The sequence below is a fragment of the Brevundimonas pondensis genome, assembly GCF_017487345.1.
Taxonomy (GTDB): domain Bacteria; phylum Pseudomonadota; class Alphaproteobacteria; order Caulobacterales; family Caulobacteraceae; genus Brevundimonas; species Brevundimonas pondensis.
The window spans coordinates 1,651,860-1,766,819 of the sequence record NZ_CP062006.1 but is presented as its reverse complement, the minus strand read 5'-3'; the positions used below and the strand labels follow the sequence as shown (position 1 = coordinate 1,766,819).

The window sequence follows — 114,960 nt, the reverse complement described above, 5'->3', positions numbered from 1 at the left end:
CCGTCTTGCCCATCTTGCCGCCGGAGGCCGTGGTCAGCAGGGGGGTGGTCAGGCCGAAGGAGGCCTTCTGGTCCACGCGGCGCACCAAATCGACGCCTGAGGTGATGTTGCCCCACTGGTCCGAGCCGCCCATCTGCAGCGTCACGTTCAGTGAACGGTTCAGCTCGAGGAAGTCCACCGACTGCATCAGCATGTAGTTGAACTCGAGGAAGGTCATCGGCTGCTCGCGCTCGAGGCGCAGCTTGACCGAGTCGAAGCTCAGCATCCGGTTGACCGTGAAGTGGGTGCCGTAGTCGCGCAGGAACTCGACGTAGCCGAACTTCGACAGCCACTCGTCATTGTCGACCATGACCGCGTCCGACGGACCGTCGCCGAAGGTCAGGAACTTCTCGAATACGGTCTTGATCGAGGCGATGTTGGCCTGGATCGTCTCGTCGGTCAGTTGCGGGCGCGAGGCGTCCTTGCCGGTCGGGTCGCCGACCTTGGTCGTGCCGCCGCCCATCAGGACGACGGGCTTGTGTCCGGCCTGCTGCAGGCGACGCAGCATCATGATCTGGATCAGGCTGCCGACGTGCAGGCTGGGCGCCGTGGCGTCGAAGCCGATGTAGGCCGTCACGATCCCGTTCGAGGCAGCCTCGTCCAGCTCTACCGGGTGCGTCACCTGGTGGATGTAGCCGCGCGATTGCAGGGTCTTGAGGAAGTCGGACTTGAAGGCTTGGTCGGTCATGGACGGCTCCGTAGCAGGGATGCCGGCGGCCGTCTTCCTTCTCGGGAAGTCGTGCCGCCAGCGAAGGCGGCACGAGATCGCGGCCGCTCGCTAGCTCAGCGAACGGTAATACAGGCCGGAAATGGCGCGGGCGGCGATCATGGGCGCTAGCTACGGCGTGCGTGACGTGGCAGTCAACCCGCCATGACGACCTCCTCCTCGACAAAGACCCTTCGCGTGCTCGGCTTCATGACCGGCACCTCGCTCGACGCCGTGGACATGGCGGTGATCGAAACCGACGGCGAAAACATCATCAGCTTCGGCCCGGCCGGCGAGATGAAGCTGGACGCCGAGACACGCGCCATCGTCGAGGACGCCATCGAGGACGCCCTGGATTGGGAGCGCGACGAGGAGGAGCCCGACAGTTTCGAGGATGCGCGCATGGCCGTGGCCGACGCCCATCTGGCGGCGGCGTTGAGTTTCATGGCGATGCACGGCGTGAAATCCAGCGGGCTGGATCTGGTCGGGGTGCATGGCCAGACGGTTCTGCACGAGGCGCCGACGCCGGAACTGCCGGGTCGCACGGTGCAACTGATCGATGCCCTGAGCGTGGCCGAGGGGTTGGGCGTGCGGATGGCTTATGATTTCCGCAGCGCGGACGTGGCGGCGGGCGGGCAGGGGGCACCGCTGGCGCCGGTCTATCATGCGGCCCTGGTGAAGAAGGCAGGCCTGAGCGGGCCGGTCGCCGTGTTGAATCTGGGCGGGGTTGGCAACATCACCCTGATCCGCGCCGACGGCGGGCTGGAGGCCTTCGATACCGGCCCGGCCAACGGCATGGTCGACCTGCTGGTCCAGTCGCGCGGCAAGAAGCGGATGGATGAAGGTGGTCGTTTGGCGGCGACGGGGACGGTCGATCAGGCCGTGCTGGCCGCATATCTGGCCCATCCCTATTTCGCGACCACGGGGCCGAAATCGCTGGACCGGTTCGATTTCTCGCTGGATCCGGTTGCGGGCCTGTCGTTGGAAGACGCGGCGGCGACGCTGACGGCCTTTGCCGCCGAGGCTGTGGCTCTGGGCGTGGCGCGCTGTTCCGAGAAGCCGACCAAGGTCGTGGCCTGCGGCGGTGGACGCCATAATCCGGTCCTGCTGGCGGCGATCCGCGAGCGCGCGGGCGTGCCGGTGACGACCGCCGAGGACGAGGGCTGGCGTGGCGACTCGATCGAGGCCGAGGCCTTCGCCTTCCTGGCCGCGCGCTGCCTGCTGGGTCTGCCGATCAGCTTCCCCGGCACGACGGGCGTGCCCGAGCCCATGACCGGCGGTCGCATCGTGGAGCCCGGCGAACAGTGAGCCTGACGCAGTCCCGGCGCTTCTGGGGCGTCGCCAGCGGCATGGCGGCGGGCGCCCTGTGGGGGTTGGTCTTCCTGGCGCCCAAGGTCGCGCCCGAGGCCTCGCCCATGATGCTGACGGCGGGTCGCTATCTCGCCTATGGCCTGATCGCGGCCCTGCTGATCGCGCCGCGCTGGCGGCGGGTGACGGCGGCGCTGGATTTCAAGGCGTGGCGGGCCCTGGCCTGGCTGAGCCTGGCCGGGAACATCGTTTATTTCGTCTTCCTGGTGGTCAGCGTTCATTTCGCGGGCGTTGGGGCCTCGGCCCTGATCGTCGGCATGGTGCCGGTCGTGGTGGCGCTTTGGGGTTTGAAGGACAAGGATTCGCCGCCGCTGTCGCGGGTGGCGCCGCCCATCGCCGTGGCGGCCCTGGCGGTCGGCCTGATCGGTTGGGAATCTCTGAGCCAGAGCGGCGGGACGAGCCATGATGGGGGGCAGACCCTGATCGGGCTGGCCTGCGCCTTGGCGGCTCTGTTGTCTTGGTCGGCTTTCGCCGTCGGCAACAGCCGCTGGATGGGCCGGCTTCCGGACGTCTCGCCGCATGATTGGTCCTTGCTGACTGGTGTAGTGACCGGTGGGTTCGCCCTGCTGCTGGCCGTTCCTGCGGTCCTGACCATGGGCGTCTGGTCCGGCGAGGCCTGGGTGCGGTTCCTGGGCGTCAGCGTCGGCGTGGCGGTCTTCGCTTCCATCATCGGCAACGCCTTCTGGAACCAGGCCAGCCGTCTGTTGCCCCTGACCATGCTGGGCCAGATGATCGTGTCAGAGACCCTGTTCGCCTTCCTCTACGGCTTCCTGTGGGAAGGGCGCGGGCCGACCGTGATCGAGATTGTCGCCATGATCCTGATGGTGATCAGCGTCGTCTGGTGCGTGCGCGCTCACCGACCGGCGGCCATTGCAGCGGTGGAGAGCGAACACTAGGCCGCAGCGAAAGCGCTGAACGCCTTGGCCGCTTTCGCGTTGATCCGTGAGCGGACCGGGCCCCTCTGGCGACTCATGGTCGTGATGTCGGGCCGCGCCGGTCGCTCGCTCGGGCGTCGGCGGCGTGAACGGTCCAGAGGCGCGGATGGAATTCCTGGCGGTAGAGTGGATGGGCAAGCCCGCGTGGATGTGGGCGGGCTTTCTGGTGGTCGTGGTTGCATTGCTGGCCTTTGATCTGGGCGTCCTGCATCGCAAGGCGCATGAGATCGGGGTGCGGGAAAGCCTGCTGCTGTCGGGCTTCTATATCGCGGTCGCCCTGTTGTTCGGGGTCTGGGTCTGGGTGCGGTTGGGGGCGGATAGCGGGCTGGACTACCTGACTGGCTTCGCCATCGAGAAGAGCCTGGCGATGGACAATGTCTTTGTCATCGCCATGATTTTCAGCGCCTTCGGCATTCCGCGCCTGCACCAACACCGGGTGCTGTTTTGGGGGGTGCTGGGGGTCATCGTGCTGAGGGCCGTGATGATCGCGGCGGGGGCGGCCCTGGTCAGTCGGTATGAGTGGGCGCTCTACGTTTTCGCCGTCTTCCTCATCTTCACCGGCGGGCGGATGATCGCCACCAGTCCCAAGGAAGAAGCGGCGGCGGGGCGTGGCCTGATGAACTGGCTGATCCGGCGGGTCCCGGTCACGGACCAGTTGCACGGCGCGCGGTTCTTCGTGCGCGAGGATAATGCGGCGGGACGATGGGTCTGGCGGGCTACACCCCTGTTTCTGGCCCTGGTGACGATCGAGTTCGCCGACGTCATTTTCGCGGTGGATTCCGTGCCAGCGATTTTCGCGATCACGACGGACCCCTACATCGTCTACACGTCCAACATCTTCGCCATTCTGGGCTTGAGGGCGCTGTATTTCGCCCTGGCGGCGGTGATCCACCGTTTCGCCTATCTGAAGCAGGCGTTGGCGATCCTGCTGGTCTTCATCGGGGGGAAGGTCATCGCCGCGCCGTTGATGGGCCTGGAGAAATTTCCGCCGGCGATTTCGCTCGGCGTTACGGCCGCCATCCTGGCCGCGGGCGTTCTGTGGTCGATGTGGAAGACCCGGGCCGAAACCCGGGTCGATACGTGAGGCCTTAGGCCGGGTTTTCTTCCAGACGCTTGTCCAGATAGGCGCCGACGCGACGCTCGACCGCGCCGATGTGGTCCTGCCAGAAGTGGCTGGCGCCTTCTTCCAGTTCGTAGTCGATGACGATGCCCTTCTGGGTGCGAAGCTTGTTGACCACGCGCTCCACCTCGACCGGCGGCACCACGGTGTCGGCCGTGCCGTGCAGGAACAGGCCGGACGCCGGGCAGGGGGCCAGGAAGCTGAAGTCGTACATGTTCGAGGGCGGCGACACCGAGATGAAGCCGTCCGTCTCGGGTCGGCGCATCAGCAGCTGCATGCCGATATAGGCGCCGAACTGATAGCCGGCGACCCAGGTCTGGGTGGCGGCGGGGTTGTTGGCCTGCAGCCAGTCAAGGGCCGTGGCCGCGTCGGCCAGCTCGCCGATGCCGCTGTCGAACTCGCCCTGCGACTTGCCGACGCCGCGAGAGTTGTAGCGCAGGGTGGCGAAGCCGCGCTGGACGAACAGCTGGTGCAGCGTCACCGCCACCGGGTTGTTCATGTGCCCGCCCGCCTTGGGGTGGGGATGCAGGATCAGGGCGATCGGCGCATTGGGGCGTTTACCAGGCGAATAGCGGCCTTCGATGCGGCCCGAGGCGCCGGGAAGAATGACTTCAGGCATGGATCAGCGGAATCCTGTCTTCAACTGTCGTTTCGCGGGCGGACAATACTTGACCAACGCAGTAGGACTTTCTAAGTCCGCTCAGCGTGGCGCACTTGTCTGCGAGGGCGCGGGTTCTAACACATGAGCCCCGAAAAGCGTGAAATTTTTGAGGGCATTCCATGCGTCTGTCGACAAAGGGACGATACGCCGTGATGGCGATGGCCGATCTGGCGCGCAATGGCGCGGACCGGGCGGTGTCGCTGGCCGAGATCGCGACGCGTCAGGAAATCTCTCTCAGCTATCTGGAACAGCTGTTCGCGCGCCTGCGTAAAAGCGGTCTGGTCAAGAGCGTGCGCGGCCCTGGCGGCGGCTATCGTCTGGCGCGCGAGGCCTGCGAGACCGCCGTGGCCGAGATCGTTCTGGCGGTCGACGAACCGATCCGCGCCACGCGCTGCGTCGGCGCTGGATCGCCCAAGGGCTGCATGATCAAGGGCGAGCGCTGCATCACCCATCACCTGTGGGAAGACCTGGGGCAGGAGATTCATCGCTATTTGGCCAGCGTCAGTCTGGAAGACGTGATTCAGAACCGCACCGGTCAGGCGCGCATGGGCGCGGCCCCGACGGCCGCAGGCATGGAGGCGGCGGCGTGAGCGTCTATCTGGATTACAACGCTTCGGGGCTGGTGCGTCCCGAAGTGCAGGAAATCATGGCTAAGGCCCTCGCTGACAATGGCAATCCGTCAGCGGTCCACGCCGCCGGTCGCCGGGCGCGAGCGCGTATCGAGACGGCGAGGGGCCAGGTGGCCGAGCTGGTCGGGGCCGATCCGACGGCCGTGGTCTTCTCGTCCGGCGGCACGGAATCCAATGCCCAGGCCATCGTCAGCGCCCTGGCGGCCGGTTGCGAGCGGCTGATCGTCGGCGCGACCGAACATCCTTGCGTGGCTGAGGCGGCGACGGCGTCGGGTGCGCCAGTCGAGGTGCTGCCGGTCGATGTGAACGGCGTGGTTGATCTGGTCTGGCTGGCCGAGGCGCTGACGCGCCCAGGGCGCGCTGTAGTCGCCATCCATCATGCGAACAATGAGAGCGGCGTGATCCAGCCGATCGCTGAGGCGGCGGTTCTGGTGCGCGCGGCGGGCGGCTGGCTGCACGTCGACGCCATCCAGTCGGCGGGCAAGATCCCCGTCGATATGCGGGCGCTGGATGCGGACAGCCTGACCCTGTCGGCGCACAAGCTGGGCGGACCGCAGGGCGTGGGCGCTCTGGTGCTCAAGGAGGGCGTCGCCGCTGTGCGCATCCTGCATGGCGCCGGTCAGGAACGCGGCCTGCGCGCCGGGACCGAGAACGTGCCGGGCATCGCCGGCTTCGGCGCCGCCGCCGATTGCGCCGCGCGCGATCTGGATGCCGCCATGGCCCACGTCGCCTGGCGTGATGCGGCCGAGGCCAGGGTCAAGACGGCGGGGGCGACCATCATCGGCGGTGCGGTTGCGCGTCTGCCCAACACCCTGTTCATGGCCGTCGAGGGCTGGGACAGCCCGCAACAGCTGATCACCCTGGATCTGGTCGGGGTCATGGTCTCGGCCGGCTCGGCCTGTTCGTCGGGCAAGGTCAAGCCGTCTAAGGCGATCAGCGCCATGGGCCTGGATCACCTGGCGACCGGGGGCGTGCGCGTCTCCGGCGGTTGGGGCACGACGGAAGCGGACTGGGACCAGTTCGCCGAAGCCTGGGTTACGGCCTGGAACAAGCATAAGGCGCGCCTGTCCGAGCGCGTGAAGGAAGTCGCGTAAGTCATGGCTGCTGTTAAGGAAACCGTCGAAGCTGTCGCCGCGCTGGAAAAGTATGCGCACGGCTTCACCTCGGATATCGAGCAGGAGTTCGCGCCCAAGGGCCTGAACGCCGACATCGTCCGCTTCATCTCCGAGAAGAAGGGCGAGCCGGAATGGATGCTGGAATGGCGCCTGGCCGCCTATGAGCGCTGGCTGGCGATGGAAGAGCCGACCTGGGCTGCGGTGAAATACGAGCCGGTCGACTATCAGGACCTCTACTACTACGCCGCGCCGAAGCAGAAGGAGGGGCCGAAGTCGCTGGACGAGGTCGATCCCGAGATCCTGGAAGTCTACAAGAAGCTGGGCATCCCGTTGAAGGAGCAGGAGGTTCTGGCGGGCGTGCAGGGCGCGCCCAAGGTGGCCGTGGACGCCGTGTTCGACAGCGTCTCGGTCGTGACCACCTTCAAGGAGGAACTGGCCAAGGTAGGCGTAATTTTCATGCCAATTTCCGAGGCCTTGCGCGAATATCCTGATCTGGTGCGTCAGTACCTAGGATCAGTCGTGCCGGTGTCGGACAACTATTTCGCAGCCCTGAACAGCGCGGTCTTTTCGGACGGGTCCTTCGTCTACATTCCGCCGGGCGTGAAATGCCCGATGGAGCTGTCGACCTATTTCCGCATCAACGCCAGCCAGACCGGCCAGTTCGAGCGGACCCTGATCATCGCCGACAAGGGCTCCTACGTCTCCTATCTGGAAGGCTGCACGGCGCCGATGCGTGACGAGAACCAACTGCACGCGGCGGTTGTGGAGATCGTGGCCCTGGACGACGCCGAGGTGAAATACTCGACCGTTCAGAACTGGTATCCCGGCGACGCCGAGGGCAAGGGCGGCATCTACAACTTCGTCACCAAGCGCGCCGACTGCCGCGGCGACCGTTCGAAGGTCAGCTGGACCCAGGTCGAGACCGGCTCGGCCGTGACCTGGAAATACCCGTCCTGCATCCTGAAGGGCGAGGAAAGCTCGGGCGAGTTCTATTCCATCGCCATCACCAACGGACATCAGCAGGCCGACACCGGCACCAAGATGATCCATCTGGGCAAGAATTCGAAGAGCCGGATCATCGCCAAGGCGGTGTCGGCGGGGAAATCGGACTCGACCTATCGCGGCCTGGTCTCGGTGCACCCCAAGGCGACGGGCGTGCGCAACTTCACCCAGTGCGACAGCCTGCTGATCGGCAAGGAGTGCGGCTCGCACACCATCCCCTACATCGAGGCCCGCAACGGCTCGGCCCAGCTGGAGCATGAGGCGACCACGACGCGCCTGTCGGAAGACCAGCTCTTCTACGCCCAACAACGCGGCCTGTCGCAGGAGGAGGCGGTGGCTCTGCTGGTCAACGGCTTCGTCCGCGACGTGATGCAGAAGCTGCCGATGGAGTTCGCCGTCGAGGCGCAGAAGCTGGTAGCGATCAGCCTTGAGGGGAGTGTGGGGTAGTGACTGACTTCACACCTCAGCAGGCGCACCAGCACTCTTCGGCCCACAGATCGCAGATTGAGGCGAGCGCCAAGTGCGGCTGCTTTTACTGCCTCAACGTCTTTGCCCCCAGCCAGATCGAAGAGTGGGTGGACGATGACGACACAGCCCTTTGTCCCCGTTGCGGGATTGATTCCGTGATAGGCGACGCTTCAGGCGTTCCGGTTACGAATGCCAACTTCATGCAAAGCATGCAGAATTTGTGGTTCCAACGATAATGCTCTCGATCAACAACCTCCACGTCTCGGTCGCTGACAAGCCGATCCTCAAGGGCCTGACGCTCGAAGTGCCGGCGGGCGAGGTCCATGCCGTCATGGGGCCGAACGGGGCCGGCAAGTCGACGCTGGGCTACAGCCTGTCGGGCCGTCCCGGCTATGAAGTCACCGATGGTTCCGCCTCATGGAACGGTCTGGACCTGCTGGACCTGGACCCGGCCGAGCGCGCGGCGGCGGGGGTCTTCCTGTCCTTCCAGTATCCGATGGAGATCCCCGGCGTGCCGGCCATGACCTTCATCCGCACGGCGCTGAACGCTCAGAAGCGGGCGCGCGGCGAGGAAGAGGTCTCGGCCCCCGCCTTCCTGAAGCAGGTCAAGGCGGCGTCGCAGGCGCTGAAGATGGACTTCGACATGCTGAAGCGGCCGCTGAACGTCGGCTTCTCCGGCGGCGAGAAGAAGCGGATGGAGATCCTGCAGATGGCCCTGCTGGAGCCGTCGCTGCTGATCCTCGACGAGACGGACTCCGGCCTCGACATCGACGCCTTGCGCATCGTGTCGGAGGGGGTGAACGCCCTGCGCAGCCCCGACCGGTCCATGCTGGTCATCACCCACTATCAGCGCCTGCTGGACTACATCAAACCGGACAAGGTGCACGTGCTGGCCGCAGGCCGCATCGTCGCCTCGGGCGGGCCTGAGCTGGCGCTGGAGCTGGAGGCGGAAGGGTACGACAAGTTCCTGCCGACCGCGGCATGAGCGCGGCGCCGCAAATCGACCTGACGAACGCCGAGACCTTTCCTTCGCGGCGCACGGAAGCGTGGAAATACAGCGATCTGAAGCGTTGGCTTCGCGAAGCACCTGAGCCGTCGGGCACGGCGTTGGTCGGCCCACCGGGGCCGTTTTACGACTTGGGCGGCGAGGCGATCGTCTTCGCCAACGGGCGTCCGGTCGGGGTGACGGACTTCATCGCCTCGGGCGTGCAGACCCTGCGTCTGCGTTTCCTGTCGGATGCGGTCGGCACGGGCCACACGGCCTCGGCCCGCATCGTTGCTCGTCCTGGTGCACGGCTGCTTTTGTTGGAAACCCACCAGGGCAAGGGCTCGGCCTATGTGGCCCACAACAAGGTCGAGATCGACGTCGCCCGCGACGCCGAGGTCACGCGCATCGTCCTGATCGAGGAGCCCGAGGACGCCATTTCGGTGACCAACGCCGATGTGCGGCTGGAGGCGGGCGGTCGCTATCGCCAGACAGTGGTCACGACCGGCGCCAAGCTGCAGCGCATCGAGACGCAGTTGAGCCACGGCGCCGAGGGCGCCGACGCGCGCCTGGACGGCCTCTATCTGCTCAAGGGCTCGCGCCACGCCGATCTGACCACCGTGGTTGATCACCGCGCCGCCGACGGCATGACCAGCCAGTTGACCAAGGGCGTTGTCCACGACACGGCGCGCGGCGTGTTCCAGGGCAAGATCATCGTCGAGCGCGGGGCCGACGGCACCGACGCCCGCATGGCCCACAACGCCCTGATCGCCAGCGAACGCGGCGAGATCGACGCCAAGCCGGAACTGATCATCTATGCCGACGACGTGCAGTGCGCGCACGGCAATACGGTCGGGACGCTGGACGAAAGCGCGCTCTTCTACATGCAACAACGCGGTATTCCCGCCGACGAGGCCCGCGCCTTGCTGGTCCAGGCCTTCCTGTTCGAGGTCGTCGACCGCATCGAGGACGAGGCGGCGAAGGAGGTCGTGCGCGCATGGCTGACGGCCAGACTCTGAAAGACCTGCCTATGAAGACCTTTGATCCCTATGCCGCGCGGGCGCAATTCCCGATCCTGTCGCGACAGGTGAACGGCAAGCCGCTGGTCTATCTGGACAACGCCGCCTCGGCGCAGAAACCTCGCGCAGTCATCGACGCTCTGGTGGCCTGCATGGAGGGCAGCTACGCGAACGTCCACCGCGGCCTGCACACCTTGTCGAACGAGGCGACAGAGGCGTTCGAGGCGGCGCGTGAGATCGTCGCCCGCTTCCTGAACGCGCCCTCGGGCGAGAACATCGTCTGGACCAAGGGTGGGACCGAGGCGATCAATCTGGTCGCCAACGGGATCGGTCTGACGATCGAGCCGGGCGACGAGATCATCGTCACCGAGATGGAGCACCATTCCAACATCGTGCCGTGGCACCTGCTGCGCGAACGCAAGGGCGCGGTGTTGAAGTGGGCGCCGATCAGGGAGGACGGCGCGCTGGACATGGAAGCCTTCGCCGACCTGTTGGGGCCGAGGACCAGGGTCGTCGCCGTCACCCACATGTCGAACGTGCTGGGCGTGATCAATCCGATCGCCGAGATCACGCGTCTGGCTCACGCCGCCGGCGCGCGGGTCCTGGTCGACGGCTGCCAGGGCGCGGTCCATGCGACGCCGGACGTTCAGGCGGTCGGCTGCGATTGGTACGTCATTACCGGGCACAAGCTGTATGGCCCGACCGGGATCGGCGCCCTCTATGGCACGACCGAGGCTCTGGAGAGCCTGCCGCCCTATCAAGGCGGGGGCGAGATGATCGAGACGGTCGAGAAGGACCGCGTGACCTACGCCCCTCCGCCGCATCGGTTCGAGGCTGGCACGCCGCCGATCCTGGAGGCCATTGGCCTGGGGGCTGCGCTGGAATGGCTGGGGGGCTTTGACCGGCAGGCCGTGGCCGCGCACGAGATGGCGCTCTACGACCACGCACGCGCTCGGCTGGCTGACGCTGACTGGCTCCGGGTGCTGGGCGAAGCCGAAGGCAAGGGTGCTATTCTGACGTTCGCCGTTGATGGGGCGCACGCTCATGACGTGGCCCAGATCATGGATCGCTACGGCGTCGCCGTGCGGGCCGGCCTGCACTGCGCCGAGCCGTTGGCGAAAAGACTGGGCGTGACCTCGAGCACGCGCGCCTCCTTCGCCCTATATAACACCGTGGAGGATACAGACGCCTTCGTGGACGCGCTGATCAAGGCGCGGAACTTCTTCGTGTGACGAGTATGGACGACACCAAGACCGAAACCGCCATCAGCGACAGCGACGCCTTCGCCGCCAGCTGGGACGAGCCGCAAAAGAGCGCCCTGTCGCAGGCTGAGCTGGACAGGCTGACCGACGACCTGATCGAGGCGCTGAAGACGGTGTACGACCCGGAAATCCCGGTCGACATCTATGAGCTGGGCCTGATCTACAAGGTCGACGTGTCCGACGACCGCGACGTCCTGGTCGAGATGACGCTGACGGCGCCGGGTTGTCCCGTGGCTGGCGAGATGCCGGGCTGGGTCGAGGCGGCGGTCATGAAGGTCGAGGGCGTGAAGTCCGCGCGGGCCAATCTGGTGTTCGACCCGCCGTGGGATTCATCCAAGATGAGCGACGAGGCCAAGCTGGCCCTGAATATGTTCTGAGGACGCATCCATGACCGAGCTTCAGACCGCCGCCCGACCGCGCCGCCCCCGGCCCAAGGCCGTGACCTTGACCGACGCCGCCGCAGAGCGCGTGCGCGAGATCATGACCAAAGCGGAGAAGGACTACGTCGGCCTGCGCGTCGGGGTGAAGAACGGCGGCTGCGCCGGGCAGGAATACACCTTCGCCTATGCCGAGCAGATCGAGCCGTTGGACGAGGTGGTCGAGGACAAGGGCGTCACCATCCTGATCGAGCCCAAGGCCGTGCTGTTCCTGATCGGCTCCGAGATCGATTACGAGACGACGAAGCTGGCGTCCAAGTTCGTGTTCCGCAATCCGAACGAGACCGACGCCTGCGGCTGCGGCGAGAGCGTGACCATCATCCCCGCCGCCGCCCTGGATGCTGACTGACATGATCCGACTGGAGGGGGTGACTCGGCGCTATCGCAGCGCGGCGGGAGAGCATACGGCGCTGGATGCGGTGGACCTGACCATAGGGCGCGGCGAGGTGTTCGGCGTGGTCGGGCGTTCCGGCGCGGGCAAGTCGACCCTGATCCGCGCCATCAACCGGCTGGAGACGCCTGACGCGGGCCGGATCTTCGTGGATGAGCAGGAGATCACGGCGTTGCAACCTGCCGAACTGCGCGCCGCGCGGCGTCGGATCGGCATGATCTTCCAGCACTTCAACCTGCTGAACGCCAAGACTATCGAAGACAACGTCGCCTTCCCCTTGCGGCTGGAAGGGCGGCCCGAGGCCGAGGTGAAGGCGCGCACGGCTCAGTTGCTGGAACAGTTGGGTCTGGCCGAGCACGCCAGGAAGCACCCGGCCCAGCTGTCGGGCGGGCAGAAGCAGCGCGTCGGCATCGCCCGCGCCCTGGCCTGCGGTCCCAGCGTCCTTTTGTGCGACGAGGCGACCAGCGCCCTGGACCCGGAAACGACCGAGGACATCCTTACCCTGCTGGATGGGCTGAACCGCGATCTGGGCCTGACCATCGTCCTGATCACCCACCAGATGGAGGTGGTGCGCCGCGTCTGCGATCGGGTGGCGGTGTTGAAGGACGGCCGGATCGTGGAGCAGGGCGCGACGGCGGACGTCTTCCTGCACCCACAGCATCCCGTGACCCGCGCCATGCTGGCCGAGGGCGAGGAGGCGTTCGACGCCTCGGTCGTGCCGGTCGGGGCGCGCCTGGCGAAATTGACCTTCCGCGGCGGTTCGACCTATGAGCCGGAACTGAGCCGCGTCGCGCGCTCGGTCGGCGTGGACTATTCGATCCTGTCGGGCCGCATCAGCCGCATCCGGGGAGAGCCCTATGGTCAGCTGGTCGTGGCCTTCACCGGCGGCGACGCCGAGGCGGCGGTGACGCAACTGACCGCGCGCGGCGTGATGGTGGAGGCAGCCTGATGTTCGATAACGTAGATTGGGCCGAGATCGGCCGCGCCACCATCGACACCCTGCTGATGCTGGGCGGGTCGTTGGTGCTGACGGTCATTCTGGGCGTGCCGCTGGGCGTGCTGCTCTATCTGTCGGGCAAAGGGCGGCTGGCGGCCAATCCCGTGCTGAACGCCGTGCTGTCGCTGATCGTCAACGTGTTGCGTTCGGTGCCCTTCATCATCCTGCTGATCGTCATGTTGCCGGTGACGGTGCTGCTGGTCGGCACCTCGCTGGGTGTGGCCGGGGCCATTCCGCCTCTGGTCGTGGGGGCCGCGCCCTTCTATGCGCGTTTGGTCGAGACGGCCCTGCGCGAAGTGGACAAGGGCGTGGTCGAGGCGACCCAGGCCATGGGCGGCTCGACCTTCCAGATCGTGGCGCGGGCCCTGCTGCCCGAGGCCATGCCGGGCATCATCGCCGGGGCCACGGTCACGGCCATCGCCCTGGTCAGCTACACCGCCATGGCGGGCGTGGTGGGGCGGGCGGTCTGGGCGACCTGGCCATCCGCTTCGGCTATCAGCGCTTCCAGACCGACGTCATGGCCGTGACCGTAGTTCTGCTGCTGATCCTCGTACAAATTCTGCAGATGATCGGAGACCGTCTGGTCGCTAAGGTCTCGCACCGCTGATTTTTCGAAAGCCTGCCCCATGATCCGCCGTTCGCTGCTGCTGTCCGCCGTCGCTGTCCTGACGCTCGCCGCCTGCGGCCAGGGCGCGGACAAGAAGGCGGGGGCTGAGGGCGCGCCCCTGCTGGTCGGCGCCACCGCCGTGCCGCACGCTGAAATCCTAGAGGTGGTGAAGCCCATTCTGGCCGCCGAGGGCGTGCCGATCGAGATCAAGGTCTTCAACGACTACGTACAGCCCAATGTGCAACTGTCTGAAAAGCGGCTGGATGTAAACTATTTCCAGACCAAGCCCTACCTGGACGAGTTCAACATTGCGCGCGGCGCCGATCTGGTGACTGTGGCCGGCGTCCACGTCGAGCCGCTGGGTGTCTATTCGAAGAAGCATACGACGCTGGCGGCGATTCCGAACGGTGCGCAGGTCGTGTTGCCGAACGATGCGTCGAACACGGGACGGTCGCTTTTGCTGCTACAGGCGGCGGGTCTGATCACCCTGCGCGACCCGACCAATCCGCTGCAGACGGTGCGCGACGTGGCGACCAACCCCAAGGGGCTGAAGTTCCAGGAGGTCGAGGCCGCCACCATCCCGCGCATCCTGCCTCAGGTCGATGCGGCGGTGATCAACACCAACTATGCACTGGACGCCGGACTGAAGCCCAAGACCGACGCCCTGTCGCTGGAAGGCGCCGACAGCCCCTATGTGAACTATCTGGTGGCGCGTCCCGACAACCAGAACGACCCGCGCGTTCAGGCCCTGGCGAACGCCCTGCGCAGCCAGGCGGTCAAGGACTTCATCGCCAGGAAGTATGACGGCGCGGTGATCCCCGCCGCCTGATCCGTCAGGCCGGTTCGACCACGACCGCCGTGCCATAGGCCAGGACCTCGGTCACGCCGGGCATGATCTCGTTGGCGTCATAGCGCATGGCCAGGATGGCGTTGGCGCCCATGTCGCGCGCATGGGCGACCAGTTCGTCATAGGCTTCCTGACGCGCGGCCTCGGCCAGCTTTACATAGGCGCCGACGCGCCCGCCGATCATCGACTGCACCCCGCCGATGGCGTCGGAGATGACGTTGCGCGAGCGCACGGTGACGCCGCGCACCATGCCGATATGGCGGACGATGCGGTGGCCGGGCAGGTCATTGGTGGTGGCGACGATCATGCTTGTGTCTCCGGTTCAGCGGCGTTCCAGGGTGCGGAAGGTGAAGGCGTGGTCGTCCTTCTCGCCTGCCGGATGGGCTTCCGACAGGGTTTCGACGAAGGCGGCCTCGTCAAAGGCGGGGAAGTGGGCGTCGCCCTCGGGCTCGGCCTCGACCTCGGTGATGTAGAGGCGCTGGGCGCGCAGCAGGGCCATTTCGAACAGGGCGGTGCCGCCGATGATGCAGACCTCGTCCACGCCGTCTTCCTCAGCGGTTTCGCGTGCGATGGACAGGGCCTCGCTCAGGTTCGAGCAGACCAGGGCCCCCTTGGCCATGCCTTCGGATTCGTAGGAGCCGTCCTTGGTCAGGACGATGTTCAGCCGACCGGGCAGGGGCTTGAGCGGCAGGCTCTCCCAGGTCTTGCGGCCCATGATGCAGGGCTTGCCGACAGTGACAGCCTTGAACCGTTGCAGGTCCGAGCGCAGCCGCCAGGGCAGGTCGCCGTCGCGTCCTATGACGCCGTTGCGGGCGCGGGCGACGACGAGGGCGATCTTGGGAATAGACACAGGGCGGGCTCCGAAAGGCGGGGACGGCTGAGCGCCGCCCCCTAATCGGACTTAGGCCTCTGGCTCGAGCAGTTTCAAGCGGAAGAAGGCCGCACCGATCACGGCGCCGATGGCCGGGGCAAGGAAGAAGACCCAGACCTGGCTCAAGGCCTGACCGCCGACCAGAAGGGCCGGACCGAAGCTGCGGGCCGGATTGACCGAGACGCCGGTCACCTGGATGCCGACGATGTGGATGACGGCCAGGGTAATGCCGATGGCGACGCCGGCGAAGGCGCCGTGCCCCTTGGCCCCGGTCACGCCCAGGATGGCGATGATGAAGATGGCCGTGGCCACGATTTCGAAGACCAGGGCGGCGTGCAGGCCGTACCCGCCGGGCGATCCGGCGTCGAAGCCGTTCTGGCCCAGACTGGCGAAGCCGGTCTTGGCGATCATGCCCAAGATGGCCGCGCCGATGATCGCGCCGATGAACTGGGCGATCCAGTAGATCACCATGTCCCTGGCGCTCATCCGTCCCGCGACGAAGACGCCCAGGCTGACCGCTGGATTGACGTGACAGCCCGACACCGGCCCGATGCCATAGGCCATGGCGATGATGGCGAAGCCAAAGGCCAGGGCGATGCCCAGCTGCCCGACGTGATCGAAACCGCCCAGCACGGCGGCGCCGCACCCGAACAGCACCAGCACCATCGTCCCGACCAGTTCGGCCGCAAACTTCTTCAACATGACAACCCTCCCGTTTCATGCGCCCGCATCGACGCGGATCAGGGAGGGTGCGCCGAGTCCTGCCGCTTCGCCAGACAACGATACGGGAGTTTACGCTTCGGCTTTCTGCCTTTCGGGCTCCAGCCACTTCAGCCATTTGCGCTGCATGGCGGCTTCCAGATCGATGCCGGCGTGGTCGCAGTAGATGAGCAGCATCCCCAGAACGTCCGCCGCCTCGTCGCCGAGAGCAGTCGCGTCGGGGGCGCCGCGGGCGCGCCCGGTGAGGTTCAGGTGTTCCTTGGTCAGCTCGCCCAGTTCTTCCTGCAGTTTGAGCAGGGCCCAGTCACGGTCGCGGTCGATAGCGTGCTCGCGCGCATAGATGTCGGAGATGCGGAGGACATCCGCCTTGAGGTCAGCGATCTTCATAAGGCTCAGACCGCGACGGCGGCCTTGATGTGCGGCCAGGGCGCGTAGTCGCTGAGCACGAAGTCCGATAGCTCGTAGGCGAACAGGTCGGATTTCGGCGCGACGGTCAGGGTCGGCAGGGCCAGGGGCGCGCGGGTCAGTTGCAGCTCGGCCTGTTCCAGATGATTCAGATACAGATGGGCGTCGCCGAAGGTGTGGACGAAGTCGCCGGGCTCCAGGCCCACGACCTTGGCCAGCATGAGGGTCAGCAGGGCATAGGAGGCGATGTTGAACGGTACGCCCAGGAAGATGTCGGCGCTGCGCTGATACAGTTGGCAGCTCAGCTTTCCGTCGGCGACGAAGAACTGGAACAGGCAGTGGCAAGGCGGCAGGGCCATATCGTCCACGTCGGCCGGGTTCCAGGCGCTGACGATATGGCGGCGGCTGTTGGGGTTGGTCTTCAGGCCGTGGATCAGCTTCTGAATCTGGTCGATGCTTTGGCCATTGGGCGCGGCCCAGGAGCGCCACTGCTTGCCATAGACGGGGCCGAGGTCGCCATTGGCGTCCGCCCATTCGTCCCAGATGCCGACGCCGTTGTCCTTGAGCCAGCCGATATTGGTCTCGCCGCGCAGGAACCACAGCAGTTCGATGAAGATCGAGCGCGTGTGCAGCTTCTTGGTGGTCAGAAGCGGAAAGCCCTTCGACAGGTCGAACCGGATCTGACGGCCGAAGACGCCGAGCGTCCCGGTGCCGGTGCGGTCGTCGCGGCGCACGCCGTTGTCGAGGATGTCGCGCAGCAGATTGAGGTACTGCCACTCGGGGTGATCGGCGGCGACCGCTCCGCTGCGGGTTTCCAGATCGGCGAGGGCGAGGGCGGCGTTCATGGAAAGAGAGGATGCCGCTGATTCGCGGCGCTGGGCAGGCCGCTGATTCGCTTGCCCACAAGAAAGCTGAATCAGCCCTTGAAGCCGTCACCCGCCAGGAAGGCGGCCTCGTCCGCCGTCGTCTCTCGGCCCAGGCAGGCGTTGCGATGCGGAAAGCGGCCGAAACGGGCGATGATGTCGCGGTGAATCACGGCGAACCTGTAGGTGTTCGGCTGGTCGGTCTCGTCCAGCAGGGTCAACAGGGTTTCCTGATCTGCGAGCGATTCCGAATGCATCAGGGGCATCAGGACGAAGGGGCGCAGATCGTGGGCCAGCTTTCGGTCGTCGCCGCGCGCGATGGCCGTCCTTGCGAACATCAGGGCAAGGGGATCAGTGGCGAACATGTGCGCTGTCTCACGGAAGGCGTTTCGCGGCAACTGATCCAGCAGGATGATGAGGGCCAGGCTACCTTCGGGCGTCGCGGTCCAGCTATCCAGTTTGCGGGCGGCGGCGGCGAAATGGGTGTCGCGGCATCGTTCAGTGAAAGCGACGTCGAAGGCTGCGTCCTTGGCGAACCATTTGTCGGGACCGGCATCGATCCAGAAGGCGACGACTTCGGCGGGGGTGAGCAACTGGGTCATGCATCGAAGCTAATCGTGCGCACACGCAAATGCACCGCCCCCGCAGGGGAAATCACCTCGAGATGTAAGAAAAATGGTCGGAGTGAGAGGATTCGAACCTCCGACCCCTGCGTCCCGAACGCAGTGCTCTACCAGACTGAGCCACACTCCGACATTTCTTCTCGACACGGGCCAGAGGCCGTCGCTGCGCCGAGGAGGGGGCTTATAGCCACGGGTTTCGGACCTCGCAAGCGTGGATTCAGCCCGTTTGAAAAAAGTCGCTGATCGATGAAAATTCTTCTGTTTTCAGGTGTTGCATCCCAGAAAGCCTTGGCGTATTTCACCGCTCCTCGCAGCGACGAACTGCGGGGCGCACTGGTCCTGCTGGGGAATGGTGTAATGGTAACACTACGGTTTTTGGTACCGTCATTCTAGGTTCGAGTCCTAGTTCCCCAGCCAACCACCAGATGGTTTCAAGCATCATTCAGAGATGTCGCCGCTCAAGGATCTTGGGCGGTTTTTTCTTGTTCAGCGATATTCGACCGTGACTGGCTTTGTGGCGTTGGCCTGAAAAGCGGGTCTGTATTCGTCGGGCTGCTGCAGGGTTTCAATGACGCTGCGGGCGATAGCCACAGCGTGCTCGCGCAGGTCAGGAACGGCGGTGGCCTCCCAGAACAGGCTGCGAGTCAGCGGACCGATGGCGAAGAGATGGCTATGGGCCAGCATGCGGCCATCGATCAGGCGACCCCTGGGATCGGCGGCGAGGCCTAGCCCGAGAGCGGCAGGAACGGCCAGCCCCTGTTTCAGCAGATCTTTCAACAGGGGATCGGTGCTTTGGGCGACGTCGCCGGTCGGGCCGGAGCAGTTGATCGCGGCGTCGAAGCGGCGGGCTCGGGGCTGAGGATCGCCTCGATACTGGAGAATCGCTTCGACTTCGTCGTCTCGGGCGCAGAGGGCAGTGATGCGGGCGGCCGTGATCTCCAGTTCCTCGGAGGCTAGCATGGCGGTGACTTCCCGCGCGACGCCGGGAGCCAGGCGGTGGCGGTGATTGTCCCACAGGGCGCGTAGATGACGCAGGAAGCGGCTTCGCTCGGGCAGAGACCAGGATGACCAGAGGGAGCGGGCGGAATGGCGCACGTCATCGATGACGGCGCGCCAGTCGCCTTCGCGCGCTGCGAGCCTCGCTTGTCTGAAGATCTCGGACGGTCCGCCGACATAGGTGCGCTTCTGTGAGGGCATGATCGTCGAACCATGGCTGCGCGGCAGCAGACCGTGCCGCGAGACGGCGGTGAAGCGCCGACCTGGTCGCCGCAGGGCGATGGCGGCGTCCACCATCGTCAGGCTCGCGCCGATGAGCAGGATGTCGTTGGCTGCGGGCGGCAAGGCATCCAGGGCGCGCCACGGATCACCGAGATAGCGACTGGACCCTGTGAGGGCGGGATCCAGGCCCGACGGCGCGGCGGGGCTGAGGTTGCCCTGGGCCAGGACCACGACGTCGGCGACCGTAGAACTGCGACCATCCAGCATGATTTTCCAACCGTCGCCGTGCGGACGGATGGCGCTGGCCTCGCCGCGAATCAGAGACAGGCGTCCGCCATCCCGGTCGGGGCGCAAAGCCTCGTCCAGCAGATGGGCCAGGTAACGGCCGTAGTCGCCGCGTGTGATGAAGTCGTCACGCGCGAACCAGGCGGGCTGCTCAGCCATCCAGTCCGCCAGATGGTGCGGCTTGTCAGGGAAGGCGCTCATGTTTGACAAGCGCACGTTGAGCAGGTGCTTGGGGTTGCCGGTAGCGTAGGCGGGGCCGAGGCCGAAGACGCCGCGCCGCTCGATCAACTGGACCGCTACATCCGGCGACATCCGCAGCAGGTTTAGCGTGGTCAGAAGTCCGCTGAACCCCGCGCCGATGACCGCAACGACCGGGCCGCTCATGCGCTCTTGGCCAGAACGTGAAAGCGACGGGGATAGAGCCGGACCGGATCGCCGGGCGCCAGAGCGCTCAGCGGGTCGTTTACAGCACGATCCAGCTCCAGCCTCCGGCCATGCAGGGAGACCGCCACGCGCGCGCGGTCGCCGCGTCTCAGGCTGGACATCACCACGCCGACCAGTCCGTGATCGGCGGCCTCCAGGTCTTCAGGACGGATGCAGAGCAAGGCGTCGCCGGTCGGGGCGTCCGACGGCGCGCGCCAGTCGTTCGACACGACCTCGCCGCGCGCCACCGTGGCCTGAAGCTGCAGACCTTCGCCCAGGAAGTCGTGGACGAAGGCCGAGGCCGGGCGGTCGTAGAGGGCCTGGGGCGTGTCCACCTGTTCGATCCGGCCCTGGCGCAGGATGGCGACGCGGTCGGCCAGTTCCAGCGCCTCTTCCTGATCATGGGTGACGAGGACGGTCGTGACGCCGGTCTGCTCATGCACCTGACGCAGCCAGCGGCGCAGGTCGCGGCGGACTCGGGCGTCCAGGGCGCCGAAGGGCTCGTCCAGCAGCAGCAGGCGCGGCTCGATGGCCAGGGCGCGGGCCAGGGCGACCCGCTGGCGCTGACCGCCGGACAGCTGGCTGGGATAGCGGCCGCCAAAGTTCTCCAGCTGGATCAGGCGCAGCAGGTCCCGCACCCGCTCGGCGATCTCGGCGCGACCGGGGCGCGAGCCGCGCGGGCGCACCTTCAGGCCAAAGGCGATGTTGTCGGCCACGGTCATGTGGCGGAACAGGGCGTAGCTCTGGAACACCATGCCGACGCGGCGCTCGCGCGGGCTGAGGGCCAGGAAGTCCTCGCCGTTGAACCGCACCTGCCCGGCGGACGGGCGATCCAGCCCGGCCATGATCCGCAACAGGGTGGTCTTGCCAGAGCCGGACGGGCCGAGCAGGGCCAGGAACTCGCCGTCGCGAACTGTCAGGCTGACGTCGTCCAGCGCGGGCAGGCCGTCATAGGCGCGGGTGATGGATTGGATGTCGAGGGTCATGTCAGCGCCGCCCCCTCGCGGCGAGGTCGTCGGCGTGGCGGTGCTCGAGGAAGGACTTCAGGATCAGGGTCACCAGCGCCAGAACCGCCAGCAGGGCGGCGGTCGCGAAGGCGCCGACGAAGTCGTACTCGTTGTAAAGAATCTCGACGTGCAGAGGCAGGGTGTTGGTCAGGCCGCGAATATGGCCGGACACCACCGAAACGGCCCCGAACTCGCCCATCGCCCGGGCGTTGGCCAGCAGCACGCCGTACAGCAGCGCCCAGCGGACGTTCGGCAGGGTGATGAAGAAGAAGATGGCTGACGGCCGGGCACCCAGCGTCAGGGCGGCCAGTTCCTCGTCGGAGCCTTGCTGCTGCATCAGCGGGATCAGCTCGCGCGCGACATAGGGCAGGGTCACCAGAACCGTCGCCAGAACGATGGCGACAGGGGTGAACATGATCTGCAAGCCGGCGGCGTTGAGCCAGGAAGCGAACCAGCCCGAGGCGCCGAACAGCAGGACCCAGACCAGGCCGGAGATGACCGGGGAGATCGACAGCGGCAGGTCGATCAGCGCCATCAGCAGGGTCTTACCGATGAAGTCGAAGCGGGTGACGCACCAGGCGGCGGCCAGGCCGAAGACGGCGTTCAGCGGCGTGGCGACGGCCGTGGTCAGCAGGGTCAGCCGGGCGGCGGCCCAGACATCGGGCTGGGACAGGCCGGCGAGGGCGGCGCCTACGCCCTTTCGCAAGGCTTCTGCCAGGATGACGCCGAGCGGGGCCAGGACGATCAGGGCCAGCCACAACATGGCCAGGCCGATCAGCAGGCTGCGGCCCAGGCCCGGCTTGCGAACGACGGAGGCGGGGGCCGAGGGCAGGGCTTCGGCCGTCATGCGCCCCGCCTCGCGATCGCGCCCTGCAGGCCGTTGAAGCCCAGCAGGATGAGGAAGGACAGGATCAGCATGGCCATGCCGATGGTGGCGGCGCCGGCGTAGTCGAACTGCTCCAGCTGGGTCACGATCAGCAGGGGCGCGATCTCGGACCGCAACGGCATGTTGCCGGCGATGAAGATGACCGAGCCATATTCCCCGACCCCGCGCGCGAAGGCGAGGCCGATGCCGGACAACAGGGCTGGCAGGATGGCGGGCAGGATGATCCGGGTGGCAGTCTGGAGCGGCGAGGCGCCGAGGGTTTCCGCCGCGGCCTCGACCTCCTGATCCAGGTCCTGAAGCACGGGCTGGATGGAGCGGACGACGAAAGGTAGACCGACGAAGATCATCGCCACGACCACGCCGACGGGGGTGTAGGCGATCTTGATCCCCACCGGGGCCAGCAGGCCGCCGATCGGCCCATTCTGGGCATAGAGAGCCGTCAGGGCGATGCCCGCGACCGCTGTCGGCAGGGCGAAGGGCAGGTCGATGACGGCGTCCGCCAACCGCTTGCCCGGAAACTCATAACGGGTCAGCACCCAGGCCAGCAGGCCGCCCATGACCGCGTTAACGACGGCGGCGACGGCGGCGGCGACGAAGCTGAGTCTCAGGGCGGCCAGAGCGCGCGGCGAAGTGACGACGGCGAGGAAGTTGTCGAGGCCGTTCTCCCACGGGCGGATCGCTAGGGCGGTCAGGGGGATCAGGACGAAGAGCGACATATAGGCGACGGTGAACCCCAGCGAGAGCGAGAAGCCGGGCAGGGGGCTGGGCGCTTTCCAGATCACCGGTCGGGTCATGATCGTCGGCCGGGCTGATAGATCTGGTCGAAGACGCCGCCGTCGGCGAAGTGGCGCTTCTGCGCGACGCTCCAGCCGCCGAAGTTGGAGATGTCCGCCATGGTCAGGTGCGGGAAGCGGTCGGCGAACCGCGCCGCCACGGCCGGATCGCGCGGGCGATAGAAGTGCTCGGCGGCCAGGACCTGAGCCGGTTCTTCGTAGAGCTGGGTCAGATAGGTCTGAGCCCGGTCGCGTGTGCCCTTGCGCTCCACGACGTGGTCGACCACGGCCACCGGCGGCTCGGCCAGAATGGAGAAGGGCGGGGAGACGATGTCGACCTTGTCCGGTCCCAGTTCCTTGGCGGCGAGGAAGGCTTCGTTCTCCCATGTCAGCAGCACGTCGCCGATGCCGCGCTGGACGAAGGTGGTGGTCGATCCGCGCGCGCCCGTGTCCAGCACCGGCACACGGCGGAACAGTTCGGAGACATAGGTCTGAGCGGATTGCTCGGACCCGCCCGGACGACGCAGGGCGTCAGCCCAGGCCGCCAGATAGTTCCAGCGCGCCCCGCCCGAGGTCTTGGGATTGGGGGTGATGACCTCAACGCCTGGCTTCAGCAGGTCAGGCCAGTCGTGGATGCCCTTGGGGTTTCCCTTGCGGACCAGAAACACGATGGTCGAGGTATAGGGCGCGGCGTTGTCGGGCAGGCGCGTTTGCCAGTCGGCGGCGATCAGGCCGCGCGCGGCGATCTCGTCGATGTCCGAAGCCAGCGCCAGGGTGACGACGTCGCCGGGCAGGCCGTCGATGACGGCGCGGGCCTGCTTGCCCGACCCGCCGTGTGATTGTTCGACCGCGAAGGGCGCGCCGCCCTTCTCGCGCCAGCGCGCCAGGAAGGCCGTGTTGTAGGCGCGATAGAATTCCCGCGTCGGGTCATAGGAGACGTTCAGCAGGGCGGCTTGCGCGCCCTTGCCCTGGGCGCATCCGCTGAGGGCCAGCGCCCCCGCGCCGAGCAGAAGGCCGCGTCGATCCGGTGTGAAGCCGGCCATCACGCCACCTCTCGCACGTCTTCGGCGATCCATTGCGGGGTCGGCAGGCCCTTGCTGCGTAGGAAGGCCGGGTTGAACAGGCGCGAGGCGTAGCGTGTCCCCGGATCGCACAGGACGGTGACAATGGTCTTGCCCGGCCCGAGGTCGCGCGCCAACCGCACGGCGCCGGCCAAATTGACCCCCGACGACCCGCCCAGGGACAGGCCCTCGTGGGCCACCAGATCAAACAAAATGGGCAGGAATTCAGCATCTTCGACGCGATAAGCGAAGTCGGGCGTGAAGCCTTCCAGATTGCCGGTGATCCGCGCCACGCCGATCCCTTCGGTGATCGAACTGCCTTCGCCGGTCATCTGGCCTTGAGTGAACCAGTTGAACAGGGCCGCACCCGCCGGATCAGCCAGGCCGATCTTCACCTCCGGATTGCGCTCGCGCAGGAAGGCGCCGACCCCCGCCAGGGTGCCGCCGCTGCCCACGGCGCTGATGAAGGCGTCGACCTTGCCGTGGGTCTGTTCCCAGATCTCGGCGGCGGTGCCTTCATAGTGGGCGGCGCGGTTGGCGACATTGTCGAACTGGTTGGCCCAGAAGGCGCCGTGGGGCTCGGTCGCATTCAGCTTGCGCGCCACTTCCTGGGAATAGTGGACGAAGTGGTTCGGGCTGGAGAAGGGGGCGGCGTCCACCTCGATCAGGCGCGCGCCCAGGGCCCGGATGGCCAGCTTCTTTTCTTCAGACTGGGTGCGGGGCATGACGATGACCACGCGATGGCCCAGCGCCGCGCCGACCAGGGCCAGGCCGATGCCGGTGTTGCCGGCCGTGCCCTCCACGATCACCCCGCCGGGCCGCAACGCGCCGGAGACCTTGGCCTTCTGCACGATGGACAGGGCGGCGCGGTCCTTGATGGACTGACCGGGGTTGAGGAACTCCGCCTTGCCCAGAATCTCGCAGCCGGTGGCGTTCGACAGGCGGTTCAGGCGGATCAGCGGCGTGTCGCCGATGAGGTCTATGATGCTGGCGATGGACAAGGGATGTCTCTGAAATCAGGTCTTGGGATGGGGCGAGCGATAAGGCGGGTGCGCAGCGTCAACAGGCCGGGGCCAGCACCCGTCCGTGGATGCCGCACTCGGTTTTCTCCTGACCGGACCAGCGCCCGTCGCGCGCGTTCTCGCCCGCCTCGACGGCGCGGGTGCAAGGCCAGCAACCGATGGAGGGATAGCCCTGCTCGACCAGAGGGTGACGCGGCAGTTGGTGATCGCGCAACCAGTCCTCGACCTGATCCGCTGACCATGCGGCCAGAGGGTTGACGACCAGCACGTCGTGGGCGGCTTCGAAGGGTTTCAGGTCGGCGCGTTGGCTGTTCTGATAGCGTTTGCGCCCGGTGATCCGGGTGTCGAAACCGGCCAGGGCGCGTGCCTGCGGTTCGACCTTGCGGATAGCGCAGCAGGCGTCGGGTTGGCTGCGCCACAGGTCGCTGCGCGGGTCCGACGCGGACAGGGCCGCTGTGTCGGGGGGGGTGTCGCGCACGTCGGTCAGGCCGAGGCGCTCGGTCAGTTCGCGCCGATAGGCCAGGGTCTGGAAGAAGTGCTGGCCGGTATCGAGGAAGACGACGGGCAGGTCGGGCTGCACACGCGAGATCAGATGCAGCAGGACGGCGGCCTCGGCGCCGAAAGAGGAGACGGCGGCGGTCTTTCGGCCGAGAGCCGGATCCAGCACTGCTGCCAGCAGGTCTTTCGGCTCGGCGTCGGCCCATTGACTATTGAGGCGCGCGGCCAGTGCAGCGGTGTCTTCGACGGGCGACGTTGCATGACGCTGACGCCAGACCAGTCGGTCGTCGCCGGACGCGGGCTGATAGGCGGCGCTGAAGACCTGATCCATGCGTCGCCACGGCGCGGCGTCGGCGTCGGGGGCCAGTTCCACGGCGTCAAAACCGCAGCGGCGCAGGTGCCGCACCTGATCGGGCAGAATCTTGCCCGCTGCGATCAGCCGACCACGATAGCCCTGGCCCCGCAGGATGGCCGCCAGGGAGAAGCCGCGCCCGTCGCGAAAGGCCTCGAACTCCAGGATCAGGCTGTCGTTGGCGGCGGCTGCCGCGCGGATGTCGTCCTCGGGCGTGGAGACGCTCAGGCGGACGCCGTCCTGGGCTTGCTCAAGCAGCTGCATCGATCGGCTCATAGATGGCGGTGCGGAAGGGATCTGCGCCCAGGCGACGGACCGTGTCGATGAACAACTCGCCGTCGGTGCGGATCTCCAGATAGCGATCCAGGGCGCGAGCGATGGCGGGTGCGACCGCCTCGGCGGGCAGGCTGCGGCCGACGATCTCGCCCAGAGCCGCCTGCTCGTCGGGCGAGCCGCCGATGGTGATCTGATAGTATTCCTCGCCCTTGCGATCGACGCCCAGGACGCCGATGTGGCCGACGTGGTGATGGCCGCAGGCGTTGATGCAGCCGCTGATGTTGATCCGCACGGGTCCCAGTTTTTCTTGCAGGTCGGCGTCGGCCAGCTGGCGCGACAGGGCCTGGGCCACGGGGATCGAGCGGGCGTTGGCCAGGCTGCAGTAGTCCAGGCCGGGGCAGGCGATGATGTCGGTGGCCAGGTCGGCGTTGGCCGTCGCCAGACCGGCCTCGCGCAGACGGCTCCAGACCGCGTGGGCGTCCTCCAGCCGGACGTGGGGCAGGACCAGGTTCTGCTCATAGGACGCCCGGACCTCGTCGAACGAGAAGCGCTCGGCCAGGTCGGCGACCACCTCCATCTGATCCGCCGTGATGTCGCCGGGAACGCCGTCGACGGGCTTCAGCGAGATGATGACGGCGCCGTATCCGGCCTGCTTGTGCGCTCGCAGGTTGGAGCGGGTGAAGCGGGCGAACTCGGGGTTCAGGCGGCGGGCGGCGTCATAGGCGGGGCTGACGGCGGGCAGGGCCTCGAACGGCGGCGGCGTGAAGTAGGCCTGAATCCGGGCCAGTTCCTCGTCGGGGACGCGCAGGTCTTCCTGACGCAGGATGGCGAACTGGCGCTCGACCTCATCGCGGAAGGCGTCGATGCCGATGGCGGCGACCAGGATCTTGATCCGCGCCTTGTGGATGTTGTCGCGCCGTCCCAGCAGGTTGTAGGCGCGCAGGATGGCGGTCAGATAGGCCAGCAGCGACCGGCCCGGCACCGCCGAGGCGATCTCCTGCGCGATATGCGGCAGGCGCCCCTGACCCCCGCCGACGAAGACCCGAAACGCCGTCTGTCCGTCCTCGCCACGCACGATCTGAAGCCCGACATCGTGGGTGCGGATCGCCGCCCGGTCCTTGGCCGCGCCGATGACCGCGATCTTGAACTTGCGCGGCAGGAAGGAGAATTCCGGGTGGATGGTCGACCACTGGCGCAGGATCTCGCACCAGGGGCGCGGGTCCTCGATCTCGTCGGCGGCCACGCCCGCGAAGACGTCGGTGGTGACGTTGCGGATGCAGTTGCCGGAGGTCTGGATGGCGTGCATCTCGACCTCGGCCAGATCGCTGAGGATGGCGGGCAGGTCCTGCAGCGCGGGCCAGTTGAACTGGATGTTCGTGCGTGTGGTGAAGTGGCCGTAGCCCTTGTCATAGGTGCGGGCGACATGGGCCAGCCGGCGCATCTGGCGGCTGTTCATCACGCCATAGGGCACCGCGATCCGCAGCATATAGGCGTGCAGTTGCAGATAGACCCCGTTCATCAGCCGCAGGGGCTTGAACTCGTCCTCGGTCAGGTCGCCCTTGCCGCGGCGATCCACCTGATCGCTGAATTCCGCAATGCGTTCGCGGACCAGGGCGGCGTCGAACTCGTCATAGCGATACATCAGGCGGTCTCGTTTCGAGCGGCGAAGACGAGGCTGTGGCCGACGCTGGGGCCGGCCGAGCGGATGCGCTCCTTCAGCCGGTCGCGACCCGTGGGGGCGCGGCCCTCGACCTCGATCAGATAGGGATTGACGAAGACGGACGGGCGCGACTGGGCCTGGGCCAGGGCGGTCTCGGCGGCGGCCTCGTCCAGCGGGCGGGCGGCGTCGATGGCCTCGACCACGGCGTCGGCATCGCCCAGATAGACGACGCGGCCGTCGTTCAGCCGGTTGGCGGTCAACAGTTTCATGCCGCGACCTCGATCCGGGGGCGCTCGTCATCGGCGACGGCCAGGGCGGCGGTCTCGCCGATGAACAACAGGGCCGGGCCGGTCAGCTCCATGCGCGCCACCAGGGCGGGCAGGTCGTCCAGCCGCCCCTTGAAGGCGCGCTGATCCGGGCGGCTGCCGTTCTCGACCACGGCGACGGGCGTGGCGCCGTCACGACCGGCGGCGATCAGGTCGGCGGCGATCTGCTCGGCCTGTCCGGCGCCCATATAGACGGCCAGGGTATGGTTCGGCGCCGCCAGACGCGCCCAGTCGGCGCCCTGGCCGCCCGGCTTGGGCTGGCCGGTGACGAAGGTCACGGCCTGGGCGTGGTCGCGGTGGGTCAGGGGCAGGCCGGTCGAGGCGGCGCAGGCCAGGGCGGCGGTGATCCCCGGCACGACAATGGCCTTGATCCCGGCGGCGCGCACGGCCTCCAGCTCCTCGCCGCCGCGCCCGAAGACGAAGGGATCGCCGCCCTTCAGGCGTACGACGCGATGCCCGGCGCGGGCCTCCGCGATCATCAGCTGTTCGATCTGATCCTGCGGCACCGAATGGTCGCCGCGCGCCTTGCCGACATAGATGCGTTTGGCGTCCCGGCGGGCGCGGTCCAGCACCTCGACCGAGACCAGCTTGTCGTGGATGATGACGTCGGCGTCCTGTAGCGCGCGCAGGGCCTTGAGGGTCAGCAGCTCGGGATCGCCCGGCCCGGCGCCGATGATGTGGACCACGCCCTTGGCGGCTTCTTCGCGCGGCGAGGCGGCGGCGTTCAGCAGGCGCACCATTTCGCGCCGCGCCTCGGCCATGCGGCCCTCTGCGGCCAGGTCGGCGGCGGGGCTGCGGAAGGCGCGCTCCCAGAAGCGGCGGCGGGCCAGGAAGTCGGGGATGGCGTCCTTCACCGCGCCGCGCAGTTCGCCCGCCAGACGCGCGACCGAGGCTGCGCCCTGGGGCAGGACGGCTTCGATGCGCGAACGCAGGTCGCGGGCCAGGATGGGGGCGTTTCCGCCAGTGGCCACGGCCACGACCACTTCGTCGCGGTCGATCAGGGCCGGGGTGTGGAAGTCGCTGAAGCCGGGCTGGTCGACGATGTTGGCCTGGGCCCCCGCGTCGCGCGCAGCCTCGGCGATGCGACGAGCGAGGGTCACGTCATGCAGGGCGATGAAGACCAGCCGCGCGCCGTTCAGGTCGGCTGCCTCAGGAAGGCGGGCGATCGGCCTCGGGGCGCTTTGCGGCATTTCCAGCACGGCGGGCGCGCCGTCGGGCGTGAACCAGGCCAGAGCCGCCGGGCTGTTCAGGAACAGGCGCAGCTTGGCCAGGGCCGGTTCGCCCGCGCCGACGACGACGACTTTCGCCCCTTCCAGGGGAATGGATGCCAGAAAGACGCGCATCGGCCGATTCCATGATCTGCTGTCTTCCGCCCTTGCTTTTGCGTGGCGGCTCGACATTCAGCATCCGTCGTGCACGATCCTTCCACAAACCAGATTGTCTTCGCTGCCCTGATAGGTTTTCTACAAGCGCATGGTTCGACCGCTTTTGCCCCTCAACGCCCTGCGTGCTTTCGAAAGCGCGTCGCGGCACCTCAACTTCTCGCGGACGGCGGACGAGCTGTCGGTGACGCCAGGGGCCGTCAGCCAGCAGATCCGCCTGCTGGAAGAGATCATCGGCGGCCCGCTGTTCACACGCGAGGCGCGGGGGTTGCAGCTGACGGAGCTGGGGCGTGCGGCCGTGCCGCTGCTGCGCGAAGGGTTCGAGCGGCTGATGGACGCCTCGGCCATCCTGCGCGAACCGCCGCTGAACCGGACGGTGGCGATCAGCGTGGCGCCGTCCTTTGCGTCCAAATGGCTGATGCCGCGCATGGATGACTTCCACGCCGCCCACCCGGATATCGAGGTGTGGATTTCCGCCGACATGGAGCCGGTGACGGTGGGCAGGGGCAAGGTCGATCTGGCCATCCGCTATGGCCCCGGCGACTATCCCGGCCATGTGGTGGAGCGCCTGCTGACCGAGACGGTCATTCCCGTCTGCTCGCCCGCCCTGATGGCGGCGCCCCATCCGATCCGCACCGCCGAGGACCTGGCCCGGCACACCCTGCTGCACGATATGTCCGAGGACGGCGACGCCTCGCGCCCTGACTGGGCCATGTGGCTGAAGGCGCGGCACGCCAGTCACGCCGACGCCCGGCGCGGCTCGCGCTTCGACCAGTCCAGCCTGCTGATCGAGGCGGCGGCGGCGGGGCGGGGCGTGGCCCTGGCCAAACGCAGTCTGGCCCAGGCGGACCTAGCCACGGGGCGTCTGGTCGCGCCCTTCCCGGACGGCAGTCAGGTGCTGGGCTTCGCCTATTTCGTGGTCATGCCCAGGGACCGTCCGGCCTCGCCCGGAACCAAGGCCTTCGTGGCCTGGCTGAAGAAGCAGGCGATCGACTACGACAACAATCTGGACCAGCTATAAATCGGTCTGCAGATTTTCTGCACGCTCGAAACAGGATTGATCGTTTCCTCGACGGACGCCGCCCGCCCTATGTCGAAGGCCTTCAAGCAGGAGGTCGGACGTGAGCCAAGCCGCAGTTCTGGAACGTGCCCGTGCCGCGGCGCCCGCGCCGTGGACCCCGCAGAGGGTGCGATGGGTGCGGCGCTGGACCGATCATCTGTTCAGCTTCGCCATCGACCGGCCCGAGGATTTCCGCTTCCGCTCCGGCGAGTTCGTGATGATCGGCTTGCCGTCGCTGGATGGGACGGGCAAGCCGACGCTGCGGGCCTATTCCATCGCCAGCCCCTCGTGGTCGGACGAGCTGGAGTTCTTCTCCATCCGCGTCGAGGACGGCCCGCTGACCTCGCGTCTGGTCGATATCCAGCCGGGCGACGAGGTGCTGCTGGGCAAGAAGCCGACCGGCACCCTGGTGCTGGACGCGTTGAAGCCGGGGCGGCGGCTGTTCCTGATCGGCACGGGCACCGGCCTGGCGCCCTGGCTGAGCGTGGCGCGCGATCCCGAAACCTATGAGCGGTTCGATCAGGTCGTGATCACGCATACGGTGCGTCAGGTCGCCGACTTGGCCTATCGCGACTTCCTGCAGACCGACCTGTTCGAGGACCCTTTGGTGGGCGAGGTCGCACAGGGTCGACTGACCTATTATCCGACCGTGACGCGCGAGGCGTTCGAGCGTCCGGGCCGCATCACCGACCGCATCGCCAGCGGCGACTTCTTCCGCGACCTGGGGCTCGACGGCCGCTTCGATCCAGCGCTGGACCGGGTCATGCTGTGCGGCTCGACGGCCATGATCCGCGAGGCGGCGGCCCTGCTGGAAAGCCATGGCCTGAGCGAAGGCTCGAACGCCGAACCCGGCGACTATGTGCTGGAACGCGCCTTCGTCGGCTGACCGCTCTCAGATTTTCTATCGACCGGCGCGAGATCATATCGTTCGACGCGGACCGGCCCTCCACGCTTCAAACATCCCTCGTTCAAGACGACCAGTGAGGACCTCAGCCTATGCAGGCGACCGTCGAAAAGCAGAGAGACGCCACGACGCGTCGCGTTCTGCCCCCGCATCTGCGCCGGCTTGAGGCCGAGGCGATCGAGATTCTGCGCGAGGTGGCGGCGACGGCGCGTAACCCGGTCATGATGTATTCGATCGGCAAGGACTCGGGCGTCCTGCTGCACCTCGCGGCCAAGGCCTTCTATCCGGGACGGCCGCCATTTCCGCTGCTGCACGTCGATACGACGTGGAAGTTCCGGGACATGATCACCCACCGCGACCATGTGGCGGGCCTCTATGGCGCGCGCCTGCTGGTCCACACCAATCATGAAGCCCTGGCGCGCGGGATCAGCCCGATCACCTCGGGATCGTCGGCCCATACCCAGGCGATGAAGACCGACGCCCTGAAGCAGGCCCTGGACCTGCACGGCTTCGACGTCGCCATCGGCGGCGCGCGGCGTGATGAGGAGAAGTCGCGGGCCAAGGAGCGCATCTTCTCTTTCCGAGGCGCGGACCACAGCTGGGACCCGCGTCGCCAGCGGCCTGAGCTGTGGCGGTTGTGGAACTCCAACCTGGGGCCGGGCGAGAGCCTGCGCGTCTTCCCCCTGTCGAACTGGACCGAGCTGGACGTGTGGGAATACACCCAGGCGGAGGGCATTCCGGTGGTGCCGCTCTATTTCTCGGCTCTGCGCCCCGTGGTGGTGCGCGAAGGCGCCCTGATCGTGCGCGATGACGAACGGTTGCCGTTGCGCGAGGGCGAAACGCCCGAACTGCGCCGTGTCCGTTTCCGATCCCTGGGCTGCTATCCGCTGAGCGCGGCTGTGGAATCCGAGGCTGAAGATCTGGACGCCGTCATCCGCGAGTTGCGCGTCAGCCGCCAGTCGGAACGTCAGGGGCGCTTGATCGATGCCGACGAGACCGCCTCGATGGAGCGCAAGAAGCGCGAGGGCTACTTCTGATGGACGGCGCCGTGACGGCCTTCACCGGGCGGACGCATCGCCCGAACCGCGACCTGTTGCGCTTCCTGACCTGCGGCTCGGTGGACGACGGAAAGTCGACCCTGATCGGGCGGCTGCTGTTCGAGACGGGCCAGGTGCCCGAGGATCAACTGGCGACGCTGGAACGCGACTCGCGCCGGTTCGGCACCGATGGGGCCAACCTGGACTACGCCCTGTTGTTGGACGGACTGGAGGCCGAGCGCGAGCAGGGCATCACCATCGACGTGGCCTATCGCTATATGTCCACGCCGCGCCGCAGCTTCATCATCGCCGATACGCCGGGACACGAGCAGTACACGCGCAATATGGCCACCGGCGCCTCGACCTGCGATGCGGCGGTCGTGCTGGTCGACGCCGCCAAGGGCATCACGGCCCAGACCGCGCGCCACAGCCGCATCGTCGCCCTGTTCGGCATTCGCCATGTCATCCTGGCGGTCAACAAGATCGATCTGGTCGCGGATGATCCTTCGGTCTTCGAGGCGATCCGCGCGGCCTATGCCGACCTGGTCGCCGACCTGGGTTTCCGGTCGGTTCTGGCCATTCCGGTCAGCGCGCGGCGCGGCGACAACCTGACGGCGCCCTCGGCCGCCACGCCCTGGTATGACGGGCCCAGCCTGATCCAGGCGCTGGAAGACCTGCCGGTAGCCGACACCGGGATCGCCCGGCCGTTCCGTATGTCGGTCCAATACGTCAACCGTCCCGACGCCCACTTCCGCGGCTATGCCGGGACCATCGCCTCGGGCGAGGTGAGGGTGGGCGACGCTCTGGCCGTCTGCCCCGGCGGGCGGACGGCGACCCTGGCGCGCATTCTGTCGGGCGATGTCGAGGTGACGCAGGCCCAGGCCGGGGACGCTGTCACCCTGGAGCTGGCCGAGAGCGTGGACGTGGCGCGCGGCGATGTCCTGGCCCTGGCCGACGACCGACCCGCCGCCTCTGATCGTCTGAACGTCCGCCTGCTTTGGATGGGGGATCAGCCCTTTGATCCAGCGAGGCGTCATCAGGTCAAGCTGGGCGCCCGGACCCTGCCTGCGCGGCTGACCCTGGCGAACGGCGCCGCGACCCTGGCGGCGAACGAGGTGGCCGATGGTCTGCTGAGCCTGCCCTCGGCTGTGGCGGCTGACGCCTTCCGCGACGACCCGGCCCAGGGCGCCTTCGTTCTGATCGACCGGGGCACGGGCGTCACGGTGGCGGCGGGCGTGATCACGGACGTCCCGGATCACACGGCCCATATCCATCAAAGCCCCGTCGCCGTATCGCGCCAGGCCCATGAACTGCTGAACGGCCATCAAGGCGGCGTCGTCTGGCTGACCGGCCTGTCGGGCGCGGGCAAGTCCACGGTGGCTCAGGCCCTGCAACAGAGCCTGCACGGGCGCGGCTGCCGCACGGTCCTGCTGGACGGCGACAACCTGCGTCACGGCCTCAATCGCGATCTCGGCTTCTCTGACGCCGATCGGGCCGAGAACGTGCGTCGGACGGGGGAGGCGGCCCGACTGTTCGCCGAGGCCGGCGTCATCGCCATCTGCGCCCTGATCTCGCCGCGTCAGGCGGACCGCGACGCCGTACGGGCCCGCTTTGACGGGGGGCGCTTCGTCGAGGTCTTCGTGGACGCCTCGCTGGAAAGCTGCCGGGCGCGGGATCCCAAGGGGCTCTATGCGCGGGCCTCGGCCGGGACCATCCCAGGATTCACCGGGATCGCCGCCCCTTACGAAGCGCCCAGCGCGCCCGATCTGACCCTGGCCACTGAACAGCTGTCGCCGTCGCTGGCGGCGGAGACGGTGCGTGGCCTTCTTGAGGAGCGCGGCTGGCTTTAGGCCGCCGCCCGGACTGGAACTCCAACGTGACCTATCTCGTCACCGACGCCTGCGTGAAGTGCAAGTTCATGGACTGCGTCGAGGTCTGCCCCGTGGACTGCTTCTACGAGGGCGAGAACTTCCTCGTCATATCGCCCGACGACTGCATCGATTGCGGCGTGTGTGAACCGGAATGCCCGGTCGATGCCATCGTGGCGGACACCGAGGACACGCCGGACGGCAAGTGGCTGACCATCAACGCCGACTACGCCAAGGTCTGGCCCAACATCACGGTCAAGGGCGAGCCGCCCGCCGATCGTGCAGACTATGAGACTCAGGCCGGCAAGTTCGAGAAGTATTTCAGCCCCGAGCCAGCTTCCCGGTCTTTGACATGATGATCGACTGCTGGGGCGAGGGCAGGAACTATCTTGAGCCGCGCGCCAGGAAGGTAGGCAGCAGGTTCGCCACGACCCTGCGACCGGCGTCATCGGGCTGATCCAGCATGTTTCTCAGCGGAGGTCCGATCAACGCCTCGCCAAACGCACTCAGGGCGATGAAGAGTACGGCGGAGCCGATCCGTTCCCGGGCCTGGCCGTCGTCACCCATCTTGTCGCAAATAGCCTCAACGAGATCGCGTACCGCCGTCCGAACCGGTTCCAGATGAGAAAGGTCGCCTGACAGTGCAATCCATGCCGCCAGTCTTCCGGCGCCTCCTTCTGCAAAGGCGTCGAACACGGCGTTGACCAATTCAAGCGGCGCGCCGTCATCGGTACGCAATCGCGCCACGGCGGCGTCGAGCGCCTGATTAAGGTCCGCCACCATGGAACCCATCAGCGCCGACTGAAGTCCTGCGGCCGATCCGAAGTGATGGATGAGATTGGCATGGGTTACCCCGATGTCTGCCGCCACGGCGGACAGCGTCACCGCATCCGGCCCGCCCGACAAAAGCAGCGCACGCGCAGAAACAACAGCTTCCTTTCGCGCTTCTTCGGGCGACCGACGGCGTCGGCGCGGTTTGTCGAGCTTTGTAATTGACATGATTGTAAATGACACTAATGTAGATAGCGTGTCGTTCTAGGCTTCCGTGGAGGAACCCGCAAGTGTCAGTCGCCTTTGCGATCCCTGCGCAGTCGGGCGCATTGTCTGATCGGAACCCGACGCGTTCAACATCATCTCGCCTGCAGCCTGGACGTGCCTTGCGCGCGATGCGGCGACTGGTGGCTGACAAGGACGACACGGAGCAGGTGTTCGAGATCATGAACGCCCTTTCAGGCCGCTCGCCGGACTGGGGCTATGCACGTATGCTCACAACGCCTGAGGGGGGAGTTCAGGCTTATCGTCGGGTCGAGTTGGCTGACCACCTTCAGGATCGCGTCTGGTTGGCGCAGTTCGCGCCAGGATCGGTAGGGGCCGCCTATCTGGCCTTTATTGATGCGGAGGATTTCTCCGCCTACGGCCTGGCGGATGAAAGTCGCAAGGTGACTGACAGCGAGATCGAGGCTGCGCATCCTCGCGCCTGGTATGCGCGGAGGCTGCGGGACGTCCATGACATCTGGCATGTGCTTACCGGCTATCGTGCAGACGCTCTGGGAGAGGCGTGTCTTGTGGCCTTCTCCTTGCCGCAAACCCGCAGCGCCGGCTTTGGCCTGATCGCTACCGGGATAGCCCTTCAGTTCATGCGGGCGCGTACGGGCTACCCATGTGCACGCGCGGTTTTGAAAGCGTGGCGGGATGGTCGACGAGCAGCCTGGTTACCCGGCGAAGACTATGAGCAGCTTTTGGCGGAGCCGCTGGTAGAGGCCCGGCGTCGGCTCGGGATTGCGACCCCTGTCATCTACCAGCGCGTGCCCCCATCGCTCTGCAACGCCTATCACGGCGGCAAGGGGTAGGTCGGCGCGGCTGTCGGGGCCGCAAGCTTTTCTGAATGTCCGGGCTCTGGAGCTCAATGAAGCGGGTCGCGATTGCGCCCGGCGACGGGGAAATTCAACCTTATGCTGATCTTGATTGGCGCACTGGCCCTGGGGGCCTTCTTTCTGACCCTCATGCAGGCGCGAATGGCAGTGTGGACCGTGGCCGTCTTTGCCTGGATCGCAGCGGCCTGGGTTCTGGAAGCAGTCCCGCCGACGATGGCGGCGATCATGACCGTGGTCGTCGCGCCGGTACTCCTGCTGCTGACCCTGACGCCGCTGCGCCGCGCCATCCTGTCACGTCCGGCCATGGCGGGTTTCCGTCAGATCATGCCGAAGATGAGCCCGACCGAACAGGCGGCGGTCGAGGCGGGCAATGTCTGGTGGGACGCCGAACTGTTCGCGGGCAAGCCCGACTGGAAGCGGTTGCTGGCCACGCCGGCGCCGAGGCTGACCGCCGAGGAGCAGAGCTTCCTCGACAACGAGGCCGAGCATCTGTGCGACCTGGCCAACGACTGGGAGACCACCTCGGTCTGGCAGGACTTGTCGCCCGAGGCCTGGGCCTACGCCAAGGACAAGGGCTTCCTGGGGATGATCATTCCCAAGGCCTACGGCGGTCTGGGCTTCTCGGCCTATGGTCACAGCCAGGTGATCCAGAAGCTGTCGACACGCTGCTCGGCGGCGGCGGTCTCGGTCATGGTGCCCAACTCGCTGGGCCCCGCGGAGCTGCTGCTGCACTACGGCGCCGAAGACCAGAAGAACCACTATCTGCCGCGTCTGGCGCGCGGCGAGGAAATTCCCTGCTTCGCCCTGACCAACCCTTACGCCGGGTCTGACGCCGCCTCGATCACCGACACGGGCGTGGTCTGCAAGGCGATGTGGAACGGGCAGGAGACGCTCGGCTTCCGCATCAGCTGGCGCAAGCGCTACATCACCCTGGCGCCGGTCGCGACGGTGTTGGGCCTGGCCTTCCGAGCTGCCGATCCCGACGGCCTGCTGGGCGATGAGGCCGAGCCGGGCATCACCTGCGTCCTGATCCCGCGCGACCATCCGGGGGTCAATATCGGACGCCGCCACTGGCCGCTGAACGCCGTCTTCCAGAACGGCCCGACCAGCGGCGACGACGTCTTCGTGCCGATGGAGATGGTCATCGGCGGGCGCGAGCAGGTCGGTAACGGCTGGCGGATGCTGATGGAATGTCTGGCCGCGGGCCGGGCCATCTCCCTGCCGTCGTCCAATGTCGGCATGTCCAAGCTGGCCGTTGGCATGGTCGGGGCCTACGTCGCCATCCGTCGCCAGTTCAACCAGCCCATCGGGGCCTTTGAAGGCGTGCAGGAGGCTTTGGCCCGGATGGCGGGCCATCTCTACGCCTCGGACTCGGTGCGGCGTCTGGCGGCGGCGGCGCTGGACCAGGGCGAGAAGCCTTCGGTCGTCTCGGCCATCGCCAAATATCACGTCACCGAGCGCGCCCGCATCATCATCAATGACGGCATGGACGTCGTCGGCGGCAAGGGCGTCTGCATGGGGCCGGGCAACTTCCTGGCCCGCGCCTATCAGCAGATTCCGGTCGCCATCACCGTCGAGGGCGCCAACATCATGACCCGCACCCTGATCATCTATGGTCAGGGCGCCATCCGCTGCCATCCCTATGTCCTGACCCTGATGCGGTCGGCGGGCGACGGCGAGCTGAAGACCTTTGACGCGGCCCTGTTCGGCTATGTCGGCTTCCTGTTCCGCAACATGGCGCGGGCCCTGACGTTCAGCCTGACGGGCGGTCTGCTGATCGCCGCGCCGTCGGGGGCGGAGCCGCAGCTGAGGCGCTATTTCCGCGCGGCCACTCGCCTTTCGACCCTGCTGGCGCTGGCGTCGGACCTGTCGATGGCCACGGTCGGCGGCGCCTTGAAGCGCAAGGGGGCCATGACCGGGCGGATGGGCGACATCCTGTCCCAGCTCTTCATCCTGTCCAGCGTGCTGAAGCGGTTCGAGGACGAGGGCCGTCCGGCCGAGGACCTGCCCTTTGTCCACTGGGCGGCCCAGGACGCCCTGGCGCGCGCCGGGACGGCGTGGCGCGACCTGCTGGCCAACCACCCGAGCCGGGGCGCGGCCCTGTTCCTGAAACTGGTCGGGGCGCCGTTCGGGCTGCGGACGCCCGCGCCGGATGACGCTTGCGCCGCCGCCGTCGCCGGTCTGATCCAGACGCACGGCCCGGCGCGCGACCGCCTGACCGCCGGGTCGTGGACGGCGCGGATCGAGGTCGATCCCATCGCCGCCACCATCGTCGCCTTTGACCTCTATCCGCAGGTCGAGGCCGTCGAGCGGCGGCTGAAGGACGCCATTCGTGCGGGCCGCATCGCCCGCGCGCCGCAGAACCTGACCCTGCTGAACGCCTGGGCGATCCAGGCCGAGGACCTGGGCCTGATCGACGCCGAGGAGCGCGCCCTGATCGCCCGCTTCGCCGCCTATGCCGATCAGGCAATCCAGGTCGATGACTTCGCGCCGGACTTCGACATGGCCGCCGGGCTGGAGCAGCGACAGGCGGCGGAAGCCGCGCCCCGCAAGACGACGAAGAAGGCGGCCTGATGAGCGACCGGTATCTGGACTTCGCCAACTCGGGCGTCGGCGGCTGGCTGACGGGGGCCCTGGGCCTGCCACGCCCGGCGCCTTTGCAACGTCGCGCCGAGGCGGGGGCGGGGCTGGTCGGGCCTTTGCTGTTGGGGCCGGACGGGAATGGGCGGTTGGCGGCGATCCTCGGACGGCTGGCCGGGGCGGCGGGTCAGAAGACCCACGCCGCGTGGTCCCCCGACGTGCGCTATGGCGGGCTGGTGTTCGACGCCTCGAACTGCGTCGACGCGGCCTCGGCCCAGGGGCTCTATCGCTTCTTCCATCAGGCCATCCGTTCGGTGGCCGAGCATGGCCGCATCCTGGTGATCGGCACGCCGCCTGAGCTGATGGCCGACGTAGGGGGCGAGGCGATCCAGCGAGGCTTGGAAGGCTTTGTCCGCTCTCTGGCCAAGGAGGCGCGACGCAGCATCGCCGTCCACATGCTCTATATCGCGCCGGGGGCGGAAGGCGCTGCCGAAAGCACGCTGGAATTCCTGCTGTCGCCGCGGTCGGCCTATGTCTCGGGCCAGCCGATCCGCGTGGGCGCCGGCGTGGCCGGCGTCGATCAGGCGGGTCACAAGGGACGACGCGTTCTGGTCACCGGCGCCTCGCGCGGCATAGGCGAGGCCATCACCCGCCTGTTCGTCGCCGAGGGGGCGCAGGTCGTCGCTCTGGACGTGGCGGGAGCGGTGGAAGGGCTGTCAGCCCTGAAGGCCGGGCTGGGCGTCGAGACCTTGGCGCTGGACATCACGGCGCCGGACGCCGCCGAGAGCCTGCTGGCCGATGCTCTGGCGCGTGGGGGCTACGACGTGGTGATCCATAATGCGGGCATCACCCTCGACCGTACCATCGCCCGCATGGAGCCGCGCGAGTGGGACAGCGTCATGGCGGTCAACCTGACGGCGCCCCTGGCCATCACGCGGACCCTGGTCGAGGGCGGGGGGCGACGTCCCAACGGGCGGATCGTCGCCGTTTCCTCGCTGAGCGGCATCGCCGGCAACATGGGGCAGAGCAACTACGCCCTGTCGAAGGCCGCCTGGATCGGGGCGGTGCGGCGGTTGGCGCCGCAGCTGGTGGAGCAGGGGATCACCATCAACGCCGTGGCGCCCGGCTTCATCGAGACCCAGATGACCGCCGCCATTCCCTTCGCCATCCGTGAGGCCGGGCGGCGCATGAACAGCATGGGGCAGGGCGGTCATCCGGCCGATGTGGCCGAGACGATCGCCTGGCTGGCCGATCCGGCCTCGGGCGGGGTCAACGGCCAGGTGGTGCGGGTCTGCGGCCAGAGCCTGCTGGGCGCATGACGGCGGCGATCGAGCGTTTCGACGCGCCCCTGTCGGGGGCGGCGGTGGTCGGCGGGGCGCTGCGGGGCATGGTGCGGGCCAAGGGCGGTGAGGCGGTTCTGCCGCAGCGCGTCTTGCAGCGCGAGGTCGGGCTGGAGGCCGAGGCCGTGAGCGCCTGCGCCCGGTTGTGCGGCTTCGCCTCGGAACAGGGCGTGCCGATCACCGCGCCGCACATCCTGGCCTTTCCGCTGCAGATGCGGTTGATGCTGGGAGCGGACTTTCCCTATCCGGCCATGGGGTTGGTGCATCTGCATAACCGCATCCGCCAGTACGCGCGGCTGAATATCGGCGATCGGCTGACGCTGACGGCGAAGGCGGGGCGGTTCCTTGCCCACGACAAGGGGCAGGCCTTCACGCTGGAGACCACGGCGACGCGCGACGGCGCGACAGCGTGGGAGGGAACGAGCGTCTATCTGCGGCTGGGGCGTCCCGGTCAGGGCGATCCGGCCCCGGTGCTGGCGGGCGACGAGGCTGACCGGCTGGTCGAGGCCTGGACCCTTCCGGCCGATCTGGGCCGTCGCTATGCGCGGGTTTCGGGCGACGCCAATCCGATCCACACCTCGGCTATGGGGGCGCGGCTGTTCGGCTTCCGCCGCGCCATCGCCCACGGCATGTGGACCAAGGCGCGAGCCGTCGCCGCCCTGTCGCCGTTGGCGCCGCTGGACGCCGCCGAGGTCGAGGTCGCCTTCCGCGCGCCGCTGTTCCTGCCGGGACAGGCGGGGCTCTATGTGGGCTCGGCCGGAACAAGCCGTGATTTCGAGGTGCGCGACGCTGCCGCCGCCCGCGCCCATCTGCGGGGTCGGTTGACCCTTTCGCCTGAGGATTCTGTTGCATGCTGACCGCTTCCGCCCCGCGCCGGGTCGCCATTCTGGGCGGCAACCGCATTCCCTTCGCGCGGTCCAACACCGCCTATGCGGAAGCCTCCAATCAGGAGATGCTGACGGCGGCGCTGCAAGGTCTGGCTGACCGTTACAACCTGCACGGGCTGCGGCTGGGCGAGGTGGCGGCGGGGGCGGTGTTGAAGCTGTCGCGCGACATCGCCCTGACGCGCGAGAGCCTGTTGGACACCACCATCGGTCACGACACCCCGACCTATGACGTCAGTCAGGCCTGCGGCACGGGGCTGGAGGCGGCCATTCTGGTGGCCAACAAGATCGCCCTGGGCCAGATCGAGGTCGGCATCGCCGGCGGGGTGGACACCACCTCGGATGCGCCGATCGGATTGAACGAGAAGTTCCGCAAGGCCCTGTTGGCGGCCAACCGTGAGAAGACCACCGGCGGGCGCATCAAGGCCCTTCTGGGCGCCGGTCTGACTGCCCCCTTCAAGCCCGAGCCGCCGCGCAACGCCGAGCCGCGCACCGGCCTGTCGATGGGCGAGAGCTGCGAGCAGATGGCCAAGCGCTGGGCCATTCCGCGCGAGGATCAGGACGCCTTGGCCGTGGCCAGCCACCGCAACGCCGCCGCCGCCTGGGAGGCCGGGCTGTTCGACGATCTGGTCACGCCCTTCCGGGGGCTGGAGCGCGACAACAATCTGAGACCCGACATCGACCCGGCCAGACTGGCGACGATGAAGCCGGTGTTCGACCGCGCCAACGGCACGCTGACGGCGGCCAATTCCACGCCCCTGACCGACGGCGCCTCGACCGTGCTGCTGGCCAGCGAGGACTGGGCGAAGGCGCGCGGCCTGCCGGTGCTGGCTTACCTGCGCACTGGCGAGACGGCGGCGGTGGACTTTGTGAAGGGCGACGAGGGGCTGCTGATGGCGCCCGCCTATGCCGTGCCGCGCATGCTGGCCAAGCTGGGTCTGACGCTTCAGGAGTTCGACCTTTATGAAATCCACGAGGCCTTTGCGGCTCAGGTTTTGTGCACGCTGAAGGCGTGGCAGGATGAGGACTACGCTCGCACCCGTCTGGGGCTGGATCGGGCGCCGGGGGCCATCGACATGAGCAAGCTGAACGTCAATGGCGGTTCGCTGGCGGCGGGACATCCGTTCGCGGCGACCGGCGGGCGCATCCTGGCCAATCTGGCGACCATGATTGACCGGCGCGGCGGCGGGCGCGGCCTGATCTCGATCTGCGCGGCGGGCGGTCAGGGCGTGGTGGCGGTGGTGGAAAAATGACCGATCTGGCCGTCGAAAGCGCCGCTTCAGCCGAGGCGGACCGGCTGTGGGCCGAGCGGTTCTGGACCGCCCATTATCGCGCGGGCGTGCCGGCGCGGATCGACGACGAACTGGCGCGCTGGACCTCGGTGCAGCAGATGTTCGAGGCGGACTCGCGCCGCTTCGCCGAACGGCCCGGCTATGTCAGCCTGGGCACTGCCCTGACCTATGGCCAGGTGCTGACGGCGGCCAAGGCCTTCGGGGCCTGGCTGCAATCCATCGGCGTCCTGCCCGGCGACCGGGTGGCGCTGATGATGCCCAACAGCCTGCAATATCCGACGGCCCTGTTCGGGGTCCTGTTCGCCGGCGCCGTGGTGGTCAACGTCAACCCGCTCTACACGCCGCGTGAGCTGCAGCATCAGCTGAAGGACAGCGGCGCGGTGGCCATCGTGGTGATGGACATGTTCGCCAGGACGCTGGAGCAGGCGCGCGAGGGGACGCAGGTCCGCCACGTCGTCGTCACGTCGATGGGCGACATGATGCCGGGCCTGAAGGGCGTCGCCGTCAGTGCCATGATGCGCCATGTGCAGAAGCTGGTTCCGGCTTACCGCCTGCCGGGCGCGCATCGCTGGAAGCCGATGATGCGGCGGGCGCGGCGCCTGACGCTGAAGCCGGTCGAGACGAAGCCTGAGGACATCGCCTTCCTGCAATACACCGGGGGCACGTCGGGGGTGACCAAGGGGGCCATGCTGACCCACCGCAACATCCTGGCCAATACGCTGCAGGGCCGCGCCTGGGTGCTGGATCAGATCGATCAGGGCGAGGTGATCGGCAACGTCACCATGCTGCCGCTCTATCATATCTTCTCCCTGACGGCGAACCTGATGATGTTCACCGGGGCGGGGGGGCGCAACATCCTGATCGCCAATCCGCGCGACGCCAAGCGGGTGGAATGGATCCTGCGCAAGGAGCGTTTCGTCGGCATGACGGGGCTGAACACCCTGTTTTCCAGCCTGCTGAAGACCGAGGCGTTCCGCAATCGCGACTTCTCGGACCTGAAGCTGACCATCGCCGGGGGCATGGCGACGCAGAAGGTGGTGGCCGAGGAATGGGAGGCGGTGACGGGCGCGCCGCTTGTCGACGGCTACGGCCTGACGGAGACCTCGCCGGTGGTCTGCATCGGGCGGGTCGATCTGGCCAACCCCGAGACCATGGGCTTTGACGGCACGGTCGGCTTGCCGGTGCCCTCGACCGAGGTGCGGATGCGCCGCGACGACGGCAGCTGGGCGGGGATCGACGAGCCAGGCGAGCTGTGCGTGCGCGGGCCTCAGGTCATGTTGGGCTACTGGCAGAGGCCGGACGAGACGGCCAAGGCCATTTCGGCGGACGGCTGGCTGGCCACGGGCGACGTCGGGGTGATGCAGGCCAATGGCCGGGTGCGGCTGGTGGACCGGATCAAGGACATGATCCTGGTCTCGGGCTTCAACGTCTATCCGGGCGAGATCGAGGACGTGGTGGCGTCGCACCCGCTGGTTGAGGAGGTGGCCGCCGTCGGCGTGCCCGATCCGGTCCAGGGCGAGAAGATCAAGATCGTCGTCGTGCCGCGCTCGCCCGAGCTGACGGCTGAGATGCTGATCGCCCACTGCCGGGCGCAGCTGACGGCTTACAAGACGCCGCGTCTGGTCGAGTTCAGAACTGAGCCCCTACCCAAGACGCCGGTCGGCAAGGTGCTGCGGCGCGAACTGCGCTGAGGTTTAGGCGGTTTTCGGCGTCGCCTGCGGTGAGCGCATGCGTGTGATCAGCAGGCCGAAGACCGCCGCCAGGGGGAACATCAGCATGCCATAAACCGCGGCGGGCAATGACATGTCGGGGACCATCAGCACCGACTGGGCGATGACGATGGCCAGGGTGGCGTTGTGCAGACCGACCTCGAAGGCGCTGGCGATCGACTGTTCACGGTTGATGCGGAAGAGGCGCGGCACGACGAAGCCTATGCCCAGGCTGAGGACGCAGAAGCTGACGACAATGCCGGCCAGGGCGATGAAGTCGTTCTTCAGCACAGCGAAGTTGGACACGACCGCGCCTGCGATCACCAGGGTCAGGATAATGACCGAGGCCAATCGCACCGGCCTGTCCATGGCGTGGGCGAAGCCGGGCTTGAAGCCACGCACAAGCATGCCCAGACAGACAGGGGCCAGGACGATCATGAAGACCTCGATGGTCTTCTTGAGTTGCAGCCCCACCGTCATGTCGCCCGGCTGGAACCAGGCGATCGATAGGTTGACGATCACCGGCAAGGTCAGGACCGCGATGACCGAATTGATCGCCGTCAGGCTGATGTTCAAAGCCACGTCGCCACGGAAAAGGTGGCTGTAGAGATTGGCCGTGGTGCCGCCAGGCGAGGCCGCCAGCAGCATCATCCCGACCGCCAGAACCGGCGGCAGGCGGAACAGCAGCACCAGGCCGAAACAGATGGCGGGCAGGAGCAGCAGCTGACAGATCAAGGCGATGGCGACCGCCTTGGGGCGCTTGCCGATGCGGGCGAAGTCGCCGGGCGTCAGGTCCAGCCCCAGCCCGAACATGATGACGCCCAACGCGACCGGCAGACCGATCATGGCCAGAGGTGAATCCATGGTCTTTCCTCCCCCGAGAAACCTCAGACCTGACCGGCGAGAGCGCGCCCCGCCGCCCGGCCCGAGAAGATACACCCGCCCAGGAAGGTGCCTTCCAGCGCATTGTAACCATGCAATCCGCCGCCGCCGAAGCCCGCAGCCTCGCCTGCGGCGTATAGTCCCTCGAACGGTGTGCCGTCGGCCTTCAGCACCTGACTCGACAGATCGGTCTGAAGCCCGCCCAGCGACTTGCGTGTCAGGACGTGCAGCCTGACTCCGATCAGCGGCCCGGCCCTGGGGTCCAGCAGCCGGTGCGGCGTCGCCGTGCGCGCGAGCTTGTCGCCCAGGTAGCGGCGGCTGTTGTGGATGCTCATGATCTGGAAATCCTTGGAATAGGGATTGTCCATCTGGGCGTCGCGATCTTCGATCTGCTGACGGACCAGGGCTGGGTCCAGCAGGGGGCGTTCGGTCAGGCTGTTCATTCTGGCGACCAGGGTCTCCAGATCGTCGGCGAAGACGAAGTCCGCGCCCTTGTGCTTGAAAGCGTCCACCGCGGGCGGCGCGCCCTTGCCCAGACGCGACATCAGGACCTTCAGCAGGTTGCGTTCGGTGATGTCGAGGTTCTGCTCGGACCCCGACAGGGCGAACTCCTTCTCCAGGATTTTCTGGCTGACGATGAACCAGGAGTGGTCGTGCCCGGCCAGATCCGGCGTCGTCCGCAGGTGCTTCAGCGTGGCCATGGTGTCGTGGCCCGGCAGGGCGGGGGCGGGCAGTTGCCGTCCCAGAGCGTCCAGCCACAGGGGCGACGGGCCGGGCAGGATGCGGATGGCGTGTTGGGGCCAGACGGGAGCCCAATTCTGCACCCCCTCGACGTAGTGCCACATGCGGTCGCGGTTCACGAGCCGCGCCCCGGCCTCGCCAGCGATGTCCAGCAACCGCCCATCGACATAGGCGGGCACGCCGGTGATCATCGACCTCGGCGGCGAACCCAGTCGCTCGGGCCAGAAGCGCCGCACCTTGTCATGGTCGCCGCCGATGCCGCCCGAGGCGAGGACGACGGCCTGCGCCCTGAGGGTGAAGCTCCCGATCACGTCGCGGTTCGAGGGCGCGCCGCGCGGCGCCGGGTCCGGCGCCAGGACTGCGCCCGACACCCCCGCGATGCGTCCGCCTTCGACCAACAGGTGATCGACGCGGTGACGGTGGTGGAAGGTCAATCGCGCGCTTTCAGCAGCCTCCCGCGCGCGGGAGGCGAACGGCTCTGATACGCCCGTCCCCGTGCCCCAGGCGACGTGAAAGCGCGGGACGGAATTGCCATGGCCGAACGCTTGTCCGGCGCCCCGCTCGGCCCAACCGACCATGGGAGTCAGGCTGATGCCATGCTGTTTCAGCCAGGATCGCTTTTCGCCCGCAGCGAATTCGACATAGGCGCGGGCCCATCGCACCGCCCATTCGTCCTCGGCCAGCCGCCCCTCCAGCCGGTCCCATCCGGCGCTGCCCTGCCAGTCGCGCCACGCGAGGTCGAAGCTGTCGGATAGGTTCAGTCGCCTTTGTTCAGGAGAATCCACCAGAAACAAACCGCCGAACGACCAGAAGGCCTGGCCGCCGAGATTGGCCGGGTTTTCCTGATCAACCAGCGCAACTCTTCGCCCCCTCCGGGTCAGTTCATGCGTGGCGACAAGCCCGGCCAAGCCTGCCCCCACGACAATAACATCTGCATCCATTTTCGCCTGATCGCACCATGATGATCGTTGTGGAAAAGAAGCGTTTCCCTAGCCGACATGATTGTCAATATGTATTGACAGACGAGTGAATAGTCATGATCGTGGCTTCAACCGACGGCGGATCCGCCCCGCCGAACGGAACTCATCAGGCGGATTGGAAACGATCAGGCGATCGCGTCGGGGGACGCGAGCCGCTTCAGGGGAGGGTAATCCATGGCTTTATCAGCCAGTGTTCGTGCGCGCCTGGGCGTTACCGTGTCTGCCGCAACCTTGTTGTTGGCTTCCGGGTCCGCCTGGGCTCAAGCGGGCGGACAGTCGTCGCCGCAGGGCGCTGATCAGGCGACGGCTGTGGATGACATCATCGTCACGGCGCAGAAGCGTGAGGAATCGATTCAGGACGTGCCGATCGCCGTTTCGGCTTTTTCGGCCGAGAACCTGGATGCGCTCAAGATCGAGGGCGGGTCGGAGCTGGTTCGGGCCATACCGAACGTGACCTTTTCCAAGGCGAACTTCAGCATGTATAATTTCTCGATCCGCGGGATCGGGACCAAAGCGATTTCAGCCAGCAGCGACCCTGCGGTGGCGGTGAGCTTCAACAACAGCCCCCTGATCCGCAATCGCCTGTTCGAGCAGGAATATCTGGACGTTCAACGGGTCGAGGTCCTTCGCGGACCCCAGGGCACGCTTTACGGTCGCAATGCGACCGGCGGCGTCGTCAACATGATCCCGAGGCTTCCGGACGATGTTTTCGAAGGCGTGGTCAAGGGCGAAGTCGGAAATTACAATAGCCGGCGCATGTCGGCCATGGTCAACCTGCCGATCACGGAATCGTTTGGCGTGCGCCTGGCGGGCTCTTCGACCAAGCGTGACGGATTTGACTACAACAGCTTCAACGACACCAAGGTCAACGACCGCGATATGTGGTCGACCCGCTTTTCTGCGGCGTGGGAACCGAATGATCGCTTCCGCACCAATCTGATTTGGGAGCATTTCGAGGAAGACGACCAGCGTTCCCGAACGGGCAAGCAACTATGCACTACCGATCCGGGCCCAAGTCGGGTTGGCACGGTCAATATCACCTCGTCGGTGATACAGAACCGCCTGAGCCAGGGGTGTCTTCCCGGATCCCTGTATAGCGATGCCGCCTACGGCGTGCCAAACGGCGGGGCCTTCGCTCATGTCTTCCTGGCGTCGCTGTCTTTCGGAGATAATGCGCAAGGTGTGCCCGTTCAGGCTGTGCCTCTGGGCACCGACCCCTATGCAGGACTGACCCAGTCGCGAAACCTGCGAGAAATTGCGACCAGCTACGACCCTGTTTTCAGGGTGAAGAATGATGTCGTCCAGTTCAACATGGAGTTCGACATCAGCGATCAGCTGAAGCTGATTTCGCAAACGGCCTATTCGGAGGACAACTACTATTCCTCTCAGGATTACAATCGGTTCGTTTCGAATCCGATCTTCAACAGCACGGATGGGCTATTCGATTCCCTGAGGCAGCCGATTATCGGCCCCTCAGCCTTGCCTGGCGGCTACTACACCGACCCGCAACTGGGCACGTCGAACCGAATGGTGTCGGTCGATCTGAGCCGTTCGGACAACCGGCAATGGTCGCAGGAGTTGCGCCTGCAGTCCGATTTTGAGGGACGTTTCAACTTCAGTATTGGCGCCAACTATCTGGATTTCAAATCTCAAGACGATTATTACGTTTTCAACAACCTTTTTACATTCCTGGCTGAATATTATTACAATAATGCTGTTGGACTTCCGTCCAATCAGGGGCGGCAAAAGCTTCTGTGCACGCCGCAGGCGACCAAGGAATGTGTGTATGTCGATCCGACGTCGATCGATAAGCTTGCAGGTGACGGTCACAACTATTTCCGCAGCAAGAACGTCATCCATACGCGTTCGTGGGCCATATTCGGTGAGGCCTATTGGGACATCTCGCCGGACATGCGCCTGACGGCCGGTCTGCGTTACACTGACGACCGCAAGGTCAGCACGCCCTATCCAAGCCAACTGCTGCTTGGCGCCGACCGCGGCAATCCCGGCCCCTCCTCGGGCGGCTATGTCAGCCGTGGCTATCCCGCGTTGCCCGATATCGATCAGCGATGGGACGCGGTGACGGGACGGTTGGTATTGGACTGGAAGCCGGTGACGCCGTTCACCGACGACACCCTGGTTTATGCGTCGTACGCACGCGGCTACAAGGGCGGCGGCGCCAATCCGCCGCGGGTCGATATCAACCCTCAGGTTATCCAGTACCAGCCGTTGGCCGAGACCTTTGAGCCGGAATACGTCAACGCCTTTGAAATCGGGATGAAGAACTCGCTCTATGACGGCAAGGTCCGTCTGAACGCGACGGCCTTCTACTATGACTACACCGATTATCAGGTGTCGCAGATCGTCGATCGTATCTCCCTGAATGAGAACTTTGATGCTCGCAGCATGGGACTGGAGCTCGAGACGGTGTTCCAGCCCACGCGCAATCTCCGCATCGACGCCAACCTCGGCTATCTGAAGACCCGGATCGGAGACGGTGAAGGTTCAATCGACGTCATGAACCGTACCCAGGGCAATGCTGACTGGATGGTTTTGCGGCCCTGGCTGCAGGTACCGTCCAATTGCGTCGCGCCGACAAAGCATGTGCAAACCATTCTTTCGCGGCCCTTCCCGGACAATCTTAAGACAGGGGCTTTGCAGGCTCTCTGCGGCGGTTCTTTGAGAACCGGAACCTTTGATCCCAACTACACATCCAGCGTTCCCTTCTGGCGGCTCTTTGGTTTCACCTATGATCCATTGACCGAAGCCCCCAACGGGGGGCGAGGGTTCGAAGCCGATCTAAGCGGCAATGAACTGCCCAATTCGCCGAACTGGACCGCGAATATCGGGGCTCAGTACACCTTCTTCCTGGGGGATTGGGATCTCACAATCCGTGGCGACTACTACTACCAGGGCAGCAGCTATGCGCGTGTTTACAACACTGAGTACGACCGTCTGAGGTCATGGGACAACGCCAACCTGTCGGTGACGCTGGAGCGCTCTGATGATGGTCTGGTGTTCCAGGCATACGTCAAGAACCTGTTCGACAAGACGCCGATCACCGATGCCTTCACCAACAGCGACGACACCGGCCTGACCACCAATGTTTTCACTCTGGACCCGCGGCTCGTGGCGTTCAGCGTTTCCAAGCGCTTCTAGCGCCAGCGAATCCGAAACGGGCCGTCGTCCGCGACCAAAACCGGATGACGGCACGCTCACCGCCCCTCCCGAAAGGGTTGGGCGGCGCTGCTGGTTTATCTTGCTATCCAATTGAATTATTTAAATAATTCAATTTGACTCTCCTAACTTTTGATAGTTGCATCAGCTCAGCCTCAATGAGAGGTTGCAATGGGAGGAAGATAAGATGTTGAAGAGTGCTTCTATTCTGTCCGCCGCCGTTCTGGCCGTCGCTGGCCTGGCCGGTCCCGCCGCGGCTCAGTCGATCAGCCCGGCTGGTGCGTCGTTCACGCTGAGCGGCAATCTGACGCTCCAGCAGTCGACCACCGTGAAATGCAATGTTTCGCTGTCCGGCGTCGTGGCGTCGGACGGCAAGTCGGCCCGGATCACCTCGGGCAGCTTCAGCCCGGGTCCGGACTGGCAGTGCGGCTTCCTGGTGAACCCCTCGGGCTTCGACTGGGTCATCACTCCCAACGGCGGATCGTCGATCACCATTACCGGCATCGGCGCCAGCTCGATCCTGGGTAGCTGCAACGGCACCATCACCACCAACTGGACCAATGGCACGCCGAGCAGCGTCAGCTTTGCCGGGTCGGTGATCCCCGGTTCGCCGAACAACTGCACGATTACCGGAATCCTGAACAGTTCGCCGTCGTTGACGGTGTCCTGAGACGGTTCATGGCGCGGTCGCAATACGACCTCTCCATACCTGACTTCGCCGGGGGCCCGCGGGCCTCCGGCGTTTCTCGCTTTCAGGCAGGTTCAGCGGCCGTGACTTTGTGCGGAGTTTCGAAAGCTTATGGCGCAGGTTCGTCCCGAACGCCGGTTCTTCATGAGGTGTCGCTGAATATCCCGACCGGGAGTTTTGCCGCGATCGTTGGTCCGTCAGGATCCGGAAAAAGCACCTTGCTGAACCTCATCGGTCTTCTGGACAGGCCCGATGGAGGGGAGGTGCATCTGGGTGGCCAACACGTGGCTTTTCGGGATTCAACGGAGGCGGCGCATCTACGTGGCCGTTTGATCGGGTTTGTCTTTCAGTCCTTTCAGCTGCTTCCGCGCCTGACTGCATGGGAGAATGTCGCCTTGCCGATGCTGCACGCGGGCGTGCCTCGCATCGAGCGACGCAGACGTGCGCTGGACTTGCTGGCGAGCGTAGGTCTTGCCGGGCGCGTCGAGCATCGCCCGCCTGAATTATCCGGGGGGCAATGCCAGCGCGTGGCGGTGGCGCGGGCGTTGGCTTGCGATCCCGGTTTGATATTGGCGGATGAGCCTACGGGGAGCCTCGATACAGCTTCAGGGGGCGCTGTCATGGAGCTCTTGCGCGATCTGAATCGCCGCCAGGGCACGACCGTGATCATGGTCACGCACGACATGTCGCTCGCGGAGACTTGTGACGTCATGATCGAGATTCGTGATGGACGCGTCGTGCCCCAGGACGAGGCGAGCGCGTGAAGAGGGGCGTGAGGCTTTCCGATCTGTTTGCCGAAGCGGCGAGAAACCTGAGCGGGCAGGGGGTGCGCTCCCTCCTGGCGCTGTTGGGCGTGGTAATCGGATCAGCAGCCATCGTCGCCCTTCTGAACCTGGGTCATATGGCGCAGGAGGAGACTCTGAAGCGCTTTCGGCAAACCGGCGTCGACATGCTGCAGTTGCAAGCGCAGCCGGCAGGGCCGGCGTTGTTGGGGCTGGATCTTGAGCAACTGGAGCTTGCAGGCGCCGCTGAACCAGGCGTGCTGCAGATCACTCCCCTGGCCACGACGCGAACATTGGTGCGTTTCGGGGCAAGTCATGTCGAGGCCATGGTCGCGGCAACGCCGCCGGCAATGGCGAAGGTCGCCGGTTTGCATGTGGTCCGCGGGCGTTTGCTCGGGGACATCGACGACTGCGGCTCGGCCGTACTGGTCGGAGAGCAACTGGCGAACCAGTTGTCGACGCCTGGTCAGGCGATGGCGCCAGGCGCCCTTATCATGGTGGGCGGGTACGGGTTTACCGTCGTGGGGGTGCTTGGGCCGACACCGATGGAGGCTCTGAGTCCCGTTGACTATAATCAGGCTGTCGTCATGCCGTTGGCCTGCTCCAGACGCGTGATGGCCGGACCGGATGCGACAGCCGCCTTGGTCCGACTGCGGCTGGATGCTGATCCCGAAAAGGTGGGCCAAAGCCTCGTCGCGCGATTGACCCGTCCCGGTCTCGGGGTTCAGGCGCGCGACGCGCGCGCCATGATCCGGGCCATGAAGACGCAGGCCGCCGTACATTCGCGCCTTCTGACGGCGATCGGAGGGATTTCGCTGCTTGTGGGCGGCATAGGCGTGATGAACGTCATGCTGATGACCGTCATGGAGCGGCGCCGTGAGATCGGACTGCGCTCGGCTATGGGCGCGACGCCGATGGACATTCGTCTGATGTTCCTGATCGAAGGCATGGTGCTGTCACTGGGGGGCGGGCTTCTCGGCGCCCTGTTAGGCCTGGCGGCGACCGCTGTCGTCGCGAAGGCTTCCGGCTGGGAGTTCGTCGTGGCCTTGTGGATCCTGCCGCTGGGGCCAGGCATGGCCGCCGTCGTGGGCCTGATTTTCGGATTGTACCCGGCGATCGCGGCATCGCGTATTCAACCGATTGAGGCGCTACGTGCGGATTAGGGCGGTATTGTCTGCGGTTCTGGCTTTCATGGCGGTTTTGGCGAGTGCACGCGACGCCTCGGCCCTACCGCGTCTGGACATGGTTCCGCGAGGGATAGCCGGCGTGCCGTCGCCTGTCGCCGCTCCAGTGCCAGGCGGCATGTCCCTGGGGGTGAGCCTGGAAGAGGCGGTGGCTCTAGGTTTGCGACAGAACCGCACGATCCGCGCGGCCTATCTGCAACGCGCTGTTGAACGCTTCGATCTTCACGTCGCTGAACGCGCTTTCGTGCCTGTAGGCAACGTTGCGACAGAGGTAGTGCGTCGTCGTGATGGCAACGGCGACATTGACGTCGAAATGTCTGTTTCGCCCAGCGGACGCTGGCGGTCCCCGCTAGGCGCATCGGCGAGTTTCGTCTGGGATCGTCGCGAAACCATTGACGGTGGAACTGGCGGCGCAAGGGAAAATCTCTCGATCCAATTGCGTCAGCCCTTGCTCAAGGGCGCTGGTTGGGACGTGAACATGGCGCCAGTGCGCATTGCGCGTCTGCAGGAAGACATCAATCGGCTGCGGCTCAAGGCGACCGTTTCCGACACGGTGACGGCGGTCGTGTTTGCTTACCGCTCCTTGATCCAGGCACAGGAACAGGTGCGCCTGGCTGAATTGTCGCTTGAAAGAACTCGTGCCTTGTTGGCCACGAACAGGATGCTGGTGGAGGCTGGTCGCATGGCGGCGGCTGACATAGTGCAGACGGAGTCGGGAGTGGCGAACCAGGAAGTCGCGCTGCTGGACGCGCAACGTCGCCGGGCGACGGCTCAGGTAGCCTTGATGCGCTTGCTGGCCCTGGACCCGCGAACCAATGTTGTGGCGACGGATGATGTTGCGGCGCAACGGGTGGATGTCGATCTGGAACTCGCCATCGATCTGGCCTTGCAGGCCCGCGCCGACATCCTGGCGCAGCGCAAGTCAATCGAGCAGATGAGGCAGGCATCGATTGTGACGCGCAACAGTCGCCTGTGGGATATTTCAATCGTAGGGTCGCTCAATCGTCTGGGAGGCGATTGGGGGCCGGGCGTGCTGGATGGGCGTACGGAACACGCCATCGGTCTGCGGCTGGATATTCCTATCGGTGACTATTCCCCCCGCAGGGCTGACCTTGCCGCGACCACGAGCTTGCGAACCGCCGAACTCTACTACGAAGACCTGACGGCGGCTGCCGAAGCCCAGATTCGTGACGCCGTGCAAACGGCGGATAGCGCCTGGCGCCAGCTGGAGGCCGCGCGACGAGCTCGTGACCTGGCTGAACAGGCCTTGTCTTTGCAGCAAGAGAAGTTGCGCGTGGGGCGCGCCTCGAACTTTGAAGTCCTGTCGTTTCAATCCGATCTGCGTGCGGCAGACATTCAGGAGTTGTCGGCGCGGATCGCCTATTTGAACACCTTGACAGCGCTGGATCAGCAGATCGGGAGCACGCTTGAGACATGGCGCATTTCTTTGAACGACTAGGATCTAGATCCGGAAGACGACTTCTATTCGCCGGATTGACGGTGATTGTGATCGGCTTGTTCGCGTTGGGTTTGACGCGCAAGGGTGGAGCGGATGCCGGGCCCGCGACCGAGCAGAGTATGGTGGTTGCTCGCGCGCCATTTGTCCTTTTTTCCAACTTCGCCGGTCGTATTGTTCCGGGCGAAAGGTTCGACGTAACCGCTCCCTTTGACGCGAGGGTTGAAAGACTACGCGTCGCCTACGGGGATCGTGTGGAAGCGGGACAGCCCCTGATCGAACTGAACTTCGGCGACGCGAGACGGGGTCGTGCGCAAGCTGAGATCGCTCTGCTCAGGGCTGAATCCGACTCAGAAAGAATGAGGAATTGGGAACAGGGACCGGAAGTGTCACGCGCGGAGCGCGCCGTGGAGGCCGCAGAGGCGGACCTGAGCGACACGCAGTCCAAGTTGGACGAAACCCGGTCTCTTCTTGACAGAGGCTTGGTGCCCCGGAGTGAGCATGACGCCCTGATGCAGCAACGAAGACAGCGACAGGCCGCACTTGTGGCGGCGCGTGACGACCTGAAGCGGGCGATAGCCCGAGGCCAGAACGGAGAAAGGCGGATCGCCTTGCTGCAACGCGAGATGGCTCATGACCAGTATGTCGAAACGACGGGGGTTTCGGGCGGCATCATACGGGCGGCCGGGACGGGTGTGCTGGTTCGTCCGGACGAAGGTGGAGCGGCTGAGCAGCGTGCGCTCCACGCCGGCGCTCGCGTGGCGGAAGGGCAGCTATTGGGGGTGATCGCCAGTACGACCGGGCTGGACGTGATCTTCAAGCTGGACGAGGCTGACCTGGCCCTGGTGAAGGCAGGGCAAAAAGCCATGGTGAGCGGCCCGGGGTTTGGAGGCAGCGTCCTGGCCGGAATGGTCAGCAGTATTGGCGGTGAGGCGGAAACTGCAGCCGGCGGTGGCAAGGCCACGTTCGAGGCGCGCATACGGCTGGACCCTCTGTCAGAACCTGCAGCACGTGAGGTGAGGATCGGCATGACGGCGAACATCGTTATCATGACCTATGAGAACCGAGACGCGATAACTGTGCCGCCTCAGGCAGTCCTGGGAGGAGCCCCACAGGCACATGTCTTGGTGCGAGCCAGATCGGGTTCTGCGTCCGAGCGCCGGGCGGTGACGATCGGCAAGGTGGGGCCGTCGGCCGTGGAGATACTGTCAGGACTCCGTGCGGGTGAGACCGTGGTCTGGGCTGTGGCTCCGCCTCAGGCCCCGTAGAGCGCTGCTGCAAAATGCATCGCATAGGGACAAGCCGTCTTGTCCAGGACGCATCACCTTCACCCTGGCTTGGCTTTGCCGTCGTCTGCGCGACATCGACGCCGACTAGGGCTCCCTCGACCTTCAAAGGGGGATGCGATGATGAAATCCGTGGCGAACAAGGCTGGCCTGCTGGCGGGCGCGGCGATTCTGGGCCTGACGGCGGGCGGAGCCGCCCAGGCGCAGGAACATGTAGCGACAGTGGACGATATCATCGTCACCGCCCAACTTCGCGCCCAGGACCCGATCGAGGTGCCCTTCGCGCTGACGGCCTATAGCGGCCAGTTCCTGGAGAACCTGGGGGTTCAGGAGTTCGAGCAGCTGTCAGCCTTCGTGCCGGGCTTCCTGGTGCAGAACCAGTCGCCGAACAATCCGGGCTTTGTCATGCGCGGCATCACCTCTGACTCGGGCGCAGCCACGGCCGAGCCGCGCGTCTCGGTGTTCCAGGACGGCGTGTCGATCTCCAAGTCGCGCGGCTCCTATGTCGAACTGTTCGATCTGGAGCGGATCGAGGTGGCCAAGGGGCCGCAGTCGACCCTGTACGGTCGCGGCGCCCTGATCGGAGCGGTCAACCTGGTGCAGAACCGCGCCCGACCGGGCCAGTTCGACGCCGAAATGCGGGCCGAGGTCGGGGACTACGGCTATCGCTCGGCCGAGGGCTTCGTGAACGCTCCGGTGGGCGATAACGCCGCCCTGCGTCTGGCCACGCGGATGAAGACACGCGACGGCTCGGTCGAGAATTTGCTGGGCGGCGAGGACTTCAATGGTATCGAGACCCAGGCCTTCCGTCTTTCCGGCGTCTGGACGCCGAGCGACACCCTGCGCGCCGACTTGATCGCCAACTATCAGACCGACTCCGCCACCGGCACCTCGTTCAAGTCCATCGCCTATGATCCGGCCGACCCGACGACGGGTGCGGTGCTGGGCGGTCGCGCGCCCTGGGAAGGCGCGGCCCTGACGCCGGGCGCTGCCTTCGACGGCGGCAAGAGCTTGGGCCTGGACCGCAAGGTCTGGGGCGTGACGGGGCTGGTGAAATGGACCCTGACGCCGTCGCTGTCGCTGAACTCGACCACGGCCTATCGCCAGTTCGACTCCTACGAAACCTTTGACGCCGACGGTCTGTCGCTGCCGCTGCTGACGGCGGCGGAAGAGGCCTATGGCGAGCAGTGGAGCCAGGAGCTTCGCCTGAACTGGGACAACGGCGGGCGCCTGTCTGGCTTCGCCGGCGCCGGCTGGTTCCGCGAGGAAGGCTATCAGCGCACGCCGACCCAGTTCGACGAGCGCATCGCTCTGGCCCAACTGGCCGGACTGCTGGACGGCTCGCCCACGGCGGTCGGCCACAACACCCTGCCCATCTCGGCCTATCCGACCGTGGCGACCCAGTTCCTGCAGGCGACGCTGACGCCGCTGGGAGCGGGGGCTCTGGCCGCGCCGATCGCGGGCAACCTGAAGTCGACCCATATCGAGATCCCGATCAACAGCGCCGAACTGACCTCCTGGGATCTGTTCGCCGATCTGACCTTCAAGGCCACGGATCGCCTCGAGTTCGCGGGCGGGGTCCGCTACACGCGCGACGACAAGACCACGGGCTACGCCAGTTCGGTCGCCAACGGCCGTTCCATCGCGGGCGGGCTGCTGGCGGTGCTGCAGGGCGCCGTGCCGCCAGCCCAGGTGCCGGCGCTGCTGGGCGGCCTGGCCAATCCGAACGCGGTCAACCTGCCGGCCTCGGTCCTGCCGCTGTTCGGCCTGACGGCGCAGCCGACCGCCAACAACGGAGACTTCGTCTATGGCGACCATGAAGACGACGGCTTCACATGGCGTCTGACGGCCCGTTACGCCCTGTCTGACGACGCCAGCCTCTACGCCAACTATGCGCGGGGCCGCAGACCCGAGGTTCTGAGCGTCAGCGGTCCGGCCGCGCCGCTCGGCGCCCCGACCTTCAACGTGATCGAGGCCGAGACGGTCGACAGCTTCGAGGTGGGCGCCAAGGCGGCGCTGATGGACGGTCGCCTGCGTCTGGACGGCGCGGTCTTCCACTACGCCTACGAGAACTTCCAGACCACGGTTCAGGAAGGCACACGCTTCATCACCACCAATGCTGGCGAGGCCAGCGCCTATGGCTTCGAGGGGCAGGTCTTCTGGGCCGCCGCCGAGAACTTCGACCTGTTCGGCACCTACGGCTACAACCACTCGCGCTTCGAGGCGGGTCTGTATGACGGCAATCGCTTCCGCCTGTCGCCGGATCACATGGCCTCGATCGGCGCGATTTGGCGTCTGCCGGTCGCGGGCGGCGCGGTCGAGGTCCAGCCTAGCTACACTTGGCAGTCCAAGGTCTTCTTTGACGACAATAACGACATCCCGGCCCTGCAGACCCAGAACTTCGTCGCGGACCTGAACCAGGACGAATACCAGGACAGCTATGGTCTGCTGAACCTGCGGGTTCGCTACGCCCCGGCCTCGGGGAACTGGGGCGTCGAGGCCTTCGGCGACAACCTGCTGGACGAGGAATACATCAAGGACGCGGGCAATACGGGCGATGCGCTCGGCCTGCCGACCTTTATCGCCGGACGCCCCGCCAGCTACGGCGTGGCCTTCACCGTCCGCTACTGAGGACCAGGCGCATGACCATGAATCGTCGCGGCCTGCTGGGGCTGTTCGGGGCAGGGGCGGCCGTCGGCGCGACGCCGGTTGCGGCGGAGACGACCGCAGTCGTCTTCGCTCATGGCGTCGCTTCGGGCGATCCGGGAACGGACCGGGTGATCCTGTGGACGCGCGTGACGCCGGATGCGGGTTTCAACGGTCCGGTGTCCGTGAACTGGCGTGTGCTGGATGGTGAAGCCGTAGCGGCTTCAGGCCGGTTCGAGACGGGGCCGGAGCGCGATTACACGGTCAAGATCGACGCTGCGGGTCTGCGTCCCGGCCGCGACTATCGCTACGACTTCGCCGTCGGCGAGACCCGCTCGCCGGTCGGACGCACCCGCACCCTGGCGGCCGAGGGCGTGACGCCGGTCAATCTGGCGGTCGTGTCGTGTCAGCTCTATCCCGGCGGCCTGTTCAACGCCTATGAGGCCATCGCGGCCCTGCCGTCGCTGGACGCCGTGGTTCATCTGGGCGACTACATCTACGAATATGGGGCCGAGGCGGACGCCTACGGCATGGCGACTGGCGCGGCTCTGAACCGTCTGCCCGAGCCGCGCCATGAGATCGTGACCCTGGCCGATTATCGGACCCGTCATGCCCAGTACAAGACGGACGCGGACCTGAAGGCGGCCCACGCCCGCGCGCCCTTCATCTGCGTCTGGGACGACCATGAGACAGCCAATGACGCCTGGCTGCACGGGGCCGAGAACCACCAGCCAGAGAGCGAAGGCGACTTCGCCGTGCGCAAGGCCGCGGCGCTGAAGGCCTATTACGAGTGGATGCCGATCCGCGAGGCGGCCCCTGGCGCGCTGAAGGAGGCGATCCATCGCAGCTTCCACTTCGGCGACCTGGCCAGCCTGATGATGGTCGAGACGCGGTTGACCGGTCGTACTGAGGCCCTGGATTACAGCAAGGATCTGACGGCCAAGGACGGGCCTGACGGCGAACCCGTGCTGGACCTCGACGCCTTTCACGCCAAACTGAATGACCCGTCGCGCGACCTTATGGGGCCGGAGCAGCGCGACTGGCTGACACGCGAACTATCGGCGTCCAAGGCCGCCGGTCGTCCGTGGCAGGTGCTCGGCAACCAGGTCGTGACCGCTCGCGTGGCCGGGCCCGATGTGTCGCGCACTATGACGCCGGAACAGATCGAGGGCCTGATGGCCCGGGTGCCCGAGGCTTTCCGCGAGCAGTTCGAGCAGGCCTTGTTCCTGTTCAAGATGGGCCTGCCGTTCAACCTCGACGCATGGGACGGCTATCCTGCGGGAAGAGAGAGGCTCTACGCCGCCTTCGCCGAGGCCGGGGTCCAGCCCATCGTCCTTGCGGGCGACAGCCACGCCTTCTGGGTCAATGAATTGAAGGACGCGAGCGGCGCCCGCCGCGCGGTCGAGTTCGGAACCAGCGCCGTCTCCAGTCCCTCGATCGGCGACGCAATCGGCGGCTTCCCACTGGGCGCGGCCCTGATGCAGGCCAATGACGAGGTCGTCTTCTGCGACCAGTCGGCAAAGGGCTTTATCATGCTGACCTTGACGGAGGACAAGGCAGAGGCGGCGTTGATGCAGGTCTCGACCATCTTCGCCAAGCCGTTCGAGGTGGGAACCCGCAAGCGCTTCGAGGTCTCACGTACGGGCCTTGTGAGCGAGGCGATCGGATAAAGGTCGCATTGACCTTCTGCCGTGTGGGGCGTCAGATCGCGTCGCGGATTAGTCTTGGAGACCAGTCATGGGCGATCGGGTGCGGAGCGATCATGGCAGTCTGATCCGGCAGGCGCTGGATGACGGCGCGGGTGCGCGTTCGGCTCTGGCCGCGTCGTGGCGTCGGTCGATGACCCTCTACGGCCTTGATCCCGTCGAGCATGGTCGGGTCGAAACCATCACCGAACAGCAGCTGCGCGAGGCGCGGCAGGCGATGGAGCCGATGACGCGCGCGGCCGAAGGCGTGCTGGACCGGCTGTTTCTGGCCGTCGGCGGGGTGGGGTGTTGCGTCCTGCTGACCAATGCCGAAGGCGTGCCGGTCGAGCGACGCGGTGCGGCGGCGGACGACGACACCTTCCATCGCTGGGGTCTGTGGCCCGGCGCCGTCTGGTCCGAGGCGGTCGAGGGGACCAACGGCATCGGCACGGCCCTGGCCGAGCATCGTGCGGTGACCATCCATCGCGAACAGCATTTCCACGCCCGCAACACCGGGCTGAGCTGCATCACCCACCCCATCCATGACCACCTGGGGCGGCTGGCCGGGGCGCTGGATGTCTCGTCCTGCCGGGCCGATGCGACTGAGGCGATCCTGGGGCTGATCTCGGCGGCCGTTTCGGATGCGGCCCGGGCGATCGAGGCGCAGAGCTTCCGCCAGGCCTTTGCCGATGCGCGCATCGTGCTGGCGGGCGGGGCCAGCGAGCGCAATGCGGCGGCCCTGCTGGCCGTCGATCGCGACGATCTAGTCATCGGCGCTACGCGGGCGGCGCGCCTGTCCCTGTCCATCACGGACGAGCGGATCGCTGGCCAATTGCTGGCCTCCGACCTGCTGACGCCGGGCGGGGCCGAGCTCGATCTGCTGGAAGCCGAGCGCGGGGCGGTGCGCCGGGCTCTGGCGCGCTCCGGCGGCAATGTCTCGGCGGCGGCGCGGGCGCTGGGCGTCAGCCGCGCCACCCTGCACCGCAAGCTGCACCGTCTGGGCCTGATCGACCTGCACTGACCTGTCGCAATCCTGCGACAGGTTTGCGGCGCACCATTTCGCCGCCGTCTGGCGTTCAGCCTCCTGCCGACCAAACTGGTCTCAAACGACGCCGGACAATCGGCGCCTCAGGAAACCAGCAGGAGGCCTTTCGTGACCAAGCCTGAATTCATCCGCGCCGTGACGCCCAAGTACAAGGCGCGCTACGACAACTTCATCGGCGGCCAGTGGGTGGCCCCGGTCAATGGCCGCTATTTCGAGAACACCTCCCCGGTGAACGGCCGCGTCCTGTGCGAGGTGGCTCGCTCGGACGCGGCCGACGTCGAACTGGCGCTGGACGCCGCCCATGCGGCCAGGGACGCTTGGGGCAAGACCAGCGTCGCCCAGCGCGCCCTGATTCTGAACCGCATCGCCGACCGAATGGAGCAGAACCTGCAGGCCATCGCCGAGGCCGAGACCTGGGACAACGGCAAGCCGGTGCGCGAGACCCTGGCGGCCGACATCCCGCTGGCCATCGACCACTTCCGCTATTTCGCCGGCTGCATCCGCGCGCAGGAAGGCGGCATCTCCGAGCTGGACCACGACACGGTCGCCTATCATTTCCACGAGCCGCTGGGCGTGGTCGGCCAGATCATTCCGTGGAACTTCCCGATCCTGATGGCGGCGTGGAAGATCGCTCCGGCCTTGGCGGCGGGCAACTGCATCGTGCTGAAGCCGGCCGAGCAGACGCCGGCCTCCATCCTGTTGCTGACCGAGCTGATCCAGGACATCCTGCCGCCGGGCGTGCTGAACATCGTCTCGGGCACGGGGATCGAGGTCGGCGAGCCGCTGGCCACCAACCCGCGCATCGCCAAGATCGCCTTCACCGGCTCGACCGCCGTCGGTCAGAAGATCATGGAATACGCCACCCAGAACATCATTCCGGTGACGCTGGAGCTGGGCGGCAAGTCGCCGAACATCTTCTTCAAGGACGTGATGGACGCCGATGACGCCTTCCTCGACAAGGCGCTGGAAGGCTTCGCCATGTTCGCGCTCAACCAGGGCGAGGTCTGCACCTGCCCCAGCCGCGCCCTGATCCACGAAGACATCTATGAAGCCTTCATCGAGAAGGCGATCGCCCGTGTCGAAGCCATCAAGCAGGGCGACCCGTTGGACCCCTCGACCCAGGTCGGCGCCCAGGCCTCGGACCAGCAGTTGAAGAAGATCCTGTCCTATCTGAAGATCGGCAAGGACGAGGGCGCCGAGGTGCTGACCGGCGGCGATCAGGCGGTGCTGAAGGACGACCTGGCCGGCGGCTATTACGTCAAGCCGACGGTGTTCAAGGGCACGAACGACATGCGCGTTTTCCAGGAGGAGATCTTCGGTCCCGTCCTGGCCGTGACGACCTTCAAGACGCTGGAAGAGGCCATCGCCATCGCCAACGACACCGAATATGGCCTGGGCGCCGGGGTGTGGTCGCGCGACATGAACACCGCCTATCGCGCGGGCCGGGCCATTCAGGCGGGCCGGGTCTGGACCAACTGCTACCACCAGTATCCGGCGCACGCGGCCTTCGGCGGCTACAAGAAGTCGGGCATCGGGCGGGAAAACCATCGCATGATGCTGGACCACTATCAGCAGACCAAGAACCTGCTGGTCAGCTACAGCCCCGACAAGTTGGGCTTCTTCTGATCACTGAGCACATCTGCGGGCGCGGGCTTCGGTCCGCGCCCTTGGCGTCATGCGCCATTACGAAGCGAGGCGCCGTCGATCCAGGTTTCGATAGCTGTGAAATGCTCATCGAGAATCACCAGATCGGCCGCCAGTCCCGGGGCGATGCGGCCGCGCTTGCGCTCCAGCCCCAGGAATGCGGCCGGCGCGGCCGAAGCCATCATGACGGCGGTCGCCAGGTCGAGGCCAAGCAGGTCGCGGGCGTTGCGGACGGCTGCGGCCATGTCGAGGTCTGATCCCGCCAGAACTCCACGCTCGTCCAGGCAGGCGCCGTCCTTTACCGAAATGCGGCGGCCCTGCAGATAGAAGTGATCGTCCCCGTCGCCGAGGTGAGGGGCGTTCACGCTGGGCATGGCGTCGGTGACCAGCATGAAGCGATCCGCGGGGCGGCAGCGGAGGGCCAGTTTCAGCACGACCGGATCGACGTGGTGGCCGTCGACGATGATTCCGCACCAGGCGGTCTGGCTTTCCAGGGCCGCGCCGACAACGCCCGGTTCGCGGCTGGTCAGGGGCGACATGGCGTTGAACAGGTGCGTGAACCCCGTCACACCCGCGTCCATGGCGGCGCGGACGGTCGGGTAGTCGGCGTCGGTATGCCCGGCCGCGACCACGGCGCCGTCCGCAACCAGAGCCGTGATCATGTCGGGCGTGGTGGTCTCCGGCGCCAGGGTGATCAGGGTGCGGCCGGTCTTCATGCGCGTCAGCAGACGCACGGCTTCATCGTCCAGGGTACGGAACTTGCTCGGATCGTGGATGCCCTTGCGCGCCACGTTCAGGAAGGGCCCCTCGATATGAATGCCCAGAACGCCAGGCACGCCCTCAAGCATGGCTTGTTCCACCGCATCGATGGCCTGGTCGATGACCGACAGGTCGTCGCTGATAAGGGTGGGCAGGAAGCCGGTAGTTCCGAAACGCCGGTGGGCGGCGCCGATCCGGGCGATGGTTTCAAGCGTGGGCGCGTCATTGAACAGAACGCCGCCGCCGCCATTGACCTGGGTGTCGATATAGCCGGGAACCAGCCGGGCGCCGTTCAGATCGCGGATCTCGGCCTCGGGAAAGGCGACGCTCAGGACCGAGGCCGGCGCCACGGCGGCGATGCGGTCGCCCTCTACGACTACGGCCAGGTCGTCGTGAAAGGCGTCATCGACCAGGATCGGGCCGTTGTGCAGCAGGGTGGGCATCAAACGGTCTCGGTCACCTTGTTGAGGTAGGGCGGACGATCCGGATCGAAGCCGCGCGCTGTCGAAAGCGTGGCGGCCAGGCGATAGAAGCTCTGGATCAGCAGTATGGGTTCCAGCGCCGGATGCGCGCCGACGGTAGGCAGGGAAACGACGCCCGGCGCGGTCGTGGCCCCGGCGAAGAAGACCCGGGCGCCGCGTCGGGCGAAGTCGGCGGCCAGATCTTGGGCGTCGTCATATGTTGCGTCCGACTGGGGCAGCAGCAGGACGGGGAAGCCGGTCTTGACCAGGGCCATCGGCCCGTGACGAACCTCGGCGGTGGAGAAGGCCTCGGCGTGCAGGCCGCAGGTCTCCTTCAACTTCAGCGCTGCCTCTCGGGCGACGCCGAAGCCGACCCCGCGTCCGACCACGTAAAGACTGGTCACGTCTGTCAGAGCGGGCAGGGCGGCCGACCAGTCCTGGGCCCAGGCGGCGTCCAGTTGTTGCGGCAGGCTCTCGAGACCGGCGGACAGGTCGGCGTCGCCGCTCCATTCCGCGATCAGATGGGCGATGGCGCTGAGGCTGGCGATGAAGCTCTTGGTGGCTGCGACTGACAGTTCCGGCCCGGCGCGCAAGGGAATGGTCAGGTCGGCCACCTGACTGAGCGGCGAATCCTCGACGTTGACCAGGGCGATGACGAAGGCGCCGCCAGCGCGCGCACCGGCGGCTGCGGCGACCAGGTCGGGGCTCTTGCCCGATTGCGATACGGCCAGGCACAGGCCGTCCGGAACATGCGGGGCGCGGCCGTAGACGGAACTGACAGCCAGGGGCATGGGGCTGGTCATCACCCCGACCTCGGTCTCGATCAGATAGCGGGCGAAGACCCCGGCGTTGTCGGAGCTGCCCCGGCCGCAGATCAGGGCGGCGGTCGGCGGATGCATGCGCAGGCGCTTGGCCGCCTGGGCGATGACGCCGGCGTTGGCGGCCAGTTGGGCGGCCACGAGGCGGCCAGAGGCGGCGGCCTCGGCGAACATCTGGGTGTCTTCGGCGCGCATCAGGCGGGTCCGTCGTTGAGCTCGGCGACGAAGTCGTAGGCGTCGCCGCGATAATAGGACTGGGTCACTTCCACCGGTTCGCCGTTATGGAAGGCGCGCCGTTCGATCAGCAGGCCGGGTGCGCCGGGGGCGATGCCCAGAAGCTGGCACTGCTCGGCGCTGAACAGAACCGCGCGCAGGCGTTGCAGGGCGCGATTCGGTCGATGTCCGCTGACCGCCAACGCCTGATAGAGAGATGTCGTCACCGCCTCGAGGCTAGACAGGCAGGAAGCCGGCACCGTCGAGTACTCTAGCGCCATTGGCGCGCCGTCGGCGAAACGGATGCGGTGAAAACGATAGACCGGTGCTCCGGGGCTGAGCCCCAGGGTCAGGGATTCCTCGGGCGTGACCGTGCCTTCGCTGCGGCTCAGCCATGAACTGGTGGCCTTGCGGCCGCGCGCAGCCATGTCCTCGGAAAAGGAGGTCAGCTTGGAGAAGCTCTTTTCGACACGGGCGGCGACGAAGGTGCCCGCGCCCTGACGTCGCGTCAGCAGGCCCTCGGCCACCAGGCCGTCGAAAGCCTTGCGGATAGTGATGCGTGACACCGCCAGTTCATTGGCCAGGTCCCGCTCTGGCGGCAGAGCGTCGTCGGGCTTGAGCGTGCGGCGCTCGATGGCCTGGCGAACGGCTTGCTGCAGCTGCTGATACAGCGGCGCGGGCCTCTGGGCGTCCAGCGATCCTATGGCTTCAAGAAACGGCATGGCGTTCTCCCCCAGAGTGCATCCCAACGAGCGCATCTGAGCCCATGTTATGCAACCAATCAAGTACCAATATGAAGAAAGTTTAGGTCCAATGTGAAATTTGGTCTTGCGATGTGCGACTCTTTGGTGAAAGTCTTCCGTCAATTCCCATGTTCTCTCGATCTGGTCGAAAGAGGGGCGGGCCTTATTGGTCCTGAATTGGGTATATCGGACCTGCGGGGGCAGGTCTCTGGAGGGGAGATCCAGCGCCATGAGTATCCGTCACGCCTTGCTTGCCGGTTCAGTCAGCGCCCTGGCGCTGGTCGCCGGCGCCGCCGCCGCCCAGGATGCGCCGGCGACCACGGTCGATGAGGTCGTCGTCACCGGCATCCGCGCATCGCTGCAGCAGTCCATCGACACCAAGCGCAACGCCAACGCCATCATTGACGTCGTCACCGCCGAGGATGTGGGCAAGTTCCCCAGCTCGAACGTGGCCGAGGCCATCACCATCATTCCGGGCGTCACGGTCGACCGCGCCTTCGGTCAGGGCGAGAAGGTCTCGATCCTGGGTACGGACCCGGCGCTGAACCGCACCCTGTTGAACGGCCAGACGGTCGCCTCGGCGGACTGGTTCATTCTTGATCAGCCGGGCCGGACCTTCAACTACGCCCTGCTGGCTCCGCAGATCGTCGGCAAGGTCGAGGTCTACAAGTCGCCTGAGGCTCGCATCGACGAGGGCTCGATCGGCGGGACCGTTGATGTTTCGACCCGGCGTCCGCTGGATCTGGGCCGGCACACTCTGTCGGGGGCGGTGACCTATCTGTACAATGACCGGTCCGAGAGCGGCGACGCGCAGCTGTCGGTGCTGGGCGGCTGGCGCAATGAGGACCGCACCTTCGGTGTTCTGGTCTCGGCCCAACGCGCCGCTGATGACCTGCGTCGTGACGGTCTGGAAGCTTACGGCACCATTCCGGCCAGCTACTACGCTGGCGGCAACGCTGAAAATCCAGGTGGCAACTCGATCGCCAACGGCAACTGTACGGGCGCCTGCGCCACGACCCTGCTGGCCAATCCGAACGCCAAGGGGTTGAACGCCTTTGGCACCCATTTCTTTGAACAGAGCCGGGAACGCAACAGCTACACCGTGGCCGCCCAGTGGCGTCCGAACGACAGCCTGGATCTGAACTTCGACTGGCTGCGTATCGACGCCACCTATGACAACATCAACCAGGCCCTGTTCGCTTTCCAGGGCAATACCTGGAACAGCCTGGGCGCCCTGACCGGCCTTCAGGTCGACAACAACGTCATCACCAAGGCCTCCTTCAAGAACGCGCTCAGTGTACTGGACATCCAGTATCGCGAGGCCGCCATGACCTCGGACAGCTACCACTTCGACGCCAAGTATCGCGGCGACGGCTGGGATCTGTCGGGCGACATCGGTTACACCAAGGCTGACGGCGGGACCCAGCGTCAGCTGTTCGGCGAGTTCCTGAACTGGGCCGATTATACGGTGGACTTCACTGGCGCTCCGGGTTCGCCTGGCGTCCTGACCTACGCCAACGGCAATGTTCTGAACGACGCGTCGAAGTTCTCGTTCGACGGCGGCTGGGGCGCGGGCGACCCGTCCGTCGGTCCGACCGGTTACAACGCAGGCTGGGGCGGCAACATCGTCTCGAAGCCGACGATGGATGAGGAAACCTACGCCCAGGCCGATCTCGGCTTTGACCGTGACGGTTTCTTCAACCGTTTCCAGTTCGGCTACAAATACCGCAAGCATGAGACCGACCAGAAGATGTCGGGCGTGACGGTTCAGATCTATGGGGCGCCGGACAGCGCCGCCATGTTCAGCCCGAGCCGGGTGCCGGGCAACTATCTGGATGGTTTCAATGTGAACGACCAGATGAAGGGTCGCTTCCGGATCGATGGCAAGGCGCTGGCTGACTACATCGAAGCGGGCGAGTACCTGCGTCCCTGGCAGGCCAAGCCAGTGCCGACGGTCTTCGGCAACGCGGAATTCACCGCCCAGAACTGGAACGTTCAGGAGACGATCAACGCTGTCTATGGCCAGGCGGACTTCGAGAGCGACCGTGTCCGCGGCAACGTCGGCCTGCGCTATGTCCGCACGGAATCGGAAAGCGGGGGCTATGTCTGCGTCAATCAGACGGCGACCGGATGCGGCACGACTGCGGCCGATTGGGAATGGAGCGTCAGGAGCAAGGAATACGACGACTTCCTGCCCAGCCTGAACGTCGCCATCAACGCTTCGGACGACCTGATCATCCGCCTGGCGGCGGCCAAGGTCGTCTCGCGTCCCAACTATGCGGACATGTCCAACTACTTCTGGCTTTCGGACCAGATCCTGACCGGCGGCGGCGGCAACCCGGACCTCGATCCCTACAAGTCGACCAACCTGAACGCGGCGGCCGAATGGTATTTCGCGCCGGACGCCATTCTGTCGGGTGAGATCTTCTACAAGAAGATCGACAACTACATCCTGCAAAAGACGGCGCCGGAAGAGCATTTCAACCAGGCCCAGAACGCTGTCACCACCTATCAGATCAGCCGTCCGACCAATGCCGGTTCGGCCGACCTGAAGGGCGCGACCTTCGCCTATCAGCAGAACTACGCCTACGGCCTGGGCCTGCTGGCCAACTACACCTACGTCGATGGCAGCGCCGACAACGGACAGGACTTGCCCTTCAACTCGAAGCACCAGGTCAACATCAGCCCCTTCTTCGAACAGGGACCGTTTTCGGCGCGCGTGACCTACACTTGGCGGTCCAAGTATTTCACCGGGGTGGATCGCGGCGACAACATGTATGTCCGCGCCTATACGGGCCTCGACGCCACGGCGGGTTACGCCTTCACCGATCGGGTCAGCCTGACGGTGTCGGGGCAGAACCTGCTCGACAGCGAGTACTACGCCTACGCCAATACGGTCAGCCTGCCGCGGGGCGTCTATCGCACCGGCCGCAAGCTGATGGCGACGCTGAGCGTCGAGTTCTAGGACGTCGCGTTCGGGGGGCGGCGTTCGTCGCCCCCTGTTCCGCCTATCGCCAAGGCCCTCTCCTGAGGCCAGACTGGCGCGGGGCGTCACCGTCCCGCGCGCTTTTTTTATGCGAGACTGCGTATGACCCAGGTGGTTCGATTGAGGGCGCTCGCCCCGCGGCTGACATCCGTGCTGGCCGTCCTGGCGGCCATGGCCTCGGGGTCCGTTGTCCTGGCCGAAACGCCGGTCGGGTCGGTGATCCCGCGTCCCGCCGTCGTCACGCCCGCCGAGGGCGTCTTCGCCCTGAATGACGCGACGGTCCTGAGCGTCCCGCGCGGCGACGCCGAGGCGCGGCGCGCGGCGACCTATTTCGCCGATCTGATGCAGCGCACGCGGGGGCTGACCCTGACGGTGCGCGAAGGCGAGGCCGCGCCCGGCGCCGTCGTCTTCCGTCGCGCAACCGGCATCGCCTCCGACGCCTATCGTCTGGACGTCAGCCCGCGCGACGCGGTCATCGAGGCCGACGACTTCGGCGGGATGCTCTATGGTTCGATCAGCCTGTGGCAGCTGGCGACGGAAGAGGCCGGTCAGGGGGCGGCGACCATCCCCGCCGTGACCATCGCCGACGCTCCGCGCTTCGGCTGGCGCGGCGTCATGCTGGATTCGGCCCGCCATTATCAGTCGCCGGCGTTCATCAAGGGCTTCATCGACTGGATGGCCTTGCACAAGCTGAACGTCTTCCACTGGCATCTGACTGACGATCAGGCCTGGCGGCTGGAGATCAAACGCTATCCCAGGCTGACAGAGGTCGGCGGCTGGCGCGTCCACGCGGGTGCGGCGCCGCAGAAGGACATCGACCCGGCGACCGGCCGCCCGCGTCAGTACGGCGGTATCTACACCCAGGACCAGGTTCGCGACATCGTCGCCTACGCGGCGGCCCGCAATATCGTCGTGGTGCCCGAGATCGACGTGCCCGGCCACGCCAGCGCGGCGATCGCCGCCTATCCCGAACTCGGCGTCACCGACGTGCCCGGCGCCGCCGTCCCGGCCGTGCCCGCCGACTGGGGCGTTTATCCGACCCTGTTCAACGTCGAGGAGGCGACGCTCGTCCTCTTCGAGAACGTCATGGACGAGGTGGTCGATCTCTTCCCTTCGGAATACGTCCACATCGGCGGCGACGAAGCGGTCAAGGACCAGTGGAAGGCTTCGCCCCGTGTGCAGGAACGGATGCGCGAGCTAGGTCTGGCCGACGAGGAAAAGTTGCAGTCCTGGTTTGTCGCCCGCCTGGAGAAACGCCTGAACGACCACGGCCGCCGCATGATCGGCTGGGATGAAATCCTGGAAGGCGGCATCAACCCCAACGCCAGCGTCATGTCTTGGCGCGGGGTCGAGGGCGCCATCGAGGCGGCGCGCCTGGGCCATGACACGGTCATGTCGCCGGCGCCCGTGCTGTATTTCGACAACCGTCAGAGCGCCGACGACGGGGCGCCGGGACGTGGCTTTACCTCGACCCTGCGCGACGTCTACAGCTTCGACCCGACGCCGGACGAACTGATCCCGGACCAGGCGCGGCGCGTCCTGGGGGTGCAGGGCAACCTCTTCACCGAACACATGCGGACCGAGGACCGGGTCGAGTATCAGGCCTTCCCCCGTATCTCGGCCCTGGCGGAAATGGCCTGGACCCCGCATGCGCGAATGGATTTCGACGATTTCCGCGCCCGTCTGGAGCCGCAACTGGTCCGTTATCGCAGCCTCGGCATCGACTATGCGACCAGCGGCCTGACCGAGGTTCCCGAAGTCCCGCCCGCCGACGGCCAGCGTCGCTATGATCATCAGATGAAGCTGTGCAGTGCGGCCCTACCGCTGTCGCTGATCGACGACGCTCCGCTGGAGGGCGAGCGTCCGGCCCTGCTGATGGACATCCTCAATCCCTGCTGGATCTATCAGTCGGCGGACCTGAGCGAGGGGCGACGCTTTGAAGCCGCCGTGGGTCAGGTTCCCTTCAACTTCCAGATCGGCGCCGATCGCGACAAGATCCGCCTGGGCGCACCGCGTACCCCGGCGGGCGAGCTGGAGGTCCGTATCGACGGCTGCGAAGGCGAACCGGCCTTGATCCTGCCCCTGGCCGAGGCTGCGGGCGATGACGGGATCACCGTCCTGTCGGGGCGGCTTCCGATCCGCGCGGGTCGACACGACCTCTGTCTGAAGTTCACACAGAAAGATCTGGACCCGATGTGGGGCGTCGACTGGGTGCGCATTGCCGATTCCGGCGCCCGGCGCGGGGACGACTGATGACGCATGAGTTGATTATTCACGCCCCGATCGACGGCTGGGTCTGTGAACTGGACGAGGTTCCGGACGCTGCCTTCGCAGGGCGCATGGTCGGCGAGGGGCTGGCCATTGATCCGACCGGCATGATGGTCCGCGCGCCCTTCGACGGGGTGGTGTCGAGTCTGGCTCGCACCAGCCACGCCGTCAGCGTGCGTTCTGACACGGGGCCGGAAATCCTGATCCATCTGGGGGTGGAAACGGTGAGTTTGAACGGGGCGGGCTTCACAGCTCATGTCGCCGCCGGAGATCGGGTCAGGACAGGGGATCTTTTGCTGACGCTGGATCTCGAGGTGATCGTGTCGGGCGCCAAGAGTCTGATCTCGCCCATTCTTCTGGTCGGTGACGGCGAGGTTCACCCCCTGCCGTTGAACCGGTTGGTCGAGGCTGGCGAGCCGATCATGGCTGTGCGCCAGACGGCGGTCGCCGGAATGACTCCAAGTGACAGCGAGGCAAGGCTGACCCGCACGGTGCGTGCACCCCTTCCGCATGGTTTGCATGCCCGTCCGGCTTCGCGCCTGGCCGCCGTCGCCAAGAGCTTTGACGCCCGCATCCGCCTGACGCTGGGCGAACGTGGAGCCGACGCCGTCAGCCTGACCGCCATGATGGCTCTCGGGCTCAAGGACGGCGACGAACTCACCGTCAGCGCCAGCGGCCGGCAGGCTGAGGCGGCGCTGGACGCGATCACCGCCTTGATCGAATCTGGTCTGGGAGAAGGGGAGCCAGCTCCTCATGCCTCCGCCGCCATTGAAGCCGCGGCGGCTCCCGTCGGTCCCGCCCCAAGCGAGGACGGCGAGTTGATCTTCTCTGGCGTCACGGCGGCGCCGGGGCTGGTCATAGGTCACGCGGTCCGCCTGCGGCATGTCGAGATCGAGGCGCCCGAGCATGGGCGGACCATCGCGCTGGAGCGGGCGGACCTGCAAAGGGCGTTGGAGGGCGTCCGTAACCGCATTGAGAATGCAGTGGCCTCTGGCGGCGCCCACCGCCGTGCAATTCTGGCCGCCCACCTGGCTTTTCTCGACGATCCCGGTCTGCTCGCCACGGCGCAGGAAGCCATTGAGGCGGGCCGCAGCGCCGGGTTCGCCTGGCGTACGGCGACACGAGAGGGCATGGCGCTGTTCCGCTCGCTGGGCGACACCCGTACAGCTGAGCGCGCCGACGACCTGATGGATCTGGAACGTCAGGTTCTGGTTGAACTCTCGGGGGGCGCCGATCCGACGCCCGTGATCCTGGGCGACGGAGCAATCATCCTGGCCGACGACCTTTTGCCGTCGCAGTTGATCGCCCTGGACGCATCAAAGGTGGCGGGGCTGTGCACAGCACGGGGGGGGGCGACATCACATGTCGCCATCCTGGCCGCCGCCATGGGCGTTCCGGCCCTGGTCGCCGTTGGCGCAGGACTGGAGCGGGTCGAGGACGGCGCCCTGGTGGTGCTGGACGCCGATGGACGACGGCTGATCGTCAGCCCGTCCGCCGCCCGGCAGGCCCGCGCCCAGAGCGCCGCCGCCGCGCGTCAGCGACGCCGTCTTGAGGCCCGCGCTCTGGCCGCCGAGGACTGCCGAACCGCCGATGGCGTCCGCATCGAGGTCTTCGCCAACCTGGGCGACGTGGCCGAAGCCGCGCCCGCCGTGGCAGGCGGGGCCGAGGGCTGCGGCCTGCTGCGCACTGAATTCCTGTTCCTGGAACGCCAGAACGCCCCGACCGAAGATGAGCAGCTGGCCCAGTACCAGGCCATTGCCGACGCCCTGAACGGGCGGCCTCTGGTCATCCGCACCCTGGATGCAGGGGGCGACAAGCCCTTGTCTTATTTGCCCATGCCGCATGAGGAAAATCCGGCCCTGGGTCTACGCGGGGTGCGCACAGGCCTGCACCGCCCCGATCTGCTGCTGACCCAGCTGCGGGCGGTCTGTCGCGTGCGTTCCAGCGGAACTGTCGCCGTCATGCTGCCCATGATCACCTCGGCCGCCGAGGTCTGTCAGGTCCGGGCCATGTTGGATGTCGCGGTCGGGGAAACGGGCGGAGCGTCACCCTTGCTGGGAGTGATGATCGAGACCCCTGCGGCGGCCATGACCGCAGATCTGCTGGCGCCTCATATCGACTTTGTTTCGGTCGGCACCAATGACCTGACCCAGTATGCCCTGGCCATGGATCGCCAGAACGCCCATCTGGCGGCGCAGCTGGACAGTCTGCACCCGGCGGTGCTGCGCCTGATCGCCCAGACGGCGGCGGGGGCGGCGGATACGCGTTGGATCGGTGTTTGCGGCGGACTGGCATCGGATCTGCTGGCTGCGCCCATCCTGATCGGTCTCGGCGTCACCGAGCTGTCGGCCACGCCGTCGATGACAGCCGAGATCAAGGCCTTGCTGCGGGGCTTGACCCTGGCCGACTGCCGCGAACTGGCGACCCAGGCCCTGAGGCTGGACAGCGCCGAGGCCGAGCGCGCCCTGGCCGACGAACGTCTGGCCGCACTCATGAAATCCCGTGTCGTCGGAGCGGTCGCATGAAGATCGGAATGTCCAGCTTGCAGCCCCTCGGCCGGGCCCTGATGCTGCCCATCGCCGTCCTGCCGGTGGCAGGCCTGCTGTTGCGGCTGGGCCAGCCGGACCTGCTCGACATCGCCTTCATCTCGGCGGCGGGGCAGGCGATCTTCGCCAACCTGGGTCTGCTGTTCGCCGTCGGCGTGGCCGTGGGCCTGGCCAGGGACAACAATGGCGCGGCTGGTTTGGCGGGCGTGGTCTGTTTCCTGATCTCAGTCGAGGCGTCCAAGGTTCTGCTGGCGGTCCCGCCCCAGGTCGTCGCCGGGTTGACCGGCGAGGCGGCCGACGCCGCGTCCAAGGCCTTCAAGGATCAGGCCCTGTCGCGACTGGGGGTGCCCATCGGCATCGTCGCCGGCCTGATCGCCGGGGCCTGCTACAACCGCTTCTCGACCTTCAAGCTGCCGGACTATCTGGCTTTCTTCGCGGGGCGCCGCTTCGTGCCGATCGTGGCGGGGGTGGCGGGTCTGGTGGTGGCCGCCGCCGTGGGTTTGACCTTCGCCGGAATCGATCACGCCATCGACGTCTTCAGCCGCGCCGTTGTCGGTTCGGGTGAATTCGGTCTGTTCGTCTATGGCCTGCTTAACCGGTTGCTGATCGTGACGGGCCTGCACCACATCCTGAACAACGTCGCCTGGTTTATCGTCGGGGACTACGGCGGCGCGACGGGTGACCTGAACCGCTTCTTCGCGGGCGATCCCAGCGCCGGCGTCTTCATGAGCGGCTTCTTCCCCGTCATGATGTTCGGCCTGCCAGCCGCCTGCCTGGCCATGTATCACGCCGCCCGACCGGATCGCCGCAAGGAGGTCGGGGGGATGCTGTTCTCTTTGGCCCTGACCGCCTTCCTGACCGGGGTGACCGAGCCGATCGAGTTCACCTTCATGTTTTTGGCGCCGATCCTCTACGCCATCCATGCGGTGCTGACCGGCGTGTCGATGGTGGTGATGGATCTGCTGGGCGCGCGGCTGGGGTTCACCTTTTCGGCTGGCCTGTTCGACTATGTGCTGAACTTCGGCCGCGCCACGCGACCCTGGCTGCTGCTGCCGGTCGGGTTGATCTATGGCGGTCTCTATTACGCCCTGTTCCGCGTCGCCATCACGGTCTTCAATCTCAAGACGCCAGGACGGGAGGATGAGCCGCTTGAATCTGGGCCCGCTCCCAAAGATGCGGGCAGTCGGGCAGGGGCCTTTGTCGCGGCCCTCGGCGGGGCGGGCAATCTGACTGCTGTCGCCGCCTGCACGACACGCCTTCGGCTCGGAATCCGTTCGCGCGAGGCTATCGATGAGGCCGGTCTGAAACGCCTGGGCGCCCGTGGCGTCATTGCCCCGGGACCCAACCAGCTGCAGGTGGTGCTTGGTCCGATTGCGGACGCCGTGGCGGATGAAATACGGATTGCTTTGAGCGCAAGCGCCAATCCCCCCGTTCTGGGCCCGGAAGCCATTGGAAGCGAAGCGGTAGAGGAAATTTCTTCTGATATTGTCGCAGCCCTTGGAGGCGCGGCGAATATAGTGAGTGTTCGTCATATGGCTGGTCGGTTCTGTATTCATATAAAGAGTGATTTAATAGATCAGGCGCGCCTTTCTGTTCTTTTGCCGCGGGGGTTTGTTCGCACGGGCAGCGGAAGGCTGCAGATTCTCTAAACAGGCGCTCATTTTCGCCCGGTAGCGGGCGTCCGCGTCGGCGTGCTGCGTTTCCAGTCCTGGCAAGGGCCCAGGCGCTCATATGCCTTGATGCGCTGAACCTTTCGCTTGACCCTGTAGCGGCTACAGGGTGCATGAAGTGGTCATGGCGAATTGCTGCGGCGGTTCAACGTCGAATCCCATCACAAGCCTGTCGGTTATTCGCTTTCCGTCCGTTTCGGAGGCCGCGTGTCCTCACCCTTCACTTCGCTTCGTGGTCGACAGGTTCTGCCGCCGATGATCGCCGCCCTGCTTGCGGTCGCCGCTTCTCCGGTCCTGGCCCAGGACGTAGAGGCCCACGAGGACAGGCATCAGGACGAGGCGACCGAGGTCGATGACGTCATCGTCCAGGCCACGCGTTCGGGTCGCCGCATTCAGGATGAGCCGATCCGCGTCGAGGTCATCGGTCGGGAAGAGATTGAGGAAAAGCTGCTGATGACGCCCGGCAACATCGCCATGCTGGTCAATGAGACCGGCGGCGTGCGGGTGCAGACGACCTCGCCGGCCCTGGGCGCCGCCAACATCCGCATGCAGGGGATGAGCGGGCGCTACACCCAGCTTCTGGCCGATGGTCTGCCCCTGTACGGGGGTCAGGCGTCCTCGCTGGGCGTGCTGCAGATTCCGCCGACCGACCTGGATCAGGTCGAGGTCATCAAGGGCGCAGCTTCGGCGCTCTATGGCCCTTCAGCCCTGGGCGGGGTCATCAACCTGGTGTCGCGCCGTCCGGGTGACGAGACCGAGACGGAAATCCTCGCCAATATCACCAGCCGCGACGGGCAGGACCTGACCGCCTACGCCTCGGCGCCTTTCCGGGGTGCCTGGGGCCAGTCGCTGGTCGGCGGCTATCACCGTCAGAGCCGTCAGGATCTGGACGGCGACGGCTGGAACGACATCGCCGCCTATGAGCGCTGGTCGCTGCGGCCCCGCCTGTTCTGGCAGGGCGAGAACGGCGGCGAGGCCTTCGTGACCCTGGGCGCCATGACCGAGACCCGCAGCGGCGGGACAGGGCCGCACCGCACGGCGCACGACGGCCGCCCCTTCGTTCAGGCCCAGGACACCGACCGTTTCGACGCCGGTTTGGTCGCCAGCCTGCCGGTTGGTTCGGGCAAGCTTCACCTGCGCGCCTCGGCCATGACCCAGGCCCATGATCATCAGTTCGGCGAGGTCTTCGAGGAGGACCGCCACGACACCGGATTCCTCGAAGCCGCCTATGGGGCGGAAATCGGCGCGACCACCTGGCTGGCCGGTGCGGCGGTTCAGGTCGACAGCTATGACAGCCGGACCTTCTCCGGCTTCGACTACACCTACACGGCGCCCGGCGTCTTTGCTCAGGTCGAGCATGAGTTCAGCCCGGACCTGACCCTGGCGGGTAGCGCCCGCTTCGACCAGCACAGCGAGTACGGCGGCCAGTTCAGCCCGCGCCTGTCCGTCCTCTATCGCCCCGGCCGCTGGACCGTGCGCGCCTCGGCGGGGCAGGGCTTCTTCGCTCCCACGCCCTTCGTCGATGTGACCGAGGCGACCGGCCTGTCGCGCCTGCGCCCGTTGGACGGCCTGAAGGAGGAAGTCGCCCGCACCGCCTCGCTGGACGTCGGCTATCGCCAGGGGCCGATCGAGGCCAACCTGACCCTGTTCGGCTCCGACCTGGACGACGCCGTGCGCGCGGTGGACGACGGACCGGAGCGCATCCGCCTGGTCAATGTGGACGGCGTGACCCGCACGCGTGGAGCGGAGGCGATGCTGCGCTATCGCCGCGCGCCCTTCACCCTGACCGGCAGCTATGTCTTCGTTGATGCGACGGAGCCGCAGGATGACGGCCTGTCACGCAGGGACACGCCCGTCACCCCGCGCCACACGGCCGGTTTCGTCGCCATGTGGGAGGAACACGACCGGGGCCGCCTGGGGCTGGAGGTCTATTACACCGGCAAGCAGGCGCTGGAGGACAACCCCTGGCGCAGTGAAAGCCCCTCCTATCTGGAGGTCGGCTTGCTGGGGGAGATCATCCTAGGCCGCTACAGCCTGTTCGTGAACGCCGAGAACCTGTTGAACGAGCGGGTGACCAAGCATCACCCCCTGCTGCTGCCCCAGCGCGCCAACGACGGCCGATGGACGACCGAGGCCTGGGGTCCGACCGACGGCTTCACCGTCAACGGCGGCGTGCGCATCCGCTTCGGCGGCGGACATTAAACCGGAGGCGGGCGTGACGCTGAGCATAGGCGAACTGGGGCGGCGGGCTGGCGCCAAGGTTGAGACCATCCGCTACTACGAGCGCATCGGCCTTCTCCCCGCACCCGCCCGCACTGAGGGCAATTACCGCGCCTATGGCGAGGCGGCGCTGAACCGCATGTCCTTCATCCGCCGCGCCCGCGATCTGGGCTTCTCCATCGAGCAGGTGCGCGACCTTCTGGCCCTGTCGGACCGGCGCGATCAGTCCTGCGCCACGGTCGACGAACTGACGCGCGCGCACTTGGCCGAGGTCGAACGCAAGATCGCCGACCTGGAGGCCCTGCGTCGCGAACTGTCGGCTCTCCTGTCCCAGTGCCGTCAGGGCACGATTTCAACCTGTCTGATCATCGAGGCCTTGGCGCCGACAAAGGCCTAGCCAGGCGCGGAGGCCCTTGTCCGCTGGGGATACGGAGCGGCCTACGTGAGGCCGGATCTTTGCTGTTGGCATCCTCAGTCTTATTGCAGAGACGCTGAACGGGCCGCACTCCGCCAGGCCTTGGGCGTGGTCCCTTCCCAGATTCTGAAGGCGCGATAGAAAGATCGCGTGTCTTGATAGCCGAGCATATAGGCGACCTCGGCCATGTCGTTCGTTTGATCGGACAAAAGACGATGGCTGAGCGTATGCCGCGCCGCGTTGACCAGGTCCCGGAAAGCGGTTCCCTCGTCCGTGATCCGGCGTTGCAGGGTCCGCTCGCTCATGCCCATTTCGCGGGCCACTTCGGCGATGTCGGGTCTGCCGCTCGGCAGGGCCTGCAGCAGGACGGCCTTCACCTGATCGCTAAGGGATGTCTGGGCCTGAAGATCACGCAGCGCTCCGGCCAGGGCGGGCGTCAACATTTCCAGCAACTCCGGATTGTAGCCCGCGAAAGGTAGGTCGAGGTCGGTGCGGCGCAGCACCAGGCAGTCGCGTTCCGCGCCATAGCGGACGGGGCATTCAAAATAGGCCGCGTGGACGTCCGGCGTCGGTCGGCGGCGACGCAGTTCTACCCGCAGGGGGATGATCGTCTGGCCGGCGCCGCGTCGCCCCAACTCCATCACGGTGGCGAAGGTGATGTCCGTGGCGATGTGGGGTTCGGCTTCCACAGCGTTCGGCCAGACGTGGCTGACGGTCGCCGTCGTCTGGTTCTCCTCGATCTGAAGGGTCTCCGGCGTGCAAAGGCGTTTGAACCGCGCCAGCCGCAGCAGGCCGTCGCGATAGTCGCGGGCATGAAAGGCCGCAAGACTGGAGGGCGGGTGCGCGCTCGTCTCGGCGCTGGAGGCCATGCGCAGTCCCAGGCCCGGATCGTCAGACAAATCCTCGACGGCGCGCCACAGGGCGAAATACTGGGCCGTCGTGACTGTGGCGGCGGATTGCAGGCGCAGCATGGCGGGCAGGCGGGCGCGGCGCAGCGCTTCCGTCACGGACAGGCCCTCGCGATCCAACGCCTTCCACAGGGCCGAGGGAAGCCGGCAGCGATCCGGTGTCGTGGATTTTATGGACATGGAGGCCTCCCTCTTTTGGCGATGACACGAACTCAGCGCATCTGGCTCAGGATCAGGCGGTCGAAGACGCGGTCGCCCAGCCATTTGCGCACCCCGATCATCATCTTTGCATATCGCCCGGCGGCATAGCGGGTTCGAGGGCGTGGCGAACGCACAGCGCGTGACACGACATCGGCGATGACGGAGGGGTCGGTGCCGCGGCCATGTCCGTAGGATTGTTGCGTCGTGCGGGCCACGGCCTGGGTCACGGCGGAGTAGGGGCCGCCGTTGACGCGCTTTAAAAGGCTTTCGGACGAGATGTCACCGAAGCCGGTCTCGATCAGGCCCGGCTCGACGATGACCACCCGGACGCCGAAGGGCGCCAGTTCCAGGCGCAGACTGTCAGACCAGCCTTCCAGCGCATGCTTGGTGGCGTGATACCAGGCGCCCAGCAGGGTGTAGACCTTGCCGCCCATCGAGGTGATGTTGACGATGGTTCCGGCCTTGCGGTCGCGCATGGCTGGCAGCAGCAGCTGCGTCAGGCGGGCCGCACCGAACAGATTGACTTCGAATTGATAGCTAGCTTCCTCCAGCGGGATGTCCTCGACGGCGCCGTAGAGGCCGAAGCCGGCGTTATTGACCAGGACATCGACGCCCCCAACCTCGTCCAGAATGGTCTGCACGGCGGCTTTGACCTGATCGTTCCGGGTCACATCCATCCGCAGCGGGACGGCGCCGAGGGCGGCCAGGTCGCTCATCTTTTCAACGCTGCGCGCGGCGACATAGACCCGGTAGCCGTCCTTGATCAGCTGGCGCGCGATGGCTTTGCCCATACCGGAGGAGGCTCCGGTCACCAGGGCTGTTTTCTGTTTGCTTGTCCGGGTCATGTTCGTCTTTCCTGTTGTCGAGACGAAACCTAGGGGACGATCGCCGCCACAGGAGTGACCAAGCACGCCAGATCAGGGACAAACAACGCCAATTCTGGTCAATCTGCGAGGTCAGGAGCCGGGCGATGCCCCGGCGTTTCTGCATCTTCGAACACATACGACCGTTCAGGGCGCTCAGTGGAAATCCCGCGATTCCGGCAGGATGCGGACGTCACGCGGGTGCCGGTGCTGCGGATGGCGCGGGGGTTGCGGGTGAGCCACGATGTCGGCGCGGGCCAACTGCACATTGGTCTCATGGTCTTCTGACAGGCGGGACAGCTCGGCGCTGCGGTCGATGACGCGGCGGGCGACGACGTGAACGACGCCCTCGGGGCTCTTCTCGACCAGGCCTTCGATCTGCATCAGGCGGGCGCCCATGATTTCGCGCCGGAACTGGTCGAGCATCCGCGCCCATAGGACCACGTTGGTGATGCCGGTCTCGTCCTCCAGGGTGACGAAGACGGCGTTGCCCTTGCCCGGCCGCTGACGCACCAGAACCACGCCGGCGACCTGCACCAGGGAGCCGCCGCGTTTCGCCTCGGTGGCGGCGCAGCTCAGCACCCGCTCAGCGGCGAAGACGGGGCGCAGGATGGCCATGGGGTGGGCCTTCAGCGACAGGCGGGCGGTCTGGTAGTCGGCGGCGACGTGCTCGCCCAGCGGCATCAGGGGCAGATGGGCGTCGGGCTCTGCGCCCAGTTCGCGAGCGCCGCGCTCGCGCGCCTCGGCGGCGGCGAACAGGGGCAGGGGATCGTCGTCGGGCAGGCGGCGCACCGCCCACAGGGCCTCGCGCCGGTCCTGGTCCAGGGAGCGGAAGGCGTCGGCGTCGGCCAGCTTGCGCATGGCGGCGGCGGGCAGTTCGGCGCGGCGGGCCACGGTTTCGACATCGGCGAAGGGCGCCGCGGCCCGCGCCGCCGACAGAGCCTTGGCCCAGTCCTCCTTGAAGCCGTCGATCTGGCGCAGGCCCAGACGCAGGACGGGGGCGCTCGCCGGCCCCTCCAGACTGTTGTCCCAGTCGCTGTGCGAGACGTCGATAGGGCGCACCTCGACCCCGCCGACCTCCTGCGCTTCGCGCACGATCTGGGCGGGCGCGTAGAAGCCCATGGGCTGGCTGTTCAGCAGAGCGCAGGTAAAGGCCGCCGGGTGGCGGTGCTTGATCCAGGAAGAGACATAGACCAGTCGGGCGAAACTGGCGGCGTGGCTCTCGGGAAAGCCGTAGGAGCCGAAACCCTTGATCTGTTCGAAGCAGCGCTGGGCGAAGGCCGGATCATAGCCGCGTTCGACCATCCGTCCGACCATCCGGGTTTCATAGGTATGCAGACTGCCGTCGCCGCGGAACGTCCCCATGGCCTTGCGCAGGCCGTTGGCCTCGCCGTCGCTGAACTCGGCGGCGACGATGGCCAGCTTCATCGCCTGCTCCTGAAACAGGGGCACGCCGAGGGTCTTGTGCAGCACCTGTTCCAGTTCATCGGGCGGGCCGTGATCGGGCGACGGCGAGGAATAGGCGACCGCCTCCTCCTTGTTCCGGCGACGTAGGTAGGGATGGACCATATCACCCTGGATCGGGCCGGGACGGACAATGGCGACCTGGATGACGAGGTCATAGAGGCAGCGGGGCCGCAGCCGGGGCAGCATGTTGATCTGGGCGCGGCTCTCGACCTGAAAGACGCCGATGGACTGGCCCCGGCACAGCATGTTGTAGACGGCCGGGTCCTCGCGCGGGAGGGTGTGTAGTTCCCAGTCCTCGTGCTCATGGGCGCGGATCAGGTCGAAAGCTTTGCGGATGCAGGTCAGCATGCCGAGCGCCAGCACATCGACCTTCATCAGGCGCAGGGCGTCGATATCGTCCTTGTCCCACTCGATGAAGGTGCGGTCCGGCATCGCCGCATTGCCGATGGGGACCATCTCGTCCAGACGACCCTGGGTCAGAACGAAACCGCCGACATGCTGGCTGAGGTGGCGCGGGAAGTTCAGCAGGCGCACCGCCATTTCGACCGCGCGGGCGATCATGGGATTGGTCGTGTCCAACCCCGCCTGCACGACATGATGGTCGCCGATCTCGGTCCCCCAACTGCCCCAGTGGCTGGCGGCCAGGCGAGCGGTGACGTCCTCGGTCAGGCCCAGGGCCTTACCGACCTCGCGGATGGCGCTACGCGGGCGGAAATGGATGACGGTGGCGGCGATGCCGGCGCGATGGCGACCATAGCGTTCGTAGATATGCTGGATGATCTCCTCGCGCCGCTCGTGCTCGAAATCCACGTCGATGTCGGGCGGTTCGTTGCGATCCTCGGATAGGAAGCGTTCGAACAGCAGGTCGGATTCCATCGGGTCCACCGAGGTGATGCCCAAGACGTAACAGACCGCCGAGTTCGCCGCCGAGCCTCGTCCCTGGCACAGGATGCGCTTGTCTCGCGCCACGCGGACGATGTCGAAGATGGTCAGGAAGTAGGGGGCTATCTTCTTGCGGGCGATGAAGGCCAGTTCCTTGTCCAGCAAGACCCGAACCTTGTCGGGAACGCCGTCGGGATAGCGCATGGCGGCATGACGGTCTGTCAGGTTCTCCAACCAGGCTTGGGGATTCCAGCCCGGCGGGACCGGCTCTTCCGGGTATTGGTAGCTGAGTTCGGACAGGTCGAAGCTTGCCCGCGACAGGAAGGCGGTCGTCTCGGTCACCGCCTCGGGCGTGTCTTTGAACAGACGGGCCATTTCATCCTCGGGCTTCAGCCAGCGCTCGGCGTTGGCCTCCAGCCGGCGGCCGGCGGTCTCGATGGTCGCGCCTTCGCGGATGCAGGTCAGGACGTCCTGCAGGTCGCGGTCGTCGGGAGCGGCGTAGAGGACGTCGTTGAGCGCCAGCAGGGGAACCTCCACCCGCTCCGCCATGGCCTTGAGGCGGGCCAGCCGGCGCCGGTCGTCGCCGCGTCTGTGCAGGGCGGCGCCCAGCCAGACCGCGCCCGGCGCCGCCGCGTTCATGCGGGCTAGCACCTCTTCCAGCCCTGTCAGCCGGTCCGGCGGGACGAGGATCAGCAGCAGGTCCTCCGGATCGGCCAGCAGGTCGCGCAGGCCGATCTCGCATTCGCCCTTCTTCGCGCGGCGATTGCCCAGGGTCAGCAGACGCGTCAGCCGCCCCCAGCCCGCCCGCGTCTCGGGATAGGCGATGACGTCCGGCGTCCCGTCGTTGAAGACCAGCCGCGCCCCGGTCAGCAGGCGGAAGTCCGCCGCACGGCGCTTCACCTCTTCGGACAGGTCCGGATCATTGAGCGGGTCCTCGATGAAGGCGATCTCGCCGGGACTGCCGCCGTCGCGCATCCTGTCCGGCGGGGCCAGACCCTCGACGCGAATCTCCTTCAACGCGCTCCAGGCCCGCACCACGCCCGCCACGGTGTTGCGGTCGGCCAGCCCCAGCCCGGCGTGGCCGCGCTGGATCGCCGTCAGCACCAGGTCCTTGGGATGCGAGGCGCCGCGCAGGAAGGAGAAGTTGCTGGCCGTCGCCAGTTCGGCGTAGGCCCCGCAAGGGTCGAGCCTCCTCATGCGAACAGGCCGTGGATGAACCAGCGCGGCTCGAGCGTTTCGCCATAGAGGCCCTGGCGGAACAGCCAGAAGCGACGGCCGTCCCGATCTTCGACCCGGTAGTAGTCGCGGGTGCGCTGGTTCGGCGCGCGCCACCATTCGCCGCTGATCCGCTCGGGCCCTTCGGCGCGCGTCACCTCGTGCAGGACGCGGCGCCAGCGGAACTTCAGCGGATAGCCGTCGGGGACCTCGGCCAGGGTTTCGACCGGTTGGGGCGGGTCGAACATCTGAAGCGGCCGCAAGGGCGGATCGTCGGGATCGAGGTCGGGCCAGGTCTCGTCGCCATGACGGGCGGCGGCCGGGACCAGTCGCGCCGCGCGTTCGGGAATGTGCGAGGCGAAGGGTTCGAAGCGCAGCACGGCCTCCGGTCCTAGACGCGCGGTCAGCCGATCGATCAGGCGGCTGAAGGCCTCCTCGCCGGGCGTCTCGCGTTCCAGGCCTTGCTGGGTCGGCGCCAGGACCTGGGTCCAGGGCACGGACATTCGCATCTGGTCGAAGCCGAAGCCGGGGTCCAGCGGGGCGGCCAGGGCCGCCATCCGCTCGCGGAACAGCCGCAGGGTCGCGGGGGCGTCGCGGGTCGGGCGGCCGGTGCGAACGACGACGCGGCGCGTCTCGCCGTCCACGCGATAGAAGGCGGCCTCGAAGGCGCGGCCGCCCAGGCCCGCCTGATCCAGCCGGTCCATGGTCTCGACCAGCAGGTCGGACAGGACCCGCTCCACGTCCTCGGGCGCGGAGATCGGTTCGAAGAAGACGCGGTCGACCACCACGGGGGCGGGCGGACGATGCGGGGTGATGCGCATGTCCTCGTCGCCCAGAACCCGCGCCAGTCGGGTCGGGAAGTCGGCGCCGAAACGGGCGGCCAGGGGCGCGCGGGGCCGGTCGTCCAGATCGGCCAGCCGTTTCAGGCCCAGACGGCGCAGGGCCTCGTCCTCCTTGTCCGAAAGCTCCAGGGCGGCGACCGGCAGGCGGCGCGCGGCGGCGCGATCCTGGCCGGGCTCGAACCGGCCGCCGGGGGCGAAGCGGGCCAGGGCGCGAGCAATCTGGGGCGTTCCGGCCAGGGCGCACCGGATTTTGAGTCCGGCGCGTTCGGCCCGCGCCTGGACCGTCCGCATCAGGCCTGTCTCTCCGCCGAACAGGTGGGCGCAGCCGGTCACGTCCAATATCAGGCCATGCGGAGGGTCCAGCGCGATCATGGGGGTGAAGCGGCCGAAATCCTCCAGCACCCGTCCCAGCAGGGCGTCGTCGAGGTCCGGTCGATGGGCGACGACGCGCAGGGCGGGGGTCCGCGCTCTTGCATCGGCCAGGGCCAGGCCGGGGGTCAACCCCGCCCGCGCCGCCGCCGGATCGACAGCGGCCAGCCGTAGCGCGCCCTTGATCTTTTCAGCCAGGACGACGGGTGGCGCATCCTCAGGCAGCGTGTCGTCCCACCGCTCCTGCCGCCGCAGCCGGTCGCTGGGCAGCCAGGGGAACCAGGCCGCCAGATAGCGGCGCGGGCGGACGGAAGGTTCGCTGTTCACGATCCCACTCCATGATCCAGGTCCCGGTCGCCCCGCCGCCGCGCCGCCGCAGCAGGGTCGCCGAAAAAGACGGCCGCCCCGGCGCTCCGCCTTCCAGAGGTTCTGAAGCCCAGGACGCCACCGACCAGCGGGTCTCGGCCGCGCTGGGGCAGGGCAGGGCGCCCGCCCGCGCCAGGAACAGGGTCGTACCGCCCGTCTCGGCCGCCAGCGCCAGTCGCCGGCTGGCCGTCAGGCTGAAGGCCCTAGCCTCGCCCCAGGCGCTCAACAGCACGGCGCCCACGGCGGGACTGCGCAGGGCTTCTTCGCCCACGGCCAACAGGGTCTGCACGTCGCGTGTGCGCACCAGCAACAGGTCGCACGGCGACAAGCCCATCTCATGCAGGCCCGGACCGTGCGGCCCTCCCGCCTCCTGGGCCATCATCTCATGCAGGCCCCAGACGATGGGCCGCCCCGCCGCCGCCCGCAGCGCCATGCCCAGCCCGAAGGCGTTGACCGTCACCGCGTCGGCGGGTGTTGCGGCGTAGAGATCATGCAGAACACCCGTAGCCAGCGGCGCGAAGGCGTCGTCGCTTCCCGCGCGCACGCCCGCGCCGACGCGACGACCGCCGGCCCGATCCAGGGCCTCCAGGCGAGTCTTCAGCGCCGCCAGAGCGTCAGGCTGAGAATAAATGTTCCGCATATGTTCCATATACGCTCGGCGCTCAGGGGGGTGTCAAGCGAGGCCGCATTGAGACTGGAGTTTACGTAGTTCGGGATGCAGCATCCTGGCAGACGGATCGCCGAACGAGTCAGCCATGTGCGGAAAGCGCGAATGCGGAAGGTCAGCCGATGATGGCGGAGACTATCGGGCCGGAACCATGAGGATCGAAAAGAGCGGGGCTGCGCAGTGGGGCTTCGAGCTATGGTGCTAGGAATGGTGCAACACTAGCCAACTCGTGTTCGCTTCGCATAATATATCTTAGGCGAATTTTTAACGTCGTCCCTAACCGCTGTGTTCATGATGGCGATGAGTTCAGGGGCAGTCGATCTTTCCAGCCATCAAACGCAACCTCGACGTTGTCGGGAAGCGCCCTGCGCAAAGCATTGTAATCCATATCAATGTGGAGGTTGGTCAAAAGCGCCCGCTTAACGTTTGCTCGAGCAATCCAGTCCAACGCCTTGTCCAGATGCGCATGGGTTGGGTGTGGCGCGTAACGCAGTGCGTCCAGAACCCACAGGTCAGCGCCACTTACGGTTTGCAGGGCGGATTGGTCCAGATCCGAGACATCGCTGGAGTAAGCGACGCCTCCGAGCCGGTAGCCGACCGAGCGGATCGGGCCGTGGCGCTGGTCGAAGGTCACGACCGGAATGGTCCCTCCGCGCCCCTCCACGCTCCACGGCACACCATGTGGTGGAATGTGCCGGGCTTCCAGTATAGCCGGGTAGCCATGGTGACTTTCGAAGATGTAGTCGAACCTCTTCGTGAGCGCCGAGTGTGTCGCAGAGTCCATCCAGGCGGTTATTCTCCGCCGTGTCCGCGTGGCGAAGACTCTCAGATCATCGATCCCATGGGTCTGATCCGCATGATCGTGGGTATAGAGAACACCATCGACATGAGTGACGCCCGCCATCAGCGCCTGCTGCCTCAGGTCCGGTGAAGTGTCGATCAGGATGCTGGTGGTTCCGTCCGGGCCGTAACGCCGCGCCAGCATGGAGCAGCGGGTACGACGATTCCTGGGCTCCTCAGGATCGCAGTCGCCCCAGTCACCATCGCCGCGCGGCACGCCGCCGGACGAGCCGCAACCGAGAATGACGATCTCCAGTTCGCCCGGCCTGCTCATTCGGCGGGCCGAGGAATACGGTCGAACAGGGCGAAGAAGGCGTCGGTCGTGCGTCGATCGGCTTCTTCAGGCGTCCAGCCCCGGACTTCCGCCAGCTTCTGCAGCACCAGTCCCACATAGGCTGGTTCGTTGCGACGCCCGCGATGCGGGATGGGCGCCAGATAGGGGCAGTCGGTTTCGACGATGATCCGGTCTTCAGGCATCCGGCGAATGACCTCGCGCACGTCTTCCGCCGCCTTGAAGGTGGCGATGCCGGAAACGGAGAACCAGGCGCCAAGTTCCGCTGCTGTTTCAGCCAGTTCCAAACCGCTAGTGTAGCAGTGCATCAGCAGCTTGAACGATCCCGTGGCGTGTTCCTCGCGCAGGATCGACGCCATGACGTCGTCGGCTTCGCGGGTATGCACCACCAGCGGCAGGCCGGTGCGACGGGCGGCGTCGATGTGCTGACGGAAGACCGCCGCCTGCTCGTCGCGAGGGCTGAGATCGTAGTGGAAGTCCAGACCGCATTCGCCGATGCCGATGACGCGCGGTCGCTGGGCCAGGGCGACCAGTTCGTTAGCCGTCAGCTCGACATGGTCCTTGGCCTCGTGCGGGTGCGCGCCGACCGTGCACCAGATGTCGTCATGGGCCATGGCCAGGGCGTGCGTGGCCTCGAAGGTCGACAGCTTGTCCGAAATCTCGACCATCAGACGCACCCCGGCCTCGCGGGCGCGAGCGATGACGGCGTCGCGGTCCTCGTCGAACTGGGGGGCGTGCAGGTTGACGTGACTGTCGATAATCATCTCAGGGCCTTGGTACGGGCGATGTCGGCCAGGGCGCCGGCCAGAACGTCGGCGCGGTCCAGATTGATAGACGCCGTGCGGTCAGGCAATTCGGCCAGACGGGTCCACAGCTCGGCCCAGCGCGCGCCCTGCCCCGCCGGCGCCTCCAGCGCCCGGGCCTTCACCGCCGCGATCAGCCGGTCCATCAGGGCCTCGAACCGGACCTGACCCTCGGCGCCGCGAAAACCGTCCGCGACCGCCAACTGCTCGGCGCGATCCACGGCGTCGCCGAACACCCAGTTGCGCGCCAGGGCGTCGACTTCCTGCATGGCGCCGGACGCCAGAGCCAGGGCCGCGCCCGGCGATCCGCCGGCCATGTCGGCGGCCAGACGCGCGTCATCAGGGTCCGCGCCTGTGCGATTGCGCACCAGGCTTTCCAACTGATCCGGTGTCCAGATCGGGAAGCTGAGACGACGACACCGCGAGCGGATCGTGGCCAGCAACCGACCCGGCGCATGGGTCACCAGCAGCAGGACGCCGCGCTCAGGCGGTTCCTCAAGAATTTTCAACAATGCATTGGCGGCATTGACGTTCAGGTCGTCGGCGGCGTCGATGATCGCCACGCGATAGTCGGCCTGTGACGGGCTCTTGGCGAAGAAACCCGGCAGGTCGCGCGCCTGATCGACCGAGATGGTCTTCTTCTGCTTGCCGCCCTCGACCAGTCGCTCCATCACCAAGAGATCGGGGTGGGACTGGGCGGACACCAGTTGACTGACGGGATCATAGGGCGCGGCGCCCAGCGGCCCGCGCGACGGGTCAGGCGCGGCCCCCAGAAGACGACGAGCGGCCCGATAGGCGAAGGTGGCCTTGCCGCCGCCCTCGACCCCGCACAACAGCCAGGCGTGGTGCAAACGCCCCCGGTTCAGCGCATCCAGAAAGGCTTCCTCGGCAGCGACGTCCGGGACCAGGTCGAACCGGTCGCGGGGGTGTTCACTCACAGCAGCCGCTCTGCGACAGCGTTCCACAGCCGTTCGGTAACGGCCGTCAACTCGCCTGTGGCGTCAATCACGATGCAGCGTTCTGGATGACGGCGCGCCACATCAAGGAAACCCTCGCGGAGCTTCTGATGGAAGACCAGTCCCTTGGATTCGAAGCGGGTCTCGAACAGGCCGCGACCAAAGGCGCGTTCCAGCCCAACCTCGACCGGCAGGTCGAACACCAGGGTCAGGTCCGGCTGATCCTCGGCCACGATGGCGTGATCCAGCGCCTCGATCAGACTTTCCGGAGCGCCGCCGCCCGCTCCCTGATAAACGCGGCTTGAGTCGGCGAAGCGATCGCAGACGACCCATTTTCCAGCTTCCAGCGCCGGTCGAATGGTGCGTTCCAGATGGTCCGAACGTGCGGCGTACATCAACAAGGTCTCGGTGCGCGGGGACCAACGCTCGGCGTCTCCGGCCACGACGATGTTGCGAATGACTTCGGCTCCGGGTGAACCGCCCGGTTCGCGCGTCTGGACGGCATCGATCCCGAGCGAGCGTAGATGCTCGACCAACAGGCGAGCCTGCGTGGTCTTGCCGGCCCCCTCGCCGCCTTCGAATGTGATGAACTTACCGCGCTGCACCCGCGCACAATGGCGAGCCCGGCGCGTCAGGCAAGCCTTAACCGCCTGATATCAACAGGGCGTCGCCAAACCCGCGTGCGATGACGGCCTGGCGGGCCTGTTCAGCGGCGTTGGCGTCAGGCCAGGGGCCGACCACGACCCGAAACAGGGCGCGGCCATCGTTGCGAATATCCTGAACCGAGGCCCGGTCACCCAGGCGATCAGCGATTCGCTGGGCGGAACGACGATCGGAGAAGGCGCCAGCCTGAATCCAGTAAGCCTCGGTCCTCGAGACGACAGGCGTCGGGGGCTGGGTATAGGGGCTCGGCGCCACAGGCGGGACCGCTTCCGCGCGTCGTAGCGCCGTCCCGCCTCCGGTTCTCGGCGCACGGCCGACGTATCGAACCCTGACCTCGCCCACTCCCTGCTGCAACAGCCCCAGTTCCTCGGCGGCTGCCCGTGACAGATCGATGATCCGGCTGTCGACGAAGGGCCCCCGGTCGTTGACGCGCAGAATGACGCGCCGACCGTTGGCGCGGTTGGTAACCTCGACCAGACTCGGCAAGGGCAAGGTCTTGTGCGCCGCTGTCAGGGCATTCATGTCGAACCGTTCGCCGGTCGAGGTTGGACGGCCGTTGTGTTGGGCGCCGTACCAGGAAGCCATGCCGACCTCGTCATAATGCGGCTGCTCGGCCGGCCGGTACCAGCGTCCGCGTATCTGATAAGGTCGCATGGTGCCGGAAACGATAGGCGCAGGGTCAGTCACAACCGGTGCGCGCAGCGGGGCGTCCCGCCCTCCCCCAAGGCTGGCGCAGGCCGCCAGGGTGGAAAAGGCGGTGGCGACTAAAAGGCCCCTGAGCAATCTCGACATTATGACCTAGGCACTCCAGTTCACTTGAAGTGATCATGGCCGATGAGGTTTCCGGTTTGGTTAACGAGGTGTTTGAAGCTATGCGTCCCTGCATCGCGGCGACGCCTTTGCGCCAGCGCCAGTTCTTGAAGCGAGCGTCTTGAAACCCTCCCTGTATCAAAGCCGTTCGGGCGTTTTCGCTCTGGCGACCCTGTGCTGCCTTCTGTGGGGTAGCGCCTATCCGGCCATCAAGAACGGCTACGCGCTGCTGCACATCGGATCGGGCGACATCGCCAGCCAGATGCTGTTCGCCGGGTGGCGGTTCGCCCTGGCGGGGCTGATCCTGCTGATCGTCGCCGCTGCGATGAAGAAACCGGTGCTGACGTTCAGCGGCCGGCAGATGGGCCAGGTCGCCCTGCTGGGCCTGACCCAGACCACGATTCAGTATGTCTTCTTCTATATCGGCTTGGCCCACGCCAGCGGCGTGAAGTCGTCGATCATGAACGCCACCGGCGTGTTCTTCAGCGTGGTTCTGGCGCACTTCATCTACGCCAACGACCGCCTCAACGGTCGCAAGGCTCTAGGCTGTCTGGTCGGCTTTCTGGGCGTGGTTGTGGTGAACCTGGGCGGCGGGGGCATGGGCTTCGACTTCAGCCTAACGGGCGAAGGCTTCGTCGTTATCGCCGCTTTCGTTCTGGCTGCGGCCTCGATCTACGGCAAGCGCCTGTCAGCCGACATGGATCCCATGGTCATGACTGGATGGCAGCTCCTTATCGGTGGCGTCATCCTGACAGGGACGGGCATGGGCGGCGGTGGACATCTGGAGGCGCTGGACCTTCGATCCGGGGGCCTTCTGCTCTATATGGCCCTGCTGTCTTCGGTGGCTTTCGCAGTGTGGAGCTTGCTGCTGAAGCACAACCCCGTCGGGCTGATCGCAGCTTTCAATTTCCTGATCCCGGTCTTCGGCGTCGCATTGTCGGCAGTCTTCCTGGGCGAATCCCTGCTGCGCTGGAGCTATCTGGCCGCCCTGGTCCTGGTCTGCATCGGCATCTGGCTGGTGACGCGACCATCAGGGGACGTCAGGGCGTAGGCCTTCGTACTTCTGCTTGCGCTTTATGCTTGGGCGTCGGCCAACTTGCCGCTATGCACGCCTCCGCGCGCTGTCTCGACTCGCGCTGGACAGGTGGCCGAGTGGTTTAAGGCAGCGGTCTTGAAAACCGCCGTAGGTGGAAGCCTACCGTGGGTTCGAATCCCACCCTGTCCGCCATCTCGGGAAATCAGGTATCACCAGCGAAGCGGCTGCCTGCACGCCCCCTCCGAAAGTGTTCGTCTGGAGCAATCACCCGGCGTGATGCCGCGAGTTAGGCTGTCACGTCTTCGAGGCTATCAGCCTTCTTGCGGCGCAGTTCGATGATGCGGACGCACCAGATCGAGACTTCGTAGAGCAGCACCATGGGCACCGCGAGCATCAACTGGCTGATGGGATCCGGCGGTGTGACAACGGCCGCGACGACGACCACGGCGACGATGGCGTAGCGGCGCCCCTTGGCCATGACCTTGGAACTGATCAGGCCCGCCAAACCCAGCAGGGTCATGACGACCGGCAACTGGAAGCACAGGCCGAAGGCGAGAATCAGCGCCGTCACCAGATTCAGATAGTCCGAGACTTTGGGCAGCAATTCGGCCGCCACGCCCTCGCCAATGATCTGCTGGCTCAGCGAGAACCACATGACGAAGGGCAGCATGACGAAATAGACCAGAGCCGCGCCTAGCAGGAACAGTACCGGAGCCGCGATCAGGAAGGGCAGGAAGGCGCCCTTCTCATTGCGGTACAGGCCCGGCGCGACAAAGCGATACAACTGCCAGGCCAGGACGGGGAAGGCCACGATGACTGCGCCGAGGCCGGCCAGCTTCATCTTGGTGAACAGGATTTCCAGCGGCGCGGTGTAGATCAGCTTGACGCTTTGGTGGTCCACGTCCGGCACGGGGATTAGCCGCGCCGTGCCCAGGATCAGGTCAAACGGCGAGACATGGCCGTGCGCCCCCACCGTCTGATGGAAGGCGGCGGACACCACATAGGGCTGGACCAGGAAAAGGTAGAGTTTTTCGGAAAAGGCGAAGCAGCCGATGAAGGCGACCATGAAGGCCACGACGCAGATCAGCAGCCGCCCGCGCAGCTCGATCAGGTGATCCATCAGGGGCGCGCGCGAGGCCTCGATCTCGGCCTCGTCCCGGTCGAACGACGTCATAGCTCGACCTTCTTGGCGCGCTTGACCGCTGGCTTCGAGGCCGCGGGTTTGATGGAGCTGCTGGTTGATGCGACGGTCTTGGCCTTGGTCTTGGCTTTGGGTTTCGGCTTGGCCGTCACGACGGGTTCAGCGGCCAAAGGCGTATCCGGCCATTCGTCCACGCCAGTGGCGACAGGCGCAGCCTCAACCACGACCGGAGCGGCCAAGGCCGGGGTGTCCAGCGGGGCCTCGAGATCCTTGCGGATGTCCTTGAAGGCCGCCTCGGCGTCGGCGCCGAGCGGGTGCATCCCCTGCCCTGTTCGCAGCGCCTCGACCTCCTTGCGAAGATCGTCCAGCTCGGACTGACGAGCCATTTCGTCGAAGCTCGCGCGGAATTCGTTGGCCATGCCGCGCGCCTTGGCGACGAACTGACCGACCTTGCGCATCAGCATCGGCAAATCCTTGGGCCCTACGACAAGCAGGGCCACCAGACCGATGACAAGGATTTCGAACCCGCCGATTCCGGGGCCAAGACCACCCATGATTCAGCGTCTTTCCGCGAAAGGCTTAGCGGTTCAGTTCTTCTTTTTCGGCTTCGGTGCGCGGCAGCGAGCTGACGCCATCTTTCGGACCCTTGGAATCCGTGTCGTCCTTCAGGCCGTCCTTGAAGGCGCGGATGCCCTTTGCGGCGTCGCCCATGATGCCGGACAGCTTGCCGCGACCGCCAAACAGAAGGGCGACGACGACGATGACGATGGCCCAGTGCCAGATGCTCATGGAGCCCATGGCGTTACCTCCTCAAGAGGACCACGAACGCGGTCCTGTCCGACTGATTGTTGTGCGTCATATAGGCTGACTGATGGCGGCGCGCCAAGGGACGCTGTAGGGACCCGGTCATGAGTCTCGTTGATCACGTCATCATTCATACCGACGGCGCCTGCAAGGGCAATCCGGGCCCTGGCGGCTGGGGCGCCATCCTGCAGACCGGCGGCGGTCACGAGAAGGAACTGTGGGGCGGCGAGCCCAACACGACCAACAATCGGATGGAGTTGATGGCCGCCATCGCCGCTCTGGAGGCCCTCAAGCGCCCCTGCCGCGTCGATCTGCACACCGACAGCAAATACGTCATGCAGGGCATCACCGAGTGGATCCGGGGCTGGAAGGCGCGCGGCTGGAAGACCGCGGACAAGAAGCCGGTCAAGAATGACGACCTGTGGCGCCGCCTGGATGAGGCCCGCAGCCGCCATGAGGTGAAATGGCACTGGGTGAAGGGGCACGCCGGCCACGTTCTGAACGAACGAGCCGACGCCCTGGCGAATCGTGGTGTCGAAGAAATGCGCCGCCGCTAAGGCCTCAGACGGCCCGAACGCGCAGGCGCGGACCGTCGACCGATTCCACCACAACGCTTTCACCCGCCAGCGGTCCGGCGCCCTCGATCTCTGCGGGCCATTCGGCGCCCGAGACGAAAACCCGACCGCGACCATCCACGAAGGCTTCGACAACCCGCGCCCGTTCGCCGACCAGGCGCAGGTCGCGGTCATTGATGTCAGGCTCGTCGTGAGGATTCACCCGCTTGATCAGGCGACGCGACAGAACCGTTGAGGCCACGGTCAGGGCTGCGAAGACGCCGATTTCGACCGGCAGACCCAGATTGGGCGCCAGCGCGGCGATCAGCGCCACCAAGCCGGCTGAGACAGCAGGCCACAACAGCCACTCTGTCGAAGCCGCCGCCTCAATGGCCAGCAGGACCACGCCCACCGCCAGCCACAGCCAGAAAGGCTGGGCGGCGTAGAGGTTCAGAAGCCAGTCCATGCCCTACTCCGTGGTCGGGACGGCGCCGCCGGGGCGACGCGGTGCGGGACGAGCCGGTGCGGCGGGCGCCGGCGCCGGGCGCGAAACGGCGCGCGTCTCGCTGCGGACCTGCTGCTGCTCCTTGGCCAGGCCCACCAGTTCGCCCAGACCGGCGATCGTGCCGACCAGGCCGCCCATCTCGGCGGGCACGATGACCGTTTTCTGCTGCGGGCTGCGGGCCAGCTCGGCAAAGGCTTCGACGTATTTCTGCGCCACGAAGTAGTTGATGGCGTTGACGTCGCCGCGCGCGATGGCTTCCGACACCATGGCCGTCGCCTTGGCTTCGGCCTCGGCTTCACGCTCGCGGGCCTCGGCGTCGCGGAAGGCGGCTTCGCGGCGGCCCTCGGCCTCCAGGATGGCCGCCTGCTTGGCGCCCTCGGCGCGGGCGATGGCGGCCTGCTTTTCACCGTCGGCCTCGGTGATGACAGCACGACGTTCGCGCTCGGCCTTCATCTGACGCGCCATGGCGTTGGTGATGTCGGTCGGCGGCGTCAGATCCTTGATCTCGATCCGGTTGGCCTTGACGCCCCACGGCTCGGTCGCGGCGTCGATGACGTGCAGCAGGCGGGTGTTGATGGCGTCGCGCTGCGACAGGACTTCGTCCAGCTCCATCGAGCCGACCACGGTGCGCAGATTGGTCATGCAGAGCTGGGCGATGGCGTAGGGCAGATCATCGACCCGATAGGCGGCGCGGGCGGCGTCCATCACCTGGATGAAGACGATGCCGTCCACCTTCACCATGGCGTTGTCCTTGGTGATGACTTCCTGGGTCGGGACATCCAGAACCTGCTCCATCATGTTCATGCGTTTGCCGATGCGCTCGACGAACGGGGTGAGGATGCTGATGCCCGGCTTCAGAGTCTTGGTGTACTTGCCGAACCGTTCCACCGTGAATTCACGGCCTTGCGGCACGATCTTGATGACGCTGAACAGGAAGATAATCGCGAAGGCCGCGAACATCACAAAGAAGATAAACGAAAAATCCATAAGCCCCTCCGGTTGAGGTCGCAGCTTAACGGTCGTCCTGCCCTCGCGCCACAGAATCCGGTTCACTGGCGATGACAAGGCCGTCAGCGCCCCTTCTCGCTCCATGGGCCGTCGCCATGGCGTGGGCATGACGAATAACGCGCCGCGTTTCGGACCAGTCGACCCGCTGCAGCGCTTCTTCAAGCGGGAAGAAGACCGCCTCGGCGGCGTCATCACCCGCCACCGGCTCGCCGCCGGTCCAGATCGCGGCGTAATCGATCAGGACATAGTGCCGCCCTACCTCGGGAAACAGACCGTCGACCACGTCGACCAGGCCGATCAACTTTGCCTCCACGCCTGTCTCCTCACGCAGTTCGCGCAGGGCCGCGTCCGCCAGCCGCTCGCCCGGCTCGATTCGTCCGCCAGGCAAGCTCCATTCGCCCCGACGCGGCGGCGTGCCGCGCCGGATCAGCAGGACCGCGTCGCCCTTCAGGCAGACCACGCCGACGGCCGGGACCGGAATCATGTTTTCTCCGCGAATTGACCGCCTGGAGGCAGGGTTTTGCGCTTCCACCACGCCACGCCTTTTGCCACAAGGCGGATATGACCCTCCCTACGCCCGCCGCCCTCGAAGACCTCAAGGCCGCCCTGCCCGGCGCCTGGACCACGGACGCCGACGACATGGCGCCCTGGCTGACCGAATGGCGGGGCCGCTGGAGCGGCGAAACCCCGATCCTGCTGCAGCCGCGCACGACCGAGGAGGTGGCCAAGGCCGTCGAGATCTGCGCCCGCCACGGCGTCGCCGTCGTGACCCAGGGCGGCGGCACGGGCCTGGTCGGCGGCCAGATTCCCTTCGGCGAGGTCCTTTTGTCCACGCGCAAGCTGCGGACAGTGCGCGACGTGACGCCGCTGGACGACGCCATGACTCTGGAGGCCGGCGTCACCCTGCTGGAGGCCCAGCAACTGGCCAGGGAGAAGAACCGCTTCTTCCCCCTCAGCCTGGCGGCCGAGGGCTCGGCCACCATCGGCGGCGTCATCTCGACCAATGCGGGCGGTACCGCCGTCCTGCGCTACGGCATGATGCGCGACCTGGTCCTGGGCATCGAGGCCGTTATGCCCGACGGTCAGGTGTTCAACGGGCTGAAGCGCCTGCGAAAAGACAATACCGGCTATGACCTGAAGCAGCTGTTCATCGGCGCCGAGGGCACCCTGGGCGTTGTCACGGCGGCGACGTTGAAACTGTTTCCCATCATGCGCAGCCGCGCCACGGCCATCGTCGGTCTGGACAGCCACCACGCCGCCGTCGCCCTGCTGGCCCGCGCCAAGGCCGAGACCGGCGGCGGGGTCGAAGCCTTCGAGCTGATGAAGCGCCTCGGCATGGCCCTGGTGCTCAAGAACATTCCCGACACGCGCGAGCCGCTGGAATCGACGCCGCCCTGGTATGTCCTGATCGAGCTGACCTCGGGCGAGCCCGGCGGCGCTGATTCGGCCATGGAGCGGCTGCTGACCGGCGCCTTCGAGGAGGGCCTGATCACCGACGCCGCCATCGCCCAGAGCGACGCCCAGAAGGCCGCCTTCTGGCGTCTGCGCGAAGAGCACTCGGCGGGTCTCAAGCCCGAGGGCGGCGGCTGGAAGCACGACGTCTCGGTCCCTGTCTCCCAAATCGCCGACTTCATCGACGAGGCCACGGCGGCGGTCGAGAGGTTCCACCCCGGTTGCCGGGTCTCGGTCTTCGGCCACGTCGGCGACGGCAACCTTCACTATGACGTGATCCCCGGCGTCGGCGAGGACGTGCCCGCCTTCATCGCCCGCTGGATGGAAGGCTCCGAAATCGTCCACGACATCGTCGCCCGCTACAACGGCTCCATCTCGGCGGAACACGGCCTGGGGCGGCTGAAAACCGAGGAAGCCCGCCGCTACAAGTCGTCGCTGGAGATCGCGACCATGCAGGCGATCCGTCAGGCCATCGACCCGCAACGGATCATGAATCCGGCGGTCCTCTTCTAGGCCCCACGACCGGATGTGACGCCGACGACGGTTCAAATCGTCACGGAAGCGGCCTATGAGGCCCGCTTCCCGATATTTCGGAGCCTGTGTCGCCTTGCTGATCGTCCTGTCCCCGGCCAAACGGCTGGACTTCACGCCCCCCGCCCTCGACGTGGCTTCGACCTCGCGTCGATGCGCCGACGAGACGGCGGAACTGGCGAAAGTCACCAAGAAGCTGAGCCGCGCCGACCTTCGCCGCCTGATGTCGATCTCCGACGCCCTGGCGGACCTGAACTACGAGCGTTTCCAGTCCTTCGACAATGAGACGACCGAGGGCGCACTGCAGGCCGTCTTCGCCTTCGCCGGCGACGTCTATGACGGTCTGGACGCCCGCTCCCTGGCCCCCGACGATCTGGCCTGGGCTCAGGATCACCTGCGTATCCTGTCGGGCTTCTACGGCCTGCTGCGTCCGCTCGACGCTATCCAGCCCTATCGTCTGGAAATGGGCATCCGCCTGAAGACCAGGCGCGGCGCCAACCTCTATGACTTCTGGGGCGAACGCATCTCTCTGCGCCTGAACGAGGACGCGGCGCCCCTGCCCGACCGCACCCTGGTCAATCTGGCCAGCCAGGAATACTTCGGCGCCGTCGACGCCAAGGCGCTGAAGCTGCCGCTGGTCACGCCTCACTTCAAGGAGCGAAAGGACGGCGAGGCCCGCATCATCTCCTTCTTCGCCAAGAAGGCGCGTGGCGCGATGGCCCGCTACGCCATCGAGAACCGCATCGAGAAGGCCGAAGATCTCAAGGCCTTCGACCGCGACGGTTACCGCTTCGACAAGGCGCTTTCGACCGAGGCGGACTGGATATTCATCAGGGAAGGAAATTCCTGATCGCCAGATTGAACGACTGCGGTTAGGCTGCGTTGCAGCATAGCTAATTCACGGGTTCTCTCCGCATGTTCGCCATGAACGATCTCAAGGGCCAGGTGGCCGTCGTCTCCGGCTCGACCTCGGGCATCGGCCTGGCTCTGGCGCGCGCCGTCGCGCAATGCGGCGGCGACGTGGTCCTGAACGGCTTGGGCGACCCCGCCGTCATCGAACAGACCCGCGCCGATCTGGCCGCCGAGACGGGCGTTCGCGTCCTCTACCACCCCGCCGACATGACCCAGCCGGATCAGATCGCCGACATGGTCGCTACCGCGCATCGCGAGTTGGGCCGCCTCGACATCCTGGTCAACAACGCCGGCATCCAGCATGTCGAAGCCGTCGAGAATTTTCCCGCCGATGCCTGGGAGAAGATCATCGCCATCAACCTGTCCTCGACCTTCTACGCCACCAAGGCGGCGATCCCGATCATGAAGGCGCAAGGCCGCGGTCGGATCGTCAACATCGCCTCGGCCCACGGCCTGGTCGCCAGCCCATTCAAGTCGGCCTATGTCGCCGCCAAGCATGGGGTGATCGGCTTCACCAAGACAGTGGCCCTGGAACTGGCGCAGGACAACATCACCTGCAACGCCATCTGCCCTGGCTTCGTCGAGACCCCCATCGTCGCCAAGCAGATCGAGGACCAGGCTCGCACGCGCGGCATGACGCCCGAGGACGTGATGAAGAACGTCATTCTCGGCTCGCAGCCGACCAAACGCTTCGTCACGACCGACGAACTGGCGGGCATCTTCCTCTATCTGGTGTCCGACCTCGGGGCCTCGGCCAACGGCTCGCACTACTCGGTTGACGGCGGCTGGACCGCGCAATAGCGGTCTGAACGAGGGCGGATGGATGGCCAAGTCGAAGTCACAGCCCGACCGCCATCCCATCTGTCTCGCGCTCCAGGGCGGCGGCTCGCACGGCGCCTTTCAGTGGGGCGTGCTGGATCGGCTGCTGGAGGCCGACATCCTCGACATTCGCGCCGTCACCGCCGCCTCGGCGGGGGCGATGAACGCTGCGGCTCTGATCACGGGACTGGAGCACGGCGGCGCCGAGGGCGCTCGCGCCGCGCTGGACAGGCTGTGGCGCGAGGTCAATCAGGCCGGCGGCCGCAACGTCTTTGGCGACAGCGCCATCTGGTCCAGGGCCCTGACGCCCGGCTGGCTCAAGGACACGCCCATGTGGAAGGCGGGCGAGACCCTGGCCATGTCCATGAGCCCCTATGCCTTCAACCCCTTCAACCTGAACCCGTTGAAGCGGGTGCTCGAAACCGTCGTTGATTTCGAGGCGGTGCGCGGTTCAGACATCCAGTTGATCGTCTCGACCACGGCGGTCCGCGCCGGTCGGTCGCGCCTGTTCAAGACGTCCGAGATCACCCCCGACGTCCTGCTGGCCTCGGCCTGCCTGCCCCACCTGTTCCATGCCGTCGAGATCGAGGGCGAGCCCTATTGGGATGGCGGCTACCTGGCCAACCCCGCGCTGTGGCCGCTGTTCTACGCTGATACGCCCGACGATATCCTGCTGCTGCCGCTGAACCCCTTCGTCCGCGACGAGGCCCCGCGCGAGGCGGGCGAGATCATGGACCGTCTGAACGAGATCCTGTTCAACGCGCCCCTGGTCGCAGAACTGCGCGCCGTCGCCTTCGTTCAGGACCTGATCGCCGAGGGTAAGCTCAGCCGCAACGAAGACCGCCACCGCGCCGTCCGTATGCACGCCATCGAGGTCGACGACTGGCTGGGCAGCCTGTCGCTGTCGACCAAGTTCGACACGGAATGGAGCTTCCTCAACGATCTGAAGTCGCGCGGTCGTCAGGCGGCGGAACAATGGCTGGAAACCTGCGCGTCGCAGGTCGGCAAAACCTCCAGCGTCGACCTGAAAGCTCGTTTCCTCTAGCCGACAAAACCCGCCGCACGACGCAGACGGTCATTGATCGCCTCGCCCAGGCCCTTGTGCGGGATAGGCGACACCGCGATGCCGGCGGGCCTGGTGCGGTCCGCCTCGCGCAGCAGCCGGAACAGATTAGCCGCCGCCTCGCGAAGGTCGCCGGTCGGGCTCAGGCTCCAGCGCGGCTCGCCTACGCCGGGGCCGAAGCCCAGCAGGATTTCGCCGTCGTTCGCCGCCTCGGCCTCGATCCGCACGGGGGCGTCAGGGGCGTAATGCAGGGCCAGGCGACCGGGAGAGCGATGTCCCTGCCCATTTTCGGCCAGCGGGCCGACCACGGCCTCGATCTCCTCGCGCGTCACCGAACCGGGACGCAGCAGGGCGACCTGCCCGTCCAGCACGGACACGACCGTGCTTTCCACGCCGACCGCGCAGGGCCCGCCGTCCACGGCGGCGCCGACCGACTGGCCGGTCTCTTCCATCGCGTCGTCAAAGGTGGTCGGGCTGGGCCGCCCTGAACGGTTGGCCGAGGGCGCCACCACGGCCCCGCCAAAGGCCGCGATCACCGCGCGCGCCCGTGGATGACCCGGCACGCGCACGGCCACGCTGTCCAAACCGGCGCGGGCCAGATCGCAGACCCGTTCGCGGTCGCGTACCGGCGCGACAATGGTCAGGGGGCCAGGCCAGAAGGCCTCGGCCAGGGCCCGTGCGCGGTCGTCAAAGACGGCGACCATCTCGGCGTCCAGCGCATTGGCGACGTGGGCGATCAAGGGGTTGAAGCGCGGTCTTCCCTTCGCCTCGAAGATGCGGGCCACCGCCTGCGGGTTCGCGGCGTCGGCCGCCAGGCCATACACCGTCTCGGTCGGCAGGATGACCAGCCGCCCGGTCTTCAGCGCCTCGGCGGCGATTTCGGGAGTGTCGCCCTTCATGGCCGGCGCGGGATCAGCGGAATCATACGGTGCAGCACATTGTCCCGGCTGATGAACTGATGCTTCAGCGCCCCCACGACGTGCAGGACGATCAGCCCATAGAGCAGCTTGGCTACAGCGCTGTGGACGTCCATGAACTGACCTGCCGCCTCGCGCCCGCCACCGACCGGCAGCAGGGGCCACTGGAACAGGCCGAACCAGCTGATCTCACGCCCGCTCGCCGAAGACGCCAACCATCCGGTCAAGGGCATGGCTAAAAGCACGACGTAGAAGGCGATCTGCGTCGTCCGCGCCAGAACCCGCTCCCACTTCGGCATCTCGACTGGCAGCGCGATCAACGGATTGGCCAGCCGCCAGCCGATTCGGCCCAGCGTCAGCACCAGAATGGTCAGGCCGACCGCCTTGTGCATCTGAACAAACTCGCGCGACAGCGGCCCCTCGGTCGCGTCATGCGCCATGATCAGCGCAACCTGGGCGACCACGGCCAGAGCGATGACCCAATGCAGGATCAGCGAGACGGTCGAATAGCGGTTCCGGGGTTCGGCCAAGGTCTTTCCTTCCGCGACGGCACTGAGGCAGAGAGTGGCGTGAACCGCAACCAAAGTCCAAGCGCCCTTGCATCAATGACCTCTCGGGCGTCAGAAGCATGTTGAAGATTCTGGAGACCGCCATGAGCTACCGCGCCCCCGTCCGTGACCTCGCCTTCGCCCTGGAAGCCGTCGCCGGCATTGATCAGGTCGCCGCTACCGGCGCTTTTGCTGACTACGACGCCGACGTCATGGGCGCAGTTCTGGAGGCCGCGGGCCAGTTCTCGGAGCAGGTCCTGGCCCCGCTGAACCGTCCCGGTGATCTGGCGGGCGCCAAGTACGCCAATGGCGCCGTCACCGCCGCCCCCGGTTTCGTGGATGCCTACAAGCAGTTCGCTGAAGGCGGCTGGACCGGCCTGACCGCTTCGGTCGAGGCCGGCGGCCAGGCCCTGCCCAAGGCGCTGGAACTGGCGGCCTATGAAACCGTCCACGCCGCCAACATGGCTTTCGGCCTGTGCCCCATGCTGTCGCTGGCCTCGATCGAGGCGCTGGAGCAGGTCGGCAACGAGCATCAGAAATCAACCTATCTGCCCAAGTTGGTCAGCGGCGAATGGACCGGCGCCATGGTGCTGACCGAGCCGCACGCCGGTTCGGATCTGGGCGCCCTGACCACCACGGCCACGCCGAACGGGGACGGGACCTATGCCCTGAACGGCCAGAAGATCTTCATCACCTGGGGCGACCACGACGCCACGGACAACATCGTCCACCTGGTGCTGGCCCGCCTGCCCGACGCCCCTGCGGGCCCCAAGGGTATCAGCCTGTTCCTGACGCCCAAGTTCGCCGTCAACGCCGACGGCTCGCTGGGCGAACGCAACGCCTTCCACCCGGTCGGGGTCGAGCACAAGCTGGGCATCCACGCCTCGCCCACCTGCGTCATGGCCTATGAAGGCGCCCGCGCCGAGCTGGTCGGCCGTCCGAACGAGGGCCTCGCCCATATGTTCGTGATGATGAACGCCGCCCGTCTGGCCGTCGGCGTCGAAGGTGTCGGCGTCGCCGAGCGCGCCTACCAGCATGCCCTGGCCTATGCGCTGGAGCGCCGTCAGGGCCGCAGCGTCTGGACCGGTGAGAAGAACGCCCCGATCTTCGACCACCCGGACGTACGCCGCACCCTGGGCGTCATGAAGGCCAAGATCGCCGCCGCCCGCGCCATCTGCCTGTCCACCGGCGTCGCTGCTGACCTGGCCAAGCACGCCGCCACCGAGGCCGACCGCAAGCTGTGGAAGGGCCGCGAAGACCTGTTCACCCCCATCGCCAAGGCCTGGTCCACCGACGTCGGCTGCGAGGTCGCTTCGCTGGGCGTTCAGGTCCACGGCGGTATGGGCTTCATCGAGGAGACCGGCGCGGCCCAATACTATCGCGACGCCCGCATCACCCCGATCTACGAGGGCACCAACGGCATCCAGGCCATGGACCTGGTCGGTCGCAAGCTGTCGATGGACGGTGGCGATTCCGCCAAGGCCCTGATCGCCGACATGAAGGCCACCCTGGCCCAGATCGACCGCCTCTTTGACGGCAAGCCGGTCGAGCGTTTCGCCACGGCCATCGAAGCCGTCGAGGACGCCACGCTGTGGCTGCTGGACCGCAAGGCCGCCGCTGACGGCGCCGCCGACGTTCTGGCCGGCGCCGACGCCTATCTGAAGCTGATGGGCGACGTGGTCGGCGGCTGGATGCTGGCCAAGGGCGCTCTGGCGGCCAAAGCCCGCCTCGACGCCGGCAATGGCGATCCCGCCTGGCTGCAAGGCAAGCTGGACCTCTATGAACTCTACGCCGCCAACGTGCTCGGCCATGTCTCCAGTCGTCTGGCCGGCGTGGGTCAGGGCGGTGAACTATTGCAAGGCCTGAGCGTCGAAGCTCTGGCGGGCTAACGAGCAACTGTCACCCCGGAAGGCGCCTGCGCCTATCCGGGGCCGCAGGGGCCGCTACGGGGCGAGCGACGCGGGCTGATCGAGCAGCGCGATCGCCTCACGCACATATTGGGCATGAGCGACGACGCCCAGTTCCAGTCCCTCGCCTCCGCCTTGAACCTCCTGCACCAGCACCCCGGCGATATAGGGGTGATCGGGCGTCGGCGCTCCCGGCAGGCGATCTACGGCGGGCGTCCAGAACACCGGCCCGCCCGAGTTGCCCTGCGAGACGGCGAAATCCAGCAGGAAGATCGGGAAGTGGCGGATGGGCGTCAGCGGCCAGGAGCTGATCCGACCCAGACGCAGGATCGGGAAGCCCGCCTTGTTGGCCGAAAGGCCGTGCGGATAGCCCAGCGCCATCAGTTCGTCACCCGGCCCGACGCGCCAGCGGTCGAAGGTGTTGTCATCGGCCAGCCAGCCCATTGGGATGGCGGCCTGAGCGAAGGCGTCGGGCGCGGTGATCTCCATCACCGCCACGTCGCGCTCGGGGTGCTGGGTCCACAGGGGAATCCCGGCCGCGTCGCGGATGGCGATAGGGCCCGGCGTGAACTTCCACGCCCCGTCCGCCTCGGGCGTGCGCCAGCCGATGCGCGCTTCGCTGCCCGGCATGACGTTGAAAACGTGGGCGGCGGTGACCAGCACCACGCGCGGCGTCCCGTCCGGCTTCGGCGCGGAAATCAGGAAGCCCGTGCCGACCTTGCGCGTGCTTGCGTCCAGGGGCTGGTCGAGCTGCACCGTGGCGTTGATCAGGCCGACCGTCAGGTCCCACGGGGCGGGCGTGACGACGGCGGGCGGTGCGGGCGGGACGTCCTGAGTGATCATTCCGCCATTTGACGCGGCCCGTTCACGCGCACAAGGTCCGCCCGAACCATTGGGGGAGCCTGCTTCATGAATCGCCGCGAACTGATCGCCTCGACCGCCGCCATCGGCCTGACTGCCGCCTCCCCCGCCCTCGCCCGTTCGACTACCGGAGCCTCGATGTCCCTGCCCCAACCGCCTGTCGCCAAGAAGGTCCCCGTCCGTATCGAACAGTTGGGCCGCGTCCGCACCGACGACTATCAGTGGATGAAGGACGACAACTGGCAGGCCGTGCTGCGCGATCCGTCGCTGATCAAGGCCGACGTCAAGGAACACCTGACAGCCGAGAACGCCTATCGCGAATCCGTCATGGCCTCGACCCTGCCGCTGCAGGCCGCGATGTTCGAGGAAATGAAGGGCCGCATCAAGGAAGACGACAGTTCCGTCCCCGCCGCCAACGGGGCCTGGGAGTATTTCACGGAGTACCGCACCGGCGAGCAGCACCCGCGCTACATGCGGGTTGAGCGCCAGGGTACCTGGATGATGGACGGCCAGCCGGTCACCAAGAACTTCATCAAGGCGCCGACGCCTCAGCTCCTGCTGAACTGCAATGCCCTGGCCGAGGGCAAGGCCTATTCGGAGGTCTCCTCTACCGAGCACAGCCCCGACCACGCCCTGTTCGCCTATGCCGAGGACGCCCAAGGTTCCGAGGTCTACAAGATCTACGTCAAGGATCTGGCGACCGGCGAGGTCCTGCCCAACCCCATCGAATCGGCGACCGAGAACTTCACCTTCTCGCCCGACAGCCAGTGGATCTTCTGGACCAACCGCGACGACAACGGTCGCCCGGACAAGATCTTCCGCCGCCCCGCGCGCGGCGGCGAGACCACCCTGGTCTATGAGGAAACCGACGACGGCATGTTCCAGAGCGTCGGCCGCACCTCGGACGACGCCTTCATCATCATCGGCATCGGCAACCAGGAAACCTCCGAAGGCCGCATCATTCCCGGTGCGACGCCCACGGCGACCCCGGTCGTGGTCGAGCCGCGTCACGAGGGCCGCCTCTATGATCTGGACCACTGGGGCGACCGCTGGGTGATCCGCACCAACGCCGACGACGCCATCGACTTCAAGGTGGTCCAGGCTCCGACCGCTTCCCCTGCCAAGGCGAACTGGAAAGACCTGATCCCGCATACGCCCGGTCGTTTCATCGAGGGCGTGGCCCTGGTGAAGGACTACCTGGGTCGTCAGGAGCGCGCCGACGCCAATACCAAGATCGTCATCCGCGACCGTTCGGGCGCCGAGCACGAGATCGCCGTGAACGAGCCTGCCTACGCCCTGTCTCTGGGCGGGGCGTCGGAGTTCGACACCACGGTCATGCGCTATGGCTACAACTCGCCGTCCACCCCGACCTCGACCTATGACTACGACCTGAAGACGCGCGAGCGGACCCTGCGCAAGGTTCAGGAAGTGCCCTCGGGCCACAATCCGGCGGACTATGTGGTCGAGCGGCTGAACGCCCCGGCCTCGGACGGCGAGTTGGTGCCGGTGACGGTGCTGCGTCGCAAGGACACGCCGGTCGACGGCTCGGCGCCCCTGCTGCTCTACGGCTACGGCTCCTACGGCATCCCCATGGCGGCCAGCTTTTCGACCAACCGGCTGTCGCTGGTGGACCGCGGCTTCATCTACGCCATCGCCCATATTCGCGGCGGCTCGGACAAGGGCTGGAACTGGTTCCTCAGCGCCCGGCGGATGACCAAAAAGAACACCTTCACTGACTTCGTCGCCGCCGCCGAGCACTTGATCGAGCGGAACTACGCCACGGCCGGCAAGATCGTGGCCCAGGGCGGCTCGGCCGGCGGCCTGCTGATGGGCGCGGTCACCAATATGCGGCCTGACCTGTGGGCCGGGGTGATCGGCAGCGTGCCCTTTGTGGACGTGATCAACACCATGTCGGACACAAGCCTGCCGCTCACCCCGCCGGAATGGCCCGAGTGGGGCAACCCGATCGAGGACGCCGCCGCTTACGACTACATGTACAGCTACAGCCCCTACGATCAGATCGAGCCCAGGCCCTATCCGGCCGTGCTGGCGACCGGCGGTCTGTCCGACCCGCGCGTCACCTATTGGGAGCCGGAGAAGTGGGTCGCCAAGCTGCGGCCCGCGACGACCTCCGGCAAACCGGTCTTGCTGAAGATCAACATGACGGCGGGGCACTTCAGTTCGTCGGGCCGTTTCGACTATCTGAAGGACGTCGCTCACGACTATGCCTTCGCCGTCTGGGCTATCGACAAGGGCTGGGAAAAGGCGTGATCGTTCGGCCGTTCACGGAAGCCGACGTGGCCGCCGTCACGGCCATCTACGCCGACAGCGTGCTGAACGGCACGGGGACCTTCGAGTTGGACGTCCCCTCTGCCGATGAGATGCGGGCGCGCCTGGCAGCGCCAGCGGCGCTGGGCCTGCCGGTGCTGGTCGCCGAGATCGACGGTCAGGTGGCGGGCTACGCCTACGCCGGCCCTTACCGCCTGCGCGCCGCCTATCGCTTCATGGTCGAGGACTCGATCTATGTGTCCGAGGCGTTTCGAGGACGGGGTGTCGGCAAGGCCTTGCTGGAGGCTCTGCTGAGCGCCTGCGAGGTCTTGGGCATGCGTCAGATGGTGGCGGTGATCGGCGACAGCGCCAACGACGGCTCCATCGCCCTGCACGCCGCCGCGGGGTTCGAGCGCGTAGGCGTCTTTCACGCCGCCGGATGGAAGTTCGACGCCTGGCGCGACGTCGTCTTCATGCAGAAGGCGCTCGGCCTCGGAGCAGCTGCCGCCCCCGATGCGCTCGGCCTGGATTGCGGGCGCTAGAAGCTGAATTCGCAGATAATTTCAGCAACCTCTCACATTGCGCTTGACCCCATCATGAGTCGCCCTTAATCCGCACTTCTCCTCCTCGCGGAGGGAAACGCGGGTGTAGCTCAGTTGGTTAGAGTGCCGGCCTGTCACGCCGGAGGTCGCGGGTTCGAGCCCCGTCACTCGCGCCATTCTCTTCAGCGAAGAGAATGGCGCACACCGCCTCTTCAATCCTGAAATCAGAAACGAACAGCGGTCCTTGGGCCGCTGCGCTTTTGCCTGCGCCCTGGGTCACGGCCTCTTTCGCGCGCCCGCTCCTCCATGAAAAAAGGGGAGAGCGACGCCGCCCTCCCCCCCTTCATTTCCGCGTCTCAACCGATCAGGTGATCGGCTTGACGTTGTCGTCCGAGTTGCGGTCGATCCAGCGGTTGTAGGGGTCGATCCCTGCAAAGGCCGGCTTCTGGTCCGTGACGAAGCGGAAGACCTGGGTTCCGCTGCGCAGGGGACGACGCTCCATCAGCATGACCGACTTCTGGTCAAACGCCCCCTTGCCCGGCTCGGCCGAGAACAGACCGACGTCGAAGGTTTCGCTCAACGGGGCTTCGGTCTCCTCGCCCTTGCCGTCGGCGTACAGCTTGCGGGCCTCGACCGTCAGGGCGACGTCCCACTTGCCGTCGGCGCGCTTGGTCGCCGTGACCGACTTGGTCTTCACGTCATACAGGGTGATCTTCTCGAATAGGTCGGTGATCAGGGCCTGCTTGTCCGCCGGAGCCTCGGCGCGCAGCGCTGCAACCAGGTCCAGCGAGCGCGGATAAGGCGCGGACTTGAAGGCGTACTGCGCCAGCACCCGACGCAGGGCGCGGTTCACCGCCTCCTCGCCGATCTGATCGCGCAGCAGGTACATGACCAGGCCGCCCTTCTGATAGTGGATGTACTGCTGGTTTTCGATGCGCAGCAGCGGCATCTCCTCCAGCCGCTCCATGCCGCGCGAGCGCAGGTAGCGATCCAGCTCATACTTGAGGAAGCGACGGATCTTGTCGGGTCCGTACAGCTTCTCCATCACCATCAGGGCTGAGTATTGCGCCAGGGATTCCGACAGAAGGGTCGAGCCCTGCTGGTCCGAACCGACCACCTGGTGCGCCCACCACTGGTGTCCGACCTCGTGGGCGGTGACATAGGTGACGTAGTCGATCTTCTCCTCGTCGGTCAGGTCGGCGATGAAGCCGAGGCCTTCCGAATAGGGCATGGTGTTGGCGAAGGCCTGGGCGAAGCTGGCGTAAGCCGGGAACTCGATGATCCGAGCCTGACGGAACTGGTACGGGCTGAAGGCCGTGCCGTAGTAGTCCAGCGACGCCTTCATCCCCGCCAGCATCCGCGCCACGTTCCGCTCGTGACCCTTGTGGTAATAGACGGCCAGTTCGATCGGGCCGTGCTGCTCCCTGGCCACCTGGTAGTCAGCCGACTGCACCGAGAAGAAGTTCAGCACAGGGGCCTCGGTGACAAAGCGGGCCGTGCGACGGCCATCCTTCGTCACATCCGACACCTTGTAGCCCGGCGCGATCGGCGTCTGATCGGCGACCGTGGTCACGGTGATGTCGGCGTTGACCCAGTCGGCGCCGATATAGTTGTGGCCCCGCGCGCTGACGTCCTCCAGTTTGGCCATGCGCAGCTCGGCCGGCAAGCCATGCTTACGGCGCTTGGAGCGATCGGACAGCAGGCCGTCGCGGCCCATGCCGATTGTCAGGCCGAACTCGCCATTGTTGACGAAGGTGCCATTGTCGACGATCCGCGTGGTGTCGCCGCTGTTCTTGAAGCCGCGCTGTTCCAGTACGGTCTCAAAGGCGATGGTGCGCTTCTCGCCCGGCTGCATGGGCGTGGCGAAGCGATAGATGCGGTACTCGAACTGAGGCCACTCCTTGGCCACGGTAGCCCCCTGAACGTCCAGTCTGACGATCTTCAGGTCGTCGTTCCAGCGCAGATGCACCTCATTGAGCGGCGCCCCGGTGCGGTTCTCGACGACATAGGTCCCCTTGGTCGTCAGGCGCGGCTGGTGCGGATAGAGGTCCAGGTCCAGCTTGACGTCGGTGATCGAAGGTTGAGGCGTCTTCTCGTACTTCAGCAGGGTCTTTTCATAGTCCGCCATCAGCTGCTCGCGTTGATCGCGGCTGCGATACTCGTTCCAGACGTTGGTGTTGATGAAGCTGAAAACGCCCAGAGCCACGAAAGCGGTCAGGGCGAGGCCTCCGATCACGCCCGCCGGTCCCATCAGGCGGCGCGGCAGTCGCTTCAGGCGCGGCAGGAAGCGCGTCTCCGCGCCCCGACGCCACAGGCCATAGGCGATGACCAGCAGGACAATGGCGAAGGCCGACCAATAGGCCTGCATCCAGGCGGCGTAGCCCGCGAACTTGCCCAGTCCGTTCATGTCTGACAGCGGCATGCCCGTCCCGGAACCATAGCGGTAGAGGATGTGGTCGAAGCCCATGTTGGACAGGACGATGGTCGAAATCAGATAGACCACCATGACGGCCCAACCGACGAACTTGTTCGGCGACAGCGACTGCACAAAGATGGCCAGCACCGCCATCAACGCGAAGCTGATTGCCTGAGGCGCCACGAACCAGAACAGGTACTTGCCGATCTCGTAGTTGGTGTAGCCCTTGATCGTCTGCACGATCATCCCGGCCAGCGAGGCCGCCAGCAGGGTCGACACCAGCACCAGGATCAGGGCCAGGGTCTTCGGCAGCAGGAAGGTCCAGTCAGGCGTGGCGGTCGAGTCGATGATCTCATGCGTGCGCCGCTCACGGTCACGCCAGACCAGCTCACCCGAATAATAGATGGCGATGATCAGGACGATCAGCCCAAACGAGCTGCCCAGCGTCTCGATCACCACGCGCGTCACTGGCAGGACCGGCGCGCCGTACATCTCGCCCGCGAACAACAGGACGGCGATGCCGAAAGCGAAGCCCAGGGCCAGCATGACGAAATAGGCCGGGCTCTTGAACACGGCCTTCATCTCGAAGACCGTTCGCGAGACCAGCTGAGCCCAACCGGCCTTGAAGCCATAGGTGGGCGACGCCAGGGGGGCGACAGGGGCGGCGGCGTCCGGCGAGGCCTCGGCCATCGCCTTCAGCTTCTCCTGCTTGCGTAGCTTCGATCCGCGCGGCGACGGGCGATAAAGGGGATAGGCGGCGGCCAGGAAGGCCAGGCTAACGCCCAGCCACAGCAGCTTATTGCCCAGCAGCAGGCCGGTCAGCGGCGCGTTGATCGTGTTGCGTTCGGCCGAGGTCCAGTACTTGGTCGCCAGACCATAGGCGCCGGCGCCGAAGGGCTCCAGCCAGGCCACCAGGGTCTCCAGCTCCGGCTTGGAGCCGAAGACCGAGGTTGTGGTCATGTAGAAGATGAAGACCCCGACAACGCCGACATAGGTCGCCATCATCGAACGGGTCACCGTCGCCAGGGTGAAGAAGACCGCCGAGCTGAACAGCAGCCCCGGCAGGCCCATGACGACGAAGCCATAGAGATAGTCCAGCGGACGGAACGGCCCGACCGTCTCCTTGTCCACCCACGGCATCAACGTGCCGATCAGGATGCCCAAAGCCACCGACAAGAAGGCCAGGGCCACGACAGCGAAGGCGCCGAGGAAGCGGCCGTATAGGTAGTCGAACTTCGACAACCGGCTGGACTGGATCATGGGGCCGAAGCCCGTCGTGGCGTCACGCACCACGACATTGGCGACGATGGCCGTCGTCGCCAGCATGAAGAACAGATTGAAGATCAGATGAGCCTGAGCAATGGCGAACGGCGCGTTCTTGAAGACATTGCCACCCGAGCCGACGCTGACGTTGGGGCTGGCGACCGAGCCGAAGCTCAGCAGGAAGAAGAGGATGGCGATAACCCAGAAGGCGGGCTGGCGAAGCTGATAGCGGAACTCGAAGGCCGCGACTTTCCCGAACATGATCCGGGCCTCAGGCAGCTTGAGCGACAGGACGGCGCGAGGCGGCCAGGGTCGAGAAGTAGACGTCCTCCAGACCCCCCGAGGCCGGCTCGAAGCCCTCGCCCGGCTTGGCGTCAGCCAGGACGTGGATCACCGTCTGACCGGCGAACAGGCGCGTCGAGATGACCTCGAAGCGGGCACGGTGCTCAGGCAGGGCCTCCTTGGCGATGGCCTTCTTCCAGACGCGACCGGACATCTGCTTCATCAGCTCCAGCGGCGCGCCCTCCAGCTGGATCTTGCCGCTCGCCAGCACCGCCATGCGCGGGCACAGGTCGGCCACGTCCTCGACGATATGGGTCGACAGGATGACCACCACGTTCTCGCCGATCTCGGCCAGGAGGTTGAGGAAGCGGTTGCGCTCCTCCGGGTCCAGGCCGGCGGTGGGCTCATCGACGATGATCAGGCGCGGATTGCCGATCAGGGCCTGAGCGATGCCGAAGCGCTGGCGCATCCCGCCCGAGAACCCGGCCAGGGCCTTCTTGCGGACGCTCCACAGATTGACCTGGTTCAGCAGGGCCTCGACCGTCTGCTTGCGTTCCTTGCCGTCGGCTATGCCCTTCAGCACCGCCATGTGATCCAGCATGTCGTAGGCCGAGACGCGCGGATAGACGCCGAAGTCCTGAGGCAGATAGCCCAGGGTGCGGCGCAGCAGCTCCGGCTGGCGGATCACGTCGATGTCGCCGAAGCGAATCTCGCCCGAGGTCGGGCTCTGCAGGGTGGCGATGGTCCGCATCAGCGTCGACTTGCCCGCCCCGTTCGGGCCCAGCAGGCCGAACATGCCGGTCGGAATCGTCAGGCTGACGTCGTCCAGAGCCCGTGTCCCATTGCCGTAGACATGGACCAGATTATTGATGGTCAGCATGAAGCGCCCCCGCGTGTAAAAGGTGCTTTACGCTGACGGATTCAACGCCTGCTCTTCAAGTTACAAATCGGACAGAAATGGCCGATCAGAGGTCATCCACGCGCTGTTCCGCCGCCTGGACCTCTTCCTTCATCCAGCGGACGAAGGCGCGGGCCGGCTCTGACACACCGCTGCGTCGCGTCAGGGCGTGATAGGCCATTTCGGTCGAGAAGGCGCCGTCCGCAAACGGAGCGACCAGCCGTCCCGACGCCAGGTCCTCCGCCACGAAGGCATAGGGGGCCAGAGCTACGCCTTGACCATGAGCCGCGGCTTCGATGGCCAGGGCCGTCTGGTCAAAACGAGGACCAGCTGCAGCGTCCACCTTGTCCACGCCCTTGGCCTTCAGCCAAGCCGCCCAATCCGGACGGGGCTCTTCCAGTTCACCGGCGCGCAGGTGGATCAGGACATGCTTCGCCAGGTCCGCCGGGCGTTTCAACGCCTTGGGCCCCGTCAGCAGGACCGGGCTGCACACCGGGATTACGTCGGCCGACAACAGACGCTCGGACCGCACGCCCGTGTAATCGCCACGTCCATATCGGACCGCCACGTCCACCCGCCCGCCGCCGACATCGGCCAGCCGCATGTCCGCCGACATCCAGACCTCGACCTCGGGGTGGGCCGCCGCGAACCGGGCGATGCGCGGGGCCAGCCACTTGGCGGCGAAGGACGGCGGCACGCTGACCGCCAAGGCATGACGGCGGTCCGGGCGGTACAATAGATCCCCTGCCCGTTTCAGATAGTCGAAGCCGTCGTGCAGCAGCGGATAGAGCTCGGCCCCCAAGTCGGTCAGGGCGATCTGACGTCCCTCGCGGTGGAACAGGGGCGCGCCAGCGTGCTCCTCCAGAATGCGGATCTGCTGGCTGATGGCGCCGGGCGTTACCGATAACTCTTCGGCGGCGCGGGTGATGTTCAGGCGACGGGCTGCGGCTTCGAAGGCCTTCAGCGCGTTCAGCGGCGGAATGCGGCTGTCGACTGATGCGTCCTTCTTGCGGCTCATCGGCTCAGCCACTCCGGCGTCGGCAGGCCCCGTGCCGTCAGGAAGGCCGGATCATAGACCTTGCTGGCATAGCGCTGGCCCGCGTCGCACAGGACGGTGACGATGGTCTTGCCCGGTCCCAGATCGCGCGCCATGCGGATGGCGCCGGCGATATTGACCCCGCTGGACGGCCCCAGCGACAGACCCTCGTGTTTCACCAGATCGAACAGGATGGGCAGGAATTCTGCGTCTTCGATCCGATAGGGATGATCGACCGCCAGCCCCTCGAGATTGCCGGTGATGCGGTTGACGCCGATGCCTTCGGTGATCGAGGAGCCCTCGCCCGCGAGCTTGCCCTCGGTGAACCAGCTGTAGAGGGCGGCGCCCGGCACATCGGCCAGACCGATGCGGACTTCGGGTTTCTGTTCTCGCAGATAGGCAGCGCACCCGGCCAGGGTCCCGCCCGAACCGACGGCACAGATGAAACCGTCGATCTCGCCGTCCGTCTGTTTCCAGATCTCGGGTGCAGTAGCTTCGTAGTGGGCTTCGCGATTGGCCAGGTTGTCGAACTGATCGGCGTAGAAGGCGCCGTTCGGCTCGCTCTCGTTCAGTTCCTCGGCCAGACGGCGGGAATAGGCGACGAAATGGTTGGGGCTGGCGAAGGGCGCGGGATCGACCTCGATCAGACGCGCGCCGTGCAGGCGAACCGCCCGCTTCTTCTCGTCCGTCTGGCTGCGCGGCATGACAATGACGACCGGGTGGCCCAGCGCCGCCCCGACCAAGGCCAGGCCGATGCCGGTATTGCCCGCTGTGCCCTCGACGATGACGCCACCGGGCTTCAGCGCGCCCGAGGCGCGCGCTTTTCTGATGATGCTGAGCGCCGCCCGATCCTTGATCGAACCGCCGACATTCATGAACTCGGCCTTGCCGAGGATTTCGCAGCCCGTCAGCTCCGACGCGCGTTTGAGGCGCACCAGAGGCGTATTGCCGATCAGGCCGAGAACATCAGGCGCGACGATCATGGAACTTCCGAACCGTGGAGAGGGAGCGCCCCTCTTAGCCACAGTTCAGATTTTCTAACAACCGGATCAGATGTGGATCACGCGTCCGTAGGCGTCCAGAGCCGCCTCGTGCATGGCCTCGGACATGGTCGGGTGCGGATAGACGATGCCGTGGATGTCTTCTTCCGTCGCTTCCATGGTGATGGCGGTGACATAGCCCTGGATCATCTCGGTCACTTCGTGGCCGATCATGTGGGCCCCGATCAGGGCGCCGGTCCTGGCGTCGAAGATGACCTTGACGAAGCCGTCGATCTCGCCGGCCGCAACCGCCTTGCCGTTCACGCGGAACGGGAAGCGGCCGATCTTGACCTCGCGCTTCTCGGCGCGGGCGCCCTGCTCGGTGATGCCGACCGAGGCGACCTGCGGCTGGGCGTAAGTGCAGCCGGCGATGGGCGAATGGACGTTCGGCGTCTTGTAGGCGGCGATGTGCTCGGCGGCGTGGATGCCTTCGTGGCTGGCCTTGTGCGCCAGCCAGGGCGCGCCGGCGCAGTCGCCGATCGCGTACAAACCCTTGACGTTGGTCTGGCAGTGGCTGTCGGTCTTGATGTGGCCGCGGTCCAGTTCGACGCCCAGCGCCTCCAGACCGATGCCGTCGGTGTTGGCGGTGATGCCGACGGCGGAGATGCAGACCTCGGCCTCCAGGGTCTCGGCCTTGCCGTTCACTTCAACATCGACCTTCACGCCTTTGGAATCCTTGGAGACCTTGGTCACCTTGGCGCCGACCTTGAACTTGATGCCGCGCTTCTCGAAGGACTTCTGCGCGGCCTTGGAGACCTCTTCGTCCTCCACCGGCATGATGCGATCCACGGCTTCCACCACGGTCACTTCAGCGCCCAGGGCGCGATAGAAGCTGGCGAACTCGATGCCGATGGCGCCCGAGCCGATGACGACGAAGGTCTTGGGCAGCTTCTTTGGGGCCAGGGCGTCGCGATAGGCCCAGATCTTGTCGCCGTCCGCTTCCAGACCGATCTGCGGCAGGGCGCGGGCGCGGGCGCCGACGGCCAGCATGACGGTCTTGGCTTCGATGGCGCGCGTGCCGCCGGCCTTCAGCGCCACGACGACCTTGGGAGCCGCTGCGCCCTTTTCGAGCGTGGCCGAGCCCTCGATCACCTCGATCTTGTTCTTCTTCATCAGGAAGCCGATGCCCTTGTTCATCGTCGCCGCCACCCCGCGCGAGCGCTGGATGATGGCGTCGAAGTCAAAGGACGCGCCCGAGGCGGACAGGCCGTATTCCTTGAGGTGGCTCAGGCTCTCGAACTTCTCGCCCGACTTCAGCAGGGCCTTGGTCGGGATGCAGCCCCAGTTCAGGCAGATGCCGCCCAGGTTCTCGCGCTCGATGATGGCGACCTTCAGGCCCAACTGGCTGGCGCGGATAGCCGCGACGTAGCCGCCGGGGCCCGAACCGATGACGACGAGATCGAATTCAGCAGCCATGGTCAGATCAACTTCTCGATGTCGGCCTTGATGGCCGCGGGTTCAGTCTGGGGCGAATAGCGCGCGACGACGCGGCCTTCGCGGTCGGTCAGGAACTTGGTGAAGTTCCACTTGATGTTCTGGGAGCCAAAGAAGCCGCGCTTCTGCCGGGTCAGCCAGGCATAGAGCGGGTGCCGGTTCGGCCCATTGACCTCGACCTTGTCGAACAAGGGGAAGGTCACGTCGAAGCTGGTGGCGCAGAAGGCGGCGATTTCCGCCGCCCTGCCCGGCTCCTGCTGGCCGAACTGGTTGCAGGGAAAACCCAGAACCTCGAACGGCGCATCGGCGAAGTCGCGGTGCAGCTTCTCCAGCCCGTCATACTGACCGGTGAAGCCGCATTTGGACGCCGTATTGACGATCAGCAGCGCCTGCCCGCGAAAGCGGTCCAGCGTCACGTCCGTGCCGTCGATGGCCCGGGCGGAGAAGTCATAGACCGAGGTCATGACTTCCTCTCCCCTAGGCCAGCATCGCCACGG

99 protein-coding genes, 4 tRNA genes and 1 pseudogene (2 of these 104 running past the window's edge) are annotated in these 114,960 nt (G+C 66.3%); 53 read left to right on the top strand and 51 right to left on the bottom strand.

Going from position 1 to position 114,960, the window contains the following annotated elements; genetic code table 11:
- A protein-coding gene (gene tyrS / locus IFE19_RS08755; RefSeq protein WP_207827281.1) for a tyrosine--tRNA ligase crosses the window boundary here: on the bottom strand, nt 1-727 show its 5' portion. 530 nt of this gene lie to the left of the window's left edge; only the first 727 of its 1,257 coding nucleotides appear in the window; it begins with the start codon at nt 725-727; its stop codon lies off the left edge, out of view.
- A 183-nt stretch (nt 728-910) separates the two neighbouring features.
- Here tyrS and IFE19_RS08750 point away from each other — a divergent pair, with 183 nt between their 5' ends.
- The 3 genes from IFE19_RS08750 to IFE19_RS08740 all read left to right on the top strand — a co-directional run bounded on the left by IFE19_RS08750 (nt 911) and on the right by IFE19_RS08740 (nt 4,132).
- Nucleotides 911-2,053 (top strand): anhydro-N-acetylmuramic acid kinase, encoded by a 1,143-nt coding sequence (locus IFE19_RS08750; protein WP_207827279.1) that lies wholly within the window; start codon nt 911-913, stop codon nt 2,051-2,053.
- A complete protein-coding gene (locus tag IFE19_RS08745) occupies nt 2,050-3,009 on the top strand; it encodes a DMT family transporter (RefSeq protein ID WP_225910468.1) in 960 nt (319 codons plus the stop codon). Before IFE19_RS08750 ends, IFE19_RS08745 begins: the two co-directional genes overlap by 4 nt.
- A gap of 145 nt (nt 3,010-3,154) precedes the next feature.
- Complete coding sequence (locus tag IFE19_RS08740; protein ID WP_207827277.1) at nt 3,155-4,132, top strand: TerC family protein; 978 nt, start codon at nt 3,155-3,157, stop codon at nt 4,130-4,132.
- Nucleotides 4,133-4,136: 4 nt separating this feature from the next.
- Here the strand turns inward: IFE19_RS08740 and IFE19_RS08735 are convergent, their stop codons facing one another.
- Nucleotides 4,137-4,787: an alpha/beta hydrolase gene (locus tag IFE19_RS08735; protein ID WP_207827275.1), complete on the bottom strand. Its 651-nt coding sequence runs from the start codon at nt 4,785-4,787 to the stop codon at nt 4,137-4,139.
- Nucleotides 4,788-4,948: 161 nt separating this feature from the next.
- On the opposite strand from IFE19_RS08735, the gene IFE19_RS08730 reads away from it, so the two are divergent.
- The 11 genes and pseudogenes from IFE19_RS08730 (at nt 4,949) to IFE19_RS08680 (ending at nt 14,570) form a co-directional block, all read left to right on the top strand.
- A complete protein-coding gene (locus IFE19_RS08730) occupies nt 4,949-5,419 on the top strand; it encodes an Rrf2 family transcriptional regulator (protein WP_207827273.1) in 471 nt (156 codons plus the stop codon).
- A gap of 56 nt (nt 5,420-5,475) precedes the next feature.
- A complete protein-coding gene (locus IFE19_RS08725; RefSeq protein ID WP_263972833.1) occupies nt 5,476-6,552 on the top strand; it encodes a cysteine desulfurase family protein in 1,077 nt (358 codons plus the stop codon).
- A gap of 3 nt (nt 6,553-6,555) precedes the next feature.
- Nucleotides 6,556-8,022 (top strand): Fe-S cluster assembly protein SufB, encoded by a 1,467-nt coding sequence (sufB, locus tag IFE19_RS08720; protein ID WP_207827269.1) that lies wholly within the window; start codon nt 6,556-6,558, stop codon nt 8,020-8,022.
- Between the two features lie 256 nt (nt 8,023-8,278).
- Nucleotides 8,279-9,028: a Fe-S cluster assembly ATPase SufC gene (sufC, locus tag IFE19_RS08715; protein WP_207827267.1), complete on the top strand. Its 750-nt coding sequence runs from the start codon at nt 8,279-8,281 to the stop codon at nt 9,026-9,028.
- Nucleotides 9,025-10,047 (top strand): Fe-S cluster assembly protein SufD, encoded by a 1,023-nt coding sequence (sufD, locus tag IFE19_RS08710; RefSeq protein WP_207827265.1) that lies wholly within the window; start codon nt 9,025-9,027, stop codon nt 10,045-10,047. The genes sufC and sufD overlap by 4 nt, the downstream gene beginning before the upstream one ends.
- Nucleotides 10,026-11,279: an aminotransferase class V-fold PLP-dependent enzyme gene (locus tag IFE19_RS08705; RefSeq protein ID WP_225910467.1), complete on the top strand. Its 1,254-nt coding sequence runs from the start codon at nt 10,026-10,028 to the stop codon at nt 11,277-11,279. The genes sufD and IFE19_RS08705 overlap by 22 nt, the downstream gene beginning before the upstream one ends.
- A gap of 5 nt (nt 11,280-11,284) precedes the next feature.
- A complete protein-coding gene (locus IFE19_RS08700; protein WP_207827263.1) occupies nt 11,285-11,686 on the top strand; it encodes an SUF system Fe-S cluster assembly protein in 402 nt (133 codons plus the stop codon).
- Between the two features lie 10 nt (nt 11,687-11,696).
- Nucleotides 11,697-12,095: a HesB/IscA family protein gene (locus tag IFE19_RS08695; protein ID WP_207827261.1), complete on the top strand. Its 399-nt coding sequence runs from the start codon at nt 11,697-11,699 to the stop codon at nt 12,093-12,095.
- 1 nt (nt 12,096) lies between these two features.
- Nucleotides 12,097-13,086 (top strand): methionine ABC transporter ATP-binding protein, encoded by a 990-nt coding sequence (locus IFE19_RS08690; RefSeq protein ID WP_207827259.1) that lies wholly within the window; start codon nt 12,097-12,099, stop codon nt 13,084-13,086.
- Nucleotides 13,086-13,741, top strand: a pseudogene (locus IFE19_RS08685) (methionine ABC transporter permease). The gene IFE19_RS08690 and the pseudogene IFE19_RS08685 overlap by 1 nt, the downstream one beginning before the upstream one ends.
- Nucleotides 13,742-13,760: 19 nt before the next feature.
- The gene (locus IFE19_RS08680; protein WP_207827257.1) at nt 13,761-14,570 is read left to right on the top strand and encodes a MetQ/NlpA family ABC transporter substrate-binding protein; all 810 of its coding nucleotides are present in this window, start codon (nt 13,761-13,763) and stop codon (nt 14,568-14,570) included.
- A 4-nt stretch (nt 14,571-14,574) separates the two neighbouring features.
- On the opposite strand, the gene IFE19_RS08675 is transcribed toward IFE19_RS08680, so the two are convergent.
- From IFE19_RS08675 to IFE19_RS08645, 7 genes are all read right to left on the bottom strand, one after another.
- Nucleotides 14,575-14,895, bottom strand: a complete 321-nt coding sequence (locus tag IFE19_RS08675; protein WP_207827255.1) for a YbjQ family protein — start codon at nt 14,893-14,895, stop codon at nt 14,575-14,577.
- A gap of 15 nt (nt 14,896-14,910) precedes the next feature.
- A complete protein-coding gene (locus tag IFE19_RS08670) occupies nt 14,911-15,438 on the bottom strand; it encodes a dihydrofolate reductase (RefSeq protein WP_207827253.1) in 528 nt (175 codons plus the stop codon).
- A 51-nt stretch (nt 15,439-15,489) separates the two neighbouring features.
- Nucleotides 15,490-16,161 carry an aquaporin gene (locus tag IFE19_RS08665; RefSeq protein WP_207827251.1) on the bottom strand — a complete coding sequence of 224 codons (672 nt, stop codon included), beginning with the start codon at nt 16,159-16,161 and terminating at the stop codon, nt 15,490-15,492.
- A gap of 90 nt (nt 16,162-16,251) precedes the next feature.
- Nucleotides 16,252-16,566, bottom strand: a complete 315-nt coding sequence (locus IFE19_RS08660; protein WP_207827248.1) for a nucleoside triphosphate pyrophosphohydrolase family protein — start codon at nt 16,564-16,566, stop codon at nt 16,252-16,254.
- Between the two features lie 5 nt (nt 16,567-16,571).
- Nucleotides 16,572-17,429: a thymidylate synthase gene (locus IFE19_RS08655; RefSeq protein ID WP_207827247.1), complete on the bottom strand. Its 858-nt coding sequence runs from the start codon at nt 17,427-17,429 to the stop codon at nt 16,572-16,574.
- A 71-nt stretch (nt 17,430-17,500) separates the two neighbouring features.
- Nucleotides 17,501-18,049, bottom strand: coding sequence for a DUF924 family protein (locus IFE19_RS08650; RefSeq protein WP_207827245.1), 549 nt, complete (start codon nt 18,047-18,049; stop codon nt 17,501-17,503).
- A 74-nt stretch (nt 18,050-18,123) separates the two neighbouring features.
- Nucleotides 18,124-18,200: transfer RNA gene (locus IFE19_RS08645), tRNA-Pro, on the bottom strand.
- A gap of 213 nt (nt 18,201-18,413) precedes the next feature.
- Here IFE19_RS08645 and IFE19_RS08640 point away from each other — a divergent pair.
- A tRNA-Gln gene (locus tag IFE19_RS08640) sits at nt 18,414-18,487 on the top strand.
- 69 nt (nt 18,488-18,556) lie between these two features.
- Here the strand turns inward: IFE19_RS08640 and IFE19_RS08635 are convergent.
- The 10 genes from IFE19_RS08635 to cysG are packed head-to-tail and all read right to left on the bottom strand — an operon-like array spanning nt 18,557 to nt 29,200.
- On the bottom strand, nt 18,557-19,957 hold the full coding sequence (locus tag IFE19_RS08635; protein ID WP_207827243.1) for an FAD/NAD(P)-binding protein: 1,401 nt from the start codon (nt 19,955-19,957) through the stop codon (nt 18,557-18,559).
- Nucleotides 19,954-20,982 (bottom strand): sulfate/molybdate ABC transporter ATP-binding protein, encoded by a 1,029-nt coding sequence (locus tag IFE19_RS08630; protein ID WP_207827241.1) that lies wholly within the window; start codon nt 20,980-20,982, stop codon nt 19,954-19,956. The genes IFE19_RS08635 and IFE19_RS08630 overlap by 4 nt, the downstream gene beginning before the upstream one ends.
- A 1-nt stretch (nt 20,983) precedes the next feature.
- Nucleotides 20,984-21,850 carry a sulfate ABC transporter permease subunit CysW gene (gene cysW / locus IFE19_RS08625; protein ID WP_207827239.1) on the bottom strand — a complete coding sequence of 289 codons (867 nt, stop codon included), beginning with the start codon at nt 21,848-21,850 and terminating at the stop codon, nt 20,984-20,986.
- Entirely contained in the window at nt 21,847-22,683 is an 837-nt protein-coding gene (cysT, locus tag IFE19_RS08620; protein WP_207827237.1) for a sulfate ABC transporter permease subunit CysT, read from the bottom strand. Before cysT ends, cysW begins: the two co-directional genes overlap by 4 nt.
- A complete protein-coding gene (locus tag IFE19_RS08615) occupies nt 22,680-23,705 on the bottom strand; it encodes a sulfate ABC transporter substrate-binding protein (RefSeq protein ID WP_207827235.1) in 1,026 nt (341 codons plus the stop codon). The genes cysT and IFE19_RS08615 overlap by 4 nt, the downstream gene beginning before the upstream one ends.
- On the bottom strand, nt 23,705-24,724 hold the full coding sequence (locus tag IFE19_RS08610) for a cysteine synthase A (protein ID WP_207827233.1): 1,020 nt from the start codon (nt 24,722-24,724) through the stop codon (nt 23,705-23,707). Before IFE19_RS08610 ends, IFE19_RS08615 begins: the two co-directional genes overlap by 1 nt.
- A 58-nt stretch (nt 24,725-24,782) precedes the next feature.
- Nucleotides 24,783-25,859 (bottom strand): phosphoadenylyl-sulfate reductase, encoded by a 1,077-nt coding sequence (locus IFE19_RS08605; protein ID WP_207827231.1) that lies wholly within the window; start codon nt 25,857-25,859, stop codon nt 24,783-24,785.
- Nucleotides 25,846-27,513 carry a nitrite/sulfite reductase gene (locus IFE19_RS08600; protein ID WP_207827229.1) on the bottom strand — a complete coding sequence of 556 codons (1,668 nt, stop codon included), beginning with the start codon at nt 27,511-27,513 and terminating at the stop codon, nt 25,846-25,848. The genes IFE19_RS08605 and IFE19_RS08600 overlap by 14 nt, the downstream gene beginning before the upstream one ends.
- Nucleotides 27,513-27,800, bottom strand: coding sequence for a DUF2849 domain-containing protein (locus tag IFE19_RS08595; protein ID WP_207827228.1), 288 nt, complete (start codon nt 27,798-27,800; stop codon nt 27,513-27,515). The genes IFE19_RS08600 and IFE19_RS08595 overlap by 1 nt, the downstream gene beginning before the upstream one ends.
- Nucleotides 27,797-29,200: a siroheme synthase CysG gene (gene cysG, locus IFE19_RS08590; protein ID WP_207827225.1), complete on the bottom strand. Its 1,404-nt coding sequence runs from the start codon at nt 29,198-29,200 to the stop codon at nt 27,797-27,799. The genes IFE19_RS08595 and cysG overlap by 4 nt, the downstream gene beginning before the upstream one ends.
- A gap of 130 nt (nt 29,201-29,330) precedes the next feature.
- Between cysG and gcvA (IFE19_RS08585) the strand changes: the two genes are divergently transcribed.
- The 5 genes from gcvA (IFE19_RS08585) to fdxA all read left to right on the top strand — a co-directional run bounded on the left by gcvA (IFE19_RS08585) (nt 29,331) and on the right by fdxA (nt 34,464).
- Complete coding sequence (gene gcvA / locus IFE19_RS08585; protein WP_207827223.1) at nt 29,331-30,260, top strand: transcriptional regulator GcvA; 930 nt, start codon at nt 29,331-29,333, stop codon at nt 30,258-30,260.
- A gap of 118 nt (nt 30,261-30,378) precedes the next feature.
- Complete coding sequence (locus tag IFE19_RS08580) at nt 30,379-31,185, top strand: ferredoxin--NADP reductase (protein ID WP_207827505.1); 807 nt, start codon at nt 30,379-30,381, stop codon at nt 31,183-31,185.
- A 110-nt stretch (nt 31,186-31,295) separates the two neighbouring features.
- Complete coding sequence (cysD, locus tag IFE19_RS08575) at nt 31,296-32,240, top strand: sulfate adenylyltransferase subunit CysD (RefSeq protein ID WP_207827221.1); 945 nt, start codon at nt 31,296-31,298, stop codon at nt 32,238-32,240.
- The gene (gene cysC / locus IFE19_RS08570) at nt 32,240-34,090 is read left to right on the top strand and encodes an adenylyl-sulfate kinase (RefSeq protein ID WP_207827220.1); all 1,851 of its coding nucleotides are present in this window, start codon (nt 32,240-32,242) and stop codon (nt 34,088-34,090) included. Before cysD ends, cysC begins: the two co-directional genes overlap by 1 nt.
- A 26-nt stretch (nt 34,091-34,116) precedes the next feature.
- Entirely contained in the window at nt 34,117-34,464 is a 348-nt protein-coding gene (fdxA, locus tag IFE19_RS08565) for a ferredoxin FdxA (protein ID WP_207827218.1), read from the top strand.
- 28 nt (nt 34,465-34,492) lie between these two features.
- Here fdxA and IFE19_RS08560 read toward each other — a convergent pair whose 3' ends face one another.
- The gene (locus IFE19_RS08560) at nt 34,493-35,107 is read right to left on the bottom strand and encodes a TetR/AcrR family transcriptional regulator (protein WP_207827216.1); all 615 of its coding nucleotides are present in this window, start codon (nt 35,105-35,107) and stop codon (nt 34,493-34,495) included.
- A gap of 179 nt (nt 35,108-35,286) precedes the next feature.
- Between IFE19_RS08560 and IFE19_RS08555 the strand changes: the two genes are divergently transcribed.
- From IFE19_RS08555 to IFE19_RS08530, 6 genes are all read left to right on the top strand, one after another.
- Nucleotides 35,287-35,958, top strand: a complete 672-nt coding sequence (locus IFE19_RS08555; RefSeq protein ID WP_318780471.1) for a Coq4 family protein — start codon at nt 35,287-35,289, stop codon at nt 35,956-35,958.
- 102 nt (nt 35,959-36,060) lie between these two features.
- A complete protein-coding gene (locus IFE19_RS08550; protein WP_207827213.1) occupies nt 36,061-38,556 on the top strand; it encodes an acyl-CoA dehydrogenase in 2,496 nt (831 codons plus the stop codon).
- Entirely contained in the window at nt 38,556-39,881 is a 1,326-nt protein-coding gene (locus tag IFE19_RS08545) for a 3-oxoacyl-ACP reductase (protein WP_207827211.1), read from the top strand. Before IFE19_RS08550 ends, IFE19_RS08545 begins: the two co-directional genes overlap by 1 nt.
- On the top strand, nt 39,878-40,759 hold the full coding sequence (locus IFE19_RS08540; protein WP_207827209.1) for a MaoC family dehydratase: 882 nt from the start codon (nt 39,878-39,880) through the stop codon (nt 40,757-40,759). The genes IFE19_RS08545 and IFE19_RS08540 overlap by 4 nt, the downstream gene beginning before the upstream one ends.
- On the top strand, nt 40,753-42,039 hold the full coding sequence (locus tag IFE19_RS08535) for an acetyl-CoA C-acetyltransferase (RefSeq protein ID WP_207827208.1): 1,287 nt from the start codon (nt 40,753-40,755) through the stop codon (nt 42,037-42,039). The genes IFE19_RS08540 and IFE19_RS08535 overlap by 7 nt, the downstream gene beginning before the upstream one ends.
- Entirely contained in the window at nt 42,036-43,769 is a 1,734-nt protein-coding gene (locus IFE19_RS08530; protein ID WP_225910466.1) for an AMP-binding protein, read from the top strand. Before IFE19_RS08535 ends, IFE19_RS08530 begins: the two co-directional genes overlap by 4 nt.
- 3 nt (nt 43,770-43,772) lie before the next feature.
- Here the strand turns inward: IFE19_RS08530 and IFE19_RS08525 are convergent, their stop codons facing one another.
- Nucleotides 43,773-44,651, bottom strand: coding sequence for a bile acid:sodium symporter family protein (locus IFE19_RS08525; protein WP_207827207.1), 879 nt, complete (start codon nt 44,649-44,651; stop codon nt 43,773-43,775).
- A gap of 23 nt (nt 44,652-44,674) precedes the next feature.
- Nucleotides 44,675-46,318, bottom strand: a complete 1,644-nt coding sequence (locus tag IFE19_RS08520; RefSeq protein ID WP_263972823.1) for an FAD-binding dehydrogenase — start codon at nt 46,316-46,318, stop codon at nt 44,675-44,677.
- Between the two features lie 246 nt (nt 46,319-46,564).
- Between IFE19_RS08520 and IFE19_RS08515 the strand changes: the two genes are divergently transcribed.
- The 10 genes from IFE19_RS08515 to exaC all read left to right on the top strand — a co-directional run bounded on the left by IFE19_RS08515 (nt 46,565) and on the right by exaC (nt 61,965).
- Nucleotides 46,565-49,549, top strand: coding sequence for a TonB-dependent receptor (locus IFE19_RS08515; protein ID WP_207827205.1), 2,985 nt, complete (start codon nt 46,565-46,567; stop codon nt 49,547-49,549).
- Between the two features lie 205 nt (nt 49,550-49,754).
- Nucleotides 49,755-50,237, top strand: a complete 483-nt coding sequence (locus IFE19_RS08510) for a protein activator of alkane oxidation PraB (RefSeq protein WP_207827204.1) — start codon at nt 49,755-49,757, stop codon at nt 50,235-50,237.
- 101 nt (nt 50,238-50,338) lie between these two features.
- The gene (locus IFE19_RS08505; RefSeq protein WP_225910490.1) at nt 50,339-51,019 is read left to right on the top strand and encodes an ABC transporter ATP-binding protein; all 681 of its coding nucleotides are present in this window, start codon (nt 50,339-50,341) and stop codon (nt 51,017-51,019) included.
- Between the two features lie 8 nt (nt 51,020-51,027).
- On the top strand, nt 51,028-52,200 hold the full coding sequence (locus tag IFE19_RS08500) for an ABC transporter permease (RefSeq protein WP_225910465.1): 1,173 nt from the start codon (nt 51,028-51,030) through the stop codon (nt 52,198-52,200).
- A gap of 139 nt (nt 52,201-52,339) precedes the next feature.
- Nucleotides 52,340-53,680 carry a TolC family protein gene (locus IFE19_RS08495; RefSeq protein ID WP_225910464.1) on the top strand — a complete coding sequence of 447 codons (1,341 nt, stop codon included), beginning with the start codon at nt 52,340-52,342 and terminating at the stop codon, nt 53,678-53,680.
- Nucleotides 53,656-54,945: an efflux RND transporter periplasmic adaptor subunit gene (locus IFE19_RS08490; protein WP_207827200.1), complete on the top strand. Its 1,290-nt coding sequence runs from the start codon at nt 53,656-53,658 to the stop codon at nt 54,943-54,945. The genes IFE19_RS08495 and IFE19_RS08490 overlap by 25 nt, the downstream gene beginning before the upstream one ends.
- 141 nt (nt 54,946-55,086) lie before the next feature.
- Nucleotides 55,087-57,594: a TonB-dependent receptor gene (locus IFE19_RS08485; RefSeq protein ID WP_207827499.1), complete on the top strand. Its 2,508-nt coding sequence runs from the start codon at nt 55,087-55,089 to the stop codon at nt 57,592-57,594.
- Between the two features lie 11 nt (nt 57,595-57,605).
- A complete protein-coding gene (locus IFE19_RS08480) occupies nt 57,606-59,279 on the top strand; it encodes an alkaline phosphatase D family protein (RefSeq protein WP_207827198.1) in 1,674 nt (557 codons plus the stop codon).
- A gap of 67 nt (nt 59,280-59,346) precedes the next feature.
- Nucleotides 59,347-60,315: a GAF domain-containing protein gene (locus tag IFE19_RS08475; RefSeq protein WP_207827196.1), complete on the top strand. Its 969-nt coding sequence runs from the start codon at nt 59,347-59,349 to the stop codon at nt 60,313-60,315.
- A gap of 132 nt (nt 60,316-60,447) precedes the next feature.
- Nucleotides 60,448-61,965 carry an acetaldehyde dehydrogenase ExaC gene (exaC, locus tag IFE19_RS08470; RefSeq protein WP_207827195.1) on the top strand — a complete coding sequence of 506 codons (1,518 nt, stop codon included), beginning with the start codon at nt 60,448-60,450 and terminating at the stop codon, nt 61,963-61,965.
- A 47-nt stretch (nt 61,966-62,012) separates the two neighbouring features.
- On the opposite strand, the gene nagA is transcribed toward exaC, so the two are convergent.
- The 3 genes from nagA to IFE19_RS08455 are packed head-to-tail and all read right to left on the bottom strand — an operon-like array spanning nt 62,013 to nt 64,956.
- A complete protein-coding gene (gene nagA, locus IFE19_RS08465; RefSeq protein WP_207827193.1) occupies nt 62,013-63,185 on the bottom strand; it encodes an N-acetylglucosamine-6-phosphate deacetylase in 1,173 nt (390 codons plus the stop codon).
- Nucleotides 63,185-64,216: an SIS domain-containing protein gene (locus tag IFE19_RS08460; protein ID WP_225910462.1), complete on the bottom strand. Its 1,032-nt coding sequence runs from the start codon at nt 64,214-64,216 to the stop codon at nt 63,185-63,187. Before IFE19_RS08460 ends, nagA begins: the two co-directional genes overlap by 1 nt.
- Nucleotides 64,216-64,956: a GntR family transcriptional regulator gene (locus IFE19_RS08455; protein WP_207827191.1), complete on the bottom strand. Its 741-nt coding sequence runs from the start codon at nt 64,954-64,956 to the stop codon at nt 64,216-64,218. Before IFE19_RS08455 ends, IFE19_RS08460 begins: the two co-directional genes overlap by 1 nt.
- A gap of 250 nt (nt 64,957-65,206) precedes the next feature.
- Here IFE19_RS08455 and IFE19_RS08450 point away from each other — a divergent pair, with 250 nt between their 5' ends.
- The 6 genes from IFE19_RS08450 to IFE19_RS08425 all read left to right on the top strand — a co-directional run bounded on the left by IFE19_RS08450 (nt 65,207) and on the right by IFE19_RS08425 (nt 77,064).
- Complete coding sequence (locus tag IFE19_RS08450; protein ID WP_207827189.1) at nt 65,207-67,942, top strand: TonB-dependent receptor; 2,736 nt, start codon at nt 65,207-65,209, stop codon at nt 67,940-67,942.
- A 123-nt stretch (nt 67,943-68,065) separates the two neighbouring features.
- Nucleotides 68,066-70,216 (top strand): family 20 glycosylhydrolase, encoded by a 2,151-nt coding sequence (locus tag IFE19_RS08445; RefSeq protein WP_207827188.1) that lies wholly within the window; start codon nt 68,066-68,068, stop codon nt 70,214-70,216.
- Complete coding sequence (gene ptsP / locus IFE19_RS08440; RefSeq protein ID WP_207827187.1) at nt 70,216-72,756, top strand: phosphoenolpyruvate--protein phosphotransferase; 2,541 nt, start codon at nt 70,216-70,218, stop codon at nt 72,754-72,756. Before IFE19_RS08445 ends, ptsP begins: the two co-directional genes overlap by 1 nt.
- Nucleotides 72,753-74,426, top strand: coding sequence for an N-acetylglucosamine-specific PTS transporter subunit IIBC (nagE, locus tag IFE19_RS08435; RefSeq protein WP_207827186.1), 1,674 nt, complete (start codon nt 72,753-72,755; stop codon nt 74,424-74,426). The genes ptsP and nagE overlap by 4 nt, the downstream gene beginning before the upstream one ends.
- Nucleotides 74,427-74,654: 228 nt before the next feature.
- On the top strand, nt 74,655-76,649 hold the full coding sequence (locus IFE19_RS08430; RefSeq protein ID WP_225910461.1) for a TonB-dependent receptor plug domain-containing protein: 1,995 nt from the start codon (nt 74,655-74,657) through the stop codon (nt 76,647-76,649).
- Between the two features lie 13 nt (nt 76,650-76,662).
- Entirely contained in the window at nt 76,663-77,064 is a 402-nt protein-coding gene (locus IFE19_RS08425; protein WP_207827185.1) for a MerR family transcriptional regulator, read from the top strand.
- A gap of 80 nt (nt 77,065-77,144) precedes the next feature.
- Here IFE19_RS08425 and IFE19_RS08420 read toward each other — a convergent pair whose 3' ends face one another.
- From IFE19_RS08420 to IFE19_RS08375, 10 genes are all read right to left on the bottom strand, one after another.
- On the bottom strand, nt 77,145-78,170 hold the full coding sequence (locus IFE19_RS08420) for an AraC family transcriptional regulator (RefSeq protein WP_207827184.1): 1,026 nt from the start codon (nt 78,168-78,170) through the stop codon (nt 77,145-77,147).
- Nucleotides 78,171-78,202: 32 nt separating this feature from the next.
- Nucleotides 78,203-79,036 carry an oxidoreductase gene (locus IFE19_RS08415; protein WP_207827183.1) on the bottom strand — a complete coding sequence of 278 codons (834 nt, stop codon included), beginning with the start codon at nt 79,034-79,036 and terminating at the stop codon, nt 78,203-78,205.
- 174 nt (nt 79,037-79,210) lie between these two features.
- Nucleotides 79,211-82,600 carry an error-prone DNA polymerase gene (locus tag IFE19_RS08410; RefSeq protein ID WP_207827182.1) on the bottom strand — a complete coding sequence of 1,130 codons (3,390 nt, stop codon included), beginning with the start codon at nt 82,598-82,600 and terminating at the stop codon, nt 79,211-79,213.
- Nucleotides 82,597-84,156 carry a Y-family DNA polymerase gene (locus IFE19_RS08405; protein ID WP_225910460.1) on the bottom strand — a complete coding sequence of 520 codons (1,560 nt, stop codon included), beginning with the start codon at nt 84,154-84,156 and terminating at the stop codon, nt 82,597-82,599. Before IFE19_RS08405 ends, IFE19_RS08410 begins: the two co-directional genes overlap by 4 nt.
- The gene (locus IFE19_RS08400) at nt 84,047-84,835 is read right to left on the bottom strand and encodes an ImuA family protein (protein WP_207827181.1); all 789 of its coding nucleotides are present in this window, start codon (nt 84,833-84,835) and stop codon (nt 84,047-84,049) included. The genes IFE19_RS08405 and IFE19_RS08400 overlap by 110 nt, the downstream gene beginning before the upstream one ends.
- Before the next feature lie 316 nt (nt 84,836-85,151).
- Nucleotides 85,152-85,976, bottom strand: a complete 825-nt coding sequence (locus IFE19_RS08395; protein WP_207827180.1) for an MBL fold metallo-hydrolase — start codon at nt 85,974-85,976, stop codon at nt 85,152-85,154.
- Nucleotides 85,973-86,758: a TatD family hydrolase gene (locus IFE19_RS08390; RefSeq protein WP_207827179.1), complete on the bottom strand. Its 786-nt coding sequence runs from the start codon at nt 86,756-86,758 to the stop codon at nt 85,973-85,975. The genes IFE19_RS08395 and IFE19_RS08390 overlap by 4 nt, the downstream gene beginning before the upstream one ends.
- Nucleotides 86,755-87,735 (bottom strand): DNA polymerase III subunit delta', encoded by a 981-nt coding sequence (locus tag IFE19_RS08385; RefSeq protein WP_207827178.1) that lies wholly within the window; start codon nt 87,733-87,735, stop codon nt 86,755-86,757. The genes IFE19_RS08390 and IFE19_RS08385 overlap by 4 nt, the downstream gene beginning before the upstream one ends.
- Entirely contained in the window at nt 87,732-88,358 is a 627-nt protein-coding gene (gene tmk, locus IFE19_RS08380; RefSeq protein ID WP_207827177.1) for a dTMP kinase, read from the bottom strand. Before tmk ends, IFE19_RS08385 begins: the two co-directional genes overlap by 4 nt.
- A 37-nt stretch (nt 88,359-88,395) precedes the next feature.
- The gene (locus IFE19_RS08375) at nt 88,396-89,001 is read right to left on the bottom strand and encodes a septal ring lytic transglycosylase RlpA family protein (protein ID WP_225910459.1); all 606 of its coding nucleotides are present in this window, start codon (nt 88,999-89,001) and stop codon (nt 88,396-88,398) included.
- Between the two features lie 346 nt (nt 89,002-89,347).
- Here IFE19_RS08375 and IFE19_RS08370 point away from each other — a divergent pair, with 346 nt between their 5' ends.
- Both IFE19_RS08370 and IFE19_RS08365 read left to right on the top strand, forming a co-directional pair.
- Nucleotides 89,348-90,277, top strand: a complete 930-nt coding sequence (locus tag IFE19_RS08370) for a DMT family transporter (protein ID WP_207827176.1) — start codon at nt 89,348-89,350, stop codon at nt 90,275-90,277.
- Between the two features lie 87 nt (nt 90,278-90,364).
- Nucleotides 90,365-90,454: transfer RNA gene (locus IFE19_RS08365), tRNA-Ser, on the top strand.
- A 94-nt stretch (nt 90,455-90,548) separates the two neighbouring features.
- Here the strand turns inward: IFE19_RS08365 and tatC are convergent.
- From tatC to IFE19_RS08350, 3 genes are read right to left on the bottom strand one after another with little or no spacing between them, the layout of a single operon-like run.
- Complete coding sequence (tatC, locus tag IFE19_RS08360; RefSeq protein WP_207827175.1) at nt 90,549-91,436, bottom strand: twin-arginine translocase subunit TatC; 888 nt, start codon at nt 91,434-91,436, stop codon at nt 90,549-90,551.
- Nucleotides 91,433-91,957: a Sec-independent protein translocase protein TatB gene (gene tatB, locus IFE19_RS08355; RefSeq protein ID WP_207827174.1), complete on the bottom strand. Its 525-nt coding sequence runs from the start codon at nt 91,955-91,957 to the stop codon at nt 91,433-91,435. Before tatB ends, tatC begins: the two co-directional genes overlap by 4 nt.
- Before the next feature lie 25 nt (nt 91,958-91,982).
- Entirely contained in the window at nt 91,983-92,201 is a 219-nt protein-coding gene (locus IFE19_RS08350; protein WP_207827173.1) for a twin-arginine translocase TatA/TatE family subunit, read from the bottom strand.
- A 110-nt stretch (nt 92,202-92,311) separates the two neighbouring features.
- Between IFE19_RS08350 and rnhA the strand changes: the two genes are divergently transcribed.
- Nucleotides 92,312-92,764, top strand: coding sequence for a ribonuclease HI (gene rnhA / locus IFE19_RS08345; protein WP_105563495.1), 453 nt, complete (start codon nt 92,312-92,314; stop codon nt 92,762-92,764).
- Nucleotides 92,765-92,768: 4 nt separating this feature from the next.
- On the opposite strand, the gene IFE19_RS08340 is transcribed toward rnhA, so the two are convergent.
- From IFE19_RS08340 to IFE19_RS08330, 3 genes are read right to left on the bottom strand one after another with little or no spacing between them, the layout of a single operon-like run.
- On the bottom strand, nt 92,769-93,227 hold the full coding sequence (locus IFE19_RS08340; RefSeq protein ID WP_207827172.1) for an NfeD family protein: 459 nt from the start codon (nt 93,225-93,227) through the stop codon (nt 92,769-92,771).
- Nucleotides 93,228-93,230: 3 nt separating this feature from the next.
- Nucleotides 93,231-94,253: an SPFH domain-containing protein gene (locus IFE19_RS08335; protein WP_207827171.1), complete on the bottom strand. Its 1,023-nt coding sequence runs from the start codon at nt 94,251-94,253 to the stop codon at nt 93,231-93,233.
- A gap of 25 nt (nt 94,254-94,278) precedes the next feature.
- Entirely contained in the window at nt 94,279-94,758 is a 480-nt protein-coding gene (locus IFE19_RS08330) for an NUDIX hydrolase (protein ID WP_207827170.1), read from the bottom strand.
- Nucleotides 94,759-94,835: 77 nt separating this feature from the next.
- On the opposite strand from IFE19_RS08330, the gene IFE19_RS08325 reads away from it, so the two are divergent.
- The 4 genes from IFE19_RS08325 to IFE19_RS08310 all read left to right on the top strand — a co-directional run bounded on the left by IFE19_RS08325 (nt 94,836) and on the right by IFE19_RS08310 (nt 99,033).
- On the top strand, nt 94,836-96,239 hold the full coding sequence (locus tag IFE19_RS08325) for an FAD-binding oxidoreductase (RefSeq protein WP_207827167.1): 1,404 nt from the start codon (nt 94,836-94,838) through the stop codon (nt 96,237-96,239).
- A 94-nt stretch (nt 96,240-96,333) separates the two neighbouring features.
- Nucleotides 96,334-97,107, top strand: coding sequence for a peroxide stress protein YaaA (gene yaaA / locus IFE19_RS08320; protein WP_207827490.1), 774 nt, complete (start codon nt 96,334-96,336; stop codon nt 97,105-97,107).
- 65 nt (nt 97,108-97,172) lie between these two features.
- Complete coding sequence (locus tag IFE19_RS08315) at nt 97,173-97,970, top strand: 3-hydroxybutyrate dehydrogenase (RefSeq protein ID WP_207827165.1); 798 nt, start codon at nt 97,173-97,175, stop codon at nt 97,968-97,970.
- Between the two features lie 22 nt (nt 97,971-97,992).
- Entirely contained in the window at nt 97,993-99,033 is a 1,041-nt protein-coding gene (locus tag IFE19_RS08310) for a patatin-like phospholipase family protein (RefSeq protein WP_207827164.1), read from the top strand.
- Here IFE19_RS08310 and IFE19_RS08305 read toward each other — a convergent pair.
- Nucleotides 99,030-99,950, bottom strand: a complete 921-nt coding sequence (locus IFE19_RS08305; RefSeq protein WP_207827163.1) for an L-threonylcarbamoyladenylate synthase — start codon at nt 99,948-99,950, stop codon at nt 99,030-99,032. The two genes, IFE19_RS08310 and IFE19_RS08305, sit on opposite strands and share 4 nt — an antisense overlap.
- The gene (locus IFE19_RS08300; RefSeq protein ID WP_207827162.1) at nt 99,947-100,498 is read right to left on the bottom strand and encodes a cytochrome b; all 552 of its coding nucleotides are present in this window, start codon (nt 100,496-100,498) and stop codon (nt 99,947-99,949) included. Before IFE19_RS08300 ends, IFE19_RS08305 begins: the two co-directional genes overlap by 4 nt.
- A gap of 122 nt (nt 100,499-100,620) precedes the next feature.
- Between IFE19_RS08300 and IFE19_RS08295 the strand changes: the two genes are divergently transcribed.
- The gene (locus IFE19_RS08295) at nt 100,621-102,405 is read left to right on the top strand and encodes an acyl-CoA dehydrogenase (protein ID WP_207827487.1); all 1,785 of its coding nucleotides are present in this window, start codon (nt 100,621-100,623) and stop codon (nt 102,403-102,405) included.
- Between the two features lie 54 nt (nt 102,406-102,459).
- On the opposite strand, the gene IFE19_RS08290 is transcribed toward IFE19_RS08295, so the two are convergent.
- On the bottom strand, nt 102,460-103,266 hold the full coding sequence (locus tag IFE19_RS08290) for a trypsin-like serine peptidase (protein WP_207827161.1): 807 nt from the start codon (nt 103,264-103,266) through the stop codon (nt 102,460-102,462).
- Between the two features lie 66 nt (nt 103,267-103,332).
- On the opposite strand from IFE19_RS08290, the gene IFE19_RS08285 reads away from it, so the two are divergent.
- The 3 genes from IFE19_RS08285 (at nt 103,333) to IFE19_RS08275 (ending at nt 106,270) form a co-directional block, all read left to right on the top strand.
- On the top strand, nt 103,333-105,555 hold the full coding sequence (locus IFE19_RS08285) for a S9 family peptidase (protein WP_207827160.1): 2,223 nt from the start codon (nt 103,333-103,335) through the stop codon (nt 105,553-105,555).
- A complete protein-coding gene (locus IFE19_RS08280; protein ID WP_207827159.1) occupies nt 105,552-106,094 on the top strand; it encodes a GNAT family N-acetyltransferase in 543 nt (180 codons plus the stop codon). Before IFE19_RS08285 ends, IFE19_RS08280 begins: the two co-directional genes overlap by 4 nt.
- 99 nt (nt 106,095-106,193) lie before the next feature.
- Nucleotides 106,194-106,270: transfer RNA gene (locus IFE19_RS08275), tRNA-Asp, on the top strand.
- Nucleotides 106,271-106,458: 188 nt separating this feature from the next.
- Here IFE19_RS08275 and IFE19_RS08270 read toward each other — a convergent pair.
- The 7 genes from IFE19_RS08270 to IFE19_RS08240 form a co-directional block, all read right to left on the bottom strand.
- Nucleotides 106,459-110,034 (bottom strand): ABC transporter permease/M1 family aminopeptidase, encoded by a 3,576-nt coding sequence (locus tag IFE19_RS08270; protein WP_207827158.1) that lies wholly within the window; start codon nt 110,032-110,034, stop codon nt 106,459-106,461.
- A gap of 10 nt (nt 110,035-110,044) precedes the next feature.
- Nucleotides 110,045-110,935, bottom strand: a complete 891-nt coding sequence (locus IFE19_RS08265; protein ID WP_207827156.1) for an ABC transporter ATP-binding protein — start codon at nt 110,933-110,935, stop codon at nt 110,045-110,047.
- Between the two features lie 85 nt (nt 110,936-111,020).
- Nucleotides 111,021-111,971 carry a transcriptional regulator GcvA gene (gene gcvA / locus IFE19_RS08260; RefSeq protein WP_207827154.1) on the bottom strand — a complete coding sequence of 317 codons (951 nt, stop codon included), beginning with the start codon at nt 111,969-111,971 and terminating at the stop codon, nt 111,021-111,023.
- A complete protein-coding gene (locus IFE19_RS08255; protein WP_207827152.1) occupies nt 111,968-112,972 on the bottom strand; it encodes a cysteine synthase A in 1,005 nt (334 codons plus the stop codon). The genes gcvA (IFE19_RS08260) and IFE19_RS08255 overlap by 4 nt, the downstream gene beginning before the upstream one ends.
- Nucleotides 112,973-113,038: 66 nt before the next feature.
- Entirely contained in the window at nt 113,039-114,445 is a 1,407-nt protein-coding gene (lpdA, locus tag IFE19_RS08250; RefSeq protein WP_207827150.1) for a dihydrolipoyl dehydrogenase, read from the bottom strand.
- 2 nt (nt 114,446-114,447) lie between these two features.
- Complete coding sequence (locus IFE19_RS08245) at nt 114,448-114,927, bottom strand: glutathione peroxidase (protein ID WP_207827148.1); 480 nt, start codon at nt 114,925-114,927, stop codon at nt 114,448-114,450.
- 13 nt (nt 114,928-114,940) lie between these two features.
- Nucleotides 114,941-114,960 carry the 3' end of a pyruvate dehydrogenase complex dihydrolipoamide acetyltransferase gene (locus tag IFE19_RS08240; RefSeq protein ID WP_207827146.1) on the bottom strand. 1,261 nt of this gene lie beyond the right edge of the window, so 20 of the gene's 1,281 nt are visible here — the last part of the coding sequence; the start codon falls outside the window, past its right edge; the stop codon is at nt 114,941-114,943.

Excerpts from the sequence above, each read along its gene's own strand:
- IFE19_RS08750 (WP_207827279.1), top strand. The coding sequence starts at position 911 with ATGACGACCTCCTCCTCGACAAAGACCCTTCGCGTGCTCGGCTTCATG.
- IFE19_RS08740 (WP_207827277.1), top strand. The coding sequence starts at position 3,155 with ATGGAATTCCTGGCGGTAGAGTGGATGGGCAAGCCCGCGTGGATGTGG.
- IFE19_RS08735 (WP_207827275.1), bottom strand. The coding sequence starts at position 4,787 with ATGCCTGAAGTCATTCTTCCCGGCGCCTCGGGCCGCATCGAAGGCCGC.
- IFE19_RS08730 (WP_207827273.1), top strand. The coding sequence starts at position 4,949 with ATGCGTCTGTCGACAAAGGGACGATACGCCGTGATGGCGATGGCCGAT.
- IFE19_RS08725 (WP_263972833.1), top strand. The coding sequence starts at position 5,476 with ATGGCTAAGGCCCTCGCTGACAATGGCAATCCGTCAGCGGTCCACGCC.
- sufB (WP_207827269.1), top strand. The coding sequence starts at position 6,556 with ATGGCTGCTGTTAAGGAAACCGTCGAAGCTGTCGCCGCGCTGGAAAAG.
- sufC (WP_207827267.1), top strand. The coding sequence starts at position 8,279 with ATGCTCTCGATCAACAACCTCCACGTCTCGGTCGCTGACAAGCCGATC.
- sufD (WP_207827265.1), top strand. The coding sequence starts at position 9,025 with ATGAGCGCGGCGCCGCAAATCGACCTGACGAACGCCGAGACCTTTCCT.
- IFE19_RS08705 (WP_225910467.1), top strand. The coding sequence starts at position 10,026 with ATGGCTGACGGCCAGACTCTGAAAGACCTGCCTATGAAGACCTTTGAT.
- IFE19_RS08700 (WP_207827263.1), top strand. The coding sequence starts at position 11,285 with ATGGACGACACCAAGACCGAAACCGCCATCAGCGACAGCGACGCCTTC.
- IFE19_RS08695 (WP_207827261.1), top strand. The coding sequence starts at position 11,697 with ATGACCGAGCTTCAGACCGCCGCCCGACCGCGCCGCCCCCGGCCCAAG.
- IFE19_RS08690 (WP_207827259.1), top strand. The coding sequence starts at position 12,097 with ATGATCCGACTGGAGGGGGTGACTCGGCGCTATCGCAGCGCGGCGGGA.
- IFE19_RS08680 (WP_207827257.1), top strand. The coding sequence starts at position 13,761 with ATGATCCGCCGTTCGCTGCTGCTGTCCGCCGTCGCTGTCCTGACGCTC.
- IFE19_RS08675 (WP_207827255.1), bottom strand. The coding sequence starts at position 14,895 with ATGATCGTCGCCACCACCAATGACCTGCCCGGCCACCGCATCGTCCGC.
- IFE19_RS08665 (WP_207827251.1), bottom strand. The coding sequence starts at position 16,161 with ATGTTGAAGAAGTTTGCGGCCGAACTGGTCGGGACGATGGTGCTGGTG.
- IFE19_RS08660 (WP_207827248.1), bottom strand. The coding sequence starts at position 16,566 with ATGAAGATCGCTGACCTCAAGGCGGATGTCCTCCGCATCTCCGACATC.
- IFE19_RS08655 (WP_207827247.1), bottom strand. The coding sequence starts at position 17,429 with ATGAACGCCGCCCTCGCCCTCGCCGATCTGGAAACCCGCAGCGGAGCG.
- IFE19_RS08650 (WP_207827245.1), bottom strand. The coding sequence starts at position 18,049 with ATGACCCAGTTGCTCACCCCCGCCGAAGTCGTCGCCTTCTGGATCGAT.
- IFE19_RS08635 (WP_207827243.1), bottom strand. The coding sequence starts at position 19,957 with ATGAGCGGCCCGGTCGTTGCGGTCATCGGCGCGGGGTTCAGCGGACTT.
- IFE19_RS08630 (WP_207827241.1), bottom strand. The coding sequence starts at position 20,982 with ATGACCCTCGACATCCAATCCATCACCCGCGCCTATGACGGCCTGCCC.
- cysW (WP_207827239.1), bottom strand. The coding sequence starts at position 21,850 with ATGACGGCCGAAGCCCTGCCCTCGGCCCCCGCCTCCGTCGTTCGCAAG.
- cysT (WP_207827237.1), bottom strand. The coding sequence starts at position 22,683 with ATGACCCGACCGGTGATCTGGAAAGCGCCCAGCCCCCTGCCCGGCTTC.
- IFE19_RS08615 (WP_207827235.1), bottom strand. The coding sequence starts at position 23,705 with ATGGCCGGCTTCACACCGGATCGACGCGGCCTTCTGCTCGGCGCGGGG.
- IFE19_RS08605 (WP_207827231.1), bottom strand. The coding sequence starts at position 25,859 with ATGCAGCTGCTTGAGCAAGCCCAGGACGGCGTCCGCCTGAGCGTCTCC.
- IFE19_RS08600 (WP_207827229.1), bottom strand. The coding sequence starts at position 27,513 with ATGTATCGCTATGACGAGTTCGACGCCGCCCTGGTCCGCGAACGCATT.
- IFE19_RS08595 (WP_207827228.1), bottom strand. The coding sequence starts at position 27,800 with ATGAAACTGTTGACCGCCAACCGGCTGAACGACGGCCGCGTCGTCTAT.
- cysG (WP_207827225.1), bottom strand. The coding sequence starts at position 29,200 with ATGCGCGTCTTTCTGGCATCCATTCCCCTGGAAGGGGCGAAAGTCGTC.
- gcvA (WP_207827223.1), top strand. The coding sequence starts at position 29,331 with ATGGTTCGACCGCTTTTGCCCCTCAACGCCCTGCGTGCTTTCGAAAGC.
- cysD (WP_207827221.1), top strand. The coding sequence starts at position 31,296 with ATGCAGGCGACCGTCGAAAAGCAGAGAGACGCCACGACGCGTCGCGTT.
- cysC (WP_207827220.1), top strand. The coding sequence starts at position 32,240 with ATGGACGGCGCCGTGACGGCCTTCACCGGGCGGACGCATCGCCCGAAC.
- IFE19_RS08560 (WP_207827216.1), bottom strand. The coding sequence starts at position 35,107 with ATGTCAATTACAAAGCTCGACAAACCGCGCCGACGCCGTCGGTCGCCC.
- IFE19_RS08550 (WP_207827213.1), top strand. The coding sequence starts at position 36,061 with ATGCTGATCTTGATTGGCGCACTGGCCCTGGGGGCCTTCTTTCTGACC.
- IFE19_RS08545 (WP_207827211.1), top strand. The coding sequence starts at position 38,556 with ATGAGCGACCGGTATCTGGACTTCGCCAACTCGGGCGTCGGCGGCTGG.
- IFE19_RS08540 (WP_207827209.1), top strand. The coding sequence starts at position 39,878 with ATGACGGCGGCGATCGAGCGTTTCGACGCGCCCCTGTCGGGGGCGGCG.
- IFE19_RS08535 (WP_207827208.1), top strand. The coding sequence starts at position 40,753 with ATGCTGACCGCTTCCGCCCCGCGCCGGGTCGCCATTCTGGGCGGCAAC.
- IFE19_RS08530 (WP_225910466.1), top strand. The coding sequence starts at position 42,036 with ATGACCGATCTGGCCGTCGAAAGCGCCGCTTCAGCCGAGGCGGACCGG.
- IFE19_RS08525 (WP_207827207.1), bottom strand. The coding sequence starts at position 44,651 with ATGGATTCACCTCTGGCCATGATCGGTCTGCCGGTCGCGTTGGGCGTC.
- IFE19_RS08515 (WP_207827205.1), top strand. The coding sequence starts at position 46,565 with ATGGCTTTATCAGCCAGTGTTCGTGCGCGCCTGGGCGTTACCGTGTCT.
- IFE19_RS08510 (WP_207827204.1), top strand. The coding sequence starts at position 49,755 with ATGTTGAAGAGTGCTTCTATTCTGTCCGCCGCCGTTCTGGCCGTCGCT.
- IFE19_RS08495 (WP_225910464.1), top strand. The coding sequence starts at position 52,340 with ATGTCCCTGGGGGTGAGCCTGGAAGAGGCGGTGGCTCTAGGTTTGCGA.
- IFE19_RS08490 (WP_207827200.1), top strand. The coding sequence starts at position 53,656 with ATGGCGCATTTCTTTGAACGACTAGGATCTAGATCCGGAAGACGACTT.
- IFE19_RS08485 (WP_207827499.1), top strand. The coding sequence starts at position 55,087 with ATGAAATCCGTGGCGAACAAGGCTGGCCTGCTGGCGGGCGCGGCGATT.
- IFE19_RS08480 (WP_207827198.1), top strand. The coding sequence starts at position 57,606 with ATGACCATGAATCGTCGCGGCCTGCTGGGGCTGTTCGGGGCAGGGGCG.
- IFE19_RS08475 (WP_207827196.1), top strand. The coding sequence starts at position 59,347 with ATGGGCGATCGGGTGCGGAGCGATCATGGCAGTCTGATCCGGCAGGCG.
- nagA (WP_207827193.1), bottom strand. The coding sequence starts at position 63,185 with ATGCCCACCCTGCTGCACAACGGCCCGATCCTGGTCGATGACGCCTTT.
- IFE19_RS08460 (WP_225910462.1), bottom strand. The coding sequence starts at position 64,216 with ATGCGCGCCGAAGACACCCAGATGTTCGCCGAGGCCGCCGCCTCTGGC.
- IFE19_RS08455 (WP_207827191.1), bottom strand. The coding sequence starts at position 64,956 with ATGCCGTTTCTTGAAGCCATAGGATCGCTGGACGCCCAGAGGCCCGCG.
- IFE19_RS08450 (WP_207827189.1), top strand. The coding sequence starts at position 65,207 with ATGAGTATCCGTCACGCCTTGCTTGCCGGTTCAGTCAGCGCCCTGGCG.
- IFE19_RS08445 (WP_207827188.1), top strand. The coding sequence starts at position 68,066 with ATGACCCAGGTGGTTCGATTGAGGGCGCTCGCCCCGCGGCTGACATCC.
- ptsP (WP_207827187.1), top strand. The coding sequence starts at position 70,216 with ATGACGCATGAGTTGATTATTCACGCCCCGATCGACGGCTGGGTCTGT.
- nagE (WP_207827186.1), top strand. The coding sequence starts at position 72,753 with ATGAAGATCGGAATGTCCAGCTTGCAGCCCCTCGGCCGGGCCCTGATG.
- IFE19_RS08420 (WP_207827184.1), bottom strand. The coding sequence starts at position 78,170 with ATGTCCATAAAATCCACGACACCGGATCGCTGCCGGCTTCCCTCGGCC.
- IFE19_RS08415 (WP_207827183.1), bottom strand. The coding sequence starts at position 79,036 with ATGACCCGGACAAGCAAACAGAAAACAGCCCTGGTGACCGGAGCCTCC.
- IFE19_RS08410 (WP_207827182.1), bottom strand. The coding sequence starts at position 82,600 with ATGAGGAGGCTCGACCCTTGCGGGGCCTACGCCGAACTGGCGACGGCC.
- IFE19_RS08400 (WP_207827181.1), bottom strand. The coding sequence starts at position 84,835 with ATGCGGAACATTTATTCTCAGCCTGACGCTCTGGCGGCGCTGAAGACT.
- IFE19_RS08395 (WP_207827180.1), bottom strand. The coding sequence starts at position 85,976 with ATGAGCAGGCCGGGCGAACTGGAGATCGTCATTCTCGGTTGCGGCTCG.
- IFE19_RS08390 (WP_207827179.1), bottom strand. The coding sequence starts at position 86,758 with ATGATTATCGACAGTCACGTCAACCTGCACGCCCCCCAGTTCGACGAG.
- IFE19_RS08375 (WP_225910459.1), bottom strand. The coding sequence starts at position 89,001 with ATGGCTTCCTGGTACGGCGCCCAACACAACGGCCGTCCAACCTCGACC.
- tatC (WP_207827175.1), bottom strand. The coding sequence starts at position 91,436 with ATGACGTCGTTCGACCGGGACGAGGCCGAGATCGAGGCCTCGCGCGCG.
- tatB (WP_207827174.1), bottom strand. The coding sequence starts at position 91,957 with ATGGGTGGTCTTGGCCCCGGAATCGGCGGGTTCGAAATCCTTGTCATC.
- IFE19_RS08350 (WP_207827173.1), bottom strand. The coding sequence starts at position 92,201 with ATGGGCTCCATGAGCATCTGGCACTGGGCCATCGTCATCGTCGTCGTC.
- rnhA (WP_105563495.1), top strand. The coding sequence starts at position 92,312 with ATGAGTCTCGTTGATCACGTCATCATTCATACCGACGGCGCCTGCAAG.
- IFE19_RS08340 (WP_207827172.1), bottom strand. The coding sequence starts at position 93,227 with ATGGACTGGCTTCTGAACCTCTACGCCGCCCAGCCTTTCTGGCTGTGG.
- IFE19_RS08335 (WP_207827171.1), bottom strand. The coding sequence starts at position 94,253 with ATGGATTTTTCGTTTATCTTCTTTGTGATGTTCGCGGCCTTCGCGATT.
- IFE19_RS08330 (WP_207827170.1), bottom strand. The coding sequence starts at position 94,758 with ATGATTCCGGTCCCGGCCGTCGGCGTGGTCTGCCTGAAGGGCGACGCG.
- IFE19_RS08325 (WP_207827167.1), top strand. The coding sequence starts at position 94,836 with ATGACCCTCCCTACGCCCGCCGCCCTCGAAGACCTCAAGGCCGCCCTG.
- IFE19_RS08315 (WP_207827165.1), top strand. The coding sequence starts at position 97,173 with ATGTTCGCCATGAACGATCTCAAGGGCCAGGTGGCCGTCGTCTCCGGC.
- IFE19_RS08310 (WP_207827164.1), top strand. The coding sequence starts at position 97,993 with ATGGCCAAGTCGAAGTCACAGCCCGACCGCCATCCCATCTGTCTCGCG.
- IFE19_RS08305 (WP_207827163.1), bottom strand. The coding sequence starts at position 99,950 with ATGAAGGGCGACACTCCCGAAATCGCCGCCGAGGCGCTGAAGACCGGG.
- IFE19_RS08295 (WP_207827487.1), top strand. The coding sequence starts at position 100,621 with ATGAGCTACCGCGCCCCCGTCCGTGACCTCGCCTTCGCCCTGGAAGCC.
- IFE19_RS08290 (WP_207827161.1), bottom strand. The coding sequence starts at position 103,266 with ATGATCACTCAGGACGTCCCGCCCGCACCGCCCGCCGTCGTCACGCCC.
- IFE19_RS08285 (WP_207827160.1), top strand. The coding sequence starts at position 103,333 with ATGAATCGCCGCGAACTGATCGCCTCGACCGCCGCCATCGGCCTGACT.
- IFE19_RS08270 (WP_207827158.1), bottom strand. The coding sequence starts at position 110,034 with ATGTTCGGGAAAGTCGCGGCCTTCGAGTTCCGCTATCAGCTTCGCCAG.
- IFE19_RS08265 (WP_207827156.1), bottom strand. The coding sequence starts at position 110,935 with ATGCTGACCATCAATAATCTGGTCCATGTCTACGGCAATGGGACACGG.
- gcvA (WP_207827154.1), bottom strand. The coding sequence starts at position 111,971 with ATGAGCCGCAAGAAGGACGCATCAGTCGACAGCCGCATTCCGCCGCTG.
- IFE19_RS08255 (WP_207827152.1), bottom strand. The coding sequence starts at position 112,972 with ATGATCGTCGCGCCTGATGTTCTCGGCCTGATCGGCAATACGCCTCTG.
- lpdA (WP_207827150.1), bottom strand. The coding sequence starts at position 114,445 with ATGGCTGCTGAATTCGATCTCGTCGTCATCGGTTCGGGCCCCGGCGGC.
- IFE19_RS08245 (WP_207827148.1), bottom strand. The coding sequence starts at position 114,927 with ATGACCTCGGTCTATGACTTCTCCGCCCGGGCCATCGACGGCACGGAC.